Annotated in this window: 85 protein-coding genes, 2 tRNA genes, 1 other RNA gene and 1 pseudogene; 38 read left to right on the forward strand and 51 right to left on the reverse strand. The window is 64.2% G+C overall.

Going from position 1 to position 93469, the window contains the following annotated elements; genetic code table 11:
• Positions 1-757 (forward strand): annotated as a pseudogene (locus KBY93_RS07400) (hypothetical protein); the annotation flags it as partial.
• Positions 758-859: 102 nt separating this feature from the next.
• Here the strand turns inward: KBY93_RS07400 and KBY93_RS07405 are convergent.
• Together KBY93_RS07405 and KBY93_RS07410 are read right to left on the reverse strand one after the other, a co-directional pair.
• Positions 860-1741, reverse strand: coding sequence for a galactose mutarotase (locus tag KBY93_RS07405; protein WP_255093655.1), 882 nt, complete (start codon positions 1739-1741; stop codon positions 860-862).
• Positions 1742-1747: 6 nt separating this feature from the next.
• Positions 1748-2629, reverse strand: a complete 882-nt coding sequence (locus tag KBY93_RS07410; RefSeq protein WP_399222774.1) for an alpha/beta fold hydrolase — start codon at positions 2627-2629, stop codon at positions 1748-1750.
• Between the two features lie 53 nt (positions 2630-2682).
• Here KBY93_RS07410 and KBY93_RS07415 point away from each other — a divergent pair, with 53 nt between their 5' ends.
• Entirely contained in the window at positions 2683-2979 is a 297-nt protein-coding gene (locus KBY93_RS07415; protein WP_255093656.1) for a hypothetical protein, read from the forward strand.
• Positions 2980-2982: 3 nt separating this feature from the next.
• Here the strand turns inward: KBY93_RS07415 and KBY93_RS07420 are convergent, their stop codons facing one another.
• Positions 2983-4320, reverse strand: a complete 1338-nt coding sequence (locus tag KBY93_RS07420) for a cation:proton antiporter (protein ID WP_255093657.1) — start codon at positions 4318-4320, stop codon at positions 2983-2985.
• Between the two features lie 276 nt (positions 4321-4596).
• Here KBY93_RS07420 and KBY93_RS07425 point away from each other — a divergent pair, with 276 nt between their 5' ends.
• On the forward strand, positions 4597-7119 hold the full coding sequence (locus tag KBY93_RS07425; RefSeq protein ID WP_255093658.1) for a glycogen/starch/alpha-glucan phosphorylase: 2523 nt from the start codon (positions 4597-4599) through the stop codon (positions 7117-7119).
• 6 nt (positions 7120-7125) lie between these two features.
• Here the strand turns inward: KBY93_RS07425 and KBY93_RS07430 are convergent, their stop codons facing one another.
• The 3 genes from KBY93_RS07430 to KBY93_RS07440 all read right to left on the reverse strand — a co-directional run bounded on the left by KBY93_RS07430 (position 7126) and on the right by KBY93_RS07440 (position 8187).
• The gene (locus KBY93_RS07430; protein ID WP_255093659.1) at positions 7126-7599 is read right to left on the reverse strand and encodes a hypothetical protein; all 474 of its coding nucleotides are present in this window, start codon (positions 7597-7599) and stop codon (positions 7126-7128) included.
• A gap of 73 nt (positions 7600-7672) precedes the next feature.
• Positions 7673-8029: a hypothetical protein gene (locus KBY93_RS07435; protein ID WP_255093660.1), complete on the reverse strand. Its 357-nt coding sequence runs from the start codon at positions 8027-8029 to the stop codon at positions 7673-7675.
• 84 nt (positions 8030-8113) lie between these two features.
• Positions 8114-8187, reverse strand: a tRNA-Arg gene (locus KBY93_RS07440).
• A 66-nt stretch (positions 8188-8253) separates the two neighbouring features.
• Here KBY93_RS07440 and rnpB point away from each other — a divergent pair.
• An RNA gene (gene rnpB, locus KBY93_RS07445) (RNase P RNA component class A) lies at positions 8254-8665 on the forward strand.
• Between the two features lie 24 nt (positions 8666-8689).
• Positions 8690-9454: a ribonuclease III gene (rnc, locus tag KBY93_RS07450; protein ID WP_255093661.1), complete on the forward strand. Its 765-nt coding sequence runs from the start codon at positions 8690-8692 to the stop codon at positions 9452-9454.
• Here the strand turns inward: rnc and KBY93_RS07455 are convergent.
• Positions 9420-9635: an NAD(P)H dehydrogenase subunit NdhS gene (locus KBY93_RS07455; RefSeq protein WP_255093662.1), complete on the reverse strand. Its 216-nt coding sequence runs from the start codon at positions 9633-9635 to the stop codon at positions 9420-9422. The two genes, rnc and KBY93_RS07455, sit on opposite strands and share 35 nt — an antisense overlap.
• Before the next feature lie 85 nt (positions 9636-9720).
• On the opposite strand from KBY93_RS07455, the gene rimM reads away from it, so the two are divergent.
• Both rimM and KBY93_RS07465 read left to right on the forward strand, forming a co-directional pair.
• On the forward strand, positions 9721-10269 hold the full coding sequence (gene rimM, locus KBY93_RS07460; RefSeq protein ID WP_255093733.1) for a ribosome maturation factor RimM: 549 nt from the start codon (positions 9721-9723) through the stop codon (positions 10267-10269).
• An 81-nt stretch (positions 10270-10350) separates the two neighbouring features.
• Complete coding sequence (locus tag KBY93_RS07465; protein ID WP_255093663.1) at positions 10351-11802, forward strand: mannose-1-phosphate guanylyltransferase/mannose-6-phosphate isomerase; 1452 nt, start codon at positions 10351-10353, stop codon at positions 11800-11802.
• Between the two features lie 10 nt (positions 11803-11812).
• On the opposite strand, the gene selD is transcribed toward KBY93_RS07465, so the two are convergent.
• The 11 genes from selD to KBY93_RS07520 all read right to left on the reverse strand — a co-directional run bounded on the left by selD (position 11813) and on the right by KBY93_RS07520 (position 28128).
• Complete coding sequence (gene selD, locus KBY93_RS07470) at positions 11813-13963, reverse strand: selenide, water dikinase SelD (protein WP_255093664.1); 2151 nt, start codon at positions 13961-13963, stop codon at positions 11813-11815.
• A complete protein-coding gene (galE, locus tag KBY93_RS07475; RefSeq protein WP_255093665.1) occupies positions 13944-14984 on the reverse strand; it encodes a UDP-glucose 4-epimerase GalE in 1041 nt (346 codons plus the stop codon). The genes selD and galE overlap by 20 nt, the downstream gene beginning before the upstream one ends.
• Positions 14981-17086: a transglutaminase family protein gene (locus KBY93_RS07480; protein WP_255093666.1), complete on the reverse strand. Its 2106-nt coding sequence runs from the start codon at positions 17084-17086 to the stop codon at positions 14981-14983. Before KBY93_RS07480 ends, galE begins: the two co-directional genes overlap by 4 nt.
• 4 nt (positions 17087-17090) lie before the next feature.
• Positions 17091-19544 (reverse strand): glycogen/starch/alpha-glucan phosphorylase, encoded by a 2454-nt coding sequence (locus KBY93_RS07485; RefSeq protein WP_255093667.1) that lies wholly within the window; start codon positions 19542-19544, stop codon positions 17091-17093.
• A gap of 163 nt (positions 19545-19707) precedes the next feature.
• The gene (locus tag KBY93_RS07490) at positions 19708-22161 is read right to left on the reverse strand and encodes a glycogen/starch/alpha-glucan phosphorylase (RefSeq protein WP_255093668.1); all 2454 of its coding nucleotides are present in this window, start codon (positions 22159-22161) and stop codon (positions 19708-19710) included.
• A gap of 110 nt (positions 22162-22271) precedes the next feature.
• Complete coding sequence (locus KBY93_RS07495) at positions 22272-23162, reverse strand: transglutaminase family protein (protein WP_255093669.1); 891 nt, start codon at positions 23160-23162, stop codon at positions 22272-22274.
• The gene (locus KBY93_RS07500; RefSeq protein ID WP_255093670.1) at positions 23147-24172 is read right to left on the reverse strand and encodes an alpha-E domain-containing protein; all 1026 of its coding nucleotides are present in this window, start codon (positions 24170-24172) and stop codon (positions 23147-23149) included. Before KBY93_RS07500 ends, KBY93_RS07495 begins: the two co-directional genes overlap by 16 nt.
• Complete coding sequence (locus KBY93_RS07505; RefSeq protein WP_255093734.1) at positions 24166-25605, reverse strand: circularly permuted type 2 ATP-grasp protein; 1440 nt, start codon at positions 25603-25605, stop codon at positions 24166-24168. The genes KBY93_RS07500 and KBY93_RS07505 overlap by 7 nt, the downstream gene beginning before the upstream one ends.
• 136 nt (positions 25606-25741) lie before the next feature.
• Positions 25742-27466, reverse strand: coding sequence for an urease subunit alpha (gene ureC / locus KBY93_RS07510; RefSeq protein ID WP_255093672.1), 1725 nt, complete (start codon positions 27464-27466; stop codon positions 25742-25744).
• Positions 27467-27520: 54 nt separating this feature from the next.
• Positions 27521-27829 (reverse strand): urease subunit beta, encoded by a 309-nt coding sequence (locus KBY93_RS07515; protein ID WP_255093673.1) that lies wholly within the window; start codon positions 27827-27829, stop codon positions 27521-27523.
• Positions 27826-28128 carry an urease subunit gamma gene (locus KBY93_RS07520; protein ID WP_006172936.1) on the reverse strand — a complete coding sequence of 101 codons (303 nt, stop codon included), beginning with the start codon at positions 28126-28128 and terminating at the stop codon, positions 27826-27828. The genes KBY93_RS07515 and KBY93_RS07520 overlap by 4 nt, the downstream gene beginning before the upstream one ends.
• Positions 28129-28251: 123 nt before the next feature.
• Between KBY93_RS07520 and KBY93_RS07525 the strand changes: the two genes are divergently transcribed.
• Entirely contained in the window at positions 28252-29625 is a 1374-nt protein-coding gene (locus KBY93_RS07525) for an MFS transporter (protein ID WP_255093674.1), read from the forward strand.
• On the opposite strand, the gene KBY93_RS07530 is transcribed toward KBY93_RS07525, so the two are convergent.
• Positions 29617-30321 carry a TetR/AcrR family transcriptional regulator C-terminal domain-containing protein gene (locus KBY93_RS07530; RefSeq protein ID WP_255093675.1) on the reverse strand — a complete coding sequence of 235 codons (705 nt, stop codon included), beginning with the start codon at positions 30319-30321 and terminating at the stop codon, positions 29617-29619. The two genes, KBY93_RS07525 and KBY93_RS07530, sit on opposite strands and share 9 nt — an antisense overlap.
• A 96-nt stretch (positions 30322-30417) precedes the next feature.
• Here KBY93_RS07530 and KBY93_RS07535 point away from each other — a divergent pair, with 96 nt between their 5' ends.
• Entirely contained in the window at positions 30418-31446 is a 1029-nt protein-coding gene (locus KBY93_RS07535) for an NAD(P)-dependent alcohol dehydrogenase (RefSeq protein WP_255093676.1), read from the forward strand.
• On the opposite strand, the gene KBY93_RS07540 is transcribed toward KBY93_RS07535, so the two are convergent.
• Positions 31420-32358, reverse strand: a complete 939-nt coding sequence (locus tag KBY93_RS07540) for an urease accessory protein UreD (protein WP_399222797.1) — start codon at positions 32356-32358, stop codon at positions 31420-31422. The two genes, KBY93_RS07535 and KBY93_RS07540, sit on opposite strands and share 27 nt — an antisense overlap.
• A 107-nt stretch (positions 32359-32465) precedes the next feature.
• Between KBY93_RS07540 and ureE the strand changes: the two genes are divergently transcribed.
• The 8 genes from ureE to urtE all read left to right on the forward strand — a co-directional run bounded on the left by ureE (position 32466) and on the right by urtE (position 39805).
• Positions 32466-32984: an urease accessory protein UreE gene (gene ureE / locus KBY93_RS07545; RefSeq protein ID WP_315856393.1), complete on the forward strand. Its 519-nt coding sequence runs from the start codon at positions 32466-32468 to the stop codon at positions 32982-32984.
• On the forward strand, positions 32981-33682 hold the full coding sequence (locus KBY93_RS07550; RefSeq protein WP_255093678.1) for an urease accessory protein UreF: 702 nt from the start codon (positions 32981-32983) through the stop codon (positions 33680-33682). The genes ureE and KBY93_RS07550 overlap by 4 nt, the downstream gene beginning before the upstream one ends.
• 21 nt (positions 33683-33703) lie before the next feature.
• Entirely contained in the window at positions 33704-34312 is a 609-nt protein-coding gene (gene ureG / locus KBY93_RS07555) for an urease accessory protein UreG (protein WP_255093679.1), read from the forward strand.
• 148 nt (positions 34313-34460) lie between these two features.
• On the forward strand, positions 34461-35771 hold the full coding sequence (gene urtA / locus KBY93_RS07560) for an urea ABC transporter substrate-binding protein (protein WP_255093736.1): 1311 nt from the start codon (positions 34461-34463) through the stop codon (positions 35769-35771).
• Positions 35772-35910: 139 nt separating this feature from the next.
• Positions 35911-37068, forward strand: coding sequence for an urea ABC transporter permease subunit UrtB (locus KBY93_RS07565; RefSeq protein WP_255093680.1), 1158 nt, complete (start codon positions 35911-35913; stop codon positions 37066-37068).
• Positions 37069-37128: 60 nt separating this feature from the next.
• A complete protein-coding gene (gene urtC / locus KBY93_RS07570; RefSeq protein WP_255093681.1) occupies positions 37129-38235 on the forward strand; it encodes an urea ABC transporter permease subunit UrtC in 1107 nt (368 codons plus the stop codon).
• A 68-nt stretch (positions 38236-38303) separates the two neighbouring features.
• Entirely contained in the window at positions 38304-39050 is a 747-nt protein-coding gene (urtD, locus tag KBY93_RS07575) for an urea ABC transporter ATP-binding protein UrtD (RefSeq protein WP_255093683.1), read from the forward strand.
• A gap of 29 nt (positions 39051-39079) precedes the next feature.
• The gene (urtE, locus tag KBY93_RS07580) at positions 39080-39805 is read left to right on the forward strand and encodes an urea ABC transporter ATP-binding subunit UrtE (RefSeq protein WP_255093685.1); all 726 of its coding nucleotides are present in this window, start codon (positions 39080-39082) and stop codon (positions 39803-39805) included.
• A gap of 25 nt (positions 39806-39830) precedes the next feature.
• Here urtE and KBY93_RS07585 read toward each other — a convergent pair whose 3' ends face one another.
• From KBY93_RS07585 to KBY93_RS07620, 8 genes are all read right to left on the reverse strand, one after another.
• Complete coding sequence (locus KBY93_RS07585; RefSeq protein WP_255093686.1) at positions 39831-40103, reverse strand: FmdB family zinc ribbon protein; 273 nt, start codon at positions 40101-40103, stop codon at positions 39831-39833.
• Positions 40104-40189: 86 nt separating this feature from the next.
• Positions 40190-41395, reverse strand: coding sequence for a formamidase (gene fmdA / locus KBY93_RS07590; protein ID WP_255093687.1), 1206 nt, complete (start codon positions 41393-41395; stop codon positions 40190-40192).
• Positions 41396-41494: 99 nt separating this feature from the next.
• Positions 41495-41992, reverse strand: a complete 498-nt coding sequence (locus KBY93_RS07595) for a hypothetical protein (RefSeq protein ID WP_255093688.1) — start codon at positions 41990-41992, stop codon at positions 41495-41497.
• A gap of 50 nt (positions 41993-42042) precedes the next feature.
• A complete protein-coding gene (locus KBY93_RS07600; RefSeq protein WP_255093689.1) occupies positions 42043-42795 on the reverse strand; it encodes an aminotransferase class IV in 753 nt (250 codons plus the stop codon).
• 62 nt (positions 42796-42857) lie between these two features.
• Positions 42858-44192: an anthranilate synthase component I family protein gene (locus tag KBY93_RS07605; RefSeq protein ID WP_255093690.1), complete on the reverse strand. Its 1335-nt coding sequence runs from the start codon at positions 44190-44192 to the stop codon at positions 42858-42860.
• Entirely contained in the window at positions 44189-44857 is a 669-nt protein-coding gene (queC, locus tag KBY93_RS07610) for a 7-cyano-7-deazaguanine synthase QueC (protein WP_255093737.1), read from the reverse strand. The genes KBY93_RS07605 and queC overlap by 4 nt, the downstream gene beginning before the upstream one ends.
• Positions 44858-44935: 78 nt before the next feature.
• Positions 44936-46942 carry a protein kinase domain-containing protein gene (locus KBY93_RS07615; RefSeq protein WP_255093691.1) on the reverse strand — a complete coding sequence of 669 codons (2007 nt, stop codon included), beginning with the start codon at positions 46940-46942 and terminating at the stop codon, positions 44936-44938.
• Entirely contained in the window at positions 46942-47967 is a 1026-nt protein-coding gene (locus KBY93_RS07620) for a cysteine synthase A (RefSeq protein WP_255093692.1), read from the reverse strand. The genes KBY93_RS07615 and KBY93_RS07620 overlap by 1 nt, the downstream gene beginning before the upstream one ends.
• Before the next feature lie 101 nt (positions 47968-48068).
• On the opposite strand from KBY93_RS07620, the gene egtB reads away from it, so the two are divergent.
• The 5 genes from egtB (at position 48069) to KBY93_RS07645 (ending at position 51954) form a co-directional block, all read left to right on the forward strand.
• Positions 48069-49292 (forward strand): ergothioneine biosynthesis protein EgtB, encoded by a 1224-nt coding sequence (gene egtB, locus KBY93_RS07625; RefSeq protein ID WP_255093693.1) that lies wholly within the window; start codon positions 48069-48071, stop codon positions 49290-49292.
• Positions 49293-49363: 71 nt separating this feature from the next.
• Complete coding sequence (egtD, locus tag KBY93_RS07630) at positions 49364-50338, forward strand: L-histidine N(alpha)-methyltransferase (RefSeq protein WP_255093738.1); 975 nt, start codon at positions 49364-49366, stop codon at positions 50336-50338.
• Between the two features lie 21 nt (positions 50339-50359).
• Complete coding sequence (locus KBY93_RS07635; RefSeq protein ID WP_094556192.1) at positions 50360-50584, forward strand: hercynine metabolism small protein; 225 nt, start codon at positions 50360-50362, stop codon at positions 50582-50584.
• 19 nt (positions 50585-50603) lie between these two features.
• Complete coding sequence (locus KBY93_RS07640; protein ID WP_255093694.1) at positions 50604-51137, forward strand: hercynine metabolism protein; 534 nt, start codon at positions 50604-50606, stop codon at positions 51135-51137.
• A gap of 16 nt (positions 51138-51153) precedes the next feature.
• Positions 51154-51954, forward strand: coding sequence for a YdcF family protein (locus KBY93_RS07645; protein WP_255093696.1), 801 nt, complete (start codon positions 51154-51156; stop codon positions 51952-51954).
• Positions 51955-52001: 47 nt separating this feature from the next.
• Here KBY93_RS07645 and KBY93_RS07650 read toward each other — a convergent pair whose 3' ends face one another.
• The 7 genes from KBY93_RS07650 to KBY93_RS07680 form a co-directional block, all read right to left on the reverse strand.
• On the reverse strand, positions 52002-52265 hold the full coding sequence (locus tag KBY93_RS07650) for a hypothetical protein (RefSeq protein ID WP_006172906.1): 264 nt from the start codon (positions 52263-52265) through the stop codon (positions 52002-52004).
• A 47-nt stretch (positions 52266-52312) separates the two neighbouring features.
• Positions 52313-53833, reverse strand: a complete 1521-nt coding sequence (lysS, locus tag KBY93_RS07655; protein WP_255093698.1) for a lysine--tRNA ligase — start codon at positions 53831-53833, stop codon at positions 52313-52315.
• Positions 53834-53898: 65 nt separating this feature from the next.
• Complete coding sequence (gene rpaB / locus KBY93_RS07660; protein WP_255093699.1) at positions 53899-54705, reverse strand: response regulator transcription factor RpaB; 807 nt, start codon at positions 54703-54705, stop codon at positions 53899-53901.
• Positions 54706-54835: 130 nt separating this feature from the next.
• Positions 54836-56161: a sugar ABC transporter substrate-binding protein gene (locus KBY93_RS07665; protein ID WP_255093700.1), complete on the reverse strand. Its 1326-nt coding sequence runs from the start codon at positions 56159-56161 to the stop codon at positions 54836-54838.
• 4 nt (positions 56162-56165) lie between these two features.
• Positions 56166-56678: a rod shape-determining protein MreD gene (gene mreD, locus KBY93_RS07670; protein WP_255093701.1), complete on the reverse strand. Its 513-nt coding sequence runs from the start codon at positions 56676-56678 to the stop codon at positions 56166-56168.
• Positions 56679-56681: 3 nt separating this feature from the next.
• Entirely contained in the window at positions 56682-57446 is a 765-nt protein-coding gene (gene mreC / locus KBY93_RS07675) for a rod shape-determining protein MreC (protein WP_255093702.1), read from the reverse strand.
• A 5-nt stretch (positions 57447-57451) separates the two neighbouring features.
• Complete coding sequence (locus KBY93_RS07680) at positions 57452-58498, reverse strand: rod shape-determining protein (protein ID WP_255104379.1); 1047 nt, start codon at positions 58496-58498, stop codon at positions 57452-57454.
• 168 nt (positions 58499-58666) lie between these two features.
• Here KBY93_RS07680 and KBY93_RS07685 point away from each other — a divergent pair, with 168 nt between their 5' ends.
• Positions 58667-59083, forward strand: coding sequence for a single-stranded DNA-binding protein (locus KBY93_RS07685; protein WP_255093704.1), 417 nt, complete (start codon positions 58667-58669; stop codon positions 59081-59083).
• 76 nt (positions 59084-59159) lie between these two features.
• On the opposite strand, the gene KBY93_RS07690 is transcribed toward KBY93_RS07685, so the two are convergent.
• Positions 59160-59816 (reverse strand): DedA family protein, encoded by a 657-nt coding sequence (locus KBY93_RS07690; protein ID WP_255093705.1) that lies wholly within the window; start codon positions 59814-59816, stop codon positions 59160-59162.
• A 93-nt stretch (positions 59817-59909) separates the two neighbouring features.
• Positions 59910-61370: an adenosylhomocysteinase gene (ahcY, locus tag KBY93_RS07695; RefSeq protein WP_255093706.1), complete on the reverse strand. Its 1461-nt coding sequence runs from the start codon at positions 61368-61370 to the stop codon at positions 59910-59912.
• 104 nt (positions 61371-61474) lie between these two features.
• Between ahcY and tsaE the strand changes: the two genes are divergently transcribed.
• A complete protein-coding gene (gene tsaE / locus KBY93_RS07700; protein WP_255093708.1) occupies positions 61475-61948 on the forward strand; it encodes a tRNA (adenosine(37)-N6)-threonylcarbamoyltransferase complex ATPase subunit type 1 TsaE in 474 nt (157 codons plus the stop codon).
• Here tsaE and KBY93_RS07705 read toward each other — a convergent pair.
• The 6 genes from KBY93_RS07705 to mgtE form a co-directional block, all read right to left on the reverse strand.
• Complete coding sequence (locus KBY93_RS07705) at positions 61930-63645, reverse strand: glycosyltransferase family 4 protein (protein WP_255093709.1); 1716 nt, start codon at positions 63643-63645, stop codon at positions 61930-61932. The genes tsaE and KBY93_RS07705 overlap by 19 nt on opposite strands.
• Before the next feature lie 68 nt (positions 63646-63713).
• Positions 63714-64700: a carbohydrate kinase gene (locus tag KBY93_RS07710; protein WP_255093710.1), complete on the reverse strand. Its 987-nt coding sequence runs from the start codon at positions 64698-64700 to the stop codon at positions 63714-63716.
• Positions 64700-65872 (reverse strand): 8-oxo-dGTP diphosphatase MutT, encoded by a 1173-nt coding sequence (gene mutT, locus KBY93_RS07715; RefSeq protein WP_255093711.1) that lies wholly within the window; start codon positions 65870-65872, stop codon positions 64700-64702. Before mutT ends, KBY93_RS07710 begins: the two co-directional genes overlap by 1 nt.
• 4 nt (positions 65873-65876) lie before the next feature.
• Complete coding sequence (locus KBY93_RS07720) at positions 65877-67394, reverse strand: glucosyltransferase domain-containing protein (protein WP_255093712.1); 1518 nt, start codon at positions 67392-67394, stop codon at positions 65877-65879.
• Positions 67395-67642: 248 nt separating this feature from the next.
• Positions 67643-68650, reverse strand: coding sequence for an RpoD/SigA family RNA polymerase sigma factor (locus tag KBY93_RS07725; protein WP_255093740.1), 1008 nt, complete (start codon positions 68648-68650; stop codon positions 67643-67645).
• A 163-nt stretch (positions 68651-68813) separates the two neighbouring features.
• Complete coding sequence (mgtE, locus tag KBY93_RS07730) at positions 68814-70241, reverse strand: magnesium transporter (RefSeq protein WP_255093713.1); 1428 nt, start codon at positions 70239-70241, stop codon at positions 68814-68816.
• Between the two features lie 92 nt (positions 70242-70333).
• On the opposite strand from mgtE, the gene KBY93_RS07735 reads away from it, so the two are divergent.
• The gene (locus KBY93_RS07735) at positions 70334-70813 is read left to right on the forward strand and encodes a glutathione peroxidase (protein ID WP_255093714.1); all 480 of its coding nucleotides are present in this window, start codon (positions 70334-70336) and stop codon (positions 70811-70813) included.
• A gap of 1 nt (position 70814) precedes the next feature.
• Here the strand turns inward: KBY93_RS07735 and KBY93_RS07740 are convergent, their stop codons facing one another.
• Genes KBY93_RS07740 through gyrB form a run of 4 tightly spaced genes read right to left on the reverse strand, consistent with a single transcriptional unit; the run spans position 70815 to position 73913 of the window.
• Complete coding sequence (locus KBY93_RS07740; RefSeq protein WP_255093715.1) at positions 70815-71273, reverse strand: CrcB family protein; 459 nt, start codon at positions 71271-71273, stop codon at positions 70815-70817.
• On the reverse strand, positions 71270-71650 hold the full coding sequence (locus tag KBY93_RS07745) for a fluoride efflux transporter FluC (RefSeq protein WP_399222801.1): 381 nt from the start codon (positions 71648-71650) through the stop codon (positions 71270-71272). The genes KBY93_RS07740 and KBY93_RS07745 overlap by 4 nt, the downstream gene beginning before the upstream one ends.
• Positions 71635-71955, reverse strand: coding sequence for an SH3 domain-containing protein (locus KBY93_RS07750; protein WP_255093717.1), 321 nt, complete (start codon positions 71953-71955; stop codon positions 71635-71637). The genes KBY93_RS07745 and KBY93_RS07750 overlap by 16 nt, the downstream gene beginning before the upstream one ends.
• Positions 71955-73913 carry a DNA topoisomerase (ATP-hydrolyzing) subunit B gene (gyrB, locus tag KBY93_RS07755; protein ID WP_255093718.1) on the reverse strand — a complete coding sequence of 653 codons (1959 nt, stop codon included), beginning with the start codon at positions 73911-73913 and terminating at the stop codon, positions 71955-71957. The genes KBY93_RS07750 and gyrB overlap by 1 nt, the downstream gene beginning before the upstream one ends.
• A gap of 195 nt (positions 73914-74108) precedes the next feature.
• Here gyrB and miaA point away from each other — a divergent pair, with 195 nt between their 5' ends.
• Positions 74109-75005 (forward strand): tRNA (adenosine(37)-N6)-dimethylallyltransferase MiaA, encoded by an 897-nt coding sequence (gene miaA, locus KBY93_RS07760; protein ID WP_255093719.1) that lies wholly within the window; start codon positions 74109-74111, stop codon positions 75003-75005.
• 53 nt (positions 75006-75058) lie between these two features.
• On the forward strand, positions 75059-75715 hold the full coding sequence (gene infC, locus KBY93_RS07765) for a translation initiation factor IF-3 (protein ID WP_255093720.1): 657 nt from the start codon (positions 75059-75061) through the stop codon (positions 75713-75715).
• A 7-nt stretch (positions 75716-75722) separates the two neighbouring features.
• Here infC and KBY93_RS07770 read toward each other — a convergent pair whose 3' ends face one another.
• Positions 75723-76469 carry a dienelactone hydrolase family protein gene (locus tag KBY93_RS07770; RefSeq protein WP_255093721.1) on the reverse strand — a complete coding sequence of 249 codons (747 nt, stop codon included), beginning with the start codon at positions 76467-76469 and terminating at the stop codon, positions 75723-75725.
• A 142-nt stretch (positions 76470-76611) separates the two neighbouring features.
• On the opposite strand from KBY93_RS07770, the gene KBY93_RS07775 reads away from it, so the two are divergent.
• The 4 genes from KBY93_RS07775 to KBY93_RS07790 are packed head-to-tail and all read left to right on the forward strand — an operon-like array spanning position 76612 to position 80708.
• Positions 76612-77640, forward strand: a complete 1029-nt coding sequence (locus KBY93_RS07775) for a GntR family transcriptional regulator (protein ID WP_255093722.1) — start codon at positions 76612-76614, stop codon at positions 77638-77640.
• A gap of 35 nt (positions 77641-77675) precedes the next feature.
• Positions 77676-78437, forward strand: a complete 762-nt coding sequence (gene cysE, locus KBY93_RS07780; RefSeq protein ID WP_399222803.1) for a serine O-acetyltransferase — start codon at positions 77676-77678, stop codon at positions 78435-78437.
• An 11-nt stretch (positions 78438-78448) separates the two neighbouring features.
• Positions 78449-79264, forward strand: coding sequence for an ABC transporter permease (locus KBY93_RS07785; protein ID WP_255093723.1), 816 nt, complete (start codon positions 78449-78451; stop codon positions 79262-79264).
• Positions 79254-80708 carry an ABC transporter ATP-binding protein gene (locus tag KBY93_RS07790; RefSeq protein WP_255093724.1) on the forward strand — a complete coding sequence of 485 codons (1455 nt, stop codon included), beginning with the start codon at positions 79254-79256 and terminating at the stop codon, positions 80706-80708. Before KBY93_RS07785 ends, KBY93_RS07790 begins: the two co-directional genes overlap by 11 nt.
• Positions 80709-80820: 112 nt before the next feature.
• On the opposite strand, the gene secA is transcribed toward KBY93_RS07790, so the two are convergent.
• On the reverse strand, positions 80821-83664 hold the full coding sequence (secA, locus tag KBY93_RS07795; RefSeq protein WP_255093725.1) for a preprotein translocase subunit SecA: 2844 nt from the start codon (positions 83662-83664) through the stop codon (positions 80821-80823).
• A 210-nt stretch (positions 83665-83874) separates the two neighbouring features.
• Positions 83875-84051 carry a hypothetical protein gene (locus KBY93_RS16145; protein WP_315856394.1) on the reverse strand — a complete coding sequence of 59 codons (177 nt, stop codon included), beginning with the start codon at positions 84049-84051 and terminating at the stop codon, positions 83875-83877.
• Positions 84052-84111: 60 nt separating this feature from the next.
• Here KBY93_RS16145 and KBY93_RS16150 point away from each other — a divergent pair, with 60 nt between their 5' ends.
• Positions 84112-84399 (forward strand): GNAT family N-acetyltransferase, encoded by a 288-nt coding sequence (locus KBY93_RS16150; RefSeq protein WP_315856395.1) that lies wholly within the window; start codon positions 84112-84114, stop codon positions 84397-84399.
• Here the strand turns inward: KBY93_RS16150 and KBY93_RS07805 are convergent.
• A tRNA-Gly gene (locus KBY93_RS07805) sits at positions 84391-84462 on the reverse strand. The two genes, KBY93_RS16150 and KBY93_RS07805, sit on opposite strands and share 9 nt — an antisense overlap.
• A gap of 94 nt (positions 84463-84556) precedes the next feature.
• Between KBY93_RS07805 and KBY93_RS07810 the strand changes: the two genes are divergently transcribed.
• The 6 genes from KBY93_RS07810 (at position 84557) to KBY93_RS07835 (ending at position 93275) form a co-directional block, all read left to right on the forward strand.
• Entirely contained in the window at positions 84557-85294 is a 738-nt protein-coding gene (locus KBY93_RS07810; RefSeq protein WP_255093726.1) for a peptidylprolyl isomerase, read from the forward strand.
• Positions 85291-88236: a peptidase domain-containing ABC transporter gene (locus KBY93_RS07815; RefSeq protein WP_255093727.1), complete on the forward strand. Its 2946-nt coding sequence runs from the start codon at positions 85291-85293 to the stop codon at positions 88234-88236. The genes KBY93_RS07810 and KBY93_RS07815 overlap by 4 nt, the downstream gene beginning before the upstream one ends.
• Complete coding sequence (locus tag KBY93_RS07820) at positions 88236-89423, forward strand: HlyD family secretion protein (protein WP_255093728.1); 1188 nt, start codon at positions 88236-88238, stop codon at positions 89421-89423. The genes KBY93_RS07815 and KBY93_RS07820 overlap by 1 nt, the downstream gene beginning before the upstream one ends.
• Before the next feature lie 275 nt (positions 89424-89698).
• Positions 89699-91000 (forward strand): calcium-binding protein, encoded by a 1302-nt coding sequence (locus KBY93_RS16155; protein ID WP_255093729.1) that lies wholly within the window; start codon positions 89699-89701, stop codon positions 90998-91000.
• A gap of 403 nt (positions 91001-91403) precedes the next feature.
• Positions 91404-91745, forward strand: a complete 342-nt coding sequence (locus KBY93_RS07830) for a hypothetical protein (protein WP_255093730.1) — start codon at positions 91404-91406, stop codon at positions 91743-91745.
• Positions 91746-91784: 39 nt separating this feature from the next.
• Positions 91785-93275, forward strand: a complete 1491-nt coding sequence (locus KBY93_RS07835; protein ID WP_315856396.1) for a glycosyltransferase family 4 protein — start codon at positions 91785-91787, stop codon at positions 93273-93275.
• Positions 93276-93469 lie beyond the last annotated feature (194 nt).

The following is a 93469-nucleotide window of genomic DNA, read 5'->3' on the forward strand; positions in this document are numbered from 1 at the left end:
TGATGCCATCACTGCTGCCGGATCCCTGAATTCAGCAGCAAGAGCAGCACTGCTTCTTTGCCCGCTCAGCGATGAGCGATCAGGCGTGCATTCGCGCGGCGGCGCATCCCGACCCCTGAATGGTTACAGCATGTACGACAAGTACATGCCCGAACTCTCCGAGCAGCAGCCTGGCAGCGGCAAGCACGGCTACGACGATTCCTTCTTCGAAGCCATCGAACGATTGGCCGAGATGCCCTACGGCAGCCTGGGCTGGGCCTTCATCCAGCTCTATGAACGCAACGGCATGACCGTGCCGAGCCGCAACACGCCGAATCCCGGGTACTACGTCTGCCATGACATGAATCATGTGATCACCGGCTATGAACCCACAGGCCCCGGGGAAATCGCCCTGGGTGCGTTCAAGCTGGCGCTGAACAACAGCGATGCCAACTGGATGGCCTCTCTCACGAATTTCCTGATCCATGAGGTGGGTCTGTTCAAGCACGGCACCGATTTGCAGTTCATCCCCTACGGCGGCGGTGGAGAGCCGTATCACGGCGTAGACGGCCGCCGCGGCGCTCTCGACCTTCCCGGCTCGGCGGAACTCTTTGCGGAGTCTCTTGTGCGGGGAGCGGCCTGCCGGGGAGACTTCAGCCAGCTGGATCATCTGGCCATCGCCGCGGAACCACTGCTGGAGATCCGCCGCCGGTTTCACGTTCTGCCGATGCGGAAACCCATGATCGATCAGCCCGATTTCTGGCCTATTCACGACTAAGCAGATCTTCAGAAGACGATGCTCTCAGCCGAAATCAGCTGGATCAGATCGTGGCCGCCCACCGCTATGTCGACAGCGGCCGCAAAAAAGGCAATGTGGTGATCACCCTGGATCCTCAGTGCTGACTTCCGCGCCCTCGAGCAGCTGATACCGACAGGCCAGCCGGCAGGTATGACCGGGGGCAACCTCCAGCCGCCGCTCCCCACTCACCAGCGCGCCCCGTGGAGCCGTCCAGGGCTCAAGGCAGACCATCGAGCGGGGGGGATCGCTCCAGACCACGGCCAGATCGAAGGGGGCTTCGGCCTGGAGCTCCAGGGCCACACCAGCCTGGCGGTCCAGCAAACGCACTGGACCAGCGGGCTGGGCCAGCAGATCCACACCCTGCTCCAGCCGCTCCAGCAGCGGGGCGGTGGCGGCAGGAACCATGGTGCTGTGGTCGAAGCAGCTCTCCGGCAGCCCCTCCAGCGACGCCATCGCCAGCGAGGTGACGGCGAAATACGGGTGCAGCCCGAAGGCGAACGGCAGCGGATCCACACCAGGATTGTGCAGCTCCACCGCGATCGCCAGAGCCCCTGGCTCGAGGCGCAGCTCCAGCTGCAGCCGGAAGGGGAAGGGGAACATGGCCTGGCTGGCGGAACTGTCAGAGAGAGTCAGGCGCACGCCCTCACCTCCTGGCAGCTCCTCCAGATCCCAGGGCAGATCGCGGGCAAATCCATGCTGCTTGAGCGTGAAGGTCCCCTGCGGCAGCGGCAGCTGATCAGCGGGGAGATTGCCGCAGATCGGAAACAGCACCGGCATGCCGCCGCGCACCGAGAGGGCCGGATCGGCGAAGCGGGCCTCGTCGAGATACAGCAGCTCACGGCCGTTGCAGCGCCAGCCGCTGAGCAGCCCGCCTCGCTCCGGCACCAAACGCAGCAGATCACCGCCGGCGGCGGCGCTGAACTCCCAGTGGGGGTAGGGCGTGGTGCGGTGGCTCAGGGACATGGGACCTCAGGCAGCGGGCAGGCTCGCGAGCCAGTCCAGCAGGGCGGCATTCACCTGCTCAGGCACTTCATCGTGGGGGCAGTGTCCGGCGTCGAGCACCACCTCCTTGGTGCCCGCCGGAGCGTGGCGCTGGAAGGCGGCACGGCGGCCGGCGGCGTTAATCCAGGGGTCGCGGATCCCCCAGAGCAGCAGCAGGGGTGCCTGAAGCTCGGCAAAGAGTTCATCGAGCGGCTGGCCACGAGGAATGTCGAAGACGGTGCGGAACACCCCGAAGGCCCCAGGATCCAGCGACGGCCGCCGGATCGCCTCCACCAGCTCGTCGTCCACGTTGCTGCGGTCGATATAGACCTGATTGAGCGTGCGCCGGATCACGGCCGGGCGGCGCATGTTCTCGAACAGCAGACGCTGTAGCAGCGGGCTGCGCAACAGGGCGCCACCGATCGTGCGCTTCGTGATCGCGCCCCAGCCCTTCGGTTCGGCCTGCTCGTCACTGAAGGGGCCAGCGGCATTGATCAGCACCACCCCGGCCGCCTCGCTCCCCAGGGCCGCCCCCGCCGCCAGGGCGGCAAAGCCCCCGAGAGAATTGCCCACCAGCACCGTGGGCCTACCGATCCGCTCGCGCACGTAAGCCACCAGCTGATCCCGCCAGAGCGCTCCGCCATAGGAAAGACCCGAGGGTTTGGCACTGCGGCCGAAGCCCAGCAGATCGAGGGCGTGAATCTCATGCCGTTCGCTCAGCACCGGGATGTTGAAGCGCCAGTGGTCGGTAGAAGCGCCGAAGCCGTGAACCAGCAGCAGCGCCGGACCCTGGGGCTGCTGCGGTCGGCTGGCCAGGGCATGGACCCCGTGACCGTCATGGGTCCAGGGCTCGGGGCGGATGCCGATCAACGCAGGCTTGGCTTGGTCGTCGATGCTAGGGATCAATTCGGTGGGTTCGCTCCGTGCTCGACTGGTCAAGCCTGCTGCCGGGAACGGCCCTGTGGGCCCTGGCTTTGTATCTGCCCCTTTCTGTGCCGCTGGCCCGTCTGGATGAGGCCCTGGCTGAAGGACCGCTCCCTGAAGGCCTGCGCGTGATCGTGCTGCTGTTGAGCAACGTGTTGCTGGCGTTCGCCGTTGGGGGGATCACCCAGCTGGCGCTGGGCTGGGCCCTTAGCCCAAGCTGGGCGGCCAGCCTCGGGCTGATGGCGGTGCTCGCCGGCGCGTTCTGGACGATCGCCTCCCGGCGTGACGAGAGCTGAGCCTCAGGCAGGTTGTTCAGCCAGCTTCTCCTCGCGGCTGAGCACCACCCGCAGCAGGATCGGCGAGAGGAAGGTGGTGCCGATCACCATCAACAGGATCGCCGCCTCCAGGGCAGGGGTCAGCAGACCGGCCTGAGTGCCAAGACCAAGGAAAATCAGGCCCACTTCACCGCGGGGCATCATCCCCAGGCCCACCACCAGGCGGTTGGTCTTCTCCTTGCTGAAGTAAGTCCAGCCGGAGGCCACCTTGCCGATGATCGCCACCACCAGCAGGAAGGCGGCCATCACCAGGCCGGGGCGGTTGGCCGGATCCATCGGGTTGAGCACAGACAGATCCATGCTGGTGCCGATCAGCACGAAGAAGATGGTGGCAAACAGTGATACCAGGGGCTTCACCGTTTCCTGAATGGCGTGGGTATTGCGTGATCCACTCAGGATCAGGCCTGCGGCAAAGGCGCCGAGAGCCGCCTCCAGGCCGATGGCCTGGGCCGCGAAACAGCAGAGACAGAGCACCACGAAGGAGGCCACTACCACCTCACCAGGAGCCTTGAGCCGATCCAGCAGCCAGTCGAAGGCAGGGGCTGCAGTGCGGCTCAGGAAAAGGGAAACACCAACAAACATGGCTGCGGCAACGAGCAGCTTCACGATCGGGCCGATCTCGAAGGCTCCTCCACCAGCCACGGCCACCACCACGGCCAGGATGACGATGCCAAGGATGTCATCGAGAACAGCGGCGCCGATCACCGTCTGACCTTCGCGGGTCTTGAGATATTTGAGTTCGCCGAAGACGCTGGCGGTGATGCCGATGCTGGTGGCGGTCATGGCCGCACCGGCGAAGATCGCTGGAATCAGCGGCACATGGAAGAAATACAGCAGACCTAAGGTGCCCATCGCAAAGGGCAGGACCACGCCCGTGCAGGCCACCGTGGTGGCCTGGGCTCCCACCGCCACCAGCTCGTCGAGCTCACTCTCGAGGCCCGTGAGGAACAGCAGGGCGAAAAGGCCGAGGGTGGCCACCGCCTGCAGGTTGGGGAAGGTTTCGATATAGATCGACTCGACCGCATCGGGCGACATCGACGAGAGGGAAGCCACCGCGGAAGTGAACCAGTTGCTCAGCTCAGCTCCGGTTTCAGGAGGGAGAATCAGGTGCAGGCCCGAGAGGCCGATCAGCACCCCCGCCACCAGCTCACCAAGGATGGTGGGGAGCTGGAGCCGGACCATGATCTCGGCCAGGGTGCGCGCGGCCAGGAAAATCAGCAGAAAACGGCCGACCCCGATCAGGGTTTCGGCCACCTCCATATTGTGATTGCCGATTTCGAGCAGGAGAGTCGGAAAAGTCATGCAGACCGGTGTGGCGGCACGTGGATGAAGTTGGGGGCGACGTTAGACGGGATCTGCCGCAGGGATTGGCTTCTGTCCAGAATGAACTCTGGCCACCATCAGTGAATCCACACCGATCGAAGACTGACCAGTCTCATGCCGAACTGCCTGGTGGGCATCCAGAGCGTCCGCATCGGGGCTGAGCCAGAGTGGTCTCGCGCACGGATCGGACCGGCATCGCGTTTCACAGCCGACCGTTGTTCAGCTTCGCCGCTCCACCCCCTTCGCCCCACCTCCATGACCGACGCTCCGCCCAGCCAGCTGAGGCTGCCCACCCCGGGCTGCTTCGCCGACCCAGATCGCAGCGGCCTCACGGCCGATGGTGTCTTCGACGGAATGACCGAGCATCTCTTCTACACGCTCGGACAGCTCGCCCCCACCGCCAGCCACCACGACCTCTACGTGGCCCTGAGCTACGCGGTGCGCGACCGGCTTATGACCCGCTATCTGGCTGGGATCGAGGCGATCTCGGCCACGCCCACACGCGTGGTGGCCTACCTATCCGCCGAATTCCTGATCGGCCCCCAGCTGGGCAACAACCTGCTGATGCTCGGCATCCAGGACGAAGCCGCCGAGGCCCTGCGCCGTTTCGGAATTGACTCGCTCGAGGAGATCCTCGAGGTGGAGGAGGAACCGGGCCTGGGGAATGGGGGGCTCGGCCGCCTGGCCGCCTGCTACCTCGAGTCCCTGTCCAGCCTGGAGATTCCCGCCACCGGCTATGGCATTCGCTACGAGTTCGGGATCTTCGACCAGCTGATCCGCGATGGCTGGCAGGTTGAGATCACCGACAAATGGCTCAAGAGTGGGTGGCCCTGGGAACTGCCCCGCCCCGACCAGGCCTGCTTCGTCGGCTTCGGCGGCCGCACCGAGAACTACCGCGACACCCAGGGGGATTACCGGGTGCGCTGGATTCCCTCCGAGCACGCCATCGGTGTCCCCCACGACGTGCCCGTGCTGGGCTACAGGGTGAACACCTGTAACCGCCTGCGGCTGTGGTCAGCGGAGGCCTCAGAGAGCTTCGATTTCTACGCCTTCAACATCGGGGACTACTACGGCGCAGTTGAGGAGAAGGTGGGCTCCGAGACCCTCTCCAAAGTGCTCTATCCCAACGACGGCACCGATGAAGGCCGGCGCCTGCGCCTCAAGCAGCAGCACTTCTTCGTGAGCTGCTCTCTCCAGGACATGCTGCGCAGCCTGGAGCTGCGTGACCTGCCGATCACCGAGTTCCCGGAGCACTGGTCGGTGCAGCTCAACGACACCCACCCTGCGATCGCGGTGGCCGAGCTGATGCGGTTGCTGATCGATCACAAACAGCTGAGCTGGGATGCCGCCTGGGACATCACCACCCGCTCGTTGGCCTACACCAACCACACACTCTTGCCTGAAGCCCTGGAGAAATGGGGCCTGGATCTCTTCGGCTCACTGCTGCCGCGACACCTGGAGCTGATCTTCGAGATCAACCGACGCTTCCTGCACACGGTGCGGCTGAAGCATCCAGGCAACGAGACGATGCTGCAGCGGGTATCGATCATCGATGAGAACGACGGCAAGGCGGTGCGCATGGCCCACCTGGCCACCGTGGCCTCCCACCACGTCAACGGTGTGGCGGCCCTGCACAGCGAACTGGTGCGCACCCAGCTCTTCCCTGAATTCGCCTCCCTCTGGCCCGAGAAGTTCACCAATGTCACCAACGGCGTCACGCCCCGGCGCTGGATCGCCCTCGCCAACCCGCTGCTGCGGGAACTGCTCAATGAGGTGATCGGCCAGGACTGGGTGCGCAACCTCGACGACCTGCGCCAGCTGGAGGCTTTCCAGAACGACGCTGGCTTCCTGGAGCGCTGGGGCCAGACCAAGCTGGCGGTGAAACGTCATCTGGCCCAGTACATCCACCGCCAGAGCGGACTGCTGGTAGATCCTTCCTCGCTCTTCGATGTGCAGGTGAAGCGGATCCACGAATACAAGCGCCAGCACCTGAATGCCCTGCAGGTGATCGCCCAGTACCTGCGCATCAAGAACGGCCTCGGAGACAACTTCGCCCCGCGCACCGTGATCTTCGGAGGCAAGGCGGCACCTGGCTACTACATGGCCAAGCTGATCATCCGCTTCCTCAACGGCATTGCCGAAACGGTCAACGCCGACCCTGACATGGACGGCCGCCTGCGGGTGGTGTTCCTGCCTGACTACAACGTCAGCCTGGGGCAACGGGTGTATCCGGCCTCGGACCTCTCCGAGCAGATCTCCACCGCTGGGCTGGAAGCCTCCGGCACCGGCAACATGAAATTCGCCATGAACGGGGCGCTCACGATCGGCACTCTCGATGGCGCCAACGTGGAGATCCGCGAGCAGGTGGGAGCCGAGAACTTTTTCCTGTTCGGCCACACCACCGACGGCATTGAGGCCCTGCGCGCAGGTGGATACCGCCCCTGGGAGCTGATCGCCAGCATCCCGGAACTGCCGGAGGCGCTGCGGCTGGTGGAGAAGGGTCACTTCAGCAATGGCGACACGGAGCTGTTCAAGCCCCTGCTGCAGAACCTCACCAGCCGTGATCCCTACTACCTGATGGCCGACTTCAGCGACTACATGCGCGCCCAGGACGCGGTCAGTCAGACCTGGGGTGATCGCACCACCTGGAACCGGATGTCACTGCTGAACACGGCGCGCACGGGCTTCTTCAGCAGCGACCGCTCAATCCGCGAGTACGCCAAGCGGATCTGGCAGGCAGAGCCATTCCCGGTGACGATCAGCTGCGAGATCGACTGAGGAAACTCAGGGCCGGTGGTCCGGCAGATCGGGGGTCTGGTGCAGCAGGCGGTTCAGCCGCAGGCGATCGGCATTGAGGGGGTCGGGGGCCAGTTCCCCGGCCAGCTCCCGGAACTTCTGCTCCACGTCCTCAGGGACACGCACATCAAAGATGCGTTCCATCAGCGCTTCGATCGAGAACAGGTGGGCATTGATGTTCTCCAGATCGGAAATCGCCTGCTGCAGGCTCTCCTCCTCGGGGGAGGCGCTGGCATCTGCGGGGGCTGAGGCCGCGAGCTGAGGCGTGGACTGCTCTGCCTCGCCATCGCCATGGGTTTTCTGCAGCTCTTCCAGCACCCGGCCTGCCAGGGTGCGAAACGACTGCAGCGCAGCCCAGTTGAGTTCCTGCTGCTGCCGCAGAGTGGGATTCTCCCGGATCAATCGGTCATGTTCCCGATAAAACCGCTGACAGTCAGGGCATTGGCAGGGCTCTTCGGGCACCGCGCTCCCTTGGTTCCTTGACACCCATCATGGCATTGGATGTCCGGGGCTGCCGCTGGGAGCTCCAGCAGCCTCAGACCAGGCGATCGAAGGGGCCCAGCAGGTCCAGCTGATCGTCATCCCCGTCTGCGTCGTCGCTGTCGCCGCCGTCCTCCTGGAGGCAGGGCAGGGGAATTTCGATCGAACTCACCAGCTGGATCACATCGCGCAGGCGCATCGAATCGGCAAACCAGCCCATCGCCTGCTCCATGTCGCCCCGTTGCTCCGCCTCGACCGACTGTTCCTGATGCACCTCGGCCAGCAGGGCCAGCCAGCAGAGGCAGCGGGCCTGAACGACGGAGAGGTCGAGTTCATCAGGCTGGCTGCGGGCGATCCGCTCACCCTCCTGCTGAACCAGCAAGCGCAGACGCAGATCGTGAAGCTCGTTCATGCAGGGATCACGGCCAGCTCAACGCTAGCCAGGGAGCCCTGATTGGGAAGGCCACCACCGGTAGCGTTCCCTACCAAGTGGGTACGGGGCTGGCGGGACTCGAACCCACGACCTACGGTTTAGGAAACCGTCGCTCTATCCGGCTGAGCTACAGCCCCAGGCTATGCATTATCGGCATGGGCCGTTCCCTGAGGCCAGACCCCCCTCTGCCTAAAGTCGGGAGTGAAAGCAGGCGAGGTGGTCGCGATCGAAGGGGGGGAGATCAGTTTCGGCTGGTGACTCCGGCTTCGGTTGAGGAAAGTCCGGGCTCCCCAATGGCCAGGCTTGCTGGGTAACGCCCAGTGCGGGTGACCGTGAGGAGAGTGCCACAGAAACACACCGCCGATGGCAGGGGGCTCGCTCCCTGATCAGGTAAGGGTGCAAGGGTGCGGTAAGAGCGCACCAGCAGCATCGAGAGGTGCTGGCTCGGTAAACCCCGGCTGGGAGCAAGGCCCAGGGACAACGGTTGGCCATGACACCCGTCCCGACACAAGTGCGCCGCTCGAGGCCGTCGGTAACGGCGGTCCCAGACAGATGCCCACCCTGGTCCGCTGCGGCGGGCCGGAACAGAACCCGGCTTATGTCCTGCTTTCACCCTTTCAAGCCTCCGCAGGGAGGCCAATGGTCCTCCGCGAAGCCCCCGTGCCCCTGAGTGACGAGCGCCGCCGCCGCCTGGTGGAGTTCCTCGCGGGCCTCGGGCTGGCCGAGGCCAGGTGCCCCGACCTCGACCTAGCCCCAATCGAGGAGGCCCTCACCCACAGTTCCGCCGGCCGGCCGATCAACCACGAACGGCTGGAGTTTCTCGGCGACGCCGTGCTGCGGCTGGCGGCGGCGGAATACCTGGAGCGCCACCACCACGCCATGGACGTCGGCCAGCGCTCGGCCCTGCGGGCCCAGCTGGTGAGCGACCGCTGGCTTGCAGAGCTGGCAGAGCGCTGCGGCATCGAGGCGATGGTGCACCTCGGCCCGGTGGCTGCAGGCGACAGCGCAGCGCGGCAGACGATCCGCGCCGAAATCTGCGAGGCCCTGATCGGCGGGCTCTACGAGGCCACAGGCAGCCTGGCGGCGGTTCACAGCTGGCTCACCCCCCACTGGCAACGCAGCGCCAGTGAGCTCCTGGCCGATCCCTACCGCCACAACTGGAAGACGGGTCTGCAGGAGTGGAGCCAGGCCCAGGGGCTCGGCCTGCCCAGCTATTTCTGCGAGGAACGCAGCCGCCTCCACGGCGACCCCAGACGCTTTCACTGTTGCGTGAACCTGAACGGGCAGCGGCTGGGTGAGGGCTGGGGAGGTTCAAGACGCGACGCCGAACAGCAGGCGGCCCGCATGGCCCTGGCACAGCGGCAGGGGTTCAGCTCGCTTCCAGAGTCTTCAGAGGCATCGTGACCAGCTTGTCCCAGTTGCCACCTTCGAACAGCACCGCCGCCTGGCTGCCGCTGATGCGCTGCACGAAGCCCCGGTAGCCGTTGTAGATCGAGCGTTGATCCCGCACAACGACGGTGGTGCCAGGCAGCACCAGCGGCGCCACAGGCTGTGCATCCACTGAAGAGGAATCAGCCGCAGCCATGGAGGGAACGCACGAGAAAGTCCATTATCGAGCCGATCGGCAGGATGGGGCGCAGATGCGCGGCGGATCAGTCGATGGTGGGTCGATGGTGAGCGAAGGGGACGGGCCCGAGGCGTGGCTGGTGGTGGGGAAAGTGGTGGCGGCCCAGGGGCTGCAGGGGGAGCTGCGGGTGGTGCCCCGCACCGATTTTCCTGAACGTTTCACACGGCCTGGTCAGCGCTGGCTGCGCCGGGCCCAGGAACCCGCCCGCGCCGTGCAGCTGCTCTCGGGCCGTCAACTGCCCGGCCGGGAGCTGTTCGTGGTGCGGCTGGAGGGGGTCGGCACACGGGAGGAAGCCGAGGCCCTGGTGCACCAGGATCTGCTGGTGGAAGCAGGCGATCGGCCACGCCTGCAGGAGGGGGAGTTCCATCTGCTTGATCTGCAGGGACTGCAGGTGCGCCTGGCCCCCCAGGGCGAGGTGATCGGCACCGTGGTGGATCTGATCCATGCCGGCAACGATCTGCTGGAGGTGGAGCTCAGCGGTGAGCCGACCCGGCGGGCGCTGATTCCCTTCGTTGAGGCGATCGTTCCGCGGGTGGACATTGCCGGCGGCTGGCTGGAGATCACCCCACCGCCGGGGCTGCTCGAGCCGTGAGGGTCTGGCTGACGGCTGACGCTCCAGGGCGTTCCCCATAGGATTCGAGCCAGCATTGCCCGCTCTCAGGTGGATCCGACGATGAGCCCAGCGGCTTCCCTCGTTCCCGTGATCCTCTGCGGCGGCACCGGCACCCGCCTCTGGCCCCTGTCGCGCGCCAGCTATCCGAAGCAATACTGGCCTCTGGCCGGCAGCGGCGAGGAGACCCTGCTGCAGCAGACCCAGTTGCGGCTCAAGGGGCTGAACCAACTGGGCGCTCCGCTGCTGATCTGCAACGAGGATCACCGCTTCATCGTGGCCGAGCAGATGCGCCAGATCGGGGTTGAACCCGGCGCGATCCTGCTAGAGCCCCTCGGTCGCAATACGGCGCCGGCCATCGCGGTGGCGGCCCTGCATGCCACCAGCCGGGGGGAGGATCCCCTGCTGCTGGTGCTCGCCGCCGATCACGTCATTCAGGATGGAGCGCGCTTCCGCGCCACTGTCGAAGCGGGCCGCGCCGCAGCCGAGGGCGGACTGCTGGTGGCCTTCGGCATCGTGCCAACGGCCCCGGAAACCGGTTACGGCTACATCGAGGCGGTGGAGCCCCTGCTCCAGGCGCCCACCCCGATCGCCCGCTTCGTGGAGAAACCCGATGCGGCCACGGCGGAGGCCTTTCTGGCCAGTGGCCGCTTCACCTGGAACAGCGGCATGTTCCTCTTCCGCGCCAGCGCCATCCTCGCTGAGCTGGAGCGGCTGGCGCCGGAGGTGGTGAGCTGCTGCCGCGGGGCCATCGACCACGACAGCGCCGACCTCGATTTCCTGCGCCTGGAGCGGGAGTCTTTCGCCAGCTGCCCCAATGTCGCCATCGACGTGGCGGTGATGGAGCGCACGGGCCTGGGCGCTGTGCTGCCCCTGGAGGCTGGCTGGAGCGATGTGGGCAGCTGGAGCGCCCTCTGGGACACGGGCGAGCGCGACAGCGATGGCAACGTCCTGCGCGGACGGGTGATCAGTGAGGGCTCTCGCAACTGCTACCTGCGCAGCGAGCACCGGCTGGTGGTGGGTCTGGGAGTGGAGGATCTGGTGGTGATCGAAACCGATGACGCCGTGCTGGTGGCCCACCGCGACCGCGCCCAGGACGTGAAGACGATCGTGAACCGCCTCGCCGCCAGCGGCAGCCCCGAGGGCAAGGCCCACCGCCGCATCTACCGGCCCTGGGGCTCCTACGACGGCATCGTCGAGGGGAGACGCTGGCAGGTCAAGAAGATCGTGGTCAATCCCGGCGCCAGCCTCTCGCTGCAGATGCACCACCACCGCGCTGAGCACTGGGTGGTGGTTCAAGGCACGGCCGTCGTGGAAAAGGACGGCGTCGAGGAACTGGTGGGTGAGAACCAGAGCACCTACATCCCCCTGGGCGCCAAACACCGGCTCAGCAATCCCGGCAAGATCCCCGTGGAGATGATCGAGGTGCAGAGCGGCCCTTACCTCGGCGAAGACGACATCGTCCGCTTCGAGGATCGCTACGGGCGCTCGGACATGAGCCTTCCGGTCCGTTGAAATCTCCGGGTCAGTCAGGGCCGGCCAGCACGGTCCCGATCAGCTCGGCCCACCGAAACCCGGCTGCACGCACAGCCGCCAGAGCCGCCTCCGCCTCCGACTCCGGCATGGCCGCCAGCAGCGGACCGCAGGTCTGGGGATCGATCAGCAGCTCCCGCAGGGGGGCCGTGAGCGGCACGGCCTGAACCCTGCCGCTCTCCAGCTCCTCCCAGGCGCTGCGGTTGGCGGGCGCCAGGCTGCTGGCGAAACCCTGCTCCAGCAGCTCCACCGCCCCGGGGAAGGCCGGCAACGCCTGCAGCTTCAGCTGAACCCGCAGAGGCCCCGGCGCGGCGCGCAGCATCTCACCGAGGTGCCCCAGCAGCCCGAACCCGGTGACATCGGTACAGGCACGGCAGCCATGGGCGGCCAGCAGCTCCACGAGCGACTGCTGGCTCTGGGCCATCAGCTCCAGAGCCCCATCGATCCACTCGGGCTCCGCCGCTCCGGCCATGGCGCCCGCGAAGAGCACGCCGCTTCCGATCGGACGGCTGAGCAGCAACCGATCACCGGCCGCCAGATCGCCTTTGGCCCAGAAGCGGCCCGGCTCACAGCGGCCGTTCACACTCAGGGCAAGGCTGAGTCCCTCAGCGGCGCTGCGCTGCTCCAGGGTGTGCCCCCCCACCAGCCGGGCGCCGAGGGGATCGAGCACGGAGCGCACCCCGGCCAGGGTCTGAAGCAACCACTCCTCCTGCAACGCAGCCCTCCCCCGCGGCAGGGTCACCAGGGCCTGGACACTCTCCACCCGGGCGCCACAGGCCCAGAGGTCGGAGCAGGCATGCAGGGCGGTCAGCCGCCCGTTCAGCCAGTCGTCTCCCACCAGGGCGGGGAAGCCATCGAGGCTCTGCAGCACCAGTCCTTCCTCAGGGGAACCGGCGATCACGGCGGCATCCTCCAAAGCGGGATCTTCAGCGCCAATCAGAACCCCATCCGCCTTTCCGGCTCCAGCTGCGGCCCCACTCAGCCGCTCCAGGGCCGCGCGCAGGGGATCGGCGCCCAATTTGGCGGCGCAGCCCCGGCAAGGGCTCTGCTCGGCCATCGGAGCCAGAGCCTGGAAGCGGGTGATGAAGCGGCGGTCGATCCAGGCCTTGCACCGCCACAGCCAACGGGAGGGGCCCAGGCAGAGCGGTCCCCACATGGCCAGGGCACGCGGTTGGCCATCGACGGCCCCACCATCCCCCAGCAGCTGCAGAGCATGGCGTGGCGGGTTCCAGCGGCGCAGGGGTTCAGAGCGCAGGGAGCGGCGCAGGTTGAACGCCAGCACGGGAGCCACCCGCACGGCCCACACCCCGCTGGGGGGGCGTGGCAGCGAGCGCACCAGGCCGCAGTCGCCGCAGGCGAACACTCCGGGATGGCCCTCCACCTCCAGGCTGGCCTCCGTGAATACCCGTCCCGTGACCGGGTCGCAGGGCAGACCGCCGGCCGCCAGCCAGAGCGGAGCCCGGCTGCCGGTGCAGCGCACAAGCGGACCCGATCCATGGGCCGAGGCCCTGTCATCAGCCTCGGGGTCCAGGCTCCGCAAAGGCACGCCCGCCGCCGCCAGCATCCGCTCACCGGCCCGGTTGGCCGCAGGCGTGCCCAGGGCAAGGCTGTGCCCTCGCCGCACCAGCTCCACCCGCACTCCCCGGGCCTTCAGGGCCATGGCAACTTCCACCCCGGCCGCCCCGCCGCCAAGCACCCGGCCGGGTGGCGGGCCAGGTGCCAGCGACTCCCACCAGTCCAGGAACGGCTCCAGCGGCTTGATCGCCATCCCACCGGTGCCCGTGGTGACAGCCCCCACATCCAGGCTGAGCCGGTCCCAGCGCAGGGGGGGACGGCCGGCCAGCTGCAGCTCACGCTTGGCAGGATCCAGGCCGGTGATCTCGGCCCGCACGAAGCACACCCCAGCACGATCGCAGAGGCGGCGGAGATCGATGGCGGCTTCGCGGCGGCTGTAAAGCCCTGCGATCAGGCCCGGCACCATGCCGCTGTAAAGGGCTGTGCTGGCACGGCTCACGAGGGTGATCAGTACCCCCCGGGGCAGGCCCTCCATGGCCCAGCGGCGCAGCAGCAGGGCATGGCTGTGGCCACCCCCGGCCAGGATCAGGTGCTGCTGGAGTGTCTCCTCAGTCCCCACGCGGCCCATAGCCCTGGGGATTGGCACTCTGCCAGGCCCAGCCATCGCGGCAGATGGCGTCGAGGTCGCGGTGCGTGCGCCAGGCCAGCCGCCGCTCCGCCAGCGATGGATCCGCCACCGTGGCCGCCACATCCCCGGGGCGCCTCGGCACCAGGTCGCAGGGAACGGCGTTGCCGCAGGCCCGCTCGAAGGCGGCCACCACCTCCAGGACCGAATGGCCCCGGCCGCTGCCCAGGTTGAGGGTGAGCAACTGGGGGGGCTCAGCCATCAGCACCTCCAGGGCCGCCCGATGACCGTCGGCCAGATCCATCACATGGATGTAATCGCGGACGCCGGTGCCGTCAGGGGTTGGCCAGTCGGAGCCGAACACCTGCAGCCGCGGCCGACGCCCCACCGCCACCTGGCTAAGGAAGGGGAAGAGGTTGTTGGGGATACCGCCTGGATCCTCGCCGATGCGGCCGCTGGGATGGGCACCGACGGGATTGAAATAGCGCAGGCGCGCCACCCGCCAGCCAGGCTCGCTGGCCCACACATCGGCCAGCATCTGCTCCACCGCCGCCTTGGTATAGCCGTAGGGGTTCACTGGAGCGACCCGGGCGGTTTCGGCGATCGGCACCGTCTCCGGGGCCCCGTAGAGCGTTGCACTGCTGCTGAAGACGATCGTGCGGCAGCCGGCCTGAACCATGGCCGCCAGCAGAGCGCGGCTGCCGCAGAGGTTGACGTCCCAGTAGCGCAGGGGATCTGCCACCGATTCAGCCACGGCCTTGAGACCGGCGAAATGAACCACGGCCTCGATCGGCGCCGCAGCGAAGGCCCGCTTCAGGTCGGCGCCGCTGCGCAGATCGCCTTCGATCAGCTGCAGCCGTGGGGCGGCCAGCGGGCCGGCCAGCTCCTGGACCCGTCTTAGGGCTTCGGGTGAACTGTTGGAAAAGTCGTCGAGCACCACCAGCTCATGACCCGCCTCCAGCAGCACCAGGCAAGTGTGGCTGCCGATGAAGCCAGCACCGCCGGTGATCAGCAGCTGGCTCATGCCAGCCTCAGATCAAGGGTGCGCAGACCGCCCGCCGGTGCGGGCCATGGGACGCCGTGGACGCCCCACTCATCGCCTTCCTGAGGAGTCTCAATGGGCTCGAAGCTGATCCGCTCCGATCCCTCTGCCCCAAGCTGGAAGCGAGCCGGGTCGGCGTCAAGGCCGCTGATCTCCAGCCGCAGAGGCAGGTGCGGATCGATGCAGGGGTGGAGGGAGGGATAGAGGCGGCTGTGGCGGTAGCGCAGGCCGAGCCAGCCGTCGCCCAGGGGCAGTTCCCGGCCGTTAAGGCGCAGCGAACAGGACTGCAGGAATGCCGTGTTTGCCTTCAGCTCAAGGCGCTGCAGGGAACTGTCCACGAAACGGCTGGTGTTGCCCCCCTGAACCGGGGTATCGCAGAGCAGGGGCCATGGCTCGAGAGCCCTGCGAATCTCCAGCCTGGCTGCCTCCTGCTCCCAGCTCAGCAACAGGGGGAAACGCCACTCCCAGATGGCACGGAAGGGTTCAGGCTCCAGCACCAGACCATCGCGCGCCAGCAGATCCAGCACCGCTTGGAGGTCAGACCAGATGGCCTGAGGCAGCTGCATCGCATCGTGGAGACGATCCCCGAAGGGCTCGAGCCGGGTGGGGCGGTGGGCCGGATCGAGCAGATGGGCGGCCAGGGCGCTCCAGAGCAGGGCGATGGCCGCTGTCCAGTCGGGATCGGGCAGGGTTTCGATCGCGCGGAACTCGATCAGGCCCTGGCAGCCGGCCGCCCAGGCGGGATTCCAGAACTTGTCGAAGCTGATCTCGCTGCGGTGGGTGTTGCCACTGCGGTCGGCATGGAGGTGGCGCAGGGTCTCGCTGATCAGTACCCGCTGATCCCCTTCAGGTAGAGATTCGATCGCCCGGTGTGCAAGCTGCAGATCAAGGGAACTGGCGCTGCCTTCATCGAGGCGGGGGGCCTGGGACGCCGGTCCGACGGAACTGTTTCCGAACAGGTAGGAGAGGCTGGGATGCCGCTGCCAGAAGCGCAGGATCCCCACCAACCAAGCCGGTCTTGAAAAGAAAGGATTGGTCTCGAGGCTGGGGCCACCCCAGAGCAGATGGTTGCCACCGCCGGTTCCTTCCTGGCGATGATCCCCCACCTGCTTCCAGCTGCGCAGCCCCACCGCTTCCGAGGCCTCGCTCAGGGTGCGGATCCAGAAGCTGTAGTCAGCCCAGCCGTGGCAGACCGGCAGATTCACCTCCAGCACGCCGGGATCAGCCGTCAGGCCCAGCACGTTCCAGCGACCGTCGAGATCATGAGGGAGGACGCCGCTGAGTTCAGGCTGGCTCCAACCGGCACTGGCCTCGGCGATCAGATGCAGCAGCTGCTCCAGGGGCTGGCGGTGCAGGGGAGGCAGGAACAGGTTCCAACCACGGGGGCTCACCTCCAGGGTGAGCACCTGGCGCAGCACTCCCTCAGGAAAATGCTGCAGCGGCAGGCGCAACCCCGCCGGGCCGCTGGCTGGAAGCAGCTGGCGCAGGGGTTTGGCCAGGGGCCAGCGGGCCGCCTGCCAGCCCTCGGGGAGATCGGGTTCCTCCTCTGTCGGGATGCTGTGGGACAGGGGGACAGCCCAGACCTTGGAGCTGGGATCAAGGGGATCCTTCAGCCGCAGGGGGTGGACCTCATGGCCGAGGGCCTTGCCGATCCCATGGAGAAACTCCTCGGCCCGCTTGGCCGGCAGGGGAATGGGAGCAGCCTGATCGGCCGGGGATTGGGCCGACGCCTGCTGGGGCCATGGCACCAGTGGGCTGCCATCGAGGCCTGTGATAAGCCTCAGCGCCCAGCGGGGGTTGACCTCGCCATCGTAGCGCTTGCCCGGGCAGTACATCAAGGTGCTGCCGGGCCAGACCCGCCGCTGCAGTTCGGCGGCCAGACGCCGCGCGTAGCTCAGCTTGGTGGGGCCGTCGGCCGCCACCGACCACTCGGCACCCTCGGGGTCGATCGGCACCACGGTGGGCTCACCGCCAAGGGTGAGCTGAATGCCTTTGGCACTCAGGCGCCGCTCCGCCTCCGCGGCGGTGACGGCCATCCAGCCGGGATCCACGGATGCGGGCCGGATCGACTCAGTGACCACCATCGGCTCAGCGGGTGCCCGGCTGGGCCGATGACAGAACCGTGCAGGCATTGATGGGCATCGACTCCACGTTCCAGATCCGCTCTGCATAGTCGCGGATCGAGCGGTCGCTGCTGAAGAAACCGCAACGGGCGGAATTCAGCAGAGACATCCGGCTCCAGCCGACGGCATCCACCCAGGCGGCATCCACGGCGTTGTGAGCCTGGCGGTAATCGCCGATGTCGGCCATGACCCGGAAGGGATCGCTGCCACAGAGGTTTGCCAGCAGGGGGTGGAACAGGTCGCGATCGCCCTCACTGAAATGACCCGAGCCGATCAGATCGATGGCCTCCCGTGCGATCGGATCATTCTCCAGCCAGGGCATCGGGTGGTAGCCGCCTCTGTTGATCGCCTCCAGCTGCTCGGCGGTGTGGCCGAACAGGAAGAAGTTGTCGTGACCGACGAGATCCCTGATCTCGATGTTGGCGCCATCAAGGGTGCCGATCGTGACGGCCCCATTCAGGGCCATCTTCATATTGCCGGTGCCGGAGGCCTCCAGGCCGGCGGTGGAGATCTGCTCGGAGAGGTCCACCGCTGGGTAGACCTTCTGCCCCAGGCTGACACTGAAGTTGGGCAGGAACACCACCCGCAGGCGCCCGTCCATGGCCGGATCCATGTTCACGATCTCGGCGATGCCGCCGATCAGGCGAATGATCAGCTTGGCCATGGCGTAGCCCGGCGCAGCCTTACCGCCGAAGATGAAGGTGCGCGGCGGCAGGTCCTCGCCATTGCGGATGCGCAGATAACGCTCGACGATCTGCAGGGCCGCCAGGTGCTGGCGCTTGTATTCGTGGATCCGCTTCACCTGCACGTCGAACAGGGAGGAGGGATCCACCAGCACGCCCACCTGCTGGTGAATCAAGTTGGCGAGGCGTTGCTTGTTCAGATCCCGCACGTCGCGCCAGCGCTCCAGGAAGCCTCCATCGTCGGCATACGACTCCAGGCGAGAGAGCTCGCCGAGGTCGCGGCGCCAGGTGCTGCCGATGGTGTCATCGAGCAGGCCCGAGAGGGACGGATTTGCCACGGCAATCCAGCGCCTGGGGGTGACGCCATTGGTGACATTGGTGAACTTCTCCGGCCACAGCTCCACGAAGGGAGCGAAGAGGTCCTTGCGCACCAGCTTGCTGTGCAGCTCCGCCACACCGTTGACCCGGTGGCTGCCCACCACCGCCAGGTTGGCCATGCGCACCTTGCGGTAAGGCCCCTCCTGGATCAGCGACATCCTCTCCAGCAGAGCCGGCTGGCCGGGGTTGCGGATGCGCACCATGCGCAGGAAACGAGTGTTGATCTCGAAGATGATCTCCAACTGTCGAGGCAGCAGCTGCTCGAACAGGTCGACTCCCCAGGTCTCGAGGGCCTCCGGCAGCAGGGTGTGGTTGGTGTAGCTGATGCAGGCTGTGGTGATCGACCAGGCCGTATCCCAGTCGACGCCGTGCTCATCGATCAGCAGCCGCATCAGCTCGGCCACCGCGATCGCTGGGTGGGTGTCATTGAGCTGAACGGCGAACTTGGTGTGGAACTCCGTGACCGGCAACCCCTGCCCCTTGAGGATGCGGAACATGTCCTGCAGGGAGCAGCTCACGAAGAAGATCTGCTGACTCAGGCGCAGTTGCTTGCCCTGGTCGGTCTCATCGTTCGGATAGAGCACCTTCGAGAGGGTCTCCGAATTGATCTTCTGCAGCACCGCCCGGGTGTAGTCACCGGCATTGAAGGAGGCAAAGTCGAAAGATTCCGGCGCCTGGGCCGACCACAGCCGCAGGGTGTTGGCGGTGTGAACCCCGTAGCCCAGGATCGGGGTGTCGTAGGCCACACCAAGCACCGTGTGACCGCCGATCTTGACCGGATAGGACCATTCAGCACGGATCACCTCCCAGGGATTGCCCTGGGCCAGCCAGGGATCGGTGCTCTCCACCTGGCAGCCCCGCTGGATCTGCTGGCGGAAGATGCCGAATTCGTAGCGGATGCCGTAGCCGATCGCCGGCAGCTCAAGGCTGGCCATCGACTCCTGGAAACAGGCGGCCAGACGACCCAGGCCACCGTTGCCCAGACCAGGCTCGGGCTCCTCGGCGATCAGGTGCATCAGGTCGAGGCCCAGCTCATCACAGGCTGCCTGGGCCGCCTCACGCAGACCCAGGTTGACCAGGTTGTTCTCCAGGTGAGGGCCGAGAAGATACTCGGCTGAGAGGTAGGACACCGTGCGCACCCCACTCTGGGTGTAGGCCTCGGCCGTATCCACCCAGTTCTGCAGCAGCTGATCGCGCACGGCCATCGCCAGCGAGCAGTAGTAATCGTGGTTGGTGGCCAGTGACGGGGACTTGGCCTGGGTGAAGAACAGGTGCCGGCGCATCGCCTCGGCCAGGGCGTGGCCATCCAGGGATGACGACGCGCCAAGGTCGGTTGGAGGGACGGTACTGGCTGCCATGGAGGCGGATCGAGTCAACTTCTCCCTTCATGCTGCGGGAGCCCACCCCATCGCTGCTGGAACGGTTACCGATTCAGGTTCATTCCAGGTTCCCGAAGGATTCAGCTCGGACAGGCAGCAGGCTGCCGCGCCAGACACGGCCGTCTCCGCGCTCACCGCCGCCTCAGCTGGCTCCAGACATGGTCGAGGGAATCAGGGTCCCGGCGTCGATCGGCACCGGCTTCACCTTCCAGATGCGGTCGGCGTACTCACGGATCGAACGGTCGCTGCTGAAGAAGCCGCAGCGGGCGGTGTTGAGCAGAGACATGCGGCTCCAGCTGGTGGTGTCGAGCCAGGCATCATCCACCGCATTCTGGGCGCGGCGGTAATCGCCCAGATCAGCTATCACCCGGAACGGGTCAGAGCTGCAGAGGTTTGCCAGCAGCGGATCGAACAGATCGCGGTCGCCTTCGCTGAAATGGCCCGAGCCGATCAGATCAATCGCTTCGCGGGCGATCGGATCATTCTGCAGCCATGGCATCGGGTGGTAGCCGCCTCTGTTGATCGCCTCCAGCTGCTCAGCGGTGTGGCCGAACAGGAAGAAGTTGTCGTGGCCGACGAGATCCCTGATCTCGATGTTGGCGCCATCGAGGGTGCCGATCGTGACGGCACCGTTCAGGGCCATCTTCATGTTGCCGGTACCGGAGGCTTCCAGGCCTGCGGTGGAGATCTGCTCCGAGAGGTCAACTGCCGGGTAGACCTTCTGACCCAGGCTGACACTGAAGTTGGGTAGGAACACCACCCGCATCCTGCCGTCCATCGCCGGATCCATGTTCACGATCTCGGCGATGCCGCTGATCAGCCGGATGATCAGCTTGGCCATCGCATACCCCGGTGCCGCCTTGCCGCCGAAGATGAAGGTTCGCGGCGGCAGATCCTCGCCATTGCGGATACGCAGATACCGCTCGACGATCTGCAGGGCCGCCAGGTGCTGGCGCTTGTATTCGTGGATCCGCTTCACCTGCACATCGAACAGGGAGGAGGGATCGACAAGGACCCCCAGGTCCTGATGGATGGCATTCGCCAGCCGCTGCTTGCTCTGATCGCGCACCGTCCTCCAGCGCTCCAGAAAGGCAGGGTCGCCAGCATGCGGCTCCAGGCCCTTGAGCTCGCCTAAATCTCGCCGCCAGCCGGTTCCGATCGCCTCGTCCATCAGAGCCGAAAGGAACGGATTGGCGAGGGCGATCCAGCGCCGGGGCGTAACGCCGTTGGTGACATTGGTGAACTTCTCGGGCCAGAGTTCCGCGAATTCGGGGAACAGCTGCTGGCGCACCAGGGTGCTGTGAAGTTCGGCCACACCATTGACATGGTGACTGCCCACCACAGCGAGGTTTGCCATCCGTACCTTGCGATGCGGCCCCTCCTCGATCAGCGACAGTCGCTCCAACAGAGCCGACTTGCCGGGATAACGGATACGCACCATCCGCAGGAAGCGGGCATTGATCTCATAGATGATCTCCAGATGCCGGGGAAGCAGATGGGCGAACAGATCCAGGCCCCAGGTCTCGAGGGCCTCGGGCAGCAGGGTGTGGTTGGTGTAGCTGATGCTGGCTGTCGTGATCGACCAGGCCGTATCCCAGTCGACGCCATGCTCATCGATCAGCAGCCGCATCAGCTCGGCCACCGCGATCGCCGGGTGGGTGTCGTTGAGCTGGACGGCGAACTTCTCATGGAACTGGGTTACCGCCATTCCCTGACCCTTCAGGATGCGGAACATGTCCTGAAGACTGCAGCTCACAAAGAAGATCTGCTGACTCAGGCGCAGTTGTTTGCCCTGTCCGGTCTCATCGTTCGGATAGAGCACCTTCGAGAGGGTTTCCGAGTGGATCTTCTGCAGCACTGCCTGGGTGTAATGCCCGGCATTGAAGGAGGCGAAATCGAAGGATTCCGGCGCCTGGGCCGACCACAGCCGCAGGGTGTTGGCGGTGTGAACCCCGAAGCCAAGGATCGGGGTGTCGTAGGCCACACCAAGCACCGTGTGACCGCCGATCGTGACCGGATAGGCCCACTCCGGCCGGATCACTTCCCAGGGATTGCCCTGAGCCAGCCAGGGGTCAGTGCTCTCCACCTGATGGCCGTTCTGTATCTGCTGGCGGAAGATGCCGAACTCGTAGCGGATGCCGTAGCCGATCGCCGGCAGCTCCAGGCTGGCCATCGACTCCTGAAAACAGGCTGCCAGACGGCCTAGGCCGCCATTGCCGAGCCCCGGCTCCGGCTCCAGGGCGATCAGATCCTCCAGGGACAGCCCCAGTTCGGCGCAGGCGACTTCCGCGGCTTGGCGCATGCCGAGATTCACCAGATTGTTCTCCAGGTGGGGGCCCAGGAGATACTCCGCCGAGAGATAGGTGGCGGTGCGAACGTGTTGCTTGGTGTAGGCCTCGGCCGTGTCCACCCAGTTCTGAAGCAGCAGATCACGCACTGCCAGGGCCAGGCAGCAGTAATGGTCGTAAGGGCTGGCCAGCGACGGCGACTTGGCCTGGCTGTAGAAGAGATGTCGGTGCATCGACTCGGCCAGAGCACGCGCATCTCTTAACTGGGAACCGCTGAGGTCGATGGGCGGCGCGTTGGAAGAAGCCATGACGTGGGGTCCCTCGATGGGCTCCTTCATGCTTCGGAAGCCAGCCTGGATGCTGCGCCAACGGTTACCAATTCATCTTCATTTCCCCTTTTGTGCGCCCCCTGACCGGGTCAGTAGTGGAGCAGGTTGGGGGCGACGTGCTCCTCGCTGAGCACCTCCGCCTGGATCGACCAGCTCATTTCGCTCTTCACGCCCGGTGGTCCTGAAAAGGTCCCCGACACCGCCGCGGTGAGACTCGGCCTGGACGAGGTGGCCAGGGGGATGTAGCGGTCATCGATCGCGCCCATGCCGCTCGGATCGAATCCACGCCATCCTGCCCCGGGGAGATACACCTCCGCCCAGGCATGGAGGTCATAGCGCTTGGGCGTCGGCTCGACGAGGTGATAGCCGCTCACGAACCGCGCTGGCAGGCCCACGCAACGGCAGGCCTCGATCATCAGCACCGCCAGGTCGCGGCAGGATCCGACCCGCTCCCGCAGGGTGCGGCCCGCAGGCCAGGCTGGGCCGGCGTGGCGCTGGGTGTACTTCACCCGGTCCTGGATCATCTCCACGAGTTGCTGCAGAAACATCAGCGCCCGTTGATCGCTGCCCATCAGCGCCTCCTGAGCCAGCTCCACTGCCGCAGGATCGTGCTGCCCGTTAGGCAGCCAGCCTTCGAGGCTTCCGATCAGATCGCCATTGAGATGACCGACGGGATAGGGAAGCTCCGGCTCGTTCTCCGCCAGGCAAACCTGGAGCAGGGGTGGCACCTTCGTCTCCACCTCGCTGACGGCGCGGATGTCGAAGGTGTCGGTGCAGCCGATGAAGCGGGCGCGCAGGATGTCGTCCCCGCTGGCAGCCACGAGCGGGTGCAGATGGTGCGGATCCGGCGAAAAACACAGATCGAAACTGATCAGGCGCTGAAATCCCTGAGCCCGCGGTTTCATGCACAACCGGTGAGGGCCGAGCTGGACGGGCGCGCTGTAGCGATAGCCGAGGGAATGGATTACGCGGGCGCGCATGCCAGGGAGGAGGTGGAGGCTGACGGCAGGGGGGTGGTGGGAGGAACGGCGACGGTTGCCGGGGATGGCGTCGGCAGAACGAAATAGCGCTCGTTGATCAGCTCATGAAGACGGTTGAGATCACCCTGAAACTGGTCGATCGCCTCATGCAGGCCCCTGTTGACCAGCTCGTCAATCCGCACATAGCTCCAGTTGGCCAGCATCAGGCCGGCAAGGCATTCGAGATCATCGGGCGGCCCCGGCACCGGATTGCCACGGATCACCCTCAGGGACTTGTTCAATCCCTCCAGGCAGTAGCGCACCGAACGGGGAAAGATCGGGTCGAGCAGAAGGAAAGCTGCCACCGCCTTCGGAGCGATCGCCTGCTGCTGTGACTGGCGGAACATCTGATAGGCCCCGGCTGAGCGCAGCAGTGAGATCCACTGGAGCTCATCAAGAACACCGCCCACCTCCTCAGTACTGGGCAGGAGCAGGTAGTACTTGACATCCAGAATGCGGCTTGTCTTGTCGGCGCGCTCAACCAGCCGACCCAGTTTGCTGAACTGCCAGGAGAGATCGCGGCTGAGGGTGGCATCGGTGATGCCATAGAAGAGCTGACAGCCCTTGCGGATCTCATTGAGCTGCTCCTGGCCAGGCAACTGCCAGAAGCCCTCGCTCTCCTGCAGGATGAGATAAAGGTCGTTGATCTGCTCCCACATCTCGGTGGTTATCACCTCACGGATCTGGCGGGCGTTCTCCCGGGCGAAAGCTATGCAGTTGACGATGCTGCTCGGATTGCCGGGCTCATTGACGAGGAAGCGCACCACGTCGGCAGGCCGGCCCTCGGGAAAGAGCTTGTCGAACAATTCACGATCGCCGCTGGCGTCGATCAGGGGCACCCAGGGCTCGGCGCTGCCGGGTGGGCAGTCAAGCGCCATCGCCTCACTGACTTCCAGGAAGCGGGAGATGTTCTCGGCACGCTCCACATAACGGTTGATCCAGTAGAGCGAATCAGCGACGCGGCTCAACATGAGGATTCATCCACGATCCAGGTGTCCTTACAGCCACCGCCCTGGGAGGAGTTGACCACCAGCGAACCGCGGCGCAGAGCAACGCGCGTGAGCCCGCCGGGACTAACCCAGGCACCCTTACCGCGCAGCACATAGGGGCGCAGATCCACATGGCAGGGATAGAGCTCCCCCTCACTGAGGGAGGGAACGGTGGAGAGCTCCAGCGTGGGCTGGGCGATGAAATTGCGAGGATCGGCCTTGATCTTCTCGGCGAACTCGAGGATCTCCTGCTGGGAGGCATGGGGTCCGATCAGCATGCCGTAGCCACCGGCCTCACCCACCGATTTCACCACCAGATCCTTGAGGTGGGCGAGCACATAGGCCTGGTCGTCGGGCCTTGAGCAGATGTAGGTGGGAACGTTCTCGATGATCGGCTCTTCGCCCAGGTAGTAGCGGATCATCTCCGGCACGTAGGCGTAGATCAGCTTGTCGTCGGCCACGCCGGTGCCCGGGGCATTGGCGATCGCCACCCGGCCGGCGGCATAGGCCTCCATCAGGCCGCGCACCCCAAGCATCGAATCGCTGCGGAAGACAGCCGGATCGAGGAAGTCGTCGTCGATGCGGCGGTAGATCACATCCACCGGCGCATGGCCGGAGGTGCTCCGCATCCAGACGCGGTTCGCCTCGCAGACCAGATCCCGTCCCTCCACCAGCTGGATGCCCATCTGCTGGGCGAGATAGCTGTGCTCGAAGTAGGCGCTGTTGAACACCCCGGGCGTGAGCAGCACCACGGTAGGGGTGTCGGTCCAGGGGGCGAGTTCCCGCAGGGCCTGCAGCAGATGGGAGGGGTAGTCGTCGATGGGATGAACGGTGCGTCCGGCGAACAGGCTCGGGAACATCCGTTTCATCACCCGGCGGTTCTCGAGGAAGTACGCCACACCGGAGGGACAACGGAGGTTGTCCTCCAGCACCCGCCAGGTGCCCTGGCCATCACGGATGAGATCCAGACCGGAGATGTGACACCAGCGGTTGAGGGGCGGGTGGAACCCCCGCATCTGGGGTCGCCAGCCATGGGAGGTCTCGATATCCTCGAGCGGCACGACGCCATCAGCGACGATCTTCTGCTCGCCGTAGACGTCGCCCAGGAAGTGATCGATCGCCTCGAGGCGCTGGATCAGGCCCCGTTCGAGCGTCTGCCACTCACCGGAGCGGATCAGCCTTGGCAGGGGATCGAAGGGAAGGATGCGCTCCACTCCCTGCTCGCCGGAATCGTTCAGACGGAAGGTGGCTCCAAGCCGCTTCAGCAGCATGCCGGCTGCTGCATGGCTGCGGTTGATCTCCTCGATTCCGAGCTGGCCAAGGGAGGAGAGGAGGGGCTGAAGCGCGGAACGGGGCTCCGCTGAGGCGCTGAAGTACTCGTCGTAGCCCTTGCTCGGCTTGTAGGAGGTGAACATCGACTCGGCCTCGGGCATGCCGTGATCATGCAGAGTTGGCATGGCCACAGCCAGTGGTCGTTGCTACGGAATCGGGGGGCTCGCTGGCACCTTCACTCTGACACCGGCATGGCCAAGGGGGGAGGCAGAGCAGATTTCAGAGCAGAAAGTAAAGCTGGGCCATCGGCAGCACCTCAGCGGGCTCGCAGGTGAGCAGTTCGCCGTCAGCGAAGACCTCGTAGGTCTGGGGATCCACCTCCACCTTGGGCAGGGCGCTGTTGTTGCGCATTTCGGCCTTGCCGATGCCGCGGGTGTGCACCACCGGCACGCAGGGCCGCTTCAGACCAAGCTTCCGGGGCAGGTCGTCGTCGAGCGACGCCTGGCTCAGAAAGGTGAGGCAGCTGGGGGCCAGGGCCGAGCCAAAGGCGGCGAACATCGGCCGGCCATGCACAGGACCGGGCGTGGGGATCGAGGCGTTGGCATCGCCCATCTGGGCCCAGACGATCGACCCCCCCTTGATCACCAGCTCCGGTTTGACACCGAAGAAGCCGGGCTTCCAGAGCACCAGATCAGCCAGTTTGCCCACCTCCACCGAGCCGATCTGGCTGTCGAGGCCGTGGGCGATCGCCGGGTTGATCGTGAACTTGGCCACATAGCGCTTGAGACGCACGTTGTCGTTGCGGCCTTTCCCCGGACCGGCGCTGTCCTCCGGCAGGGTGCCGCGCTGCACCTTCATCTTGTGAGCGGTCTGGAAGGTGCGTGTGATCACCTCACCCACCCGACCCATGGCCTGGGAATCGCTGGCGATGATGCTGAAGGCGCCCAGATCGTGAAGGATGTCCTCAGCGGCGATCGTCTCGCGGCGGATGCGCGACTCAGCGAAGGCCACGTCTTCGGGGATGGCCGCATCCAGGTGGTGGCACACCATCAGCATGTCGAGGTGCTCCTCGAGCGTGTTGCGGGTGTAGGGACGGGTGGGGTTGGTGGAGCTGGGCAGCACGTTGGCCTCGCCGCAGATCCGGATGATGTCGGGAGCGTGGCCGCCGCCGGCCCCCTCGGTATGGAAGGTGTGGATGGTGCGGCCGCCGATCGCCCTGATCGTGTCCTCCACGAAGCCCGCTTCGTTGAGCGTGTCGGAGTGGATGCAGACCTGCACATCGAACCGGTCGGCCACTGACAGGCAGCAATCGATCGCCGCTGGAGTGGTGCCCCAGTCTTCGTGGAGCTTGAGGCCGCAGGCCCCGGCGCGGATCTGCTCCTCGAGGGCCTCGGGGGTGCTGGCGTTGCCCTTGCCGTAGAAGCCCAGATTCACCGGCAGTCCCTCGGCGGCCTGGAGCATGCGGGCCAGGTGGAAGGCGCCGGGGGTGCAGGTGGTGGCGTTGGTGCCGGTGGCCGGGCCGGTGCCACCCCCCAGCAGGGTGGTCACACCGCTGGCGATGGCCGTTTCGATCTGCTGGGGACAGATGAAGTGGATGTGGGTGTCGATGCCCCCGGCCGTGAGGATGTGCCCCTCGCCGGCGATCGCCTCGGTGCCGGGCCCCACCACGATTGTCACGCCGTCGGTGATGTCGGGATTGCCGGCCTTGCCGATCGCGCAGATACGGCCGTCGCGCAGGCCCACATCGGCCTTGACGATCCCCCACCAGTCCACGATCAGGGCATTGGTGATCACCGTGTCCACCGCCCCGTCGGCACGGGAGGTCTGGGCCTGGCCCATGCCGTCGCGGATCACCTTGCCGCCGCCGAACTTCACCTCCTCGCCGTAGGTGGTGAAATCCTTCTCCACCTCCAGGATCAGTTCGGTGTCGGCCAGCCGCAGCCTGTCGCCCGTGGTGGGGCCGTAGGTCTCGGCGTAGGCCCGGCGGTCCATCCGATAGGGCATGGCTGGTGCGGGTGACGAAGGAACGTGGGATGGGCGGAGCGGCCCCTGGGCCGATCAGTCGAGGGGGCCGTTGATCAGGCCGTTGAAGCCGAACACACAGCGGGATCCGGCCAGGGGCACCAGCTGTACGGGGCGTTGATCCCCCGGCTCGAAGCGGATTGCTGTACCGGCGGGAATGTCAAGGCGCTGGCCCCTCGCCGCCTCCCGATCGAAGACCAGGGCATGGTTGGCTTCGTGGAAGTGGAAGTGGGAACCCACCTGCACAGGACGATCACCCCGGTTGGCCACGTCGATCGTGGTGACCGGCCGGCCGGCGTTGAGCTCGAGGCTGCCGGGCTCAGGAAAGAGTTCGCCAGGAATCATCGGATCGGTTCATGCAGGGTGACGAGCTTGGTGCCATCGGGGAAGGTGGCCTCCATCTGCACCTCGGGGATCAGCTCAGGCACCCCCTCCATCACCTGCTCACGGCTGAGCCAGGTGGTGCCCTCGGCCATCAGTTCCGCGACGCTGCGGCCGTCGCGGGCCCCCTCGAGAACGAGGAAACTGAGCCAGGCGACCGCCTCGGGATGGTTGAGGCGCAGACCTCGCTGCAGCCGGCGCTCCGCCAGAAGCGCTGCAGTGACGATCAGCAGCTTGTCCTTCTCCTGGGGGGTGAGATACATGGGCCAGGGCGTTCCGCAGCCACTCTGGCAGTGGCCTGGCTGGCGGCCAGGTTCAGCAGGAACTTTCACCGCCGCCGCCTGGCCGAGCGACCAGCATGCTGAGAATCCCCGCAGGCCCAAGCCATGGCCGAGCCGATCGATCTGATCGCGCTGCCGACGGCCCTGCGTCGCCGGACGGTGCTCGCCTACGGCCTCGGTGACGCCGGCACCGGGATGGCCGCGGCCCTGATCGGCTTCTACCTGTTCGCGTTCTATACCCAGATCGCCGGGCTGCCCCCCTGGCTGGCGGGCCTGGTGCTGATGGTGGGCCGGCTCTGGGACGCCATCAACGATCAGCTGATGGGCTGGCTCAGCGACCGCACCCGCTCCCGCCTCGGCCCGCGCATCCCCTGGATGATCTGGAGTGCGCTGCCGCTCGGGCTGAGCATGGCACTGATGTGGTGGTTCCCCCCGGGTGGTGAACTGCTGCGCTTCGGCTGGTTCGTGCTGATCTCGGTGGTGTTCATGGCCGCCTACACGGGCGTGAACCTGCCCTACTGCGCCCTTGCCACCGAGCTCACCGCAGACACCAGACTGCGCACCCGCCTCAACGCGGTCCGCTTCACCGGCTCGATTCTCAGCAGCCTGCTGGGCTTGCTGCTCGGCGCGCTGCTGGTGGGCTACGGCGCCCCGGGCTACCTGGCGATGGGGGTGGCCGCCGGAGCGGTGGTGGTCGTCGGCACCCTGCTGTCCACCTGGGGGTTGGCGCCGGCCGCACAGGTCTGCCGCCGGCCATCGGGGCGGCCTGAGCCGATCACAACCCAGCTGCGCCGGATCCGGCGCAATGGACGCTTCCTGCGGGTGGTGGGGTTGTATCTGCTGCTCTGGGGAGCGCTGCAGTTGATGCAGCCGGTGTCGTTGCTGTATCTCTCCGAGGTGATGCATCTGCCCCAGGCCTGGAGCACCTGGATGCTGATCCCCTTCCAGCTCAGCGCCATGGCAGGCCTGGAGCTGTGGAGCCGGCTGGCGGCCCGGCGCGGAAGGCTGGTGGCCCTGCGCTGGGGGAGTGGGCTCTGGATCGCCATGGGCGTGCTGGCGATGCTGCTTGTACCACTCGATGCCTCGGCGGCACCGCTGGCCCCTGGGGGCAACAGCCTCAAGTTCGTGTTGCTGGTGATGGTGGTGCTGCTGCTCGGCCTTGGGGCCGCCACCGCCTACCTGTTGCCCTGGTCGTTACTGCCCGACGCGATCGACGCGGATCCGGAGCGACCGGCCGGGTTGTTCACCGCCTGGATGGTGATGACCCAGAAGCTGGGCAGCGCCGTGTCGGTGTTTCTGCTCGGCAACCTGCTCAGCTGGAGCGGCTACGTGGCCGGTCTCGCCACCGATCAGCCCCGCACGGCTGTGGCGATGATCCGCCTCTGCATCGGCCTGATCCCGGCCGTGCTCGTGGTGCTGGGGCTTGTGGTGATGCGGCGCTGGCCGCAGTCGGCCGTTTCGCAGCAAGCTTCAGCGTGAGGATTCCGGCGGCGCTGCTGGGCCGCGGCAGCGCTCCAGCCCATCAAGAATGAACTCAAGTCCGAAATCGAAGGCATGAAGCCCGTCGTAGCGGCGCTCCATCACCTCACGGCTCAGCGCGTTCAAGTGGGGGAAGCGATCGGCAGGAAGCTGGGGCAGGAAAGAGCCGGCCATCGCGGCATAGTCCTGAGCCTCGATTGGAAAATTGATCTCCTGCAGGGTGAAGCCGTAAATGTGGCTGTCGATGGCGTTCCAGCCGTGGTCGGCCTGCTCCAGGGAGAAGCCCGCCGCCACCAGGCATCCGAGGGTGGCATCGATGGAGCGGAGCATGGCCGGCCCGGTGTTCAGCCGCGAGAGAATCGCCAGGGCAGCCCAGGGGTGGCGCAGCAAGGCCAGATGGGCCGATAGCGCCCGCTGGCGCATCGCGGCCTTCCAATCGCCGCCGATCTCCGGCAGGGCGATCTCGCTGACCACGCTTTCAACGAGGCCATCGATGATGGCGTCCCGGTTGGCCACGTGGTTGTAGAGCGACATCGCCTTGACCCCCAACACCTCGGCGAGCTTGCGCATCGAGAGGCCCGCGAGCCCCTCCTGATCGGCGATCTCCAGCGCCGCCGCCAGCACCCGCTCCCTGTTGAGGGGAAGTCGGGCGATCGGCGCTGAAGGGCTCGCTCCAGCCAGGCTCCCCGCTGCCAATCCAATCCAGCAAAGGCGCAAGCCTTACGGCGTAGGCTTTGCTTACGGCGTAAGTGGTCTACGTCGATGATGAATCCGGGCCCGTCCACGTCCACCATGCGGGCGATCACCCAGGAGGTCTACGGCTCCGCAGACGTCCTCTCGCTCCAGACGGTTGGGAAGCCCGCCATCGGTGACAAGGACCTGTTGATCAGGGTTCACTCCACTTCCGTCCACGCCGGCGACTGGCATCTGATGCGCGGCGAGCCGTTCCTGGTCATTCGGCTGCTGTTCGGTGGCCTGCGCCGACCAAAGTTCCGAACCCTCGGCTGTGATGTCGCTGGAACCGTGGAGGCCGTCGGCAAGGGGGTCGGCAGATTTCGGGTGGGCGACGCGGTCTTCGGTGATCTCTCGGTCTGCGGGTTTGGCACCTTTGCCGAGTACGCCCGTGCCACGGAAGACGCCTTGGCGCTCAAACCCGCCGCGATCTCCTTCGAGGCCGCCGGCACGGTGGCCTGCTCGGGGTTGGCCGCCCTGCAGGGCCTGCGAGATCAGGGCCGGCTCCAGGCGGGGCAGCACGTGTTGATCCTTGGGGCCGCCGGCGGGGTGGGCTCGTTCGCTGTGCAGATCGCCAAGGCCTTCGGGGCTGAGGTGACCGGCGCCTGCAGCGCCCACAAGAAGGCCATGGTGCGCTCCATCGGAGCTGACCACGTGATCGATTCGGCCAGGGCGGATTTCAGTGCGGGCGGCCACCGCTATGACCTGATCCTCGATACAGCGGCCTATCGCCCCCTCGCGCAAGTCCTGCCGGCCCTCGCACCCGACGGCACCTACGTGCTGGTCGGCGGCTCAACGGCACTCCTCTTCAAGTTGATGCTTTTACAGGGTCCCTGGATCTCCCGAACCAGCCGTCGCCGGGTCTGCGTGCTGGTCTCGAACCCCAATCCGGCCGATCTGCAGACCCTGGCTGATCTGCTCGAGACCGGCAAGATCGTGCCGTTCATCGATCGCCGCTGTCGCCTTACGGATGTGCCCGAGGCCGTCACGGCACTGGAGCAGCGACAGGTTCAGGGGAAGATCGCCATTGCGGTTGCGCCTGAGAGCGGCTGCAACGAGCCATCAGACCGGCCTGCAAGAGCCCTCTGAGACTTCGACAAGCCATGGGGCTTCCTGGAACGGCCAGACCCGGGGGAGAACCGGGGCCGCCAGGCCTCGCTCGGCGCGGATCCGGGCCCAGATCCTGGTGAACCAGAACCGGGCCGCCTGGCTGGACGGTCCCCGGTAGCGGGCCACCAGCCCCTGATCGAGCCGGCCACAGGCCATCTCCCCCTCCAGCCCGGCTCGATCGGCGCGGCAGAGCTCCAGCAGCGCTTCAGGCACCGGCGCCGGCGCCGCCCAGACCAGGCTGCCGAACACCGGCATCCCCGCCAGCCCGTGGAACGAACGCAGGCTTTCCCCCGCCAGCTCCAGTTGATCGACCACGCTCCAGCGCCCCTGGCGGCGCACCTCCAGGCGAGAACGCCAGCTGCCCTCCCCCAGGGTTTCGGCATCGGCACTGCGGCCCAGGCGCACCACATCGGCTCCTAGCCAACTGGCCCCCTCGGCCAGCTCCACACAGCAGCTCTGCTCGATCAGGCCACCGGCGAACACCACCACCTCCTGGGGGAGCCATTCCAGGTCCGCCCCCTCAGACAGCTTGAAGCTCAGCTGCTGGCGGCTCCAACGGCCTCGGGGCGCCAGAAGGGAGCGGCCCACAGATCCATACACCTTCTGGGCGGCGACGCTGGTGAGCAGGGCACGGCTGTGGGGCCCGAGCTCGGCTCTGATGCTCAACTCATCCCCACCCACCAGGCCACCGCCGGTGTGGAGCAGGGGCAGTTCACAGCGGCCATCCTCGCGGGCATAGGCTCGCTGGATCTTGAGGGGAGCGGTGGCACCGCCCTGGTGCTGGGTACCGCGATCAGCCTGGCGATGGAAGCTGATGCTGGCCTCAGCGCACCAGGGCTGGGGGAGGGCGCTCAGCATGGCCAATTTGCGCTCCTGAGATGTCGGCACCATCCGGGGAATCCTGACCCAGGCCACCAGGGCGGATTCGGTAGCCATCGGCACAATCATTGCCCCCCGGCCTGGGGAGGCTGACTACTGGTTCTGAGGCTGTCGGCCCTGTGTCCACGCCACCGCTGCAGCTGGAGTTGCGCTGCGACGCCCCTGGTCAGGGGCAGGAGCCGGACGGGGACCTGCTGCTGCTGAGCATGCCCTTGAGCGCCCAGGAGCGCACGAGTCTGCGCGGGCGCCGGCGCACCGCCTGCGGCCGCGAGCTCCTGCTGCAACTTCCGCGGGGACCGGCCCTCGAGCCGGGTGAACGGTTGATGCCGGCCGATGGCAGTGTGCTGGTGGTGGTGGTGGTGGAGCCGGCGCCTGAGCCGGTGCTGGTGGTGCGCAGCCCGGATCCCCTGGTGTTGCTCCAGGCCGCCTACCACCTGGGCAACCGCCATGTGTCGCTGGAGCTACGCCCCGGGGAACTGAGGCTGCTCGAAGATGCGGTGCTGGAGGAGCTGCTGCGGCAACGGGGGCTGTTGATCGAGCACCGTCTGGTGCCGTTTCTGCCGGAGCCGGGCGCCTACGCCACGACCAGCCACTCCCACAGCCATTCCCACAACCACGACAGCGGTCAGCCGCGATGAGTGTCGCCGGGCTGCATCTGCTCCAACTGGTGAGCCCCGCCCTGCCAGTGGGAGCCTTCAGCTACTCGGAAGGGCTGGAAGTGTTGGTCCAGCGGGGAGACATCACCACGCCAAAAGCCCTCCAGGACTGGCTCGAGGCAGAGCTGCGCCGTGGCGGCATCCGTATCGAGGCGGCAGCCCTGGGCCCACTGCAGGAGGCCCTCCGCGAGCACCAGCTCATGGCCACAGCGGGAGCAGAGAGCGATGAAGCCCAGCTGGCCCGGGGAGCGTTGATCGATCTCGACGGCTGGCTGCTCGCCCAGCGCGAAGCGAGCGAGCTGCGGGCCCAGCAACGTCAGATGGGACGCTCCCTGCTCCAGCTGCTGGCGCAGCTGGGCTGGCCGCTGCATCCAGAGGTGGAACTGGCCTGGCCGGCGGCCTGGGCCTGGGCTGGGCTTTGCCTGGAGATCCCCCTGCCTGACCTGGTGGAGGCCTACCTCTATGGCTGGTGCGCCAACCAGGTAAGTGCCGCCGTGCGCCTGGTGCCGCTTGGACCCACCCAGGGGCAACGGCTGCAGCTCGCCCTGGGCCCATTGCTGGTGGAGCGGGGCCGGGAGCTGGCCGTCGCCGATCCACGCGAGCAATGGACCGGAGGCATCGGCTCCGGCCTCTGCCAACTGCACCACGCCGAGCTTTACTCCAGGCTGTTCCGCAGTTGATCGCCAAGGCAGGCCACCAGCATGAGCAAACTGCGCGTTGGAGTGGCCGGACCTGTGGGATCCGGCAAGACAGCCCTCGTCGAGGCCCTCTGCCGGCGGCTGCGCCAGGAGCTTCAGCTGGCGGTGGTCACCAATGACATCTACACCCAGGAAGACGCCCAGTTCCTGACCCGAGCTGGGGCGCTGGAGCCCGAGCGCATCCGCGGGGTGGAAACGGGAGGCTGCCCCCACACAGCCATCCGTGAAGACTGCTCGATCAACCGTGCTGCGGTGGAGGAGCTGGAGAGTGAGTTCCCCGATCTTGACCTGGTGTTGGTCGAGAGCGGCGGCGACAATCTCGCGGCCAGTTTCAGTCCGGAGCTGGTGGATCTGTGCATCTATGTGATTGACGTAGCCGCCGGAGACAAGATCCCCAGGAAAGGGGGCCCGGGCATCACCCGCTCCGACCTGCTGGTGATCAACAAGATCGATCTGGCGCCGATGGTGGGCGCCGATCTGAACGTGATGCAACGGGACACCGAGAGGATGCGACCCGGGCGCCCCTGGTGTTTCACCAACCTGCGCAGCGGAGAGGGCTTGGAGCGGGTGGAATCCTTTTTACGTGAACAATTACCTAGTTCACAGATCTGAGCCAGGCAGAGGTGCTCACCAGCAAATCCACACACGCTGCGTCACGCCAGGCATTTCGTGCGATCGGATACATAGCGCCGTGGGCAACCTCCGTAAGTTCCGAGCTGCCGTCAGCATTGCGGCATACCATCACCTTGACAAAGCACCAATGGTTCGGAATCTCTCTCGGCGGCTGTTTGCTGGACTGGCTACCACCGCCGTCAGCATCACCCTGGTCTCCTGCGGTGGTGGCGGTGGCGGTGGCGGTGGAGAATCCGCCGGCAAGTTTGACGGCGAAATCAAAGTTGGCATTCTCCACTCCCTGAGTGGCACCATGGCCATCTCGGAAACGACCCTGAAAGAGGTCGAAGAGATGGCAATCAAAGAGATTAATGACGCAGGTGGCGTCAAGGTTAGTGGTAAGTCGTACAAAATCGTCCCTGTCATTGAGGACGGGGCTTCCGATTGGCCCACCTTCGCCGAGAAATCGCAGAAGCTGATCGATTCCGACAAGGTTGCCGTGGTCTTCGGCGGCTGGACCTCCGCCAGCCGCAAGGCGATGCTGCCGGTGTTTGAGGCCAAAAATCATATGCTCTTCTACCCGATTCAATACGAAGGGCAGGAGTGCTCCAGGAACATTTTCTATACGGGTGCCGTCCCCAACCAGCAGGCCGAACCAGCCGTCGACTGGCTGATGAAGACCTATGGCGACAAGCTTGGCAAAAAAGTCTATCTCGTCGGCTCTGACTACGTCTATCCCCGGACTGCCAACACCATCATCAAGGAGCAGATGAAGGCTCTCGGCGGAGAAACCGTCGGCGAAGACTACATCCCCCTCGGCAACACTGAGGTGGCTCCGATCATCGCCAAGATCAAAAAGGTGTTCCCTGATGGTGGCATCATCATCAACACCTTGAACGGCGACTCCAACGTTGCCCTCTTCAAGCAGTTCAAGGCAGCCGGTATTGATCCGGCAAAATACCCGATCATGTCCTTTTCGATCGCCGAAGAGGAAATCCGCCAGATCGGCCCTGAGTACACCACAGGCACCTACGCAGCCTGGAACTTCTTCATGAGCCTGGACACCCCGGCATCGAAGAAGTTCACCTCCGACTTCCAGGCCATGTATGGCGCCGATCGGGTCACGGGTGACCCGGCAGAATCGGCTTACAACATGTTGTACCTCTGGAAGAATGCTGTAGAGAAGGCCGGTACGTACGAAGATCTCGACAAGGTCCGCAAGACCATGATCGGCATCAAGTTTGCCGCTCCCCAGGGCGAGATCGAGATGTTCCCCAATCACCACACCTCCGAGCGTGTGCTGATCGGGGAAGCCGAAGCAAACGGTCAGTTCAAGATCCTCGAAGACAGCAAAAAGGCGATCCCGCCCCTGCCCTGGAACCAGTTCGTGCCCGAGACCAAGGGCTTCACCTGTGACTGGACCCAGGATCGTCCCGACGCCGGCAAGTTCAAAATGTGATCACGGCCATCCCCGGGAAGCGATGAAGGATCGGTGGTTCCTCCAGGAGCCACCTTCATCCAGATCGATACAACACCACCATCGAACTGGTCCAGCATCGCATCAACGATGCTGGACCTAACTTTCAATATTCATTCAGTTGGAACTCTTCTTTTCTCAGATCCTCGATGGCCTCAGCATCGGGTCGGTTCTGCTGCTTGCAGCTACTGGTCTGGCCATCGTTTTTGGCTTGATGGGAGTCATCAACCTCGCCCATGGTGAGTTCATGATGCTGGGCGCCTATGTCACCTACGTGGTGCAGTCGGCGTTGAAGCCCATGGGTGGTTTGATCTTTCAGCTGTATTTTCCGGTCTCCCTGGTGCTTGCCTTCATCGTGACTGGACTGATTGGCGTGCTCCTGGAGAGAACGTTAATCCGACAGCTTTACGGCAGGCCCCTGGAAACCCTGCTCGCCACCTGGGGCGTCAGCCTGATTCTGATCCAGCTGATTCGAAGTGTTTCAACGGCCATGATGCTTGGCATCATCGTCGGCGTTGCTGCCGGACTCTTGCTTACGAAGTTACTGCGCGCGAAGTTCTCACTCAAGCCTTTCTTCACCTATCTCAATGGACTCGGCTGGGCTGTCTCCATCGTCATCGGTCTGATCGCCGTCAACATCTTCGATCAGGTCCGCCCGCTCTCCAAGCCCTGGTTCGGTCCCCGCAACATCGACGTCACTGCGCCGAAATGGTTGCAGGGAAGCTGGGGGATGATCGGCACCATCGAACTCCCCGGGCTGAGGATCTTCATCATCCTGCTTTCGGCCCTGTTGCTTCTGGCCACCTACTGGTTCCTGAACAAGAGCGTCTGGGGTCTGCGCATCCGTGCGGTCACCCAGAACCGTCAGATGAGCAACTGTTTAGGGATTCCTACCGATCGCGTTGACAGCATCACCTTTGGCATCGGATCCGGACTGGCCGGCGTAGCTGGGTGCGCCATCACGCTGTTGGGATCGGTGGGCCCCAACCTCGGAGCCGCCTACATCGTGTCCTGCTTCATGGTGATCGTGCTTGGAGGGGTGGGCAACCTGCTTGGCACGGTGATCGCGTCGATGCTGCTCGGGATCATTCAATCCGTGATCGGCTCAGGCACCTTGCTCACCGTCTTCCCTGACATGCCAGAAGCGGCCCGAGGAGTCACCGAATTCTTCGCGACCACGAGCATGTCGCTGGTGCTCGTCTTCATCTTCATCATCGTCTTCCTCCAATTCCGTCCCAACGGCATGTTCCCCCAGAAGGGACGCTCGATCGATGCCTGACCCAATCATCCCAACCCGCAGCAGTTTCCCGTTCCATCTCCCCACGAGGAGGCCTCAACCTTGAAACTCTTTCAAAGACTCGTCCCCTGGATTCTGCTGGCGGTTGCCCTGTTCATCCTGCCGGCGGCCCTCGACGATTTCCGGCTCAATCTCTTCGGTCGTTATTTCGCGCTTGCCATCACGGCTCTGGCAATCGATCTGATCTGGGGATATACCGGTCTGCTGAGCCTGGGTCAGGGGATCTTCTTCTCGTTGGGTGGCTATGCGGTAGCCATGTACCTGATGCTCAACACCAAGAGCCTTGCCGGTGGTAACGGCATCCCAAAGTTCTTCGAGAACTACGGGGTGGCGGAACTTCCCTTCTTCTGGAAGCCCTTCTGGTCGCCAGCGTTCACGCTGATCGCGCTCTGGGTGATCCCAGCGGTGGTGGCAGGTCTGGTGGGTTGGTTGATCTTCAGAAACCGTATCAAGGGGGTGTATTTCTCGATCATCACCCAGGCCGCGCTGATGGTGTTCTTCCACTTCTTCAATGGCCAGCAGAAACTCTTCGACGGCACCAACGGCCTCAAGACCAGCACATCTGAGCTGTTCGGCCAACTTGTCGGTTCCCCTGATATGCAGGTGGTGTTTTATCGCCTCACGGTGATCCTTCTGCCCCTCGCTTTTCTGGTCTGCCGCTACTTCACCACCGGCCGCTTCGGAGATGCCCTGATCGCCATCCGGGACGATGAAACAAGATTTCGCTTTGCAGGTTTCAATTCGGTCCCGTTCAAGACCATCGTCTTCCTGGTGGCTGGAGCCCTGTGCGGAATCTCCGGCGCCCTCTACACCGTCCAGTCCGGCATCGTTTCTCCCCAGTACATGTCGATCTCCTTCTCGATCGAGATGGTCATCTGGGTTGCCGTGGGCGGTCGGGGAACTCTGGTGGGTCCGATCATCGGCGCCACGTTGGTCAATTACCTGCGCAGCCTCGTGAGCGAGGCCCTGCCGGAGGCCTGGCTCTTCGTTCAGGGGGCCCTGTTCATCTTCGTGGTGGTGCTCATGCCCGATGGCATCTATGGCTGGGTCACCAACGGAGGTCTGAAGAGTCTGCTGGCCGCCTTCGGCATCGCCAAGAAGGCAAAAACCTATCCCCGGCTCGATGAGGAGGCTCTCCCCGTGGACTAGGTAGCCCGATGATGCTGCCAGGTTTTCCTTATTGACTGCTTTCTCGAATACGCACCTCTCCGATGTCCATGTCAGAACCTCTACTCGAGCTCAATGACGTCAGCGTGAGTTTCGATGGCTTCTATGCCCTCACCGATCTCAGCATGAAGCTGTACAAGGGTGAGCTGAAGTCGATCATCGGACCGAACGGTGCCGGCAAGACAACGTTTCTGGATGTGATCACCGGCAAGGTGCGACCCACCAAAGGCTCGGTAACCTTCAAGGGACAATCCCTGCTCGGTGTTTCAGAGCAGAAGATCTCCCGTCAGGGGATCGGCCGCAAGTTCCAGACCCCGAGGGTCTTTGAGAACCTCAGCGTGCTTCGTAATCTCGAACTGGCCGCTTCTCCTGTGAAGAACGCCTTCAGCCTATTGGGGTCCAGGCTACCTCAGTCCGCCAAGGACGAGGTTCATCGCATCATGAACTATGTGGGACTGGCACCCTTCGCCTCCGTGAAAGCCGGCTCCCTCTCCCATGGCCAGAAGCAGTGGCTGGCCATCGCTTCGTTGGTGGCCCAGGCGCCAGAAGTGCTGCTCCTGGATGAACCGGTTGCCGGTCTCACCGATGAGGAAACTCTACGGACTGCCGAACTGATCAAGTCTCTGGCTGGCGACCACACCGTAGTGGTGATCGAGCACGACATGGAGTTCATCCGGGATCTCGATTTCGACGTCACCGTTCTGCACCAGGGACAGGTGCTCACAGAGGGTCCATTGGACCAGGTCAAAGCCGATCCCAGAGTCATCGAGGTCTACCTGGGGCCGCCCGAACAGTAAACGCTTTCCGACCTTCAACAACCGCCCTCATGTCTACCACCAGCGAAAAAAACCTGCTCCAGGTCCAAGGCCTGAATGTGTATTACGGAGAAAGCCATATTCTCCGTAACGTAGACCTGAGCATTCAGGAGGGGAAAATGGTCTGCCTGATCGGTCGCAACGGCGTCGGCAAGACCACGTTTCTCAAAACCATCATCGGTCTGCTGCAGCAGCGTTCCGGCACCATCGACTACGGCAACGGTCAGCTCTCGAATCAACCTCCCTACAGGAGGGCCCGGGCAGGCATCGGCTATGTCTCGCAAGGCCGTGACATCATTCCCCAGGTGTCAGTCAAAGAGAATCTCCTGCTGGGCATGGAGGCCCTGCCCGGAGGGCTCGAAAAGAACCGCCACATCGACCCCCTGATCTTCGATCTCTTTCCGATTCTCGAGAAGTTCCTCAAGCGCAAAGGTGGTGACCTCAGTGGCGGTCAGCAGCAGCAGCTGGCAATCGCCCGGGCTCTGCTGGGCAAGCCAAAACTGCTGCTCCTGGATGAACCTACCGAAGGGATTCAACCGTCGATCATCCTCGACATCGAGCACGCCGTTCAGCGGATCATGAAGGAGACTGGCATCAGCGTGCTGCTGGTGGAGCAACATCTTCACTTCGTGCGCCAGTCCGATTTCTATTACGCCATGCAGCGGGGTGGCATTGTGGCCAGCGGCAAGACGGAACAACTCTCCGACGATGTGATCAAGGAGTTCCTGACGGTCTGATCGAACCTGTCCACTTTAATGGGTATCAGCAGCCTCGATTCAGCATCCAGGGACGGGTGCTGCTCTGCTTCAGTCGGGGCTTTCCCTCAGTGGAGGTGCCTTGCTTGCGCACCAAGCGCGGTTCAGACTGTTCCTGCTTGAGGCGCAGGGGGCCGGTGAGGGACATCACCGGCGTGAAGACGCGTGTGCCTTCAGCATCACAGGCAGGACAGTTCGTGTCGCTCTGACGCTGATCGATGCTGCGCCAGACTTCATAGTTTTCGCAGCCGTTGGCGCAGCTGTATTCGTAGACGGGCATCGTTGGAGAAGACAGAGATCTTGGCAAAAAGTCAGCACAATAGAAAGGGGGCCTGATGCTCAGACCCCCCGATCGACCATTGCTGATCAGCAGGGCAGAATATCCTGATCGAAGATTGATGTTGGAATCGCCAGGGTACAACAGGCATTTGGAATGTCGACGATGCCGCTGATCCGTCCCTCGACTGGCGCACAGCTCAGGAGCAGATAAGCCTGCTCACCCGTGTAGCCGAACTTCTTGAGGTACTCGATTGCGTTGAGGCAAGCCCGCCGGTAGGCGATATGCACATCCATGTAGTACTGCTTGCCATCGAACTCATCCACCGAGATTCCCTCAAACACGAGGTAATCAGTGAAATGAGGCTCGACGGGGCTGGTCTTGAACATGGGGTTGACCATCCCATACTTCTCCATGCCACCCTTGATGATCTCCACATGCAGATCGAGGTAGCCCGACATCTCGATGGCGCCGCAGAACGAGATCTCTCCATCCCCCTGGGAGAAGTGGATGTCTCCCATCGAGAGCTTGGCCCCTTCCACATAGACGGGGAAGTAGATCTTCGTGCCTTTGGTGAGATTCTTGATGTCGCAGTTGCCGCCATGCTCACGGGGAGGCACCGTGCGGGCCGCCTCATTGGCCACTCGCTCAAACTCCGAGCTGGGCAGGGTTCCGAGGATGGCGCTGTTGGGATTGGGCAGGGCCGCCAGCACCGGCTCACTGCCCGAAAGGCCAGCTCCGTAGGTGCGGCGGTCGGGGGCGGTGTTCACCAGCTCGGTTTCACGGCGGTTCCACTCCCGCAGCAGCTCATGGGAGGGAGCGCAGCCGATCAGGCCGGGGTGGGTGATGCCAGCGAAGCGCACACCGGGGATATGCCTGGAGCTGGTGTAGATCCCTTCGAAATCCCAGATGGCCTTAGCCGCCTTGGGGTAGTGATCCGTGAGGAAGCCACCTCCGTTTTCCTTGGCGAAGATGCCCGTGAAGCCCCATTCATCTCCCTGCAGGGCGCCGACATCAAGAATATCGACCACCAGGATGTCGCCAGGCTGGGCACCATTCACCCAGATCGGCCCACTCAGGACATGGACAACCTCAAGATTGACATCGGCGATGTCCTGCGGATCATCGTTGTCCTTGATCTGGCCATCGGTCCAGTCCTTGCATTCGATCCTGAACACATCTCCCGGATTGACTGAAACAACCGCCGGGATGTCGGGATGCCAGCGGTTATGGCCCGGCATCTCCTGCTGGTCCATCGTCTTGGTGAGATCGACCTTGAATAGTGTTTTCGGCATCGAGTGGAGGGGATCGGTGCGGTTTTCACCCACATCCAACGCGAGCACTCCAAGGCAAGCAGTATCAGCGGTTACAGGACCCCGCGCTCAGCGGCCCGGTCACTGGCGTGCCGTGCTGTCATCGAAATCACCGCGGCGGCAGAGGTTGTCCTTGAGCCGAGCCGTCCAGGCCTGAGGTTTCAAGTCACCACTGGCCTCGATCCGCCCATCAAAGTGATAAAGAATCTGCCAGCGACTCTTGCCGCTCAGCTGAGCGGCCTCGGCAACATCCGTGATGGGGTAGCCATAGAGGTTGTCGTAGCTGGGCCAGCCGGGCGTGTCCTTGATGCTGCAGACGGCGTTGAGAGCATGCAGGCGTCCATCCGTCGGCTGGCCAGGCCCATGCAGGCGCACGGCGCCCTTGTAAAGGCCGTTGGACACGCCGGGCTTGAAGGTCTGGGCCAGCTCCACCCGGGTCCCCTCCGCCACAACCAGCACATCCCCCAGCCTGGCGTTCTGAACAGCCACATCCTTGGGCCCGCCGCAGGCCGAAAGCCCCGCCAGCAGCACTGCCAACCCCGGGATCACCGCTGCCGCCTCGACCCTCACGCTGCTCACCCGCTGATGACCAGACGCTATGACAACCGCTTCCGGCGACGGCCCCTGGATCAGTCGTCAGCGAGCAAGCCACGCCAGAAGTGCTCTGGATCGGGCCAGGTTGGCAGCACTTCCCCCTCCAGGGAGCGGATCGGTCGGCAGCCGAGGCTGTTGATCAGCAGCGCACCATGCCGCAACTGGGAGGCCTCGATCGGCGCCGGAGCCTCCTGGACCAGTCCCAGGGCCAGGGCCCTGGCCCGCATCACCCCTGGCAGGCAGCCACTGGTCAGCGGCGGAGTCCACCAACCCCGGGGTTGGCGCACCAGAAGGTTGGCGCTGGTGCCGCAGCAAAGCCCACCTGCCGTGCTCTCCAGCAACGCTTCCTCCTGACCCGCCCGCCGGGCCTCCATCCTGGCCAGCACGGCAGCGCCATAGGCGAAGGTCTTGCAGGAGCTGAGCTGGCTGGCGGCATTGCGGCGCTCGAGACGGCTGATCACAGCGGACACCGAGCCGAAGTCAGGCCGGGCGGCGCTGAGCTGCAACCAGAAGCGTCCTGGTCCGGCCGAGGGTTCGAGGCCGCGGCCCCCGTCGCCCCGGCTCCAGTTAAGCCGCAGAGCCCCGCTGCCGATCCCGCTGCGCTCGATCGCCTCGCCGGCCAGCACCGCCACCCGCTCCTGCCGCGGTGGGGGCTCAAGCCCCAGCACGGCCGCGCCCCGCCGCCAGCGCTGAAGGTGCTGCGCCAGCAACCGGGGGCGGTGCCCCTCCACCAGGACCGTTTCGAACAGCCCATCGGCCAGGCTCAGGCCCCGATCCGACAGCGGCACAGCGAGGCTGCCGGGAGTCCCCCACCGCCCCCCCTCGGGTCCATCGATCCAGGCGATCGCGTTCAGGCCAGGGCCTCCAGCAGGGGATCCAGTTTCCAGGCCAGTTCCTCGGCCTCGGCGGCAGGGCTGGAATCGGCCACGATGCCGCAGCCGGCATGGGCGCGCAGGCGCCGTCCCCTGAGCATCAGGCTGCGGATCAGGATGTTGCTGTCGAAGTTGCCATCGGCGTCGAGCAGGAACAGGGAACCGCAGTAAGGGCCCCGGGCCACGGGCTCCAGGGCGCCCAGGCGCTGGCAGGCGCGCACCTTCGGGGCGCCTGTGATCGACCCGCCCGGCCAGCAGGCTCGCAGCAGGTCCACCAGATCCGTCCCGGAGCGCAGCGATCCCTCCACCACGGAGGTGAGGTGGTGCACCTGTCGGTAACTCTCCAGCCCCAGCAGCTGCGGCACCCCGATCGAGCCGCTGCGGCAGACCCGGCCGAGGTCGTTGCGCAGCAGATCCACGATCATCACGTTCTCGGCCCGGTCCTTGGCGCTGCTGATCAGGTCGGCGGCGGCAGCGGCATCGGCGGCGGCTTCGGGGTGGCGGGGCCGGGTGCCCTTGATCGGGCGAGTCTGGACCCGGCCGTCGGCCTGCAGGCGCAGAAAGCGCTCCGGTGAAGCTGAGAGCACCGCCTCGCCGGCCTCGCCGAGCGAGGCGATCGCCACCCCCCCGAAGGGTGCCGGGCAGTGGCGCCTCAGCCGGCCGTAGAGCTCCAGAGGTGAAACCAGCTGCGGCAGCAGCAGTTCGCGGCAGGCGGTGAGATTGGCCTGGAACAGATCCCCTGCGGCGATCAACTCCCGCAGGGCCGTCACCTGGCGTGCGAAGGCCTCCGGGGTGGTGTGCCAGTGCCAGTGCCCGGGCGACAGAGCCAGGGGAGGCAGCGCTCCAGTCTCTTCTGACTCCAGTCCCTCAGGGCACGACTCGATCAAAGCCACCATCGCCCCCAGCCGCCCCCGGTCGTCCCCCTCCAGCCAGAGACGCCGCTCATGAAGATCGAAGCGCAGCAGCGGGTCGTAGCGAGCGGCCCAGAGGGTGGCCGTGTCCGGAGCGCGCAAGTGGGCATCAGGCTCCACCCAGGCTCCCGCCTCATAACCAAGCCAGCCGAGCCAGGCTCCACCCGCCCCCAGCAAGCGGCGCAGCACGGCGAAGGGATCAGCGGCCCCGGCCTCAGCCGGCAGGCCCCGGCATTCCACCTGCTCCAGGGGAGCAAGGGCCAGGGTCGAGGTGCGTCCCAGGGCCGTGCCATCCCCGTCCAGCCAGACCAGCCCCTCGAGGCCCAGCTGCTGCGCCAGCCGGTTCACCAGGGGCCAGGGTTCCCGCCAGGGCAACGGGCGGATCAGACGCTCCCGGCTCATCCAGGTCCGCGGCTGGCCAGCTCGGGATGGCCGGCTTCCATAAGGGCGGCATCGCGGATGCGGCAGCTGTCACAACGGCCGCAGGGGGCGCCCCCCCCCGCGTAACAGCTCCAGGTTCGCTCAATCGGCAGCTGCAACCTCAGGGCCTCCTCAACGATCCGGGTCTTGCTCCAGCTCACCAGCGGAGCCCAGAGCTGGGCTCCCTGGCCCTCCCGGCCGGCCTTGCTTGCCAGGTCAGCCAGGGTCTGAAACGCGGCGAGGTAGTCAGGGCGGCAATCGGGATAGCCGGAATAATCCACCGCATTCACCCCCAGCACCAGCCGGGAGGCCCCCCGGGCCTCGGCCAGGCTCAGCCCCAGGGCGATGAACACGGTGTTACGGCCCGGCACATAGGTGGGGGGAATCACTCCATCCACCACCCCTGAGGCGGGCAGGGCGATGCCGGGGTCGGTGAGGGCCGAGCCACCCCAGGCGGCCAGGTTCACGGCGATGGTGTGGTGCTCGATCAAGCCGAGTTCGGCCGCGAGGAAGGCGGCAGCCTCCAGTTCCTGGCGATGGCGCTGGCCGTAATCGAAGGAGAGGCCGATCAGCCGATAGCCCGCCTCGATCGCCAGAGCCGCGGCCGTGGCTGAATCAAGGCCGCCAGAGAGCAGGGCTACTGCCAGTGGTGCCGGGTCGGATGGCCGGTGGGTGGCGCCGATCAACGCTGCGCGGAAACTGGAGCGTCCATTGTGAGGCTCCGCTCAGCGGGGCTGGGGCGAGGCGTTCTCCGGCGGCGACGGTGCCTCGGGCTGGGCAGGTCGCTGTTCTGAATCCGGCGTGTCTGGATCTGTGGGCTGAAGGCGCGCGGGTCCCCCCTCCTGGCCCTCCGGCTCCGGGCGCTCACCAGTTTCCGGCGTACTCGGCGCCGGCGGGGGAGGATCGGCCCGCAGCGAGAGGGTGATGTAGGCAGGGGCTACTCCTTCGTTGCTGATCAGCAGCTGGGCCTGATCGCCGGGCACCGCCCCCAGGCTCACCACCCTGAGGGGTCCCTTGGGCTCGAGCACATTGCCCTGGGCATCGAAGACGCTCATCTGCATCAGCGGGGAGCCATTGACCCCAAGCACCAGTTGGTGGCCCCTGGGAATGCGGATCGGGAACACCCGGGCCCCGTTGGCCTCCAGTTCCGCCGACTGCACCCGGGCCTGACCGGGAGGGGCAAGGATCGGCTCGACCCGCAGGCTTTCGAGGGTCTGCTGGGCGGCGGCATACCAGAGCTGGCGGAAGGGCTCGGGTGGGATGTCCATGCTGGATCGGCCCGGCAGCAGGGACTGGGCATTGCCGGAGACCAGCTGCCGCAGCACCGGGGCACTTAGGCCCTGGGCGGCGAGCCGCCGCTGCTGGCCCTCCCAGTCGGAGGCGCTGAGGCTGCCGAGCTTGCGGCGCACGGCGATCGGCAACTGCTCCACCCGGGCCAACCACTCCTCCGCCAGTTCATTCCAGACCTTGCGCAGGGGGGCATCCTGCAGCGCATCGCTGGGCAGGCGCCCTCCCCGCTCGGGGAACTGGGCCATCAGGTTGGCGTCCACCAGATTGAGGAACCAGCCGCGGTCGACCTGCAGGGCCCGCAGACGGTTGAGCAGCTCCTGGCGTTGATCCACTTCACCGGGCGGCAGGCTGGCCGTGAGGGGGCGCTGGGGGGCTTCCCTGACCTCCTCGCTGGGGGCATTGCCGCGGCCAAGCAGCCACCAGCCCAGGCTGATGCCTACCACCGCTGAGATCACCAGGGCCATCACCATCGGCCAGAGACGGCCTTCCACAGCCTCGTCCTTGACCTGCTGGCGGCTGCGCAGCACGGCGGCAGGCGGCGGGGGAGCCGGGGCGGGCGGCTCGGCCACCTCCACTGACGGCACGGATGGAGACACCAGCACGACGGTGCGGTCGGCCCGGGCCACGGGGCCAAGACTCTCGGGCATCGGCAGCTGCTGAAAGGCCTCAAGTGCCTGGGACGCCGTAGTGAAGCGCTGCTCGGGATCGGAGCTCAGCAAACGCTCCAGCTGCTCCCTCAGGGCCGGATCGAGCTGGTCGGCGGCCGGCCAGCTCCAGGCGAGGGTGTTGGGATCGAGCATGGACGCCGGCTCCTCTCCGGTGAGCAGCACCAGCGCCACCACACCCAGAGCGTGAAGATCCATCCAGGGCTGCACGGGTTCGCCCCGGCCCAGCTCCGCCGGCGCGTAGCCGGGCGTCGCCCCGCTGGCGGGAGCCTCGATCGATCCGTCGCGCACAAGGCCGAAATCGAGCAGCACCGGCAGGCCGTCGCGGTCGCGGCGCAGCAGATTGGCCGGGCTGAGATCGGCATGCACCAGGTCCTGGCCATGGAGGGCCGCCAGGACCGGCAGCAGCTGCCGCACCAGCAGCAGCACCTCCCCCGCACCAAAGACCAGTTGCCGCTCGCGCCGCGCCTCCAGCAGCTCCCTGTAGGTAGGCCCCCCCTGCCACTCACGCACCAACCAGAGCTCCTCCCCCCGGGAGATGGCCTCACCGATGCGGGGAATCTGGGGATGGAGCACCCCCTGGAGGCGACTCCAGAGCTGGCGCCAGTGCTGCTGGTCCTGCTCGGGGCCGAGTTGGCGCAAGGCCATCAGCGCCCCACCGGCCAGCTGATCGCTGGCTCGCCAGAGCACCCCCTGGGGACTGCGGCTGAGCTCCGCCTCCAGGCGGTAGCGATCCGCGATCAGCAGACCTGGCCCGGCGGCGGGAGCGGCATCCATCAGGCCGGAACCCGCTGGCGGTGGGGCTGGCTCAATCCGCGGGAGGCGAGCCAGTCGGCGTCGTAAAGCCGGGAGCGGTAGCGGTCGCCGCTGTCGCAGAGCACGGTGACGATCGTGTGGCCGGGCCCGAGCCGGCGGGCCGTTTCCACCGCCGCCGCCACATTGATCCCGACAGAGCCACCCATGAACAGGCCTTCGCGCCAGAGCAACTGATAAATGGTGTCGAGGGCGCTCTGGTCGTCGATGCGCACCGCATCGTCGATCGGGGCACCCTCGAGGTTGGCGGTGACGCGGCTGTTGCCGATGCCCTCGGTGATCGAGCTGCCCTCGGCCTGCAGCCCCGAGCCGGTGGCCCAGGAATGGAGGGCGCTGCCATGGGGATCGGCCAGCACACAGCGCACCCGCTCGGAGCGCTCCTTGAGGAACAGGGTCACGCCGGCGTAGGTGCCGCCGGTTCCGGTGGCTGACACCCAGGCGTCGATGCGGCCGCCGGTCTGCTCCCAGATCTCCGGACCGGTGCTGGCGTAATGGGCGCGGCGGTTGGCCAGGTTGTCGAACTGATTGGCCCAGATGGCCCCAGGCGTTTCCGCGGCGATGCGGCCCGAGAGCTTCACGTAGTTGTTGGGATCGCGGTAAGGCACCGCCGGCACCGTGCGCACCTCCGCACCGAGGCTGCGCAGCAGACCGATCTTCTCCGCCGACTGGGTGTCAGGGATGACGATCAGGCTGCGGTAACCGCGGGCATTGCAGAGGTGAGTGAGGCCGATGCCGGTGTTGCCGGCCGTGCCCTCCACCACGGTGCCGCCCGGTTGCAGAGCTCCGGACTCTTCGGCTTCCAGCAGGATGCCGAGGGCCGCGCGGTCTTTGACGGAGCCACCCGGGTTCATGAACTCCGCCTTGCCGAGGATCTCGCAGCCGGTCAGGTCGCTGAGCAGGCCCAGGCGAATCAGGGGGGTGTTGCCGACGGCTTCGACGAAACCTCGGCTGATGCCTGCCTGGGTGCAGGATCCCTGGCGGATGCCCATGGCAGCGGCTGTGTCGCAACGGTTGGCTGTGGCCGATCGTAAGGGGGTCAGCCGCGCCCGCCGATCACGCCTAGGCTCTCCCGCAGCTTGTCCCCCATGCCATGGCTTCCGCGGCACCAAGCGCGGCCCTGCTGGAGCGGCTGGGGACGATCCGCCGCCACAGCGAGGAGCTGGTGGCCGATCTGGAGCCTGAAGACCTCTGTCTGCAGGGCATGGCTGACGCCAGCCCGCCCAAGTGGCATCTCGGCCACACCACCTGGTTCTTCGAGACTTTCCTGCTCCAGCCCCACCTGCCGGGCCACGTACCAGCGGACAGCCGCTGGGGCTACTTGTTCAACTCCTACTACGACACGATCGGCGAGCGTCACCCCCGCCCCCAGCGGGGGCTGCTCTCCCGTCCACCGATGCGGGAGGTGATGGCCTGGCGGCAACGGGTTGACGCAGGGCTGGAGGAGCTGCTGAAGCAGCTAGTCAGTCAACCCCAGACCAAGGCGGCGCCGGTGCTGGCACTGCTGGAGCTGGGGCTGCAGCACGAGCAGCAGCACCAGGAGCTGCTGCTGATGGATCTGCTCGATGGCTTCAGCCGCAACCCCCTGGAGCCCGCCTACCGCCAGGCCGCCGCCGCCCCTGGCGATGTGGCGAAGCCGCTGCAATGGATCGAGCATCCCGGCGGCCTGGTGGAGATCGGCGCCGATCCTGAGGGCGGCTTCCACTTCGATAACGAAGCGCCACGGCACCGCCACTGGCTGGAGCCCCATGCGATCGCCAGCCGGCTGGTGCGCAATGGGGAATTCGCGGCCTTCATCGACTCTGGGGGCTACCGCCGGCCCGAGCTCTGGATGAGCGAAGGCTGGGCTCTGGTCCAGGCGCGCAACTGGCGGGCACCCCGCTACTGGCGCGGCTCTGAACGCGACGGCTGGAGCTGGGAGTTCAGTCTGGAGGGGAGGCGGCCCCTGCGTCCGGAGGCGCCGGTGCGGCATCTGAGCTGGTTCGAGGCCGACGCCTATGCCCGCTGGGCCTGTGCGCGCCTGCCAACGGAAGCCGAATGGGAAACCGCCGCCCGCGCCGCCCACCCCGCCACGGAGGAGCTGGAGGGTCAGGTGTGGCAGTGGACCGCCAGCGCCTACCGTCCCTACCCGGGCTTCGCGCCGGCAGCCGGCGCGGTCGGTGAATACAACGGCAAATTCATGAGTTCCCAGATGGTGCTGCGCGGCGGCAGCGATTTCACCCCGCCCGGCCACAGCCGCCTCACCTACCGCAACTTCTTCCCGCCTGCGAGCCGCTGGATGGCCAGCGGTCTGCGCCTGGCCCAGGATCGGCGATGAGCAGGCGCGCCGGCCTCAGCTCCCGGCCGGTCACACCGGCGCTCCCGCAGCCACCGGAGTCAAGCATCACCATGCTCGATCTGCATCCAGCCCCAGCCGACATGGCCAGGCTGGTGATCGAGGGGCTGAACCGCACACCCAAGCAACTGCCGGCCTGGTTCCTTTACGACAACGAGGGCTCCCGCCTGTTCGATGCCATCTGCGAACAACCGGAGTACGGCCTAACCCGCACCGAAACCGCCCTGCTCAACCGCCATGCCGCCGCAATCGCCGCGGCCCTGGGCGAGGGGGTACTGGTGGAGTTCGGCGCCGGCAGCGCCCGCAAGGTGTCGCCGCTGCTCGAAGCCCTGGCCCCGCCGGCCTACGTGGCCCTCGACATCAGCGCCGAGCATCTGCAGCAGGCCTGCCGCAACCTGCAGCAACGCCATCCCAGAATCCCGGTACTGGGCATCTGCTGCGACTACAGCCTGCTCAAGCAGCTGCCTGAGCAGCCCCTTCTGGCGGGGCAGCGGCGGCTCGGCTTCTACCCCGGCAGCTCCCTGGGCAACTTCGATCACGACGAAGCCGTGACCCTGCTGGCCCAGTTCGCCCGGCTGCTGGGGAGCGATGGGCGCCTGCTGATCGGCATCGACCAGCCACGCTCGGTTGCGGCGCTGGAAGCCGCCTACAACGACCGGGCCGGCCACTCCGCCGCCTTCGCCCGCAACCTGCTGGTGCGGCTCAACCGGGAGTTGGCAGGCAGCTTCGATCCCGGCAGCTTCTGCTACGAGGCCCACTGGCAGGCGCAGGACTCGCGCATCGCCATGGCCCTGGTGAGCGCGCGCGACCAGCAGGTGAGCCTCGCTGGAGCCAGCTGGCAGTTCACAGCCGGCGAATCCCTGATCACCGAGTACAGCCACAAGTACAGCCCGGAGGCCTTCACCGCCCTGGCGGCTGCGGCGGGCTGGCACTCCCTGGAGCGCTGGAGCGCCGACGACGGCAGCTTCAGCCTGCACCTGCTGCAACCGGCGACAGTGGGAGCCGCACCAGGCAGACTCAGCACCTGATCAGCAGCGAGAAGGCCGGCGATGAGCAGGGACGACCAGCGGCGGGCGATGCGCGAAACCCGCGAAGACTTGATCGAACAACTGGAGCAGCTCTACCGCGAAGCTTTCGACCGGATCGGTGGGCAGGACCTCGGCGAAGGGGCGATCGCCCGTCTCACCCAGCTGCTGCTGCGCTCCCGCGAAGCGGCAATCACGCCCCTGGAAGAAGAGATCGAAGCCCCCCTGATCACCCGAGCCCCAGAGTGAACTCGCCTGTGACACGCCCATGAGCAGCAGCTGGTTCGATCAGCTGGAGTCCCAGCTGGAGCAGCAGCTGGAAGCCTTCCTGGGAAACCACCCAGGCCAGCAGGAGCTGCTGGAACTGGAGGAGCTGCAGGAGCGCCAACGGCGCCTGCGCCAGCGGCGCCTGCAGATCCAGGCCCAGGCCGAGCAGCTGCGTCAGGCCCTGCTGCAGATCGCCAGCGAGATCACCCAGTGGCAGGAGCGGGTGCAGCGAGCCCGCGTCGCCGGTGCCCAGGAGCTGGCGGGACGAGCCGAAGCCCATCAGGGTCAGCTGATGGGCCAGGGACGCGACCGCTGGCAGCAGCTGGGGGAACTGGGCAAGGAGTTCGCCCGGGTGGAGCAGGAGTTGCAGGAGCTGGAGCAGCGGCCGCGCCCCGGATCCGGCAGACCCGCCAGCCGGCCCGCCGCTGCTGCAGCCCCACCGGCCGAGGCCGACCTGGAGCAGGCCTGGGCTGACTTCGAATCACGCCAGGAGCTGGAGGAGCTGCGCCGCCGCTCCAGACCCTCAAGCACCTGAGCGGGAGATCCGTCGCTTGGGCTTTCTGTTCTCGAAGCTGCTGCCGCAACTCCTCTATCCCCTGAGCCTGGGCTTGCTGCTCGCTCTGGCTGGCCTGCTGGTTGGGCCGCGACGCCGCTGGAGCGGCCCCCTTGGGGGCCTTGGCATGGCTCTGCTCTGGATCAGCGCCATGCCGCTCACAGCCAGGGAACTGGTCTGGGGGCTGGAGGCCCGCAGCGCTGCCCTGACCCCCTCGCCCCTGCCCAGGGGTGACGCCATCGTGGTCCTGGGCGGGGGCCTGCGGGCGGCGTTGCCCCCCAGGAGCGGAGTGGAGGTGAATGAGGCCGGCGACCGGCTGCTGAGCGGGATCCGGCTGCTGCGGGAGGAGCGGGCGCCCCTGCTGCTGCTGAGCGGAGGCCGGGTGAGCTTCAGCGGTGGGGACCCAGCACCTGCCGAAGCCATCAGCGCCCGCAACCTGGCGCTGGAGCTGGGGGTCCCCGCTGATCGCCTTCTGCTCAGTGATCAGGCCAGGACCACCGCCGAGGAGGCGAAGGATCTGCGCCGGATCGGCAAAGACCGCGACTGGTCCACGGTTCTGCTGGTGACCAGCGCCCTGCACATGCCAAGAGCCCTGGCCAGCTTCCGCCGCCAGAGCGGGCTCAAGGTTGTGCCGGTGGCCTGCGACTACCTGCTGCCGGCCCGTGATCAGCTCGGCACGCCCACCGCCGGGTCGGTGTTGCTGTCACTCTGGCCAGACGCGGGATCCCTGCTGCTGAGCAGCCTGGCCGTCAAGGAACATCTCGGCCTGCTCGTGTACCGCCTCAAGGGCTGGAGTTGAACAGCTGAACTGAAGGTGAGGCCAAGGGTTCGAACGGACGGACAGACCTATTTCTTGGGAGCGGGGGGCTCCAGGCTCACTCCCTCGGGGGGAGGCGTGGGATCTGGATCGGCGATCAGCATGTGCTGCAGCACGATCTCGGGGCGTTCACTGTCGCGCCAGCGGATGCGATAGGCCGGCATCTTGGTGCCACGGCTGGTGGTCTGCTCCACAGGCTCCATCACCCAGCCACGGCGGGAGCGGCCCTGGGGATTGCGCTTGACCACCGCATCCGCGTGTTTGAAGCGGAAACCGACGCGCTCACCGCTCATGGGCTGGGGGATAGTCCGATTAAGCTCCATTATCTCATTGCGCCGGATCAGCCCACCGGCGGCGGGGCTTCCGGCCGCAGCAGGGGGAAGGCGATCACATCGCGGATGCTCGGGCTGTCGGTGAGCAGCATCGCCAGCCGGTCGATGCCGATGCCAAGCCCGCCGGTCGGGGGCATGCCCACTTCAAGCGCATGGAGAAAGTCTTCGTCGACTCCATGGGCCTCGAGATCACCGGCAATGCGGCGCTCCTGCTGGGCCTCCAGGCGCCGGCGCTGGTCGAGCGGATCGATCAGCTCACTGAAGGCGTTGGCGGTTTCCCGGCCCACGATGAACAACTCGAAGCGCTCCACCAGCCCGGGCTTGCTGCGGTGGGCGCGGGCCAGGGGGGAGATCTCCACCGGGTAATCGGTCACGAAGATGGGCTGAATCAGCGACTCCTCCACCCGTTGCTCAAAGGCTTCATTGAGCAGACGACCGACGCTGTCGGCCGCATCAGGCACCTCCAGACCCACAGCGGCCATGGCTTCAGCGGCCTGCTCGCGGCTGCTGAAGCCGTTGAAATCCAGGCCCGTGGCCTGCTCCACCAGCTCATGCATGGTGGCCCGCCGCCAGGGGGGGGTCAGATCAATGGTGGTGCCCTGATACTCGATCACCGTGGTGCCGCACACCTGCTGGCAAACCGTGGCAATCAGCTCCTCGGTGAGCGCCATCATGTCGGTGTAATCGGTGTAGGCCTGATAAATCTCGACCGTGGTGAATTCGGGGTTGTGGCGCGTGCTCACCCCTTCGTTACGGAAGATTCTGCCCAGTTCGTAGACCCGCTCGAAGCCGCCCACCACCAGCCGCTTGAGGTGCAGTTCGGTGGCGATCCGCAGCACCAGCGGCAGATCGAGGGTGTTGTGGTGGGTGGTGAAGGGCCGGGCTTCGGCGCCGCCAGCCTCGGCATTGAGGACCGGCGTTTCGATCTCCAGGAACTGGCGCTCATCCAGCCAGCGGCGGATGCCGCTCACCAGCAGGGCCCGGCGCCGAAAGGTCTCGCGGGTCTGGGGGGAGACCACCAGGTCGAGGTAGCGCTGGCGGTAGCGCTTTTCCACATCCGCCAGGCCGTGCCACTTGTCGGGGAGGGGCTGCAGGGCCTTGCTGAGCATCTGCCAGTCGGTCACCTTCACTGAGAGCTCGCCGCGGTCGGTGCGGCGCAGGCTTCCGCTCACGCCAATCCAGTCGCCGCTGTCCACCAGGGTGGTGAGCTGGGCAAAGGCCTCGGGCTGATCCGGCAGGGCAGCCGCCAGGGTGGCCTTCTCGATGAACAACTGGATCGGGCCGGTCTCATCGAGCAGGGTGAAGAAGGCCAGCTTGCCCATCACCCGGCGGGTCATCACCCGTCCAGCCACCGAAACCCTCTCGTCGCGCTCCTGGCCGTTGGCCAGATCGGCATGCAGACGCTGCAGCTCGGCGTGGCGATGGCTGGGATCGAAGCGCAGCCCGTAGGGAGCCAGGCCCAGGCCCCTGAGGACCTCAGCCTTCTCCAGGCGGGCCTGCTCCAGGCGGTTGAAGCGCGTCTCCGGCAAGGCGGCAGAACTCAGACAGGAGCCCCATCCTGAAGGACCGAGGAGCTCAGAAAGGGCCGAGGGCCTCAGGCGGTGGCCGCAACGGCCGGCTCGGCCATCCGCTGGGAGGCATAGCCGGTGCCTCGCACCGTCAGGATCAGCTCGGGATTGCGCGGATCGGGCTCAAGCTTGCCGCGCAGACGGGCCACATAGACATCGACCACGCGCAGGTCGGCGGCACGGCGGGGTGGATAGCCCCACAGCTGCTCGAGGATCTCGGCCCGTGGCACCACCCGGCCGGGGTCGCGGAAGAGCAGCTCCAGCAGGCTGAATTCGGTATAGGTGAGACCGATGCGCTCACCATCACGGGTGACCTGGCGGCGGTTGGTGTCGACCACCAGATCGCCCACGCGCATGACTCCCTGTCCGGCAGGCACGTCGCGCGGTTCGGCGGCGGCGGAGCCCCGGCCCACACGCCGCAGGATGGTGGCGATGCGGGCTTCGAGCTCCTTGGGACTGAACGGCTTGGGCAGGTAGTCGTCGGCACCGAGATCAAGGCCAGCCACCCGCTCGGCGATGGCATCCAGAGCCGAGAGAAAAATGATCGGTACGCAGGATTCGGCCCGCAATCTGCGGCAGACGGCAAATCCATCCAGCTTGGGCAGCATCACATCGAGCACCACCAGATCCGGCTGCTCGTCATGGAAAAGGGCCAGGGCCTGCTCACCGTCTTCGGCGCAGACCACCCTGTAGCCGGCCAGCTGAAGGCGCATCACCAGCACACGGCGCACGGTGGCTTCGTCGTCTACCACCAGCAGGGTGGCGCGGGGCTCTGATGAAGACTCCGGGGAAGATTCACCCTGCTGTAGCCGGGGATCCGCTTCCAGAGGCATCGGAATCCAGTCATGAAGAAAAGCAACCATACCTTGAGAGGCAGTTACGAAGCGGCGAGCTTTCAGTCTCTCAGCGGGGACTCAGCCAAGACTTAATGATTTATTCCACAAGTCAGGGGGCAGTGCCCGGTCAGGGCCAGCGGGCTTCGGCGTAGACGTTCCACTCGCGTTCCGCTTCCGCCAGCGCCTGATCGCTATCGATCTGGCCGAGCATGGCCTTCTGCAGCTGGCGGTAGAGAATCGCCTGCAGCCGCTTCACCCCTGGGGTGGCCGGCACCAGCACCCGCGCCCGGCCGAGAGTCTCCACCGACTGCAGCCGCGCTTGCCGCACCAGCTGCTCCTTGGCATCTGCGGGCGTCTGCTGGCGCAATCCCTGCTCGATGCGCTCGAGGGCCTGCCGCGCCGAAGGCAGCACCCGGGCTTCCTCAGCGAAACGGGCCTGATTGGCAGCATTGGTGAGGTACAGGGCAAAGCTGAGCGCCTGCTTGGCTCTGGTGCTCTGGCGCGAAACAGCCAGATTCATCACCGCCACATTCGCCAATCCGTCGGGGCCCGTGAGCGGCGGCCCGGGCCGGGTGAGCGCGGCAATGCCGGGGGCATTGGTCTGAATGCTGCGCAGGAACTCGGCGCCGCTGGAGAGCAGAGCCAGCTCACCGCTCTGGTAGAGCTCCACCGCTCTGCGGTAGCCCTGGCTCACCACCTCCCGCGGCAGCAGGCCCCGCCGGTAGAGGTCGCTCCAGAAGGCGAAGGCCCGGCGGCCCGGCGGGGTGTTGAAGGCGGCCCGCTGGCGCTGATCCTGCAGAGTCACCCCCATCTGCACCATCGACTCCAGCAACTCCGCCGAGTCGTCGGGCACCACCGTGACGAACAGGGCGTACATGCCGGTGCGGCGCCTGACCGCCTCCGCGAAGGCCGGCACGTCCTCCCAGCGGCTGGGGGGCTGGCTGTAGCCCGCCCGGTTGAGCAGATCCCTGTTGCTCAGTGAGATCCGCGCGGTGAGATACCAGGGGATGGCGAACTGCCTGCCGTCCTGGCGGCTGGCCTGCCAGATCAGAGGCAGATAACTGGCGGCGGCATCCGGAGGCAGGAGCGGATCCAGATCCATCAACCCTCCCTTGCTGGCAAGGTTGGCTGCGAACAGCGGGTTCAGATTCACCACATCCGGCGCCGTGCGGGCGAACACCGCCGCCAGCAGCTTGCGCTCCACCGACCCCCAGGGCACATCGGTCCAGCGCACCTTGAGGCCCGGATTCTCCTGCTCCCAGGCGGCGATCACCCCACGCAGGTAATCGTTGAACTTGGGGGCCAGATCAAGGGTCCAGAACTGAAGCTCCGGTCCGCTGGAGCGACGGATCCCGCAGCCGGCCAGCAGCGCGACCAGGGCACTAGCCATCAGCTCACGCCGGCTCCAGCGGCGTGCTGGGCGGAAGAGCCGATCCAGCATCGGTTTCGTCATCCGATCACCCCCGTGCGCTGGCACTGTGCCGTCGCCACAGCAGCAGCAGCAACGAACAGATCATCGGTGCCAGCAGGGCCGTGACCAACACCTGGGCCAGCAGGGTGTGCAGGCTCGCCGCCGTGAGCAGTGCCGCCCAGCCGCCGCCCCCCTGACGCTGCAGCAGCACACTCACCCCCAGCACTGCGCTGCCGAGCATGGCCAGCAGGCCCAGGCTGAAGCTCCGCTCGATCGGCGGGCCCCGCCGCGGCAGCCGGCCCCACCACCAACCCAGCAGGGCCAGGGCGGGCATCTGGGTGGCTCCACCGAGGTGGAGGCAGTCGAGCAGCAGGCCCAGGGCCAGCCCCGCCAGGGCACCGGACAGCGGTCCATCCGCCAGCGACCAGGGCAGCAGCCAAAGCACAGCCCAGCTGGGGGGAACCCCGCCGATCCGCAGGACGCCGGGCGCCGCCAGGGTGAGCAACGGCACCACCAGGGCGCTGACCACAAACAGGGGGCGGTGATGCAGGCTGGCCATGGTTCAGGGTCCCGCCGGGGCCGCCTCCCGGCGGGTGAGCACCTGCACCCAGTCGACCGAGGCCACCGGGGCACTCAGCTGCACCACCGCCAGCGTGGCCGGCACCGCCTTGACATCCACCGACTGGATCACCCCCACGCTCAGGCCAGGCGGCACCAGCGTGCTGGCGGGGGAGGTCACCACCACATCACCTGGGCGCACCTGGGGATCCTTCTCTAGAAAGCGCAGCACAGGCCTGCTGCTGCCGACCCCGGTGAGCAGGCCATGGCGCTGGGTGCGCGCCACCCACACACCCACCTTGCTGGCGGTGTCGGTGAGCAGGGCCACCCGGGCCGTGGTGGGGGTGACGCTCTCCACCCGCCCGATCAGGCCGCCGGGGCCAATCACCGAATCCCCCGCCTGGATGTTTTGCAGCCCACCGACCCCCAGCACCAATTGATGCCACCAGCCACCGGGTTCACGGGAGATCACCGGCGCGGTGACCTTTCCGGGATCGGCCCGCTGCAGATCGAGCAGGCTGCGCAGGCGGCGGTTGTCGAGCTCCAGCTGGCTGAGCCTGGTCTGCTGATCCAGCTGCTGAGACGCCAGCAACCACTCCTTCTGGGCGCTGCCGGGCCAGAAGGGGCGGCTGAGCAGGGCGTAGGCATCGCTGAGCAGGGCACCCTTGCTGAGGCGGACCGCCACCAGGGCAAACGCAACCAGGGCCCAGGGCCAGGCTCCGACCACCGGCCTCAGCCAGGGGACGCGGGAGAGGCGTCCGAACGGCACCGGACTCAGCTGGAGAGACGGGTGAAGTCAGGGGTGTCGAGCACCCGCTCCAGGCGCTTGTAATCCTCCAGCACCTGGCCGCAGCCGTTGACCACACACAGCAGGGGATCCTGAGCCACGTGCGTGAGGATGCCGGTCTCGTGGCTGATCAGCTCGCTGATGCCCCGCACCAGGGCGCCACCGCCCGCAAGCATGATGCCGCGATCGACGATGTCGGCAGCCAGCTCGGGCGGAGTGCGCTCCAGGGTGCGTTTCACGGCTTCGACGATCACGTTGAGCGGTTCGGCCATCGCCTCGCGGATGTCACCGGCACGCACATTGATCGTGCGGGGCAGGCCGGAGAGCAGGTGCAGGCCGCGCACATCCATCGAGGATTCGTCGTGAGCGTCGTCGGGGAAGGCGGATCCGATCCTGATCTTGATCTCCTCAGCGGTGCGCTCGCCCACAACCAGGTTGTGCACCTTCTTGAGGTACACCGTGATGGCATCGCTGATCTCATCGCCCGCCACCCGCACCGACTCACTGAGCACGGTGCCGCCGAGGCTGAGCACTGCCACTTCAGTGGTGCCACCGCCGATGTCGACGATCATGGTGCCCACGGGTTCGGTGACCGGCAGACCTGCACCGATGGCAGCCGCCACCGGCTCATCGATCAGATGCACCTCACGCGCACCGGCCAGACCGGCCTCCCGCACCGCCCGGCGCTCCACGCCGGTGACGCCGCTGGGAATGCCGATCACCAGCCGTGGCGCCACGATGCCGCGGCCTTCGTTGCCCTTCTGGATGAACGACTTGATCATCATCTCGGCGGCGTCGAAGTCGGCGATCACCCCGTCGCGCAAGGGACGTACGGCGCGGATGTTGCCGGGAGTGCGGCCCAGCATCAGCTTGGCCTCATCGCCCACCGCCAGGGGCACGCCCCTCTCCAGATCAAGCGCCACCACCGACGGTTCCTGCAGCACGATCCCCTTACCGGAAACGTACATCAAGGTGTTGGCCGTTCCCAGATCGATGCCGATGTCACGGGATAGCTGGAAACGACGAAAAAACACTGGAGCGCTGCAAGCGGGGCGAATCATAGGTGGGCCCCTTTGAAACCCCCTCGGCTGGACCGGGGTGGGACATCCGGGCCAAAGGGTGGAACCAGCAGAGAGAAGCGCTGCAGGACGTGGCGCATCATGGGTCCAAGTGACCCCATCCCCCCTTTTCTGGAGACCCCCATGGGTGTGAATTCCGTGACCCTCGTCGGCCGTGCCGGCCGCGACCCCGAAGTGCGCTACTTCGAATCAGGCAGCGTGGTGGCCAACCTCACGCTTGCCGTGAACCGCCGCAGCCGCGACGACGAACCCGACTGGTTCAACCTCGAGATCTGGGGCAAGCAGGCCCAGGTGGCTGCCGACTACGTCCGCAAGGGCTCACTGCTGGGCATCATCGGCTCCTTCAAGCTCGACCGCTGGACGGACCGCGCCACCGGCGAGGAGCGCAGCAAGCCCGTGGTGCGGGTCGACCGGCTTGAGCTGCTGGGCTCCAAGCGCGACGCCGAGCAGGGGGCTTATGGCGAGGGTGGCAGCGATGGAGGTTTCGGCGGCGGTGCTTACGGCGGCGGCGAACCCAGCAGCGAGGAAGTGCCCTTCTGAAACTGATCCGGAAGCTCTACCCCAGCGGCCTCGTTCAAGAGCCTCGGTTCAGGAGCCTCGGTTCAGTGGACTCGCGTCAGGGCCTGTCCTGACGCTTTTTCCAGGTCCTCAGCCCCAGCCAGACCCCGAAGGCCAGCACCACCAGCACCAGCAGCACCTTGATCACCTGGGCCACCGGCTCCAGCCAGACCTCCACATTGGTGTAGCCCTTCCCGAGCGCCATTCCCGCCACGGTCAGCAGCAGGGTCCAGATCAGGCTGCCGGCCGTGGTCCAGAGCAGGAAGGGAACGAGCGGCATCATCTCTATGCCGGCAGGCACGGAGATCAGCGTGCGGATGCCAGGCACCAGCCGGCCCCAGAACACCAGTGCAGTGCCGTGGCGGTTGAACCAGTTGCGGCTGCGGTGCAGTTCCTGAGGGCTGATGCCGATCCAGCGGCCATGACGCTCAAGCCAGTGCTCGATGCGCTCCTCATTGACCAGACGACCGACGCCGTACCAGGGCAGGGCCCCCAGCACCGTGCCAGCCAGTCCCGCCAGGACCACAGGCACAAAGGCCAGCTGCCCCTGCTGCACGTAAAACCCCCCCAGAGGCATGATCAACTCGGAGGGGATGGGCGGGAAGAGATTCTCCAGAAACATGGCCCCGAAGATGGCCCCGTACCCAGCGATCGGATTGGCAGCCACGGCCGCACCGATCAACTCCGGCAGCCTCTGGATCAGCTCAATCTCCATCCGGTCATCCGCGACATCTGCAAGTCTTCCATGGGGTGGAGACCTGCCCAGGCTGCTGAGACTTCCTCAGCAGCCGCTGTCCCAGGGACGGACTCAGTAGCGGTAGTGGTCCGACTTGAAGGGCCCTTCAACAGGCACGTTGATGTAATCGGCCTGCTCGGGGGTGAGTTCGGTGAGCCTGGCGCCGATCTTGTCGAGGTGGAGGCGGGCCACCATCTCATCGAGATGCTTGGGCAACACGTAGACCTCCTTGCCGTACTGGTCGCCCTTGCTGAACAGCTCGATCTGAGCCAGCACCTGGTTGGTGAAGGAGTTGCTCATCACAAAGCTGGGGTGGCCAGTGGCGCAACCCAGGTTCACCAGACGGCCTTCCGCCAGCAGGATGATCTTGTTGCCGCTGGGCAACAGCACATGATCCACCTGGGGCTTGATGTTGTCCCAGGGATACTGCTTGAGCGACGCAACATCGATTTCGTTGTCGAAGTGGCCGATGTTGCAGACGATCGCCTGATCCTTCATCTGGATCAGATGGTCGTGGGTGATCACGCGGAAGTTGCCGGTGGCGGTCACGAAGATGTCCACGTCGCGCACCACCTCGTCGAGTCGAACGACCCGGTAGCCCTCCATGGCCGCCTGCAGGGCGCAGATCGGATCCACCTCAGCGATCATCACGCTGGCACCAAGGCCCCGCAGCGACTGGGCTGAACCCTTGCCCACATCGCCATAGCCCATGACCAGGGCCACCTTGCCGGCCACCATCACATCAGTGGCACGCTTGATCGAATCCACCAGCGATTCACGGCAGCCGTAGAGGTTGTCGAATTTGCTCTTGGTGACCGAGTCGTTCACGTTGATGGCCGGGAACGGCAGTTCACCGCTCTTCTGCATCTGGTAAAGACGGGCGACCCCGGTGGTGGTCTCCTCTGTGACGCCCTGGATCTGGGCGTGGATGCGCGAATAGAAACTGGGCTGAGCCGCCAGGCGCTGGCGGATGGAGTTGAAAAGAGCGATCTCCTCGTCACTGCCGGGGTTATCGAGCACCGAAGGGTCCTGCTCCGCCCTGGTGCCCAGCACCACCAGCCCGGTGGCGTCGCCACCGTCGTCAAGGATCATGTTGGGGGTGCCGCCGTCGGCCCACTCCATGATCCGGTGGGTGAAGGCCCAGTATTCGTCCAGGGTTTCACCTTTGTAGGCGAACACTGGAATGCCGGCCGCAGCAATCGCCGCCGCAGCGTGATCCTGGGTGGAGAAGATGTTGCAGGATGCCCAGCGCACTTCAGCGCCGAGGGCCACCAGGGTTTCGATCAGAACAGCCGTCTGAATCGTCATGTGCAGGCTGCCGGCGATGCGGGCGCCTTTGAGCGGCTGCTGGCTGCCGTAGGTCTGACGCAGGGCCATCAGGCCTGGCATCTCGGTTTCGGCAATCGCCATCTCCTTGCGGCCGAACTCCGCCAGGCCAAGATCAGCGATCACATAGGACGCGGTGACCTGCAGGCCCGACAGGGAATTGCTGAGCGTGGAGTCGGCCACAGCCGCGGGGGGGGAAACCACCATGGGTTGAAGACACTCCCTCAAAGGGAGGAGGATGGGTTGAAATATCTGCAGAGACGCCGAGGCTTCGGGCTCGCTGTGAGCAAATCTACAGGCGGTGCGAGGGCATGGGCGAGGTCAATGGCTGTTGGCAGGGTTGGCAACAGCACCTGAGCGATGCCGCGGCGACCCGTCAGTTGGGACGTGAACTGGCGGCATTGCTGCTGAGCAAAGGGCCCCGGCTCCTTTTGCTGAAGGGAGATCTCGGCGCCGGCAAGACCTGCCTGGTGCAGGGCCTGGCCCAGGGTCTGGGGATTACCGAGCCGATCACCAGCCCCACCTTCGCTCTCGCCCAGCACTACCGCGGTCAGCACGCCGGCCGCGGCACCGACCTGGTGCACCTTGACCTCTACCGGCTGGAGCAGCCGGTAGCTGCCGAAGAGCTGTTCGCCCAGGAGGAGGAGGAGGCCCTGGACCTGGGGGCGGTGCTGGCGGTGGAATGGCCCCAGCGGCTGCGCTACACCCCCGGGCCGGCATGGCAGGTGCAGTTGTTGTTCGATACTGAAGGTCGTCGGGCCGTGATTCAGGCTCCAGGCTTTTGAACAATCAACGGCGGGCCTGAAGAAGATTCCAGCCAATCCAGCAACCCCAGTTTGGCCAGCCAGACAATGGTCAGGATGATGAATTCTCCTCTGGCAGGCGGGAAAGCCTGTAGGAGTTTCGCTGCCGTTAACCCCGGCCCGGCAGCCACCAGCTCCAGCACCCGCTGGGCTTCGTTTGCTGTGCCATGAAGACGGCCGAAGACCCGATCCAGATCGACTTGCCTGACTCGATCAAAACCGGCGTTGGATTGCCCCGAGCGAAGCGTTAGACGAGTACTCGGATTGAGAATCTGAGTCGAAAATCCTGTGAAGTCAGCGAATGGCTCTCCTCTAAGCGGGCTGACCAGAGTTCTTGGGCGAGCCGGCGAATCCGAGAATACCGATTGACGACGAACAGCCAGGTCCTCAAATAGCTCGTTGTACTGATTGACAACCACAGGCCAGGAAAAGCAATCCCGTGCTCGCCTTGCGGCTGAGGCACCCATCGCCGATCGCTTCTCAGGAGACGTGATCAGCGCCCTCAATGCTTCCGCAGCCCGGCCCACATGAACAGCTGTGTGCTGGGCCACAGATCCGACATATGTCTGGTAATTCTCAAGGCCAAGGGCATGCAGATCAGCCATTGCCCGCCCGAGTCGTGAACCGGGGGCTCCAAGGGTCGGTATCAGGAATCCATCGAGGCCCTGTCGGACGGTGGAGCGGTAGCCATCCCAGTCACTGACAACGACAGGCAGGCCTGCGGCCATGGCCTCCACAGGGGTCAAGCCGAACGTTTCCTGGATGTTATCAACCAATGAGAGAAAGATGTCCGCTGCCGCCCAACAGTCAGACAGCAAATCTTTGTTGTTCCCGTCCCAGAATATAACATTCACATCTGGAGCATAGATCTTTGCCGCCTGGAGATAACGCTTATGATCAGTATCTCCACCTGGAAACCAACCACAAAGCCCAAAGTGCACTCTTTGACCAGACATCCTGGCCGCTTCCTGCACAGCTTGAAACATCGCCTGTGGGAATGCCTTTTCGTAAAATGACAACCGTCCCACCCAGATCACAAGTGTCTCACCATCTTCAATGGAATGGCGGCCCCTCAAGCGAAGTCGACTCTCAGCACAAGAAGCTGAGCGGGCGATCGCCTCAACGTCAACGGCTAAGGGGATGATCGGCAATTGGGGGCGTGTGAAGCGGCGTGCGCCCAGACGCTCAACAAGGTGGTCATTGCAGCGGTCAAACATCTGCACCATTGACTGCTGCACGCACGGTGAGGTACAGACCAAGGCATCCCACTCCGCGACTGGCGCAATCGCCGCAGCCCCGATCGACTCGCGAATTGCGGGCGGCGCAATCGTATGAATCAGCCCAACCAGACTGTAGGAATCTTCTGAAGCGGCACTTCTTCGCAACCAGGCCAGCTCGGAAAGATAGGGCTGCCCCCTCAGCAGAACGCCACACCGGGCCGGAATGTCCGTGGACAACAAGGAGCCTCCACTGATCGCACAATCAGACTCAGCGCCTGGGTCAAGGCCTTGCATCAGCTGCTCGTCAGCCAAACCAAGCTGGTTCAGCACATGCATTCGCTGATATCCGCCATATCTGACAAGCGCACGGTATAGCTGAGCATTGGCAATATCTTTGCCAAAAGGATTATCGGGGTGGGACAGATGTCCTGGTGGGTGAAAGACCGAGAGCTCGCTCAACGACACGCTTCAAAGTCCTACCTTGCCGCCACCATCTTGAACCATGAATCAGCCTTCTCACAGCGTGATCAGACGTTCTCCAGAAACGCCAGCACCTGAGCCTGGGTGGCCTGGGGATCGATCGCCCCGGCACCCTGGCAGACCAGGGCGCCGCAGGCGCTGGCAAAGCGCATGGCTTCCAGCACCCGCTCCGTGCTGCCGCAGACCAGCAGCTCCGGCTCCTGGCAGAGACGGTGCAGCAGCCCTGCCAGGAAGGCGTCGCCCGCCCCGGTGGTGTCCACCACCGGCACCCTGAAGGCCTCCAGGCGACCGGTCTGGCCACCCAGCCACCAGCTCAGGGCGCCTGGACCGTCGGTGATCAGCACGGCCGGCCCCAGGGGCAGGGAGTCGCTGATCCGCTGGGGGTCGCGGCTGCTGGCGATCCAGTCGGCCTCCTCGGCGGACACCTTGATTAAGGCAGCAGAGGCCAGCAGGGGCCGGATACGGGCCAGGGCCTGCTCAGGCGCGTCGGGCCAGAAGGTGGGGCGCCAGTTCACATCAAGGGCCAGGGGGATCCCGGCCGCAGCGGCGCGCTTCTGAGCCAGGTGCAGGGAAGCGGCTGAGGCTTCAGAGGCCAGCGGAATCGTGCCCACCAGCAACCAGCGGGCAGCGGCGATCAGCTCCTCCAGCGGTGCCGCCAGGGCCGAAGCCTCCACAGCCTGATCCGCGAACCCGTCGCCCCGCTCACCGGCAAAGCCACCGAAGCTGCGATCCCCCGCGCTGTCGCGCCGCACCAGCACCGTGCGACTGGGCCGCCTCGGATCCCACTGCAAGGCCCTGATGTCCACACCCCGGGAGCTGAAGAGCTCGCGGAAGGCAGCACCGATCCCATCTTCGCCGAGGCGCCCCAACAAAGCCGAGCCGGTGCCCAGCCTGGCCAGAGCGCAGGCCACATTGGCGGGAGCCCCGCCGAGGCAGTCCTCGACGGGTTGATCCATGGCCGGGTCACCGCCCGGGGGACCGAGGCGGTCCACAAGCGCTTCGCCGAAACACAGCACCTGGGGCAGGGTAGTCATCAGGCCGATGGCAGCTCCTGCCCACCATGGCCGGGATTGTCCAGGCCTCCAAGCCAGGCGTGCAGAGCGGCAATGATGCGGGTGTTGGCAGCCGGGAAGGGATGCTCGCTGAGGGCATTGGGCTCCACCCAGCGCACCTGCTGACTGGCCAGCGGCTGCGGCACACCTGCCAACCACCGGCAGAGATGCACGCGAAAGCGGAGGCGCTTGTGGCTGTAGCTGTGCTCCAGGACGATCAGCTCCTCGCCCACCTCCACCTCGATCGCCAGTTCCTCGCGCAGCTCGCGGCGGATCGTGGCCTCGATCGGCTCCTCGGGTTCCTGCTTGCCGCCCGGAAACTCCCACAGGCCACCGAGGAGCCCCTCTGGAAGCCGCTGATCGATCAGCACCCGGCCGCCGCCATCGAGGACCACCCCCACACCGATCACCTGAATCGGCAGGGGCTGACTGGCGTCCTTCACGGGATAGGCGGCAGGGTTGCCGGCAGCGTAGGCAGCGCAGTGGGGCCGCCAGGGGCACTCGCCACAACGAGGGTTGCGGGGGGTGCAGACCGTGGCCCCCAGATCCATCAGCGCCTGGTTGAACGCTCGGGGCCGCCGCGGATCGAGCAGGGACTCGCTCAGCCGCCAGAAGGCTGCGCGCTCCCGTTTGGGGGGTTGGCGGCAGCCGGTCAGCCGGGCCAGCACCCGCTGCACGTTGCCGTCGAGGATCGGATAGGGCAGGTCGAAGGCGGAGCTGAGGATGCTGCCGGCCGTGCTGCGGCCGATGCCGGGCAGAGCCAGCCATCCCTCAAGTGTGCTGGGAAAGGGATCAGTGCCAGCTCCAGCTGGCCCCAGCAGTTGGTGGGCGCCCTGGTGCAGCCGCCGGGCCCGGCGGTAGAAGCCAAGACCCTGCCAGTTCAGCAGCACCTGCTGCTCGTCGGCAGTCGCCAGCACCTCCACCGAAGGAAACACCTCCATCCAGCGGTGCCAGTACGGACGGACGACCCGCAGCTGGGTCTGCTGCAGCATCACCTCGGCGATCCAGACACGGTAGGCACACAAGGGTTCTCCGCCCTCCGGACGGCTGCCGTCCAGGCGCAGCGTCCAGGGAATCCCCTGGCGGCCATGCAGCCTCCCCCAGGCGAGCAGAACCCGGCGCAGGGTCCGCGGATTGGAAGGTACGTCCCTCAAGGCTTCAGAGCATGCGCACCAGCACGGTTCCGTCCTGCACGTGCAGGATGTACTCGGCACTGCAGGCGGTGATCTCTGAAGGCACGCAGGGGCCATCAGGAAACTCCCCCGACTCCAGCTTGCTGCGCTCGAACGCCAGGCCATGGAACTGGAGCTGCTTGCGTCCCCAGATCCAGTCGTCGTTGATCAGCCGGGGCACCAGGCGGTCCAGCAGAGGGAATTTGGTCTGGCTGTTGCGCAGCGTCGGGGATTGCGGCATGCCGCCTTCGAAGCGGACCGCCGTGAGCCTGGCCTCCGGCAGCTGCACCTGCAGCCGGGAGATCCCGTCGATGAGCCGCGAGACTCTCCCCTGCTCATAGATCGCCTGGGCCGCGGTGGCATGGCCGTAGGCATAGGCAACCACCACCAGCAACCAGGCCAGGGCAGCCACCGCAGCCCGGGGGATCAGCCTCCAGCCGAGCTGGGCGGTCCCGGCCACGATCTGCAGGGCCAGCGCCGAGAGCAGCGGGCCAATAAACAGCAGCAGGCGCGGCACCCGGGCCAGGGGATCCTCCAGGCCCAGCAGGGCGCCGGGTGACACCAGGGCGATCAGTGCAACAGCCGCCAGGACCAGAGCCGTGCAGCCCGACCTCTCCAGGCGGCCACGGCGGCCCATCGGCGGACGCCCGACAGCGATCCAGACCACGACGGCATAGGCCAGCGGCAGCAGGAGCCAGGGGACGCTGATCGGCCAGCGACTCCAGTCATCGAAGAGGACCCGCCAGAACTCCAGGGCATGGCGCAGGAGCTGGGCGGGCAGGGCCGCGTCGAGGGGAAGCGCCCGGCCCTGTTCAGTTGCGTACGAAGTGCGCTCCTGGAACACCAGTCGCATCAGCATCAGGTAACTGGCCAGCGCGAGGCCATAGGTGACCCACACGCGCACCAGCCTTTGCCGGAGGGAGGGACGGGCCAGCACCGGCGCCGCCAGGCCCAGGGATTCCCCCACCACCAACATCAGAGCAAAGGGCAGGAAGCCACTGGTTCCCGGCGGGTAGAGGCAGAGGGAGGCCAGCAAGAGAGCCGCGCTCACAAGCAGCCCCTGCCTCGTGACCACCCGGTGGAGCACCACGGCAGCCACAACGGCCAGTCCCAGGGCTATGGCCATAAAGAAGGAATCGAACCCGTAGGACAGGTTTTCCAGGGCATAGGGCTGCCCCAGCAGCGGCAGGGTGGCCAGTGGGCTCCAGAGCGGTGAGCGCAGCCCATAGGCGCGCGCAGCCACCACAGCCGTGAGAGCCAGCACCCCTACAGCCAGAAGCTGGTGCAGCGGAGCCACGGCCACGGCCGGAGCCCCCAGATTCACCAAGGCGAAAAGACCATCGGCAAGGGGACGCCCCACTTCGGTCCAGCGGAATTCCCCATCCATCGAGCGGCCGTAGTCGTCGATGTAGCGGTGAACGAAGAGAAGGATCGGCAGCACCAGCAGCAATCCAGCCACCAGACAGGCCTTGAACTGGCGAATGAGCCCTGACCCAGGCTGCAAGAAAGGCACCTGCGGAGGGTCCTCGCCAAGACCATCTGAGCCAGGCTTGTGCAACATCCACGATCGCGCGGAAGCAGCGATCGTATCAATTCAGCTCAGATTGATTGGATACGGCGACTGATCTTCAGCATTCAATTCCGTTCTGTCAGGAAAAATGCGACATTAAAGTCGCGTGATTCAGGAGGAGAAAACTCGTTGCTTGGCGGCAAGAAGGCAACTGGAAGCCAGCATTATCCCCTCCTTTCTTGTCACATCTGAATCATTGCCGCATCGCTGTACTCCTTGACCTGATCACTGAGGCGACGCAGGGCAGCCAGGCCGTCGCGCTCGAGGTTGCGGACGCGATCGCGGCTCATGCCCAGGATGCGGCCGATGCCCGTGAGGCTCATGGGCTCCTCCACATCGATGCCGAAGCGCATGGTCAGCACACTCCTTTGCAGCTCCGGCAGTTGCTCCAGCAGCGCCCGCATGTCGCCCCGCAGGCACTCGCTATCCACGCTCTCCTCCGGCAGCGTTCCATCTCCCTGCAGCAGATCCAGCAGCTCCGTGTCGTCCCCGTCGCCCACCTTCGTTTCCAGGCTCACCGGCTGACGCGCCCGGCAGAGCAGATCCTTCACCTCCTCCTCCGGCAGCTCCACCGCCACCGCCAGTTCACTCAGCGTGGGCGTGCGGCCCAGCTCCTGGCTCAGTTCCCGCTGGCCTTTCTTCAGCTTGTTCAGCGTTTCGGTGATGTGGATCGGCAGCCGGATCGTGCGGCTCTTCTCCGCGATCGCCCGCGTGATCCCCTGGCGGATCCACCAATACGCATAGGTGGAGAACTTGTAGCCGCGGGTGGGGTCGAACTTCTCCACACCCCGAACCAGACCGATCGTTCCCTCCTGGATCAGGTCCAGCAGCTCCATGTTCCGCTTGGTGTATTTCTTCGCCACGCTCACCACCAGCCGCAGGTTCGCAGCCACCATCCGCTCCTTTGCACGGCGGCCGCTGGCCAGCTTGCGCTTCAGCAGGGCCGGGCTCAGACCCGTCGCATTCGCCCATTCCTCGGCGCTCGGCTTCTGACCGCCCGCTCGCATCTCCAGTTCCTGCTCCGCTTCCTCCAGACGCATCAGCTCCTGCACCTGACGGCCCAGGGTGATCTCCTGCTCATGGGTCAGCAGCGGCACGCGGCCGATGTCGCGCAGGTAGGAGCGCACCAGGTCGCCATCCACCGGCGGCAGGGTACGAACGGCGATGGGGGCCTGGCGTGTTTCGACCACGGGAGTCGCCTGGAGGGTCGCTGGACGGGTGGAGAGGGCGGTGACCACGACGAGGAACTTCTGACGGTGTGTGAAGCCTAACCTAAAGAAGTGTGAAGGTCCTCTCAGGAAAGGCGTGAGTTCCACGGTGCCCAGCGCGCTCGCCCGCTGCAGCCCAGATCGCTCAGGCCGGCAGTCCCACGTGGTTCAGCAGCCAGGACGCCGTCTTCAGATAAATAAGTACCCCGGCCACGTCGGTAGCGGTGGTGATGAACGGCGCCGACATCAGGGCCGGGTCAAGGCCCAGCCGGTCAAACAGCAGCGGCAGCGAGGCGCCGGCGGTTGCCGCCAGGGTGGTGATGCAGACCAGGCTGATACCGGCGGCTGTGGCCACCAGCATCCCGCCCCCCACCTGCCAGGCCCACGGCACCACCACGATCACCAGCAGCAGACCAAGCAGCAATCCTGAGAGCGCCTCCCGCCCCACCGTGCGCCACACCCCCAGGGCCTGGATGCGCTGGGTGCTCAGGCCGCGAATCACCACCGTGGAACTCTGTGCACCCACGTTGCCGCCGGTGCCGATCAGCAGCGGGATGAAGGCTGCCAACCGCACCACTTCCTTGAGCACCCCTTCCTCGGAAGCGATCACCGCCGAGGTTCCGGTATTGGCAACGAGCAGCACCAGCAGCCACACCACCCGGCGGCGAGCCACTGTGAACAGGTTGCTCTGGAAGTAGTCGTCCTCATCACCGGCCTGCACGGCGCCGGCGGCGTAGAGGTCGCGGGTGGCCTCCTGCTGGATCACGTCGATCACGTCGTCGACGGTGACGATCCCCACCAGGCGCTGCTCCAGATCCACCACCGGCACGGCCAGAAAGTCGTAGCGCTGGATGATGCGGGCCACCTCCTCCTGATCGGCCGTGGTGGTCACGTTGACCACCTCCCGTGTCATCACATCGCCGATGCGATCCTCCGGATCGGCCATGACCAGATCGCGCAGCGACAGGATGCCGGTGAGATGGCGGGAGGCGTCGGTGACGTAGAGGCTGTAGACGGTTTCGGTGTCGCGGGCGCGGCGACGGACGATGTCGAGGGCCTGGGCGGCGCTGTGGAACTCCTTGAGATCGATGAATTCGGTCGTCATCAGACGGCCGGCGGTTTCGGGCTGATAGCCCAGCAACTGGGCGGTGACGCGCCGCTCGGCCGGGCTCAGCTCCACCAGCAGCCGGCGCACCACTTTGGCGGGCAACTCATCGAACAGCCGCACCCGATCATCGGGCGACATCTGCTCCACCAGCTCCAGCACCTCACCGGAGCGAAGCCGCTCCAGCAGCAATTGCTGCACCGGCGGATCGAGGTACTCATAAACCTCGATCGCCTCGTCCTTGGCTAGCAGGCGGAACGCCAGGGCCTGCAAGGTCTGCGGCAGGGCGCCGATCGCCTCGGCGCAGTCGACTGGCTGGACCGGCTCCAGCAGCAGCTTGACGCCGGCGTAATTGCCAGCTGTGAGCAGCGCCTCCAACTGCCGCGCCACCACTTCGGCCACGGGCAGCCGGCCATTGCTGACCACCCCCGCTGAGGTGGCACCACTGCCGCTGGTTCCCTCGCTCATCGGCCTGAAGGATCGCGGCAATCCGAGTGTATGGGCGAAGGCCCATCACAGCGACATCGCCCGCCTAGGGTCCAGCCAACTGAGGATTTTCCATGGCTGTCAATGTGTCGGATGTGATGGTGCGCAGCGCCAGCGGCGCTGAGAAAACACTGGGTGACTACAGCGGCTCCGTGCTGCTGATCGTGAACGTGGCCAGCCGTTGCGGCTTCACCCGCCAGTACGCCGGGCTGCAGAAGCTACAGGACAGCTACGGGCCCCGCGGCCTCAAGGTGCTGGGTTTTCCCTGCAACGACTTCGGGGCCCAGGAGCCGGGCACGCTGACCGAGATCCAGCAGTTCTGCTCCGCCACCTACGGCGCCAGCTTCGAGCTGTTCGACAAGGTGCACGCCAAAGGCACCAAGACCGCTCCCTACGACCTGCTCACCACGGTGGAGCCAGCCGGCGATGTGGAGTGGAACTTCGAGAAATTCCTGGTCGGCAAGGACGGAACCGTAGTGGGCCGGTTCAAGAGCGCCGTCGAGCCCGATGGCGCTGAGCTCACGACCGCGATTGAGGCGGCGCTGGGGGCCTGAGCTAGGCACCCCGCCTGCAGACGTGCCAGCGGCGCAGGCGCGGGAAGAGCCAATGGCTCAGCCCGTAGCCCGATGCCGCGGCAGCCAGCCCCAGCACCAGGCTGAGGGCGGCCTGACCCAGAGCAGCCGACCCATCACCCCGCCGCTGCAGCTCCACCAGATCCAGCATCCAGGAGCTGAACGTGGTGAGCGAGCCGCAGAAGCCGATCCCCAGCAGGAGCAGCAGCGGCGTGCGCCAGGGAATCGGGCCCGCCAGGACTCCCAGCAGCAACGACCCAGCCAGATTCACCAACAGGTGGGCGGCGGCCGTGCCGTCAACGCCACCGCCCAGCCCCGGACCCAGTCGCACTCCTGCCTGCCAGCGCAACAGGGCACCTGGGATGGCGCCGGCGCCCACCAGCGCCAGTTCCTGGAGTTCGAACCGCAGCCGTCGCCGCCGCAGCCGATCCGGGCCGCTCATCGCCCCCCCAGCCGCAGGCCCAGATCCAGCGCCACCGCCCCCGCCAGCACCGATCCCACCGCCAGCATGAGCGCCTCACGGCGATGGCCCCTCTGCAGGGTCTGCAGCACTTCCACCATCAGGGTGGAAAACGTGCTCAGGCTGCCCAGGAAGCCGGTGGCCAGCAGCAGCGGCAAGCCGTTGCCGACCAGGCCGCAGCGACGGTCCAGGGCCACCAGCAGCCCAAGGGCAAAGGATGCGGACACGTTCACCAAAAAAGTGGCCCAGTGCTTGCGGGGCAGCCGAGGTTCGAAATGGTTCACCAGCCTCAGCCGCAGCCAACTGCCGGGCACCGCCCCGCACGCCACCAGCAGGGCATCCCTCACCCGGGAAGCCAGCCGCGGCAGGGACCAGCCTGGAGGCTGGTCTGGGTCTGCACCTGCAGCCAACGACGGCCACCCGGCTCACTCCAGCTACGCAGCAGCCGCAGCGGTTCTCCCCGCTCCAGGCGGATCAGGCAGGGAGCCCGGTGATGGGGAGAGCAGCGCAAGGACAGATCGGCAGCCAAAAGCCCATCGGCCAACAGGGGCTCCTGACCCTGGCGGCGGCGCAACTCGGGAGACCGACGTTCGGCGCCCCCGGCAGGCAGGGCGGCCGGGGCGATCAGAGCGAAGCCGAGAAGCCAGATCCAGCGCCAGTCCATCAGATGTCGAGCTGGGCGAAATCCAGTTCGGCGCTGTGGGCTTCGATGAATTCGCGGCGGGGGGCCACCTTGTCGCCCATCAGAATCGTGAAGATGCGATCGGCCTCGGCGGCGTCTTCAATTTCCACCCGTTTCATCGTGCGGGTGGTGGGATCCATCGTGGTTTCCCACAATTGCTTGGGCATCATCTCGCCGAGGCCCTTGAAGCGCTGGATAGTGTAATTAGCCTTCTCACCGAACCCCTGAAGAGTTTTCTTGAGATCTTGCTCGTTATAGCAATAGGTGTGGTTCTTGCCACGCTCCACCTTGTAGAGCGGCGGACAAGCGATGTAGATATAGCCACCTTCCAGCAGGGTCTTCTGGTAGCGATAGAAGAAGGTGAGCAGCAGCGTGCGGATGTGGGCCCCATCCACATCGGCGTCGGTCATGATCACGATGCGGTGATAGCGCAGGGCCGAGAGGTTGAATTCCTCGCCCTTGATCCCCAACCCCAAGCCCGTGATCAGGGCCTGAATCTCCGTGTTTTTGTAAATCTTGGCGTCATCGGTTTTCTCAATATTGAGAATCTTGCCACGTAAGGGAAGGATCGCCTGGAAGCGCCGATCACGCCCCTGCTTGGCGGAGCCTCCGGCCGAATCACCCTCCACGATGTAGATCTCCGATTCGGAGGGATCGCGGGAGCTGCAGTCGGCCAGCTTGCCGGGCAGGGTGGAACTCTCCAGCACCGACTTGCGTCGCACCAACTCCCGGGCCCGGCGGGCTGCCTCAGCCGCATTGAAGGCCTGGATAGCCTTCTCGAGGATCAGGTCGATCACCTGGGGATGGAATTCCAGAAATTCCCCGAGGGCCTCACCCACCACTGAATCGACGATGCCGCGCACCTCGGTGTTGCCGAGCTTGGTCTTGGTCTGACCTTCGAACTCGGGATCTGGCACCTTCACCGAAAGCACGGCCGTGAGGCCTTCACGGATGTTCTCACCGGCGAGATTGGAATCAGCATCCTTACGCTTGCCGCGCTTCTTGGCAAAGGTGTTGAGGGTGCGTGTGAGCACCGTTTTCAGGCCCTCAATGTGGGTGCCTCCGTCGACGGTGCGGATGTTGTTGGCGAAACCGAGAATGCTGTCGGAGTAAGCGTCCACGCACCACTGCAGAGCCGCTTCCACCTGCACGCCATCCTTGGATGCATTGACGTAGATGATGTCGGGATGGAGCGGATCCTTGCCCGCATTCATGTAAGTGACGTACTCGCGGATGCCGCCTTCGTAGTGGTACACCTCCTCATGGGGTGCGCCATCGGCGCCCTTGGCCGCCTCGCGTTCGTCGCGGAAGACGATGCGGACTCCACCGTTGAGATACGCCAGCTCGCGCAACCGGCCTGAGAGGGTGGCGTAATCGAACTCGATCCCGCCGCTGAAGATTTCCAGGTCGGGTTTGAAGCGCACCGCCGTGCCAGTGGCACCACTGGGGTCGTCCTCGGAGCGCAGGCTGCCGATCGGCGCACCGCGCTCGAAACGCTGCCGGTGCACCTGGCCCTGGCGGCGCACAGTGACCTCAACCCACTCACTGAGGGCATTGACCACGGAGATGCCCACCCCGTGCAGGCCGCCGGACACCTTGTAGCCGCCACTGCCGAACTTGCCGCCGGCGTGCAGAACGGTCAGCACTGTTTCTAGGGCCGACTTGCCGGTGCGGGGATGGATGTCGGTCGGGATGCCGCGGCCGTTGTCGGTGATCTCGGCGGAGCCGTCCTCACAGAGGCGCACCAGGATGGCGTCGCAGTGGCCTGCGAGAGCCTCGTCGACGGAGTTGTCGACCACCTCATAGACAAGGTGATGCAGGCCCCTCGGCCCCGTGGTGCCGATGTACATGCCCGGGCGCTTGCGCACCGGCTCGAGGCCCTCGAGCACCTGGATCTGCTCGGCGCCGTAGGCGTGTTGGATCTTGGAAGCGTCGCTCATTCCGGGGGGCACACCTGGCGGACGGCGAAGTCCATGGGAGAAGATAAACGGCCGGGCAATTGAAAGTGGGCTTGACGGGCGAAATACACGCCTGAACCCTTGCCGGAGGTCTGCAGTTTACCACCGAAGGCTCACAGCCGCCCTCAGGGGCCTCTGGCGGCCCATTCGAGCCAGGGGTGCACCCCCCAGGATTCCATGCCCCAGCCGCCCCTGTTGATCGCCCTGATGGGACCCACCGCCAGCGGCAAGACCGCCCTGGCGATCGAGCTCGCTGAAGCCCTGGATCTGGCCGTGCTCTCGGTCGACTCCCGCCAGCTGTATCGCGGCATGAGCATCGGCACCGCCAAACCGAACGCCCAGCAGCGCGCCCGGGTGCGCCATCACCTGCTCGACCTGCGGGACCCCGACCAGCCGATCAACCTGCAGGAGTTCTGCAGCGCCGCACGGGCAGCCATCGCCGCCGAGCACCGCCGCCGGGATGTGGCCTTGCTCGTGGGCGGCAGTGGCCTCTATCTGCGGGCTCTCACCCAGGGACTCCAACCTCCGGCGGTGCCACCCCAGCCCGCCCTGCGGGCCCAACTGCAGGAGCTCGGTCAGCCCTTCTGCCACCAGCTCCTGAGCCAGGCCGATCCTCTCTCCGCCGGCCGGATCGCCCCCGCCGACGCCGTGCGCACTCAACGGGCACTGGAGGTGATTTACGCCACCGGCCGGCCCTACGCCAACCAGCCAAGCGCCTGCCCGCCGCCCTGGCGACTTCTGGAGCTGGGCCTGAACCCCCTGGATCTGCGTGAGCGCATCGGCCTACGCAGCCAGCAGCTCTACAGCGATGGACTGGTGGCGGAAACCGAAGCACTCATCCACCACTACGGGGCCGAGCTGCCCCTGCTGGACACCATCGGCTACGGCGAAGCCCGCTCGCTGCTGGCCGGAGAGCTGCAGGAAGCGGAGGCCATCTCCCTGACCACCCGGCGCACGCTCCAGTACGCCAAGCGGCAGCGCACCTGGTTCCGCCGTCAGCATCAACCCTTGTGGCTCGAGGGCGACGATCCGCTCCAGCAGGCGTTGCGGGCGGTGCAGCGCGTCCTAGGGTAACCATGTGGTTCCACCAGTTCCACGAGACCACTGCCGGTCCCTCGCCTCTCTGAATGCCACCTCGTCCCCGTTTCGATCGCCGCGCCCCCGTCCGGGAGCTCCCCAACATCAACGAACGGATCAGCTACCCCCAGCTCAGGGTGGTTGATGCCGACGGCAGCCAGCTCGGGGTGATCACCAGGGAAGAAGCCCTGGAAGTGGCCAAGGACCGCGACCTCGACCTGGTGCTGGTCAGCGAAAAAGCTGACCCCCCGGTCTGCCGGATCATGGACTACGGCAAGTTCAAGTTCGAGCAGGAAAAGAAGGCCAAGGAGGCCAAGAAGAAGTCGCATCAGACCGAAGTCAAGGAGGTCAAGATGCGCTACAAGATCGACTCGCACGACTACCAGGTGCGCATCGGTCAGGCAGTCCGCTTCCTCAAGGACGGTGACAAGGTCAAGTGCACGGTGATCTTCCGGGGCCGGGAGATCCAGCACACGGCCCTCGCCGAACTGCTGCTGTTCCGTATGGCCAAAGATCTCGAGGAGAGCGCCGAGATCCAGCAGGATCCCAAGCGGGAAGGCCGGAACATGATCATGTTCCTGACCCCGCGCAAGACGCCGCTCACCAAGGAGAAGGATGCCGCCGCCCAGGCCGCCAAAGCCGTGCGCACCATCCCCTCCCCGGTCCGGCAGCTAGGCAACGCCGAACCGGCTCCCAGCGAAGTCTGATCCGGCCTCAGCCCGGTTCGAGCTCGCCGGCAAAGAGCTCCAGCATCCGGCGCCAGCCCTCGGCCGCCGCGCCGCTGCTGTAATCGGAGCGCTGCTCGCACATGTAGCCATGGCCGGCCTCGGCCATCTCCAGACGCAGGCGTTGACCGCTCGGATCCGCCGCCGCCAGGGCCGCCGCGATCGCCTCCACATCAGCAGGCGGAATCAGTGGATCCAGGCGTCCACAGAAGAACGTCAGGGCACCAACCACATTCGGTAGCACCTCCAGGCTGGGGGGTCCACCGCCCGGCCGGCCGCTGACCACCCCGGCGCCATAGAAGGCGGCGGTTGCTCTGACCGCCGGCAGGCTGGCGGCCAGCAGGGCGGCATGGCCGCCAAAGCAGAAGCCCACGCAGCCCAGTCCCGGGCGGCCAGGCAGCCGCCGCTGCAGCCAGGTGGCGGCCGCCTGCAGATCCCCCAGCAGCTGATCGGTGCGGACCCTGTCCTTGTGGGCGCGCCCTATCACCAGCTCAGCAGCGCTGTAGCCCAGGTCGAGATCCGGGGCAGTGCGTGCCATCAGCGGCACCGCCAGAGCCGCATAGCCCTGCTGCGCCAGCCGTGCCGCCGTGCTGCGCAGCCAGCTGTTGATGCCGAACACCTCAGGCAGCACCAGCACCCCACCCCGGGGGGGCTTCGCCGCGGGCTCCCACCAGCAGCGCAGGGGGCAGGGGTGGAGTGCCCCGGGGGATGGTTCGATCGTGATCCACTCGGCCATGGCAGGGATGGGTGCGGGAGGCGCTGCTGGAGTGCGGCCCGTGTGACGGCAGCAACCGGCACAGGCTCGTATGCCACAGGGGGAATTGTCACCGGCGCAGAAGCTCCGTAGGGTGGCGCAACCCGTACTGGTTTCCTCCGGCGTGCGATTCCACATCCAGCAGGAAAGCGATATCCCGGCGTCGACCCAGCTCTACAACCAGATCTGCTTTGCGATCGCCGCCCGGCACTACCCGCCGGGCCATCGCCTGCCGAGTACGCGGCAGCTGGCCATGCAGACCGGCCTGCACCGCAACACGATCAGCAAGGTCTACCGCCAGCTGGAGAACGACGGCGTCGTCGAGGCGATGGCGGGCTCGGGCATCTACGTGCGCGACCAGCAGAAGCCCCGCGAACTCAAAGTGCCGCCGGGCCTGCGTAACCGCCTGCGCCCCGACATCGACCGGGAGGTGCGCCAGTGTGTCGACGGGCTGCTCAACGCCGGCTGCACCCTGCAGCAGGCCCGCGAGCTGCTCACCCGCGAGATCGACTGGCGCCTGCGCTGCGGCGCCCGGGTGCTGGTCTCCACCCCGCGCGAGGACATCGGCGCCTCGATGCTGATCGCCGAGGAACTGGAGCCTGTCCTGGAGGTGCCTGTGGAGGTGGTGCCGATGGAAGAGCTCGAAGCCGTGCTGGAGAGCTCCAGCAACGGCACGGTGGTCACCAGCCGCTACTTCCTCCAGCCCGTGGAAGAGCTTGCCCAGCGCTTCGGCGTGCGGGCCGTGGCGGTCGACCTCAACGACTTCCGCCACGAGCTCGACCTGCTCAAAGAGCTGCGGGCCGGCAGCTGCGTGGGCCTGGTGAGCATCAGCCCCGGCATCCTGAGGGCCGCCGAGGTGATCCTGCACAGCCTGCGCGGCAACGAGCTGCTGGTGATGACCGCCAACCCCGACGTGGGCAGCCGCCTGCTGGCCCTGCTGAGGGCCGCCAGCCACGTGCTCTGCGACCGTCCCAGCCTGCCCCTGGTGGAGCAGACCCTGCGCCAGAACCGCGCCCAGCTGATGCGCCTGCCCCAGATCCATTGCGCCCAGAGCTATCTGGGGGCCGCCACCATCGACCTGCTGCGTAAGGAAATTGGCCTGATCGGCCCCCGCGACAGCCGCCTCGAAGGCGAAGCCGCTCAGGCAGGATGAAGAAAGCACCGCTCTGACGTTGGCCCTTGGGTTCTGTGATCCGGCGAATCCTGAACCCTGTTCTGGCAGATCTTCGGATCATCAGGGAGCGGGACCCGGCCGCCCGCGGCACCCTCGAGATCCTGCTCTGCTACCCGGGCTTCCAGGCCCTGGTGCTGCACCGCCTCAGCCACCGCCTCTGGACCCTGAACGTGCCGCTGCTGCCGCGCATGCTCTCCCAGCTGGGTCGGCTGTTCACCGGCGTTGAGATCCATCCCGGCGCCACGATCGGCCACGGGGTGTTCATTGACCACGGCATGGGGGTGGTGATCGGCGAAACGGCCGAGATCGGCGACCGCTGCCTGCTCTACCAGGGGGTGACCCTGGGTGGTACCGGCAAAGTACACGGCAAGCGCCATCCCACCCTGGCGGAGAACGTGGTGGTGGGGGCCGGCGCCAAGGTGCTCGGGGCCATCACAGTGGGCACCAACACCCGCATCGGCGCGGGCTCAGTGGTGCTGCGGGATGTGGGGCCCGACAGCACCGTGGTGGGCATCCCCGGCCGTGTGATTCACCAATCTGGAGTTCGCATCGACCCCCTGGCCCACTCCCAGCTTCCTGACGCCGAAGCCAACGTGATCCGCAACCTGATGGAGCGCATCGACACCCTGGAGAGCGAGCTCAGCCGTCTGCAGACATGCCTGCGGGAAGTGGCGGCGGGCCGCCCCCTGCAGGAAGCCTGCGGAGGCCGGGCACAGAGCCTTAAGGACCGGGAGATTATGGAGTTTCTCGGTGATCGTCCCACCGGACCACCTTGAGGACAGCAGCCATGGCTTGGGGCAGGCCATTCACCTTTCAAAGGAGCCTGCTTGGCCACCGACAGTTGCTCTGGCGCCTGGTTGAGCGGGAGGTGGCGGGTCGTTATCGGGGGTCGATGCTGGGCTGGGCCTGGAGCTTTCTCACGCCGCTGCTCATGCTTGCGGTGTACACCTTCGTGTTCTCCCAGGTTTTTCAGGCGCGCTGGGGGGATCTGCCTAACGCCGGACCCCTGGGGTTTGCGGTCAATCTGTTCGCCGGACTGATCGTGTTCAACCTGTTCGCTGAATGTACGGCTCAGGCCCCCAACCTGATTCTGACCAATGCCAACTACGTGACCAAGGTGATCTTTCCCCTGGATCTTCTAGTCGTGGTGAACGTGGCGGTTGCCTGTTTCCATGCCCTAACCAGCTTGGTGGTGCTGGCGCTGTTCGAGTTGCTGGCCCAGGGGAGGGTGCCCCTCACCATGCTCTGGTTGCCACTGGTTTGGCTACCACTGATCGGCGGCTGCCTGGCCATCGGCTGGAGCCTCTCGGCCCTAGGGGTGTATCTTCGCGATATCAGCCAAGCCGTTGGCGTGACCCTGAGCATGCTGATGTTTCTCAGCGCCGTGTTCTATCCACTGAGCGCACTTCCTGAGCGCTGGCAGCCGCTGCTGGCCCTCAATCCCCTGGTGCTGATCATCGAGCAGACCCGCAGGGTGGCGGTCAGCGGACTGCATCCGAGCCCCGGATACCTCGTGGCGGGAACAGCCCTGGCACTGGTGGCCTGCGAACTGGGTTACCGCGGCTTCCAGAAGGCCCGCCGAGGCTTCGCCGATGTGCTCTGAACTGCCTGCTGCGCGGTCACTTACCAACGACGAGGCGAGCCCCCTGAGCGAGGACCAGGCAGCCGTTGTCGTGGATGGGCTGAGCAAGGTCTACAGGATTTACCAGCACCCCCGCCAGCGGCTGCTGCAGGCCCTCTGGGGACACCGCCGGCGTTACTACCAGGAGTTCTGGGCCCTGCAACCCCTCAACTTTCGTCTGGGGCGGGGGCAGACCCTGGGCATCGTGGGGCGCAATGGTTCAGGCAAGAGCACCCTGCTTCAGCTGATCTGCGGCACCCTCACACCCACCAGCGGCCACGTGCGTGTACGCGGCAGGGTGGGTGCCTTGCTGGAACTCGGCAGTGGCTTCAACCCGGAGTTCAGCGGCCGCGAAAATGTGTTCCTCAACGGGGCGGTGCTGGGCCTGAGCCAAGACGAAATCGAGGCGAAGCTCGAGGCCATTCTTTCCTTCGCCGACATCGGCAACTTCATCGATCAACCGGTGAAGACCTATTCCAGTGGCATGGCAGTGCGACTGGCCTTTGCCGTGCAGGCTCACATCGATCCGGATGTGCTGGTCGTGGACGAAGCCCTGGCTGTTGGCGATGAGTTGTTCCAGAAAAAATGTTATGCCCATCTGGAGAAACTCAAGGACCAGGGCACCTCGATTCTGCTGGTCACCCACAGTTGTCCCCAGATCGTGCAGCACTGCGACGTGGCGCTGCTGATGCACAAGGGCAAGGCCAGGCGCTGGGGCAAGCCGGCGGAGATCACAGCCCTCTACCAGCAGCTCAGCCATGCTGATGATTCCCACTGGGACGCCATCGTGGGATCGAATCAGGATTTGGACAACAGCAGCGGCGGCGAGAAAAACACTGGAAGTGGGGTACACCGTCTGGCTCAGATCTGCGCAGCTCATGGACAATTCAGCGAGATGGACTTGGAATCCAGCGTTCGAAGTACGCCCTACCTGGACCCCAAACTTCAACCAGCCTCCACGATGGTCTACCCGAGCCATGGGGCGATAATCGAAGCGCTGGAGATCAGGAGCATGGATGGCCAGATTGCGAACGTGCTTCCCTACGGCGAGCCATTCATGCTCGAGTTTCACTACCGAGCCGAGCAGCACCTCAGCCAAGTGGCCTTCGGCTGCCACGTGGCCAGCCATACGGGCAGCAGGGTCACGGGGCAGATCCACCCGGAACGGGGGGAGCTGGTGCCCAGGATCGAGGCCGGTCACCTGTGGTCGATCCGCTTCCACTTCCACGGTGGGCTCTGGCCCGGGACCTACTTCATCGGTGGTGGCCTCTGGAGCCCGGAAGGAACTCAGCGATTCATCCACCGCGTCGTCGACTTCAAGGCCCTGCGGATCACCGCCTCAGCAGAGGTGGGCATTGTGGGGCAGTGCGATCTACACGCACGGCCGGCTGAGCTGACCTCCGACGACGACGAGCCATGTCCATAATCGACAGGGTCAACCACGAGTTCAGTTCATGGCAAGCCAAGCACGCTGTGCTGAGCGATCAGTGGACAGAGATGCGGAACTCTCGCAGCTAAACGGACACTCAATCGCCTAATCAGACGGTTGCAGCGGAGGCTTCAAGACGCGGCTGGAACATGAACATCGAATAGATCACATTACGGCGCATTGAGGTCATCATGTCAAGAAACATGTCGTAGCCCTCGTTCTTATATTCAATCAGGGGGTCCTTCTGGCCATAGCCGCGCAGTCCCACGGATTCGCGCAAGGCATCCATGGCCTGGAGATGCTCCCGCCAGAGGGTATCGATCTGCTGAAGGATGAAGAAGCGCTCGGCCTCTCGCATCAGACCAGGGCGTGACTGCTCAATCTGACTTTCCTTGAGGTCGTAAGCATTGCGGAGTTGCTCGCGCAGAAAGGCCTTGAGTTCATCGGTGTTGAGGCCCGAGAGCTGCTCGGGTGTGAGATCCTCCAGTAAATAGACAAATTCCTTCACCTTTGCTACCAACTGGCCCAGATCCCATTCCTCAGGGGGGAGATCGGGGTTCACGTAGGCCTCGACAATGTCTGACATGGTGCGCTCGCCATAGCCGATCACCTGTAGCTTGAGCTCCCGTCCCTCGAGAACGCGCCGCCGCTCGGCATAAACAGCTTTGCGTTGGTTGTTCATCACCTCGTCGTATTCGAATACCTGCTTGCGGATGTCGTAGTAGTAGGTTTCAACTTTCTTCTGGGCCCCTTCCAGGGAGCGGGTCAGCATGCCGGATTCGATCGGCATGTCTTCCTCCACGCGGAAAGCATTCATCAACCCGGCCACGCGTTCGCCACCGAAGATACGAAGCAGGTTATCTTCCAGCGAGAGGAAGAAGCGGGTGCTGCCGGGGTCGCCCTGACGGCCGGCGCGGCCACGCAGCTGGTTGTCGACCCGGCGTGACTCATGCCGCTCGGTACCAATCACATGCAAGCCGCCGGCCTGGCGCACCTGCTCTTCTTCCTGCATCACGACCGCGTCGTACTCGCCGCGAACACGGGAAATCATTCGGCGAAGATGCTGGATCTGGGGGTCTTCGGCGGGCGCCTTCTCGGCCGCCTGGGCGATGCGATCCTCCAGCTCCAGAACGGTCAGTTCCCGATCGCCCCAGGCCTTCACCAGTTCACGGGCCAGGTCACCAAGTTCATGGTCCGTGTTGTGGCTGAGGGAGCAGGGATAAAGGGCACCGATGGCACGGGCTTCACTGGGGGCCACCAAGGGGCTGGTACCCGCCGACTCCAGGCCGAAACCAGCAACGGAGGGCTGGCGTTGCAGCAACGGCACGGGGGGCTGATGCCCATCCTCAGGCCGAACCAGGCGAGGCAGCAGCACCTCACGCAGCTTCAGACGTGCCATGTAATCGGAGTTGCCGCCCAGGATGATGTCGGTGCCACGGCCGGCCATGTTGGTGGCGATGGTGACCGCGCCGGCGCGGCCGGCCTGGGCAATGATTTCAGCCTCCCGCTCCACATTCTCGGGCTTGGCGTTGAGCAGGTTGTGGGGAATTCCGGCCTCCACCAGCAGGCCCGAGAGCAATTCCGACTTCTCGACGCTGGTGGTCCCCACCAGAACTGGCCTTGAAGCCCGGTGAATCTCGGCAGTTTCAATCGCAACGGCACGCCATTTGGCGGTTTCATTCTTGTAGACTTGGTCGACTAGATCCTGGCGGGAGCGGGGTCGGTTGGTGGGCACCACCGTGACTTCGAGTTTGTAGGTTTTCTCAAACTCCACTTCCTCGGTCTTGGCGGTGCCGGTCATGCCGGCCAGGCGCGGGTAAAGCAGAAAGAAATTCTGGTAAGTGATGCTGGCGAGGGTCTGGGTTTCGGGTTGGATCGGCAGGTTCTCTTTGGCTTCTATCGCTTGGTGCTGGCCATCGCTCCAGCGGCGGCCCGGCATCACCCGGCCCGTGAACTCATCAACGATGACGGCATCGTAGCCACGCACGATGTAGTTCACATCCTTGACGAACAGCTCCTTGGCCTTGAGCGCATTGGTGATGTAGTGAGCCCAGGGATCGGCGGGATCGAACAGATCAAGGACACCCAGATATTGTTCCGCTTTGGCATAGCCCTCATCGGTGAGGGTGACGTTACGCTGCTTTTCATCAACTTCATAGTCGCCCTCCGGATCGATGCCATCCTTGGCCATGCCCTCTGCCCGCTCGAGGACAGCGGCGATCTCGGCCGCCCGCATGTACTTCTCCTGGGGGCGCTCCACCTGACCGGAGATGATCAAGGGTGTGCGCGCCTCATCCACAAGGATAGAGTCGACTTCGTCGATGATGCAGTAGTGAAACTGGCGCTGCACCACCTCTTCGAAGTCGTTCGCCATGTTGTCACGCAGGTAATCAAACCCGAGCTCACTGTTGGTGGCGTAGGTGATGTCACAGGCGTAATTGCGGCGCCGATCGGGGGGGGGCATGTCCTGCTGGATCAGGCCCACCGAGAGGCCGAGGAAGCGATGCACCTGGCCCATCCACTCGGCGTCGCGGCGGGCCAGGTAGTCGTTGACGGTCACCACGTGGACGCCGGCGCCGGTGAGAGCGTTGAGATAGGCCGGCAGGGTGGCCACCAGGGTTTTTCCTTCGCCGGTCTTCATCTCGGCGATCTGGCCCTCGTGCAGCACCATGCCGCCGATCAGCTGCACATCGAAGTGGCGCATGCCCAGCACCCGCTTGCCGGCTTCACGCACCACAGCAAAGGCCTCGGGCAGCAGCTCATCCAGCAGCTGACTCTGGCTGGCTGGGGAGGCAGCCTTCTCTAGCCGTTGGCGGAACTCGGCTGTCTTGCCGCGCAACTGCTCGTCGCTGAGGGGGGCGATCTCCTCCTCCAACAGGTTGATATCCGCAACAATTGGCTGGTAGCGCTTGAGCTTGCGGGCGTTGGGATCACCAAGCAGCAGCTTGAGCATGGAATCCATCGACCAAGTCTATTTACCCTAACATCGGAGACTTGCGCCCTGCGGCCGAGAAGTGAGCTGGGGCAAGGGTTTTGCCAACTCAAGCCCTCACTCACACCCCGCCACCCCAACCTCAGTCAGACCTCAGAACCCTCCACGCCTCGGTCTCGGACTGCCCGAGGCAGAGGATCATTCACTGGACTGTTCGACCAGCCCTTGAGCTCAGAAAAACCAGCCGCCGCCGAGGCGGCGGATCAGATCCGATTCATCCGTCACCGCCCGGGGGCCCCGGGCCTGCGATTGGGCCTGGGCCCTGCGGGCCGCCCACAGGGGGGCATGCGGCAACTGAAACGCCTGCTCGATCAGGATGGTTTCTGGGCCCGGGGACGCAGTGTTCACCAGCTGCGACGGATGTTGGCAGGCAGTGAAGCTGCTGTGACAGCCTGGACATCGTCTGCCATGGGCGGCAGCAAACATGATCAGCTGGTGGGCTTCGGGCGAGCCACCAGTGACGGGATATTTCGGGCGGTACTATGGGACGTGGTGGTATCAGGCAGCCATAGAAGGAAGGGGATCGGCCGGCTCATGGTGCGAGCTTTACTGGAGTCTCCTGCTCTGGTCAAGACCGAGCGTGTGTACCTGATGACAACCAGAGGACAAACCTTCTACCGCCAGCTTGGGTTTACCGATGTGGGGACTCAAAACCTGCTGGTGATCAACCAGGGATCAACGAAATTAAGCGGATGAAGAGATTCGAACTCTCGACCCTCTCCTTGGCAAGGAGATGCTCTACCACTGAGCTACATCCGCAAATCGTGGCTTCCCACCCCCAGATCATGCACCATGGAGGCCCCCGGGGTCAAATCCCAGGTGTACAGGATGGCAAGGGGGTAAACTCAGAAGGATGACCGTTCCCGTGGAAAAGCTGCCTCCTGAACTGCTGAAACTCCTCAGCCGCCACAGCCTGCTACGGAAGCTAGTCCAAGCCGAGGTCGTCCAAGCCGCTGTCGGCATTGAGGCTCTTAGCGACGCGGAAGCAGAAGAGGCCGCCCAGGCGTTTCGTCAGCGTTTCAACAATCAGAAAGGGGACGCCATCGCTACGTTCGCTCAGCATCAAGGGCTCACAAAGGAGGCCTTGGAGTGGCAGATCCAACTCCCCAGCAAGATCAAGCGACACTGCCGAGAACACTTCATGAGCAAAGCAGAGTCGCACTTTCTGAGCCGGAAGAACCAACTCGATCAAGCTGTCTATAGCCTTATCAGGGTTCGAGATCCATATCTGGCACGCGAGCTCTATCTTCGCCTTGACGCAGGAGAGGCAGATTTTGCGGAACTTGCTTCCACCCACTCCGAGGGTGCAGAGAAAAGCACCCGGGGAATTGTTGGGCCATCCCCTCTTGCAAGAGCCCATCCATTGCTCGCGGAACGATTGAGAACCAGTACCCCAGGCGATGTCCAAGAGCCAATCACCATAGAAGGCTGGTGGCTCATTTTAAGACTAGAAAGTCTTCAGCCAGCGACCTTTGACGAAAACTCCGCAGGAAGAATGGCAGGAGAGCTGTTTGAATTGTGGGTACAAGAAGAAACTAGCCGCAGGCTTGCCCAACTTCCCATCTTCCAAGGCAACTCTCTCACGGAATGACAAAGACAGTCGCCGCTTCTCTCTTTCTGCATCCCGCCTTTAGTTCTCTTAGCTCCGACTCGAAAGAACGCGTTGAGTCAAGAGCTACGTTGCTTCGATATCGGGTTGGTCAAAGCCTCACAGATGCCTCAATCCTCCCTGCCAGAGTGTTAGTGCTGGTGCAGGGGCACGCTCGTCTCCTCGGCAAGGAAAAGGGTAGAACCATCACCTTAGCAAGGCTAGAACCCGGAACCATCGTGGGCTTGGTATCACTCTTGCGTGGGGAACCATGTGAAACTGTCAGTGCTGCCGAAGAACTTCTTGCGACCTCTCTAGACGATCGTCTAATTGTTGAGCTATATCGCACAGAGCCAGGATTCAGGAGTTGGTGCCAAACAAACGTATGGCCTGCGGAAGTTGCCTCAATCTTGGAGGAACAACATCGTCATGAGGCCTCGAGCGATCGTTCACTGCTGAAAGTGCTGACAAAGGCAGTCGCGGAAGCAAGGATAGTGGCCCCTAATCCTGCTGCCCTGCTGCATGAACATCAGGAAGGTCGTGTGGTGTTCCTCGATAGCGTTGCCATAGGGCATGTCCCTGGCCTTCGCCTGGACGGGACCCATGAGCTTCCGAAGCCATTATCCCCCTTTGGAGTACGACTGCTGAGCCTCTCCAACACCATCCTCATGGTGAACGAAGGACTCGATCGGGCCTCCACACAGGGATTCCGGGAATCGCCTTTGCACTTCAACACACAACCTCTGGATGCACCGGAATCTCCAGAAATCAGCCATCTCAGTTTTCAACTACGTGGCACTAAACCCGTTCGACTTGTGCGCGGGGAGAGCCCAAGCGAGCAGACGCTTGCATGTTTTCAGATGCTCGCTGAAGAAATGAAGCTTCCCTTCCGGAGGGATTCCATCGAAAAGGTACTCCAAGATACGTTGAGCCGAGGACAGGCTCCGACACTCCAACTTTGTGGACAGTTGGCTGCTTCCTTAGGTCTTCATGTGATGTCCGTCAAGGTACCAGCAGAGTTGGGCACCCGGATTCAAACTCCTGCCATTCTCTCATGGAAAGGAGGCTTTGCTCTCGTCGCAGAAAGCCATAGCGAAGGCATCACCTTGGCCTCTCCAGCAGATGGCATGGTGGAGCTAACTCCTGCCGAGATCAACAAATCTTTTCCTGCTGGACTAGAGCTGCTTATTGTTGAACGGACTACCCGAACTGCTGAGCACAAATTTGGGCCTGGATGGTTCTGGCCCGCATTAGAGAAGTATCGCAGCGTCCTTTTCCAAGTTCTGATTGCCAGTTTCGTTGTCCAGCTCTTTACACTTGCCAACCCATTACTCATCCAGGTAATCATAGACAAGGTGATCAGCCAGCGCAGCCTTGACACACTACAGGTCATTGGTATCGCCCTAGTAGTAGTCACATTGTTAGAGGGTGTTCTCGGCAGCCTGAGAACATTCCTGTTCGCTGAAACTACTAATCGCATAGATCATCGCCTCGGCTCCGAGGTGATCGATCACCTCCTTCGTCTACCTCTTGGCTATTTTGATCGTCGTCCTGTTGGTGAACTGAGTTCGCGTGTTGCCGAACTGGAGAAAATTCGCAACTTCCTTACTGGACAAGCTTTAACCACAGTGATTGATGCCGCATTCTCGATAATTTATATCTTGGTGATGTCTCTCTATAGCTGGCTGCTTACCATAATTGCCTTAGCTGTACTGCCGATTCAAGTTGGGGTAACAATACTTGGAGCTCCTCTCTTTAGACGACAATTCCGTCAAGCAGCAGAAGAGAACGCCCGCACTCAGAGCCACCTGGTCGAAGTTCTCAGTGGAATTCAAACCGTAAAGGCACAAAATGTCGAAATGGTGAGTCGTTGGAAGTGGCAAGATTTGTACGGTACTTACATAGCGAGAACATTTGAGAAAACAATTACCGGAACAGCCATTAATCAGTTCAGCCAGATTCTCCAAAAATTATCCCAACTAATGGTCTTATGGGTCGGTGCAATGATGGTCTTAGATGGCCAGCTTACCCTGGGACAGTTGATTGCATTCCGCATCATCAGTGGATTCGTAACTCAGCCACTCCTACGACTTTCCAGCATTTGGCAGAACATTCAGGAGTTGAGGGTATCCTTTGAGAGGCTTGCAGACGTTATTGATACACCTCAAGAATCAACAGAAGCCGATCAAGCAAAAATCCCACTACCCTCAATTTCTGGTGAAGTTATATTTGATGGAATAAACTTCTCTTTTCAAGCAAATCAAAAGTCCGTTTTAAATAATATTAATCTTAAAATTACGGCAGGTACTTTTGTAGGGATAGTAGGCCAAAGCGGTAGCGGCAAAAGCACTCTTATGAAGCTTCTACCTCGACTCTATAAGCCGGATACTGGCAGGATTCTTATTGATGGCTATGACGTCGACAAGGTGGAGCTGTATTCAGTAAGGCGTCAAGTAGGAATTGTTCCACAGGACCCATTGCTTTTCTCTGGAACAGTTAATGATAATATTGCGTTGACCAGGCCTGATGCAGACAGTGACGATATCGTCAGAGCTGCACGATTGGCTTGTGCGCATGAATTTATCATGGAACTATCCAGTGGCTACAGCACTCCAGTCGGAGAGCGTGGTGGCTCACTGAGCGGCGGCCAGAGACAGCGAATAGCGATAGCCAGAACACTTTTGAGCAATCCCAAGCTACTTGTTCTGGATGAAGCCACAAGCGCTCTTGACTATGACACTGAACGCAGAGTTTGCGAAAATCTCTCCAATGAACTCAAAGAATGTACAGTGTTCTTCATTACTCATCGGCTCTCAACAATCCGATCAGCTGACCTTATCATAATGATGCATCAAGGATCTATAGCTGAAACTGGAACACATGCCGAGCTAATGGACATGCGGGGCAGATACTTCGCGCTCTATCGTCAACAGGAGGCAAGTTGATGGCTGCTCCACCTCCCAAGCTACAGCATTTAGACCTTGGCTTATTAAAAAAGCAAAACAAGACAAGCTATTTTGATGAGTTAAGCCTTAAGCAGTCCAGGACATGGATGCGGGCTACAACCTGGTGTTTAGTTGGTGCTACCGCCTTCTCCTTGGCCTGGCTTGCATTGGCACAAACCGATGAAGTTGTTATAGCCCGCGGCAAACTCGAACCCATAGGTTCTGTAAAAGACATTCAGATGCCATTAGGAGGCGTAGCTGCAGAGATATTGGTCAAGGACGGTGATCAAGTCAAAGCAGGTCAGCCCTTGATGCGAATGGACACTGAGGCCAGTCGTCAAAAACAGCAGGCCTTGGTTCAAACAATCAGGCTTACTGAAAACCAGCTTGCGCTTAAGAACGTTGAGATTCAGCGCTTTCTGGAAATGAATAGCCAACAAGTCACGCAACTAGCCGAGTCATTGAGTCTTCAAGAAGTTATCCTAAATCGCCTTGGTATTCTTGCTAAACAAGGAGCCTCTTCTGAGCTTCAGTATCTGCAACAATCAAATAAAACCAAAGAAGCTCGCGGCCAACTCATGCAAGCAAAAATTGATCGCTTTAGGCAGCTTGCAATCATGGAGCAAAGCCTGAAGCAGTTACGAGCCGAACTCTCGAGTTTGCAGGGTCAGCTGTCAGAGATCGATGTAACCATACGTTATCAAACTCTGCGCTCCCCAGTTGATGGAATCATCTTCGACCTTAAACCCAAATCACCAGGTTATTCGGCTCAGACAACTGAGTCAGTGATGAAGGTGGTTCCATTTAATAAGTTGCAAGCTGCAGTTCAGATTCCAAGTTCTAAAATTGGCCTCGTACAAGTAGGCGTTCCGGCCGAAGTCAGCATCGACTCTTTTCCTGCCTCTGATTTTGGCACTCTAGAGGGAACGGTAAAATGGATTGGATCTGATGCGTTGGCGCCTGAACGTAACCGCCAAGCCGAGAATACGGGGTTTTCTGGAGAAGAATATCGCTACCCGGCGACAGTTCAGCTCGCCAGTCAAAAGCTCAAACTGAAAAGTGGCCAACAACTTCCACTACAGGTGGGAATGTCACTGAATGCCAACATCAAGCTGCGCAAAGTTTCATATTTGCAGTTGCTGCTCGGCTCCTTCCGCGACAAGGCGGAGTCTCTTAAAAGGATCTGAGGAATTCCTCTGTTGGGACTCACTGGACCCAACAGAGTGCTATGTTAGGATTTAAGAATACTGTTGCGCCAATCCGATTTTGGCTTAGGACAGCAGGAGGAGGCCTCACAGGCAATGAAACGACTTCCTGACTGCACGAACCCCTCGTCATTCCCCACCTTGGGGGTTGTGACAGGTTCATTGCCGTCCTACTTCAAAGCTGTTAAAATTGAAAAGCTGGGCCGGAACACGTAGAATAAGTGGGCGTTCAGCAACCACCCTCCTCCTAACCAAACGTGGCCTTTACAACCCAACCTGGCGTCGACGGCGCCCCCACCACCTTCGAAGGAACCGAAGGTGCTGATTCGATCGCCATTCTTGGCGACAACGTTAACAACATCGTTTTTGACAGCTTCATTGCACGCGGCCTGGGCGGCAACGACACGATCAACTACTCAGGCACTCGCAGTGACAGCACCATCCAAGGTGGTCAAGGCGACGACCTGATCACCCAGAATATTGTTGGTGACGGTTTTCTTGCCAGCAGCTTTGTGGCTGGCAACCAAGGTAACGACACCATCGGCAATGCCACCCTTGGTATCGTGGCGACCCTCTCCACCCTCCAAGGCGGGCAGGGTGAAGACAGAATTTTTGCCGCAACCATTCAATCAACCCTGGTTGCTGGTAACCTAGGCGACGATTTTCTCTCAGTTGATGACACATTTGGCTTTATTGCTGTAGACAGCTCCTCAGTCTGGGGCGGTCAAGGTGATGACACCATTGACATCACCACTTCATTCGTTAACTCTAGCGTTACTAACACTAGTATTGCTGGCAATCTTGGCAACGACATCATCAACTTGGATGTTATTGGCTCTTTTGCCGGGTCAGTTGCCGACGGTGGTGACGGCGATGATCTCATTGATGCAGTCCCCAGTGTCAGCGATCTTTCTCTGATTGGTGGCACCGGAGATGACACCATCTACGGTGGAGGTGGTGATGACGCCATCAGTGGCCAAGATGATGATGACTGGCTTGCTGGAGACTTTGGCTCAGACACAGTTGAAGGTGGCAAAGGTAACGACTTAGTCACCGGTAGCTTCTACGATGGAGTTGACTACTTTGGCGACTTCGAAGGGGACACCCTCAGTGGCGGAACAGGCAGCAATCGCTTCTTAGTTGCTCCAGGGTCCTCCTCTTTTGCGACATATATTGATGCTGGTATCGGTGGCATCGTTGATCAAGGAGACGCTTTTGTCGCTGCCTTCGGCGGTACATTTGATGTGATCACCGACTGGAATTCAGGCAACGGCACAAACCTTCTTGATACTGGTATTGCTGGGCTTACAACCTTCGCCGGTTTCGGGCCTGGCATGAGCCTTGGCTTCGGATTCTTCCTTGGCTCAAACTATGCGGTCCGCGGTAACTACGCTGAAGATGGAGCTACTTTCGTAGTTGATCTCTTTGGAACCGATATTGCTGTCTGGAACTTCGATGGCGCCCTCTTCTCTACTAACGTCACCATTCTGGATAATGTCAACCCTGGCATTCTCACCACTAACGTCTTTTTGACCGAAAACCAATTCGTTTCGATCTGACGTTTATTGCCGGAAACATTTCCGGTTTATAGCCCAAACCCCTTCCCTATTCGGGAGGGGGTTTTTCTTTGATTCTCTAGGCCGTCAATAGTGGTAATGTTCTCTGATAACCAAGAAAGGATGGGAAAGCATGCTCCACACTGAGAAACTCGCGATGTATCCATCCAGGCTTCCAAACTGGAAAAAGCGAGAGCGCCGTGTAAGTAGCTACACTCTCCAAAGGTCCAACAAAACCCGCGACCGGCTGGATGCGGTCACGCATAAGCTCCAATTGAGGGGCGCTTATTGCGAATAGTCCGCTATGGGGATTGGTCGGTAGATCAAAACTCACCTCCTGCCCATTCCAGAAGCAGCCGCTGGCCACATGTTGCCTAGGCTGATAATATTGACCGATGAACTCTGGATGGAGAGGACCATCCACAAAGAAGCGAGCATGTTTTGGATCTCTGCTGCACTCGTATCGATGGGGCATGAGCACCACCTGATGATTGGTCCGCTGGCTGAACCAGATCAGCTTGTCGACAAACATCCGATCATGCAGAACCAGATCGTCCTCCATGTAAAGAGAGAGGTCAGCGGCTGGCTCGGCTGCGATCAAAAAATCACGGGCAGCGGCTGGAAGCAGACGTGGGTTCTCCAGCGCCAATCTGTGCACCTGAATCCTGCCTGCAAAGCATTCGAGCACGTCCGCCAAGACAGCATCACCGCTGATGAACACATGACAGTCGATCTGCACACCGCATAGCCGTGTCCGTAGCTTGCTAGAGGGCAAAATGGATCGGGCTTGAGCGCCGATATCAAGGGTTGTATCCTGCTCGCTGCGAGCCAGGGCAAGCACCCCACCCAGACATCGACCAAGAGCTATGGCTCGCGCCATCACCTTGCCGCTTGTGGAGCCGTATCGTTCTTGGCTGAGGTTGCCGCTGAAGTGGTGGGGAATCACCACCCGAACCCGGCATGGTCTGACCATCAACCTCCCTGCCCCTGCCTGCATTCGTCAATCCTAAGGCTGCTGGAACCTACCGCTTTGAACATCCTCTTCATCCATCAGAATTTCCCTGGGCAATACCGTCACATCGTCAGATCCCTAGCAGCGCAAGGGACGCATCAACTAGTGGCGCTCGGTATTGAAAAGCCTAGTGAGCCGATCCCTGCCGGGGTCACCTATCTTCGTTATCGAATCAAGCGTGCCAGCGCACGGAATCTCCAGCCCTGGGTTCAAGACATCGAAACCAAGACAATCCGTGGCGAAGCCTGTGGCACTGCGGCCCATCGGCTCCGTCAAGAAGGTTTTCAGCCCGAGCTGATCTGTGGACATCCAGGCTGGGGGGAAATGCTGTTTCTGAGGGAAATCTGGCCTCAAGTACCGATCCTCACCTACCAAGAGTTCTTTTATCAACCTCACGGTTTCGACTTTGGCTTCGACCCTGAGCTGCAAGGTAAGCCCGACTGGCAGGCCTCTGCCCGTATCCGTCTGAAGACCGTCAACCCACTCCTGAACTTGGAAGCCAGCAGTTGGTGTGTCACCCCAACCCGGTTTCAACGCAGCAGCTTCCCTTCCAACTGGCAAGCCCGTATCAGCGTCATCCACGATGGCATCGACACCACACATGCACAGCCAAATCAAGATGCTGCACCGCTTACTCTTGGCGATGGCACGGAACTTCGACAGGGTGAGCCTATCGTTACATTTGTGAATCGGCGCCTAGAGCCCTACAGGGGGTGTCACACAATGATCCGCGCTATCCCTGAGCTACAACGCTTGATACCAGACGCCAGGATCGTGATCGTGGGTGAGACCAAGGGGGTGAGCTATGGCGCTGCATGCAAGAAAGGCGAATGGAAAGACTTCTTTCTTGGCGACATCGAAGGCCGCTATGACCCGAGTCGAGTCCATTTCACCGGCACACTCTCCTACGATCAGTTCCTGCCGTTGCTTCAGTTGAGTGCCGCCCATGTGTACCTCACCTATCCCTTCGTACTCAGCTGGAGCCTGCTGGAAGCGATGGCCTGCAGTTGTGCTGTCGTCGGCTCAGCCACTCCCCCAGTGGAGGAGGTGATCCGGAACGGACACAATGGGCTGCTGGTGGACTTCTTCCAACCCTCCGAACTGGCGGCAGCTGTAGCGGAGCTTCTAAACAACCGGGCATTAGCCAGCAAACTGGGCCAAGCTGCTCGACAGACCGTGCTGTCTCACTACAGTCTTGATAAATGCTTGTCCCGCCAGTTGGCTTTGATGTCGTTGGTGGCAAGTGGAGCCATAGGCACTGTTTGATCAGGGCCAGTCCGGCCCTTGTAGTGAAACATTCAGCCTTTCAATCCACCATTGTTGGGCTTCCCCCCAGGGCTGATTCAAAGTCTTAACTCGAGCTTGGTTCTGGCTTCCTCGTCGCCATCGCCAGTAGCGCCGTGATGTCGTGAGTTACGGCCTGCATTCCGGCTCGAATCGACTGAAATCCAGCCAGTCGG

This window comes from Synechococcus sp. J7-Johnson, assembly GCF_024345795.1.
GTDB lineage: Bacteria > Cyanobacteriota > Cyanobacteriia > PCC-6307 > Cyanobiaceae > Regnicoccus_A.

Bases quoted from the DNA above. Each gene is read 5' to 3' on its own strand.
- KBY93_RS07405 (WP_255093655.1), bottom strand. From the start codon at position 1,741: ATGTCCCTGAGCCACCGCACCACGCCCTACCCCCACTGGGAGTTCAGC.
- KBY93_RS07420 (WP_255093657.1), bottom strand. From the start codon at position 4,320: ATGACTTTTCCGACTCTCCTGCTCGAAATCGGCAATCACAATATGGAG.
- KBY93_RS07425 (WP_255093658.1), top strand. From the start codon at position 4,597: ATGACCGACGCTCCGCCCAGCCAGCTGAGGCTGCCCACCCCGGGCTGC.
- KBY93_RS07435 (WP_255093660.1), bottom strand. From the start codon at position 8,029: ATGAACGAGCTTCACGATCTGCGTCTGCGCTTGCTGGTTCAGCAGGAG.
- rnc (WP_255093661.1), top strand. From the start codon at position 8,690: ATGGTCCTCCGCGAAGCCCCCGTGCCCCTGAGTGACGAGCGCCGCCGC.
- KBY93_RS07455 (WP_255093662.1), bottom strand. From the start codon at position 9,635: ATGGCTGCGGCTGATTCCTCTTCAGTGGATGCACAGCCTGTGGCGCCG.
- rimM (WP_255093733.1), top strand. From the start codon at position 9,721: ATGGTGAGCGAAGGGGACGGGCCCGAGGCGTGGCTGGTGGTGGGGAAA.
- KBY93_RS07465 (WP_255093663.1), top strand. From the start codon at position 10,351: ATGAGCCCAGCGGCTTCCCTCGTTCCCGTGATCCTCTGCGGCGGCACC.
- selD (WP_255093664.1), bottom strand. From the start codon at position 13,963: ATGGGCCGCGTGGGGACTGAGGAGACACTCCAGCAGCACCTGATCCTG.
- galE (WP_255093665.1), bottom strand. From the start codon at position 14,984: ATGAGCCAGCTGCTGATCACCGGCGGTGCTGGCTTCATCGGCAGCCAC.
- KBY93_RS07480 (WP_255093666.1), bottom strand. From the start codon at position 17,086: ATGGTGGTCACTGAGTCGATCCGGCCCGCATCCGTGGATCCCGGCTGG.
- KBY93_RS07485 (WP_255093667.1), bottom strand. From the start codon at position 19,544: ATGGCAGCCAGTACCGTCCCTCCAACCGACCTTGGCGCGTCGTCATCC.
- KBY93_RS07490 (WP_255093668.1), bottom strand. From the start codon at position 22,161: ATGGCTTCTTCCAACGCGCCGCCCATCGACCTCAGCGGTTCCCAGTTA.
- KBY93_RS07495 (WP_255093669.1), bottom strand. From the start codon at position 23,162: ATGCGCGCCCGCGTAATCCATTCCCTCGGCTATCGCTACAGCGCGCCC.
- KBY93_RS07500 (WP_255093670.1), bottom strand. From the start codon at position 24,172: ATGTTGAGCCGCGTCGCTGATTCGCTCTACTGGATCAACCGTTATGTG.
- KBY93_RS07505 (WP_255093734.1), bottom strand. From the start codon at position 25,605: ATGTTCACCTCCTACAAGCCGAGCAAGGGCTACGACGAGTACTTCAGC.
- ureC (WP_255093672.1), bottom strand. From the start codon at position 27,466: ATGCCCTATCGGATGGACCGCCGGGCCTACGCCGAGACCTACGGCCCC.
- KBY93_RS07515 (WP_255093673.1), bottom strand. From the start codon at position 27,829: ATGATTCCTGGCGAACTCTTTCCTGAGCCCGGCAGCCTCGAGCTCAAC.
- KBY93_RS07520 (WP_006172936.1), bottom strand. From the start codon at position 28,128: ATGTATCTCACCCCCCAGGAGAAGGACAAGCTGCTGATCGTCACTGCA.
- KBY93_RS07525 (WP_255093674.1), top strand. From the start codon at position 28,252: ATGGCCGAGCCGATCGATCTGATCGCGCTGCCGACGGCCCTGCGTCGC.
- KBY93_RS07535 (WP_255093676.1), top strand. From the start codon at position 30,418: ATGCGGGCGATCACCCAGGAGGTCTACGGCTCCGCAGACGTCCTCTCG.
- KBY93_RS07540 (WP_399222797.1), bottom strand. From the start codon at position 32,358: ATGGTGCCGACATCTCAGGAGCGCAAATTGGCCATGCTGAGCGCCCTC.
- KBY93_RS07550 (WP_255093678.1), top strand. From the start codon at position 32,981: ATGAGTGTCGCCGGGCTGCATCTGCTCCAACTGGTGAGCCCCGCCCTG.
- ureG (WP_255093679.1), top strand. From the start codon at position 33,704: ATGAGCAAACTGCGCGTTGGAGTGGCCGGACCTGTGGGATCCGGCAAG.
- urtA (WP_255093736.1), top strand. From the start codon at position 34,461: ATGGTTCGGAATCTCTCTCGGCGGCTGTTTGCTGGACTGGCTACCACC.
- urtD (WP_255093683.1), top strand. From the start codon at position 38,304: ATGTCAGAACCTCTACTCGAGCTCAATGACGTCAGCGTGAGTTTCGAT.
- urtE (WP_255093685.1), top strand. From the start codon at position 39,080: ATGTCTACCACCAGCGAAAAAAACCTGCTCCAGGTCCAAGGCCTGAAT.
- KBY93_RS07585 (WP_255093686.1), bottom strand. From the start codon at position 40,103: ATGCCCGTCTACGAATACAGCTGCGCCAACGGCTGCGAAAACTATGAA.
- fmdA (WP_255093687.1), bottom strand. From the start codon at position 41,395: ATGCCGAAAACACTATTCAAGGTCGATCTCACCAAGACGATGGACCAG.
- KBY93_RS07605 (WP_255093690.1), bottom strand. From the start codon at position 44,192: ATGAGCCGGGAGCGTCTGATCCGCCCGTTGCCCTGGCGGGAACCCTGG.
- KBY93_RS07615 (WP_255093691.1), bottom strand. From the start codon at position 46,942: ATGGATGCCGCTCCCGCCGCCGGGCCAGGTCTGCTGATCGCGGATCGC.
- KBY93_RS07620 (WP_255093692.1), bottom strand. From the start codon at position 47,967: ATGGGCATCCGCCAGGGATCCTGCACCCAGGCAGGCATCAGCCGAGGT.
- egtB (WP_255093693.1), top strand. From the start codon at position 48,069: ATGGCTTCCGCGGCACCAAGCGCGGCCCTGCTGGAGCGGCTGGGGACG.
- egtD (WP_255093738.1), top strand. From the start codon at position 49,364: ATGCTCGATCTGCATCCAGCCCCAGCCGACATGGCCAGGCTGGTGATC.
- KBY93_RS07635 (WP_094556192.1), top strand. From the start codon at position 50,360: ATGAGCAGGGACGACCAGCGGCGGGCGATGCGCGAAACCCGCGAAGAC.
- KBY93_RS07640 (WP_255093694.1), top strand. From the start codon at position 50,604: ATGAGCAGCAGCTGGTTCGATCAGCTGGAGTCCCAGCTGGAGCAGCAG.
- KBY93_RS07650 (WP_006172906.1), bottom strand. From the start codon at position 52,265: ATGAGCGGTGAGCGCGTCGGTTTCCGCTTCAAACACGCGGATGCGGTG.
- rpaB (WP_255093699.1), bottom strand. From the start codon at position 54,705: ATGCCTCTGGAAGCGGATCCCCGGCTACAGCAGGGTGAATCTTCCCCG.
- KBY93_RS07665 (WP_255093700.1), bottom strand. From the start codon at position 56,161: ATGACGAAACCGATGCTGGATCGGCTCTTCCGCCCAGCACGCCGCTGG.
- mreD (WP_255093701.1), bottom strand. From the start codon at position 56,678: ATGGCCAGCCTGCATCACCGCCCCCTGTTTGTGGTCAGCGCCCTGGTG.
- KBY93_RS07685 (WP_255093704.1), top strand. From the start codon at position 58,667: ATGGGTGTGAATTCCGTGACCCTCGTCGGCCGTGCCGGCCGCGACCCC.
- KBY93_RS07690 (WP_255093705.1), bottom strand. From the start codon at position 59,816: ATGGAGATTGAGCTGATCCAGAGGCTGCCGGAGTTGATCGGTGCGGCC.
- ahcY (WP_255093706.1), bottom strand. From the start codon at position 61,370: ATGGTGGTTTCCCCCCCCGCGGCTGTGGCCGACTCCACGCTCAGCAAT.
- tsaE (WP_255093708.1), top strand. From the start codon at position 61,475: ATGGGCGAGGTCAATGGCTGTTGGCAGGGTTGGCAACAGCACCTGAGC.
- KBY93_RS07710 (WP_255093710.1), bottom strand. From the start codon at position 64,700: ATGACTACCCTGCCCCAGGTGCTGTGTTTCGGCGAAGCGCTTGTGGAC.
- mgtE (WP_255093713.1), bottom strand. From the start codon at position 70,241: ATGAGCGAGGGAACCAGCGGCAGTGGTGCCACCTCAGCGGGGGTGGTC.
- KBY93_RS07735 (WP_255093714.1), top strand. From the start codon at position 70,334: ATGGCTGTCAATGTGTCGGATGTGATGGTGCGCAGCGCCAGCGGCGCT.
- KBY93_RS07740 (WP_255093715.1), bottom strand. From the start codon at position 71,273: ATGAGCGGCCCGGATCGGCTGCGGCGGCGACGGCTGCGGTTCGAACTC.
- KBY93_RS07750 (WP_255093717.1), bottom strand. From the start codon at position 71,955: ATGGACTGGCGCTGGATCTGGCTTCTCGGCTTCGCTCTGATCGCCCCG.
- gyrB (WP_255093718.1), bottom strand. From the start codon at position 73,913: ATGAGCGACGCTTCCAAGATCCAACACGCCTACGGCGCCGAGCAGATC.
- miaA (WP_255093719.1), top strand. From the start codon at position 74,109: ATGCCCCAGCCGCCCCTGTTGATCGCCCTGATGGGACCCACCGCCAGC.
- infC (WP_255093720.1), top strand. From the start codon at position 75,059: ATGCCACCTCGTCCCCGTTTCGATCGCCGCGCCCCCGTCCGGGAGCTC.
- KBY93_RS07770 (WP_255093721.1), bottom strand. From the start codon at position 76,469: ATGGCCGAGTGGATCACGATCGAACCATCCCCCGGGGCACTCCACCCC.
- KBY93_RS07785 (WP_255093723.1), top strand. From the start codon at position 78,449: ATGGCTTGGGGCAGGCCATTCACCTTTCAAAGGAGCCTGCTTGGCCAC.
- KBY93_RS07790 (WP_255093724.1), top strand. From the start codon at position 79,254: ATGTGCTCTGAACTGCCTGCTGCGCGGTCACTTACCAACGACGAGGCG.
- secA (WP_255093725.1), bottom strand. From the start codon at position 83,664: ATGCTCAAGCTGCTGCTTGGTGATCCCAACGCCCGCAAGCTCAAGCGC.
- KBY93_RS16150 (WP_315856395.1), top strand. From the start codon at position 84,112: ATGGGCGGCAGCAAACATGATCAGCTGGTGGGCTTCGGGCGAGCCACC.
- KBY93_RS07810 (WP_255093726.1), top strand. From the start codon at position 84,557: ATGACCGTTCCCGTGGAAAAGCTGCCTCCTGAACTGCTGAAACTCCTC.
- KBY93_RS07815 (WP_255093727.1), top strand. From the start codon at position 85,291: ATGACAAAGACAGTCGCCGCTTCTCTCTTTCTGCATCCCGCCTTTAGT.
- KBY93_RS07820 (WP_255093728.1), top strand. From the start codon at position 88,236: ATGGCTGCTCCACCTCCCAAGCTACAGCATTTAGACCTTGGCTTATTA.
- KBY93_RS07830 (WP_255093730.1), top strand. From the start codon at position 91,404: ATGGAGAGGACCATCCACAAAGAAGCGAGCATGTTTTGGATCTCTGCT.